The organism is Paraburkholderia sp. BR10882 (genome assembly GCF_040948855.1).
In the GTDB taxonomy this organism is placed as follows: Bacteria; Pseudomonadota; Gammaproteobacteria; order Burkholderiales; family Burkholderiaceae; genus Paraburkholderia; species Paraburkholderia nodosa_A.
Genome location: NZ_JBFPKP010000002.1, coordinates 627,278 through 739,082, shown reverse-complemented (window position 1 = coordinate 739,082; position 111,805 = coordinate 627,278). Strand labels below are relative to the sequence as shown.

Here is a 111,805-nt window from a genome sequence, read left to right as displayed (position 1 = left end):
CCGTTCACCTTGTGGCTCGCGACGATCGCGAGATAGGCCATACGCACGCGGCGCTGACCGTATTCGTCCACGAGCGAGATGCGGCGGATCAGGTCGAGGTCGTGCGCGCCGCGGTCGCTCGCTTCGCGCAGGAACGCGGCGTTGATGTCGAAGATGATTTCGAGGTGGCGCGGCAAGAGGCGCGCCAATAGTTCGACGTCCCAGGTTTCCAGCGCTTCGGGCATCAGCGTGTGGTTGGTGTACGAGAACACACGGCGCACGTGGCCCATCGCCTCGTCCCACGGCAGATGATGCACGTCCACGAGCAGACGGATCAGCTCGGGAATGGCCAGCACCGGGTGCGTGTCGTTCAGGTGCACCGCGACCTTTTCGGAGAAGCGCCCGAACGTGCTGTGCGTGCGCAGGTAGCGGCGAATCAGGTCCTGCATCGTCGCGGAGACGAAAAAGTATTCCTGGCGCAGACGCAGTTCGCGCCCGGCCATCGTCGAGTCGTCGGGATAGAGCAGCCGCGAGACGTTCTCGGAGATGTTGCGCGCTTCCACCGCGCGCTGATAGTCGCCCTGGTTGAACGCCGACAGGTCGAGTTCTTCGTCCGCGCGCGCGGACCACAGCCGCAGCGTGTTGGTCGCGCTAGTGGCGTAGCCGGGAATGACCGTGTCGTAGGCCATGGCGTTCACGTGCTGCGTGTCGACCCATTCCACATGGCCGTTGCGCTGCATGGTGCGCCCGCCGAAGCGCACGGGATACTGGACCTCGGGCCGCGGAAACTCCCACGGATTGCCATAGCGCAGCCAGTAGTCGGGCGCTTCGACCTGTTCGCCGTTCACGACCTGCTGGCGAAACATGCCGTAGTCATAGCGAATGCCATAGCCGAAACCCGGAATGCCGAGCGTCGCCATCGAATCGAGAAAGCACGCCGCGAGCCGGCCGAGACCGCCGTTGCCGAGCGCCGCGTCGGGCTCGTAGTCGAGCACCGTGTCCATGTCGACGCCCACGCTCGCCAGCGCCTCTTTCATCTGGTCGTGGATGCCGAGCGCGATCAGCGCGTTCGAGAATGTGCGGCCGATGAGAAATTCCATCGACAGGTAATAGACGCGTTTGACGTCCTGATCATACTGGCGGCGCGTGGTGATCATCCAGCGCTCGACGAGCCGGTCGCGCACGGCGAGCGCCGCGGCATGCAGCCAGTCCTGCGGACGGGCTGTCACGGCGTCCTTGCCGACACCGTACATCAGGCGATTGGAGAGGGAACGACGCAGCGCTTCGACGCTGCTTTGCAACTGATCGAACTCGAGACCGATGGCTGTCATCTACTGACTCCTGTCGACCACACCTGGCAACGAGCGCCTGGTGCGGTCCCATGCAATGCGCCGGAAATGGCGGCGCGCCCATAAAAGGTGCAGGGCGCGCGGTTGTTCTGGGCCTGCGCCGCACGTGACGGAACGGGACAATGAAGCGTCGGCGCCGCGGCGCAAAAGGCCGGCACCGCTCGCCAGCGAGCGCAGATCAATTTGCAGAGTAGTGCATTTTCAAATGGCGTGCGGCGGCGCGCCAGCCGGGCACGGAGCACGGCCGCCGGCCACGCGGAACCCGCCGTCCGCCTCGATCCCTTGCCATGCGGTGGGTTGCGCGCGCGCAGCGCGGCGTCACGTCTGCGCGTGACGGGCTTTGCGGTTAGTTGCGATTGCTGAGCCGTGGTGAACGATCGAGTGCTACCCAAGGCCTTACAGTCACCCCACGCCCTGAGGCTTCCCCTGCAGAACCGGGCGGGCTCTGTAACAATCGCAAAATTCGTCCGCGCGGCCCGCGCCGCAGCCTTCATCGTCCATCCGCCCGAGACTGTCTTGTCCGAAACCTTTTCCGCGGCGCGCGAAACCCGCAACACCAGCGATATCGAGCCGCCCGACGCGCCCATGTCCGCGAAGAACCGCCGCGCCATGGGCGCGGTGATGCTCGCCGTTGCGCTCGCCACGCTCGACACCGCCATCGCCAACACCGCGCTGCCGGCCATCGCCACCGACCTGCACGCGGCCCCCGCCGCCTCGGTGTGGATCATCAACGCATACCAGCTCGCGATGGTCGCCACGCTGCTGCCACTCGCCGCGCTCGGCGACATCATCGGCCACCGGCGTATCTATATCAGCGGCCTCGCGATCTTCACGGTCGCTTCGCTCGCCTGCGCGCTCGCACCCACGCTGACCGCGCTCGCCGGGGCGCGCGTGCTGCAGGGGCTCGGCGCGAGCGCCATCATGAGCGTGAACACGGCGCTGATCCGCTTTCTCTACCCGCCGCACCGGCTCGGGCGCGGGCTCGGCATGAACGCGCTGATCGTGGGCGTTTCGTTCGCCGTGGGTCCGACCATGGCCTCGCTGATCCTCTCCGCGGGCACCTGGCCGTGGCTCTTCGCGATCAACGTGCCGCTCGGCGTGCTCGCGCTCGTGTTCGCGCTGCCCGCGCTGCCGCAGACGGCGCGCGGCAAGCACGCCTTCGATCCCGTCGCGGCGGTGCTCAATGTGATTACGTTCGCGGCGCTGATCTTCGCGCTCGGCGAGGCCGCGCAGCGCGCGCCCGGCATCGAAGTGGGCATTGCGGCCGTCGTGGCGCTGGTGTTCGGCGCGCTGCTGATCCGGCGCGAAGCCGGCCATCCCGCGCCCATGCTGCCCGTGGATCTGTTCCGCCGGCCGGTTTTCGCGCTTTCGTCGGTCACCGCGATCTGCTCATTCGCGGCGCAGGGCCTCGCGTTCGTCTCCCTGCCGTTCTATTTCGAAACCGTGCTGATGCGCAGCCAGGTGGAGACCGGCTTCCTGATGACGCCCTGGCCCGTGGTCGTGGCCGCCGCCGCGCCCATTGCGGGGCGCCTCTCCGACCGCTATCCGCCGGGCCTGCTCGGTGCGATCGGGCTCGCCATTCTCTCGGCCGGCATGGCGTCGCTGGCGCTGCTGCCCGCGCACCCCACGGTGACTGACATCGTCGTGCGTATGGCGATCTGCGGCGCGGGCTTTGGCTTTTTCCAGTCGCCCAACCTGCGGGCGATCATGGCGAGCGCGCCGCCCGAGCGCAGCGGTGGCGCGAGCGGCACCGTCGCGGTCTCGCGTCTGCTCGGGCAGACTACGGGCGCTGCGTTGGTGGCGCTGTGCTTCCAGATCGTGGGCCGGCACGGCCCGACGCTCGCCTTAAGCCTTGGCTGCGCCTTTGCGGGCGCGGCGGCCATTGCGAGCGGGCTGCGGCTTTTCGCGCCGTCGCATCGGGCGGTGCAGCGCGGGTGATGCGATTGATGCGGTCCGTGCGGACGGCTGAAGTCTGACGCAAAGGCACGCGGGAAAAGCGCGCCTTCGCCAGCCCGTCTACCGGCTTATCGCGCGAAGTAGCCCTTCACCGCCGCCACGAACGTGTCGATATCGGCGGCCGTCACATCGAGGTGCGTGACGAAGCGCGACGCGTACAGCATCTGCGTGAGGATGCCGCGCTCCTTGAGATATGCCTCCAGCGGCGCGCAGTGCTCCTGCGGGAACTGCACGAACACCATGTTCGTCGCCTGCGACATCACCTTCACCTGCTCGATCTGCGCGAGACCGGCTGCGAGACGCGCGGCGTTCGCATGGTCGTCGGCGAGACGCGCGACGTTGTGATCGAGCGCGTAAAGGCACGCGGCCGCGAGCACGCCCGACTGGCGCATACCGCCGCCCAGCACCTTGCGCCAGCGATGCGCAGCGTCGATGAGCGCGCGGCTGCCGACCAGCACCGATCCCACCGGCGTGCCCAACCCCTTCGAAAAACAGATCGACACCGAGTCGAAGCCCGCCGTGAGCGCCTCGAGCGGCTGGCCCGAGGCGACCGTCGCGTTGTACACGCGCGCACCGTCGAGGTGCGTGGCGAGGCCGCGCTCATGCGCAAGCCGTGTGGCCTTCGCGACGTAATCCGCCGGCAGGACCTTGCCGCCGATGGTGTTTTCGAGCGCGAGCAGACGCGTGCGCGCGAAATGGTCGTCGAACGGCTTGATCGCTGCAGCGATGCGCTCGAGCGGGATCGAGCCGTCTTCGGCGTTGTCGAGCGGCTGCGGCTGGATGCTGCCCAGCACGGCCGCGCCACCGCCTTCGTACTTATAGGTGTGGGCCGCCTGGCCGACGATGTACTCGTCGCCGCGCGCGCAATGCGCCATCAGCGCGGCGAGGTTGCTCTGCGTGCCGCTCGGGAAGAAGAGTCCCGCCTCCTTGCCCGCCTCTTGCGCCACGCGCGCCTGCAGGCGCAGCACGGTCGGGTCGTCGCCCCATACGTCGTCGCCGGTTTCGGCGCGGGTCATGGCGGCGAGCATGGCTTCGCTCGGACGGGTGACGGTGTCGCTGCGCAGGTCGATCATTGCGATGAAATCCTCGTGGTTGAAGCACGCGCGGGACGCACGGGCGCGCGCCTGGTCGGGCGCGCGCCCGTGCGGCGTGGAACCATCGAGTGTATTTTCAAACGGCGGCCCAGCGCAATGCCGGGCCGGGCGCGGAGCGCGCTTTCGCCGTGGCTAGTGCGCGAGCAGCGGCAGCGGATCGACGGGCTTGCCGTCGCTACGGACTTCGAACTGAACGCCGCCGGTGCCCATTTCCGCGATCGGCTGGCCTTGCGACACGGCGTCGTCTTCCTTCACGAGCAGCTTGCCGTTGCGGCCATAGGCCGTCACGACCTGGTCGTTGTGCTTGATGATCACGAGCGGCCCGTAGGCCTCGATACCCGTGCCGGCGTAGACCACGCGGCCGGCGGCGGCCGCCTTGACCTCCTCGCCGGGCGAGCCGCCGATCACGATGCCAGTGGACTTGCCCGGCACGAAGCGCTGCAGGATCGGCCCGCGCGCAGGCCACGCGAGCGCGATGCCCGGCGCAACGGGTGCGGGCATGGCTACGCCAGCGGCGGCCGGTGCGCCGCCAGGCATCTGCGCCTGCGGCGCAGCCGTTGCGTAGTTGGGCGGGGGCGCGACGCGCAGCACCTGGCCTGGCAGGATCTGGGCGTTGGCGGAAGGCAGCTGGTTCCAGCTCGCGATGTCCTGGGGACGCTGGCCGAAGGCCCCGGCGACGCGCGAGAGCGTGTCGCCCGGATTGACGCGGTAGTAGCCCGCGGGCACGCCGCTCGTGGACATTGGGGGGGCGCTTTGGGATTCCCATGGCGCGAAGGTACTGCTACAGGCGCTGCAGACGAGCGTGAGGGCGGCCAGCGCCGCATACGCGCCCGGGTTTCGCCGTTGTCGATTCATCTTGCTGTTCCTCGCTTGGTCCTCGCGTATGACGAAAAAATACGCATGTGGAGTGCGCGGCGGGCCGCAGGCGTTCGCTTGCGCGCCACCTTCCGCGCGAATGAAGACGGAATAAGCCGGAAATGGCGAACGTCCCCCATTATATCGTTCATGCTCCAGCCGCCTTTTTTCGCCGGCATGCTCGCCCGGCCTGCGTTTGCGCGGGTCTACGCCTATACTGGTTCACGCGTCACCCGATAATCAGATGAAAGGCCTCTCGCTGCAGTCCCATGGCCCTGAGGGATCCGAGAATGAACAAAGCCACCTTTCTTTCGCTGCAGCTCAACGTCGAAGATGTCACGTCGTCGCCGGGCCTCGTCGAATTGTTGAACAACCATCTCGTCTTTGCGGCCGACGTGGCCGAAGCCGCCGACGAACTGGTCCAGCACGCCAGCATCGCACGGCTTTCCGGCGCCACCGAGGCGTCCGTGGAAATTCCCGCCGTAGTCATCGAGCGCTTGCGCGACGCGCTCGATACGCTGAGCGGCTATGACGAAACCTGGCTTTTCGCGCTCGAGCCCGGCCGTGCGCTCTTCGACGACATCGCACGCCGGCCTCGCCTGCTTCACTAGTACGCGAACCCGGAGCGGACGGCGCCCTACCCGCATCGCCCGCCCCATTTGCCTGCGCGCCGGCGCCCGTGTGCCACGCTGCCGCGCGCGGAGCGCCTTGTTTTTGGCGCGCCAAACTGGGGGAACCGCCGTGAAATCCATTCTGAACCGCCGTAACACCGCGCTCTCTGGCGCGCCATCACGAATCCTGGCCGTCGCCCATGATGCCGCCACGCAGCGCGCCGTCGCAAGCGAAGCCGCGAGCCGCGTCTCGCAATCCGCGCCCGAGCCCACCGTTACGCCGCCCGAGGCTCCCGTCGAGGTCGAGTCGCGCGGGGAGCCTTCCGCAGGCGCAGCCGTGCAGCCCGAAGGCGCCGGCGGGCCTCGGCCAGTGTCCACACTCCATCCGGTGCCGGTCATGCCCGCGCACCTCAATGGCCGCCCCGTGCAGATCGCCGACGGCGCCGCATTCGAAGCGCTCCACGCTGCCGACGAGCTCCTGACCTTCCGCGTCTATCGCTGCTTCGCCTATACGGTCAGCCTCTTCTTCCATCCGCCCACGCTCGGCTACTTCGTCGCGCTCCATCAAGAAAGCGTACTGTGGCGCGCGCTGAAAGCCAACGACCTCGACGCGGCCGGCTCGGCATTTCACCTGATGCAGGAGCAAGCCACGCGCCTCGCCGACGGCGAAACGCGCCGCGTGCAACTCGTCGCGCAAAATGCGGAGCTCACACGGCAGATCGAGGAGTCGGAAGCCCAGGCCGAACGCCTGCGCGTGGATCTGCAGCGCCATGCGGAACAAGAGCAGACGGTGACGGGCCGCCAGCACCAGATACGGAAGGACGTCGCTCAGCTGGAGGCGCAGCGCATTGCCGCGCAGGCCCAGTTGAACAAGGCGCACCGGGCGCTGCATCAGCTCAAGGTCGCGACGAGCGAGGGCGTGCCCCATCTGCATGCGCGCTGATCACGCGAGCGGGCCGAGCTGCCGCGCGAATCGCCGGGCGGCTTCGAGGCCGAAACTACTCGGCGCCAGCTTCACGTCGCGCTCATAGTCGACGTCGATGCCCATGCGCCACGCCGCAATGCGCTTGCCGTAGCAAATCAGCGTATCGAGCGACTGCATGACGAAGACGATGGCGGGCAGCACCTGCTGGTACAGGGCTTGTGCGCGCTCGAGATCGCCTGCGCAATACGCGGCGTAGACCTGCTGCTGCCAGTCGAAGCAGTCCGGTGCGACGATCATCCCCGCACAGCCGGCGCGCAGGTTGTCGAGCAATTCCAGGCCGCCGCGGCCGTTGAGCACGGGCATCAGGTCGCCGATCTGCGCGATCGTTTCGGCGATCGTCACCGCCGGGCCTTCGCCCTTGAGCACGCGGAAGTTCGGGCATTGCGCGGCAAGCGCGCGCAAACTGCCCGGCGAGAGCCCGACGCCCAGATACTCTGGCGCGTTCTGTATGCCGACCGTCACGTCGAGCCCTGCCATCACGTCAGCGAAGAAGTCGAAATAGAACGATTCGGATTGCGCAGGCTCGCCGTGAGCGCGCACGGGAGGCTGGAGGATCAGCCATGCCGCGCCGCGTTCGATCGCGTGTTGCGCGAATTCGCGCTGCGCCTGAACCGTGGGACCGCTCACCGTGACGGCGAGCGGCAGCGCGCCGCCGCTGTCCTCCTGCGCCCAGCCGATCACCTGCTCGCGTTCGGCGCGCGAAAGCTTGTCGACCTCGGTCGCGAGCCCGAGCACCGCAATGCCCGGCGCGCCGCCGCGCACGGCCGCTTCGACCTGGCGTCGCATGGCGGCGCGGTCGAGGCGGTTATCGCGATCGAAGTACGCATAGAGGATCGGGTAGATGCCGGCGATCGCACCGACGGATTTGGCTGGCGCGCTCATCGTGTGCTCCTGCGCGATCAGTGGGAGTCGCGCGGCACGGCCGCGCCGCTCGCGCCGACCAGAAAGTCCAGATCCGCGCCCTTGTCGGCCTGCAGCACGTGCTCGACGTAAAGCCGGTAATAGCCGCGCTCGGGCAGCTCGGGCGCCGTCCACTCGGTCTTGCGGCGCGCGAGTTCTGCGTCGGAGACTTCCAGATGCAGGCGCCGCGCCGCGACGTCCAGCTCGATCATGTCGCCCGTGCGCACGAGCGCGAGCGGGCCGCCCGCAGCCGCTTCGGGCGACACGTGCAGCACGACCGCACCATACGCCGTGCCGCTCATGCGGCCGTCCGAAATGCGCACCATGTCGGTAATGCCCTTTTGCAGCACCTTCTTCGGCAGCGGCATGTTGCCGACCTCGGCGAAGCCCGGATAGCCCTTGGGTCCGGCGCCTTTGAGGACCATGACGCAGTGCTCGTCGATATCGAGCGATGCGTCGTCGACCTTCGCGTGCAGTTCCTCGACGTTCTCGAACACCACCGCGCGGCCGCGATGCCGCAACAGCGCCGGCGTGGCGGCCGAAGGCTTGATGACCGCGCCGTCGGGCGCGAGGTTGCCCTTGAGCACGGCGATGCCGGCTTTGGGCTTGAACGGCTGCGCAAACGAGGTGATGACTTCGGGGTTGTAGTTCGGCGCGTCGGCCACGTTTTCCCAGAGGGTTTTACCGTTGACCGTCAACGCGTCCCGATGCAGCAGCCCTTGCTCGCCCAGTTGCCGCAGCACCGCGGGCAGACCGCCCGCGTAATAAAAGTCCTCCATCAGATGATGGCCGGAAGGCTGCAGATTCACGAGGCACGGAACATCGGAGCCGAGTTCCCAGTCATCGAGCGAAAGCGGCACGCCAATGCGCCGCGCGAGCGCGATCAGATGCACGACGGCGTTGGTCGAGCCGCCGATGGCCGCGTTGGTGCGGATCGCGTTTTCGAACGCCGCGCGGGTGAGGATCTTCGACATCGTGAGGTCCTCGCGCACCATCTCGACGATGCGCCGCCCGGCGAGTTGCGCGAGCACCTGGCGGCGCGCATCGACAGCGGGAATGGCCGCATTGTGGGGCAGCCCCATGCCCAGCGATTCGACCATCGAGGCCATCGTGGACGCCGTGCCCATGGTCATGCAGTGGCCGCGCGAGCGGTTCATGCACGACTCCGCTTCGACGAATTCGGCCTGCGACATTGTCCCCGCGCGCACTTCCTCCGACATTTGCCACACCCCCGTGCCCGAGCCGATCTCATGGCCCCGGAAACGCCCGTTGAGCATTGGGCCGCCGGAGACGGCGAGCGCGGGCAAGTTGCACGACGCTGCGCCCATCAGCAAGGCCGGCGTGGTCTTGTCGCAGCCGACGAGCAAAATCGTGCCGTCGATCGGATTCCCGCGAATCGACTCCTCGACGTCCATGGAGGCGAGGTTGCGAAACAGCATCGCGGTGGGCCGCAAGTTCGATTCGCCGAGCGACATCACGGGAAACTCGAGTGGCAGACCGCCGGCTTCGTACACGCCTTTTTTCACGTACTCCGCGAGTTCGCGAAAATGCGCGTTGCACGGCGTGAGTTCCGACCACGTATTGCAAATGCCGATGACGGGGCGGCCGTCGAACGCGTCGTGAGGGATGCCCTGATTCTTCATCCACGAGCGGTGAATGAAGCCGTCCTTGTCGGCTTTGCCGAACCAGGCCTGACTGCGCAAGGGCTTGCGGGGGGAGCGGGTCATGGCGGGGCGTCTCCTGTAGCGGGGCAACTTCAGGGAAACTGCCGCCCGATCATAGGAGTGACGTTCGGACCCGTCAATGTTCGGTATGGCGTCCTTAGATATGGACAAAGCGCGCCACAAAAAAGTACGGGCCGGTGGAGACCGGCCCGTGCTGGACTGCCTGTTGCAACAACGTACTGCCTACTGCGTTCTGCTACTGCACGGCTGCACCTCTCACTGCGCCAGCCAACTTCAACTACCTTCTGCTCTCTGCGTACTTCCTGACTGCAACAACTCACCTACTGCGTACTGCAACTGCACACTGCACCTTCTACTGCAACCACTCACTGCGTCTTGCAACTGCAACTTCTAGTGCACTCACTGCTTACTTCTGCTGCAACAACTGACTGCGTACAGCGACAACTCACTACAGGGGGTAGCTTGCCGGAACCGCCTGAAGCGGTTCCGTTCGGTCAGGGCTTAGTGGCCGAAGTAAATGCGCTGGTTCGGGGCGACTTGCGCCGGTTGCACCGCGGCACCCGACTGCGACGTGCCGACCGCCGGAGCGCCGTAGCCGCTGGTGTCGCCGGCGGCGAGCTTTTCCTGGGTCACGCGCGCTTGCGCGGCCTGCAGGTTTTCCGGGTAGTTCACATGGTCAGCCGACGGGTTGTAGCCAGCGTGCTCGAGTTGAACCAGTTCCGCACGCACCTGGGCGCGGGTCAGGCCTTGTTCGCTCGACTGGGCGAACGAGATTGCTGGGATGGCAAGCGCGGCGGCAACGACGACTGCGGGGATAAGCTTGTTCATGATCGGACCTCCATCTGTTTTATTTCCGCTTCAGAACACCGTGTTCGTCAGCGATTGATTACAGTGTAGGCGTCCGATCACGCTAGGGAAAACCCTAATTCGTCAAAACACCATTGCGATTTCAGTAATAAAAAAAGGTGAGCCCTGCGGACTCACCTTACGATTCCAACAAAGACCGCAACGACAATGCGGCCTTCTGTCTTGCGACCTTACGACCAGTCCGCGTGGAAGCTGCCCGGCTTGTCGATGCGCTCGAACGTGTGTGCGCCGAAGAAGTCGCGCTGTGCCTGCACGAGGTTGGCGGGCACGCGCTCCGAGCGGTAGCCGTCGAAGTACGCAATGGCCGACGAGAACGCCGGCACCGGCACGCCCGCGCTTACCGCCTGGATCACCACGTCGCGGAGCGCCGACTGATAGTTGGCCGCGATGTCACGGAAATAGGGATCGAGCAGAAGGTTATCGAGCTGAGGGTCCTTCGCGTAGGCGTCCGTGATCTTCTGCAGGAAGCGCGCGCGGATGATGCAGCCCGCCCGGAAGATCTTGGCGATCGTGCCGTATTGCAGGTCCCACTTGTACTCGTCGGAAGCCATGCGCAGTTGCGAGAAGCCTTGCGCGTACGAAATCACCTTCGAGAAATACAGCGCGCGGCGCACCGACTCGATGAACGCCTTGCGCTCGCCCGAGAACGGCTTCGCGTCCGGGCCCGAAAGCACCTTGCTCGCGGCCACGCGCTGCGTCTTGAGCGACGAGAGCACGCGCGCGAACACGGCTTCGGTGATGAGCGGCAGCGGCGCGCCGATATCCAGCGCATTTTGGCTCGTCCACTTGCCGGTGCCCTTTTGTGCGGCGCGGTCGAGAATCACGTCGACGAGATCCTTGCCGGTTTCCTCGTCCTTCTTGCCGAAGATCTTCGAGGTGATCTCGATCAGATAGCTGTCGAGCTCGCCTTCATTCCATTCGGTGTAGACCTTGCCCAGTTCTTCGTTCGAGAGGCCGAGCACCTGCTTGAGCACCGCGTAGCTTTCGGCGATCAGCTGCATGTCGCCGTATTCGATGCCGTTGTGCACCATCTTCACGAAATGGCCCGCGCCGTCCGGGCCCATGTAGGCCACGCACGGCTCGCCGTCCGTCGGCGCCTTCGCGGCGATTTCAGTGAGGATCGGTGCAACCAGATCGTAAGCATCGCGCTGGCCGCCCGGCATGATCGACGGACCCTTGAGCGCGCCTTCCTCGCCGCCCGACACGCCCGTGCCGATGAAGTGCAGGCCCGACTTCGCGAGTTCCTGGTTGCGGCGGATAGTGTCGGTGAAGTGCGTATTGCCGCCGTCGATCAGGATGTCGCCCTTCTCCAGCAGCGGCTTGAGCGCGGCGATGGTGTCGTCGGTGGGCGCGCCGGCCTTCACCATCATCAGAATGCGGCGCGGCTTTTCCAGCGAATCCACGAACTCTTCGAGCGTGTACGCCGGCACGAGCTTGCGATCCGGATACTCGGCGATCAGCTCGTCGGTTCGGGCGCGGCTGCGATTGAACACCGAGACCGCGTGGCCGCGGCTTTCGATGTTGAGCGCCAGATTGCTACCCATCACGGCCAGACCTACAACGCCGATTGGCTGTTTGCTCATGTTGTTTCTCCACTTCATTCATTGACGGCGCCGCAACGGGGCGCCAACCGTGCAAGCATAAGGGAAACGTAGCGGCGCTGCGCGAACGCGCGCATGCGCGCCGGACGTTTGCCGACCTCGCTTACTGTTTTCGGAACACCAGGCTGAAATTGTTCGCGGGCATCGGCACGCGCGCTTCGCATGTGAAGCCTCGCGCCTGCGCCAGCGCCTCCACTTCCTCCATGTCGCGCACGCCCCAGGACGGGTCGCGCGCGCGCAAGTCGGCGTCGAAGGCCTCGTTGCTCGGCGCCGTGTGCGCGCCTTCGCGCCGGTACGGCCCGTAGAGCACGAGCGCTCCGCCCGTAGCAACGCGCGCGCCCGCGCCTTTCATGAGCGCCTGCGCCGCTTCCCACGGCGCGATGTGAATCATGTTGATGCAGACGATGGCGTCCACACCGTCGATCGGCCAGGGCTCGCGGCACACGTCGAGATCGAGCGGCGCACGCAGGTTGGCGAGACCCGAGTGCTCGCGCCAGGCCTCGATCGAGGCGCGGGCGCGCGCGTCGGCGTCGCTCGGCTGCCACGCGAGGTCAGGAAACGCGGCCGCGAAGTGGACGGCATGCTGGCCGGTGCCGCTCGCGATTTCGAGCACGGTGCCCCGCGCAGGCAGCGCGCCGCGCAGCACCTCCAGGATCGGCGCGGCGTTGCGCTCGGCGGCGGGCGCGGACAGGCGTTGGACGGCTTGCGGTTCGTTCATCGTCTTGCGGTCTTTCGGCGTTTGGTTGAAGTTCAGTCGGCGTTCACTCAGTACAGCGTGGTCTTGATGCGCTCGGCGAGACCGGCTTCGTAAGTCTCGGCGTCGAAGGTCTCGCCATATTGCTCCTCATTCACGCGGCGTAGCATCTCGCCCGCGCTCGGCAGGTGCGAGCGTTCGACGTGGTGCGACGGGTCCCACAGCTTCGAGCGCACGATGGCCTTGGAGCAATGGAAGTACACGCTTTCCACGTCGATCACGAGCACCGAGCGCGGCGGCTTGCCATCCACGGCGAAGCTCGCGAGGAGCGCGGGGTCGGTACTCACGCGGCCACGCCCGTTCACGCGCAGCATCTCGCCCACGCCCGGCACCATGAACAGCAGCCCCACCTGCGACGAAGCGACCACGTTGCGCAGACTGTCCACGCGATTGTTGCCGGGCCGGTCGGGCAACGCGAGCGTGTGCTCGTCGAGAATGCGCACGAAGCCGGGTGCATCGCCGCGCGGCGAGCAGTCGAGGCCATCCGGGCCGCCCGTGGCGAGCACGACGAACGGCGAGCTTTCGATGAAGCGCCGGTAATCCGCGTTGACGTGATCGATTTCCTTGCGCAACGCGCGTTCGTGCGGCGTGCCGTAGTGCGCTTCGAGTTCGGCTAGCGTGGTCAGCATGTCGTCGGTTCCGTGAGGTCGTGGAGTGTCAGGGGACGAGGCGCGCGCCCAGCGCGTCGAGCACGGCGGCGCAGGGGGCTTCGAGTTTGAGGGCGAGGAGCGGGTCGGCGCGCGTCTTGCCCATGTTGATCGCGGCCACGGGTTTGCCGCGCTGCTGCGCCCAGGCGCAGAAGCGGTAGCCCGAATACACCATCAGCGAGGAGCCGACTACGAGCACGGCGTCGGCCTCGTCGAGCGCGTTCGAGGCGCTCGCCACGCGCTCGCGCGGCACGTTCTCGCCGAAGAAGACCACCGAAGGCTTGAGCGTGCCGCCGCACGCGGCGCACGCGGGCACGTGGAAGGCGTTCGCGCCGTCGAAGTCGAGATGGGCGTCGCCGTCGGCGGCGGGTTCCGCGCTCGCGCCCACGATGGCCGGGTTGCGCGCCTCGAGTTCCGGCTGGATCGAGGCGCGCGTATACTGCGCGCCGCAGTCGAGGCAATGCACGTGCGCGATGCTGCCGTGCAGCTCGATCACGTCGCGGCTGCCCGCGCGCTGATGCAGGCCGTCCACGTTCTGCGTAACGAGCGTGCGCGCGTAGCCCGCCGCACCGAGGCGCGCGAGCGCGTGGTGCGCGCCATTGGGCTGCGCGAGACCCACCGTGGGCCAGCCGATCAGGCTGCGCGCCCAGTAGCGGCGCCGCATGCTCTCGGAGCCGAGGAATTCCTGCAGCGTGATGGGCGGCGAGCGCTTCCAGGCGCCGTTCTCGTCGCGGTAGCCCGGAATGCCCGAATCTGTGCTGATGCCCGCGCCCGTCAGCACGAACAGGCGCGGATGGCGCTCGACGAACGCCTGCAGCGCGTCGAGGGCGGCGGCGTCGAGGATGGGAGCGTTGGGAACGAGGATGGATTCGGTCATGGCGGCAGGCAGCAATGCAGTTCAGCGCGAGGGCTTGCCGCCCGACGGCACGGCCGTTGGCGAAGCCGGCTTTGCGGGATGCTTGCGCGGGGCTTTCGCCTGCGCCTGCCGTTCCGCTTCGCGCGCTTCCCACGCGGCCAGCGCTGCGCGGTAGCGGCCGAACTCCTCGTCGTACAGATCGAAGATGCAGGGGTCGCAGCCGCTATGGCAGCAGTCGTCGTTATCGGGGCATACGGGCGGCTGGGGGCGCGGATCGTCGTCCGGACGCGGGGGCAAAGGCATGGGCGCTCGGGCGTCGTGGTGGTTCAGCAGCCAGTATACGGGACGCGGCGGCCGAGCGTGCGACAGCGCCCGCCCGGCCTGCGCGCTCAGCCGCGCCCTACGAACGGCATCTTCGTCGCCATGATCGTCATGAACTGGACGTTCGCTTCGAGCGGCAGTTGCGCCATGTGCAGCAGCGCGTCGGCCACGAGTTCCACGTCCATCAGCGGCTCGACGGCGATTTCGCCGTTCGCCTGCGGCACGCCGCGCGCCATGCGCTCGGCCATCTCGGTCGCCGCGTTGCCGATGTCGATCTGCCCGCACGCGATGTCGTAGCGCCGGCCATCGAGCGAAACGGTTTTCGTGAGGCCCGTGATGGCGTGCTTGGTCGCCGTGTAGGCGGCGCTGAACGGCCGCGGCGCGTGCGCCGAAATCGAGCCGTTGTTGATGATGCGCCCGCCGCGCGGCGTCTGCCGCTTCATGAGCCCGAACGCCGCGCGCGTGCACAGGAACACACCGGTGAGGTTCGTATCGACCACGGCGCGCCAGTCGTCCACGGAAAGCTCGTCGATGTCCACGGCCGGCGCGTTGCGGCCCGCGTTGTTGAAGAGCAGATCGAGCCGGCCGTAGCGCGTGCGGATCGTCTCGAAGAGCGCCTCGACGGCCGCCGCGTCGGTCACGTCGCAAGGCGCCGCCAGCGCTTCTTGCCCGCGCGCGCGGGCCTCGCCCTCGAGCGCTTCGAGCGGCGCGGGCCGCCGGCCTGCCAAAACGACGACGAAGCCGCTGGCCAGCAGCTTTTGCGCGCACGCGCGGCCAATGCCGCTGCCCGCGCCCGTCACCAGTGCGATCTTGCGTTGTTGCGTATCACTCATCGTTGCCTCTTTCTTTCGGTTGAGCCTTCAATCGAGCGGCTGGTCGTTAGGATTGGCGAAAAGCGCCTTCATCGGCTCCGAGATCGGATAGTCGAGGTTCACGCCCGCAGGCGGAATGGGCGCCTCGAACCAGCGTCGGTAAAGTGCGAGCGCCTCGCCCGAGCGCTCCATCTTCGCGATGGTGTCGTCGGCAATGCGCTTGAAGGCCGTGTCGCCGCGCCGGAACATGCAGCCGTACACCTCCGACCTGGCCGGCCTGCCGACGATCGCGAAAGCGTGCGCGTCGTTCCGGATACGCGCGCTTTGCTCGACCGGCGCGCCCGGCGTTTCGCTCGCCACGTAGCCGGTCGCGAGCGCGGCGTGCAGCAGCGGCTCGTCCATTACGAAGGCAACGGCGCGTCCCGAGCGCACGGCTTCGACGCAGTCGCCGTGAGTCTTCGCGACGACGATGCGCATGTTCATCGCGCGGTCCATGTTCCAGCGGCGCAGCAGGCGCTCTTCCGACGTGCCCGCCGTCGTGACCACCGTACGGCCCGCGAGATCGCCGAAGTCCTTGACCGGCGAGCCGCGCTTCACGAGCATGCGCACGCCGTACTCGAAGATGCTGTTGGAGAACGCGACGTCGTTCTCGCGCTCGCGCGTATGCGTCGTGGTGCTGCACTCGAGGTCGATCGTGCCGTTCTGCACGAGCGTGATGCGGTTCTGCGGCGTGACGACGAGTTCGCGCACGCGGAGTTCGGGGAGCTTGAGCGTCTCGCGCACGTTCTCCACGATGCGCTGAGTGATCTCGTACGAGTAGCCCGTTGCGTGCTCGCCGCCGGCCATATAGGAAAACGGCACGGTGGCCTCGCGCACGCCGATGACGATCGTCCCGGTGTCGCGAATCTTGCGCAGCGTGGGGCTTTCCAGTTCGTCGGCATGCACCGCGCCTGCAAACGCGCAGGCGCTCGCGAGCGCGACGTAGCGCATGTGGCCGCACAGCCTTCTGACGATACCCAACGGCTTCGACTCGCGCTTCAACCGTGTCTCCACTGGATCTCTCGTTCGTTCGCATGAAACGCACGCACAGCAACGCTCCCCTCTGCGCGCGATTGTACCGGCGCCCGTGCCGGCTCGCGTCTTGCGGCCTTGGCTCCCGTGTCCGGGCGCTCACGCGGCGCACGTAGCGGCGAGACAGCCGCGCAGCACCTCCACGAACGCATTGCCTGCCTGCGAGTCCATGCCGCCTTCGCGCCACATCGCGAACACGCCGACCGTGAGTGCCGGTTCGACGCGCCGGATCGACACCGGATCGCCCGCCCCGCGCGCGCTGAGTTCGTCGAGCAGCACGCGGCCGATGCCGCGCGCCGCGAGTGCGCGCGCGACGTGCCACGTCTGCGCCTCGACGGCCGCGAGCCGGTCGTCCACGCCTTCGGCTTCGAGCAGGTTGCCGATCGCCTCGCCAAGCGGATCGACGTTGCCGATGCTGATCCACTCGCCATCGACCAGATCGCGCAACGCGAGCGGCGTGTGTTCCGGCGTCGGGTCGTCGGGCGGCGCGACGCAGACCACGGCCGTGCGCGCCAGTTCGACCGCGGCAATGCCCGGCCGCGTGGGTGGATTGAGCGCGACGCCCAGATCGAGTTCGCGTGTGAGCAGCGCGTTGAGCAGTTCCGCGGTGTGGCGCGTCTGGATCCTGAGCGACACCTCGGGATAGCCCGCGCGAAACGTCTGCACGGCAGCAGGGATCAGGCTCATGCCGAGGCTCGGCAGACAGCCGATGCGCAACAGCCCTTGCGGACGCAACACAAGATTGCGCGCGAGATCGCGAATGCTGTCGAGGTTCGATTGCAGCTTCTGCGTTTCGGCGAACAGCAACTCGGCCTCGCGCGTGGGCTGCAGGCGGCCGTGCGCGCGGCTGAAGAGCTTGAGGCCCGCACTGCGCTCCGCATGCGCGAGCACCTTGCTGACCGCGGGCTGCGAAACGCAAAGCAGCTCGGCCGCCTTGGACAGCGAGCCGGTGCGCATGATCGCGTGAAAGACTTCGATATGACGTAGACGCATGGGGCGCGTGCCGTGCATGCGTACGAGGCTCATGCGCGGCGCGATGAAAGAAAAGCGCAAGGATAGCGCGTTCCGCAGCACGCTTGGGCCTTGGCCTGCAGGTTCGACTCAGCCTTTGCTCATACGCGGAAATCGGCGGCCATGTCGTCGTCGCTGCGCGCGACGATCGCGCCGCTGCGCGCGGCCTTGAGGAACACGTCGTAATCGCGCTCCACCTGGTCGGCATAGCTGAATGCGTAGCCCGTGAGCGCCTCCGCGAACTGGTCGCTGCGGCCGATGTACGAAGAGATTTCGATGGCGGCGCTGCCCGATTTCGCGTGCGCACGCGCGAGCGCCCAGCCGCACAGACGCGCATAGCCGCAGAGCAGGGGACTGTCGAGCAGCTGCAGATCGACCGAGAGCTTCATGTCGCGCAACTGGCGCACGTAGAAATGACGGCCGTTGGGCCCCGTGGTCCAGCCGAGGAAGATATCGCTCGCGGCCTGCAGCAGCCGCTGGCCGTGCACGACGCGCGCGCCTTCGTGCTTGATCGACGGCGACTTGAAGTACTGCGAAACGACCGAGCGGCGCGCCTCTTTCACCTGCAGGAAGAGCGGCTTCTCGTGATGATCGACGAGCAGCATCACGAGGCAGCGCGTGCCCACGCTGCCCACGCCCACCACCTTGAACACCAGGTCCTGAATCGCGAAGTGATCGAGCAGTTCGCGCCGGTCGGGTGCGAGCGTCTTCGCGTAAGCCTCGTACATGGGCTCGATCAGCGTGCGCCAGTCGCCAAGCGCGAACCAGTCGTCTTCGGGTTCGAATAGCGTGTTGACGCCGTGCACGTGAAAGAGCGCGGGCGGTGCGTCGTGAATCGTCCAGTGGTCGCCGTCGCGCTCCGCGAGCTTTTCGAGCAGATTCTCGTGCGTGCGGTTCGCGGCCTTCTCCATGCCGCGCCGGATCAGGCGACGGCCTTCGGGCGTGAGCGCGGTTTCGACCATGCGGTCGAAGGTGATTTTGTCGTACCAGAGATCGAGTGCGCCGTACTCCGCGGACTGGCGCAGCCGGTCGCGATAGCTGGTCACCGCCGTCATCACCAGCTCCTCGGCCACGCCGCGCGAGTAGCGCATGTGCCGCGCCGCCACGACGAAGCTCGCCACGAGCCGCTTCACGTCCCACTCCCAGGGGCCGGGCGCGACCTCGTCGAAGTCGTTGAGATCGAAGACGAGCTGGCGCTCGGGCGTAGCGAAGGCGCCGAAGTTCAGCAGATGCGCGTCGCCGCAAATCTCCATCGTCATGCCGGTGTTAGGCACACCCGCGAGGTCGTGCGCCTGGAGGATCGCGCTGCCGCGGAAGAACGTGAAGGGCGAGACGACCATGCGCCCGTAGCGCAGTTGCACGAGGTTCGGCACGCGGCCTTCGCTGCTCGCGCGCAGCAAGGCGAGCGGATCGCGCTTGATGGTGCCGGTTTCCTTGTGGCTCGAACGTTTCGAGCGCTCGCGCGCGGCACGCCCGGCCGCCTCGCGTTCAGCAACGGTGCTCCCATTCATGACCTTCTCCGGTTCTTGTACGGTCTCGCGCCATCGTGGCGAACGGGGAAATGCGGGGGTATTCGTCCTGCATGGGCGGCGGCTTTGCGCCTGAGAATGCCTGCCAATTTAAGCGTGGGCCCCGTTTCGTGCAAGCAACGCAGCCGGAACCGGCGCCTGGCTGCGCACCATGCGCGCAACGCGCAGGCGCCTGGTGTACCGTGCGCGAAAGATGCGCCGCCAGCCTGGCCCTCTCATCGCCCCGCCGGACACCCGCCATGAACGTCAAAGTCTACGGAACGCTCGTCGTCGCATCGCTCGTGCTGCTGGTCGGCCAGTGGCTCGTCGCCGCCGTGCCGATCCTGCGCAAATGGACGATACCGGAACCCGTGGCAGGCGGCATCGTCGCCGCGCTGATCGTGTTCGGCCTGCACAGCTTCGCGCACACGGACGTGGTCTTCGACACCTCGCTGCAGGCGCCGCTCATGCAAGCGTTCTTCGCCACGATCGGCCTCAATGCGAATCTCGCCAACCTGAAACAGGGCGGCCCGGTACTCGTGCGCTTTCTCGCTGTCGTGGTCGTCCTGCTCGTGCTGCAAAACGTGTTGGGCATCGCACTCGCCATGGCGTTCGGCGTCGATCCGCTGTTCGGGCTGCTGGGCGGCTCGGTCTCGCTCGCGGGCGGGCATGGCACGGGCGCCGCATGGGGTGCGGTGTTCACCGAGCATCACGGGCTGCAGTCCGCGACCGAAGCGGCCATTGCGTGCGCCACCTTCGGGCTGGTCATGGGCGGCATTCTTGGCGGACCCGTTGCGCAGCACCTCATGAAACGCATCGGCGCACAGGCGGGCGCCGATACGCCTGGCGCCGGCGGCGCGGCAACGCCCGATCCCTACGCATTCGAGGAGCCGAAAGCCGAGCAGCCCACCACGCCGGGCGCGTTCATCAACACGCTCACGCTCATCGCCATCAGCCTCGCCGTGGGCGAAGCGCTTTCCGGGCTGATCGCAGGCACCGCGTTCGAATTGCCGACCTTCGTGTGCGTGCTGTTCGTCGGCGTGCTCCTCGCCAACGGGCTCGCGCTCATCGGGCGGCCCGTGGCCGAGCACGCCGTCGCGCTGATCGGCAACGTGAGCCTCGCGCTCTTTCTCGCCATGGCGCTCATGACGCTGCGCCTGTGGGACCTCGCCGCGCTCGCGCTGCCGGTGTTCACGATCCTCGCCGCGCAAACACTGCTCATGGTGGTCTACGCGATCTTCGTGACGTTCCGCGCGATGGGCGCGAACTACGACGCTGTCGTGCTTACGGCGGGGCACTGCGGCTTCGGCCTCGGTGCAACGCCCACGGCGATTGCGAACATGCAGGCGGTCACGGCGCGCTTCGGCCATTCCCATCTGGCGTTTCTCGTGGTGCCGATGGTGGCCGCGTTCTTCATCGACATTGCCAACGCCATCACCATCAAGCTCTTTCTCATGCTGCCGATTTTCAATTGAGCGGCCTGGTGGCCCGCGCGAGGCGCGCTAGAATGTGCCGATTCACGGCGCGCCGCGCACGGCGCTAACGTTCTTCGAGCGTCATCATGTCCCTCACCGCCTGGCTCTTCTTCCTGCCCGCCTGCTTCGCCCTGAATATGGCGCCAGGCCCGAACAATCTCCTCTCGATCAATGTGGCCGCGCGGCACGGTTTTCTGCGCGCCTTCCTCGGCGGCACGGGCCGGCTCGTTTCGTTCGCCGCGATGATCGCGCTCGCGGCCACGGGTCTGGCCGTGGTGCTGCGCGCTTCCGAGGCGGTCTTCTTCGTCATCAAGCTTGCGGGCGCCGCTTACCTCGTGTGGCTCGCCATACAGCTCTGGCGCAGCGACGCCAACCCCATCGGCGAAAGCATGGATGGCGACGCCTCGCTCGCGCGTCTCGCATGGCGCGAATGCCTCGTGGCGGCGGGCAACCCCAAAGCGATTCTCGTTTTCACGGCTTTCCTGCCGCAATTCGTCGATGTCGCCAGGCCCATCGCACCGCAGTTCGGCGTGCTCGGCGCGAGCTTTCTCGTGCTCGAATGCGTGGCCATCGCGCTCTACTCGCTCGCCGGCATGTACCTCGGCCGCTGGCTCACCCGCACCACCGTGCGCCGCTGGTTCAATCGCACCTGCGGTGCATTTCTCGGTCTGATCGGGGTGAGTTTTCTGCTCGTGCGGCGCGCCTGAACAGCCTCCTCAGCCGCCCCTTATCCATAAGCTTCTCTTGATGATTTTCCCGACAAACTTTAACTGTCGTTAATCGACAGCGCCCCCTATGCTCAAACCATCGTCCGGGGGCGCGGCGAGCGGGCAGCTTCCCCATCGCTCGCGAAACGCCCTGCGGACAAGCGGTTTTCAACGTCATTGGGGTTTCAACATGAAGATCTGCATCTTTGGAGCGGGCGCTATCGGAGGCATGATGGGCGTGCAACTCGCCCGTGCAGGCGCCGACGTGAGCTTCGTCGCTCGCGGCCCGCATCTGGCCGCCATGCGCGAGAACGGCGCGCGTCTGCTGATGGACGGCGAAGAGTACGTGGCGAAGGTGCGCTGCACGTCCGATCCGCGCGAACTGGGCGTGCAGGACGTCGTCATCATTACGCTCAAGGCGCATTCGGTGGCGGGCGTGATCGACGCGATGCAGCCGCTCCTCGGCAAGCACACGGCCATCGTCACGGGCACCAACGGCATTCCCTACTGGTACTTCTACCAGCATGGCGGCAAGTTCGCGGGTACCCGCCTCGAAAGCATCGACCCGGACGGCGCGCAATGGAACCGTCTCACGCCCGAGCGCGCGATTGGCTGCGTGCTCTATCCGGCGGCCGAAATCGACGCGCCTGGCGTGATTCGCCACGTGTACGGCAAGAAATTTCCGATCGGCGAGCCTTCGGGCGAGCGCACGCCGCGCATCGTCCAGCTTCATGAAGCCATGGAGGCCGCCGGGTTCGATGCGCCGATCCGCGAGAACATCCGCGACGAAATCTGGCTCAAGCTGTGGGGCAATCTCTGCTTCAACCCGATCAGCGCACTCACGCACGCCACGCTCGACGTCATCACCAGCGACCCGGCCACGCGCGCCGTAGCGCGCACGATGATGCTCGAAGGCAAGCGCATTGCCGAGCGCTTCGGCGTGAACTTCCGTGTGGACGTTGAGCGTCGCATCGACGGTGCGGGCGCAGTAGGCGCGCACAAGACCTCGATGCTCGTCGACCTCGAAACCGGCCGGCCGATGGAGATCGATCCGCTGATTACCGTCGTGCAGGAAATGGGTAGCCTGGTTGGCGAGCCGACGCCGGCCATCGACACCGTGCTCGCATTGGTCAAGCAGCGTGAGCGGATGGCGATGCAGCCAGCGTAACGTAAGTCGCGGCGAAGGGCGGCGCGAGCGCCGCTTTTTTTTGCGCCCCGGTTCTGGTGGTGCTGGAAAAACAAAAACGGATCGCTTCGAGCGATCCGTTTTGCTTTGCAGAAGAAGAAACGCGCGCTATTCGATGCGGGCGTGGGTGCGGGTCACCCGAAGCGGCGGCGGCGTATCGGCGCCGCGCAACGCGACGCGCATCGGCGTGCCGTTCGAGCCACGCATCGGCGAGCCGTCGATGGACGTTTGCGGCAACGCTTCGCTATCCGGCGATGAGGTCTCCGGGTCCGAACCGTCCGCGACTGGCCCGTCCGGCATGAACTGCGACCACGCCGCCTGAGCACAAGGCCGTAGCGAACGATGGCGACGCCGCACGAGCATCGTCGTCACGTTGACGACCGGATGCAGCAAACGCGTGACGAACGGCCCCGCAGGCACGGGCCAGTGACACGTTGCGTGCGCAACGTCGCCCGCACGCTGCGCGTGCCCCCCGCGCGCGCCATCCGTGCACACCGGCAACACGCCGATGCCCATGCCGAGCTGCGCCATGCGCGCCACGCCCGCCACGTGCGCGAACTCCTGCAGCGGCCTCCCCTCAGGCCGCAGACCGTCCAGCGCACGCATCACCGCGCCGCGGCAGCCAGCGTCACGATTGAGCGTGACGAGCGGTTCGCGCGCGAGATCGTCCCATCGCAGCGCCCCCTGTAGCGCAAGCGGATGGTGGGCAGGCAAGAGCGCGCAAAGCGGCGTGGCCGAGAGCGGTTGCACATCGAGGTTGCCGCTCGCGAACGGCACGCTTTCCGCGATCACGCCGAAATCGGCCTCGCCCTGCTCGACCGCCTGCAGCACGGCCGCCTGCGGCAAGTCCTGCAACTGCAGCGTGAGCGAAGGAAAAGCCGCTGCACAGCGCGCGAGCGCAGCGGGCACCCAGGTCGACGAGAGCACCGGGTTGCTCGCCACGAGCACGACGCCGCTATGCGCCTGGTGCGCGTCGCGGCCCTCGTTGAGCGCCATCTCGATCTCGTCGAGCAGGCGGCCGATGCGTCGCTCGAAGCCGCTGCCCGCGAGCGTGAGCTCGACCTGGCGCGTGGTGCGGTCGAAGAGCTTGAGTTCGATCGCTTCCTCGAGTTCGCGCACGCAGCGGCTCACCGCCGACTGCGTGAGCCCGAACTCGCGCGCGGCGCGCGTGAAGCTGCGCGCCCGCGCCACCGCGACGAACACCTTGAGCTGCTGGAGCGATACGTTCATCGACATGGCGGGCCAGCGCGCCTCATTCGCCGCTTTGGTTGGACCAGTGCGGCAACCCCGCGCCCGTATTCGTGGCCAGCGTGACGTTGGGCTCGTTGCTCGCGTCAGCGCTGGCTTCGCTGCTCTGTTCGATCAGACGCTTGCGCATCGGCGCGAGGAAGAACTTGGCGCTCACGCCCGCCGCGATCGTGATGACCGCAGCCGCGATGAACACCGCGCTCCAGCCGCCCGTAGCAGACAGCACCGAGGCCACCGGCACGAGCAGCGCTGCCGTGCCCTTGGCGGTGTACAGCGTGCCGGCATTCGATGCGGCGAACTTGCTGCCGAACGTGTCCGCGCAGATGGCCGGGAAGATCGAGAAGATCTCGCCCCAGAACAGGAAGATGAGCGCGGCGAAGGTCATGAACGCATACGGGTTCGTGCCGAACTGCATCATGCCGAGCAGCGCGAGCCCTTCACCCACGAAGATCAGGAACATCGCGTTCTCACGGCCGATCTTGTCGGAGATGAAGCCGCACAGCGGACGCGTAAAGCCGTTGCAGATGTTGTCGATCGACAGCGTGAGCGTGAGGAGCGGCAGCGTCATGCCGAACACCGTCATCGGAATGCGGGCAAGGCCCCAGTCCTTGGCGATCGGCCCGATCTGCGCCGTTGCCATCAGGCCGCCGGCGGCCACCGCGACGAAGCAGATGTAGATCACCCAGAATACCGGCTGCTTGACCATCTGGCCCGGCGTGTAGTCGACGCGCGAGACGAGACGGCGGCCCGCCGCGGCGACGGGGCGCGTCACGGGCTTCACGAGCACGAGCGAGAGCACGAGAATCGACACGCCCTGCAGCACGCCGAAGAAGAAGAACGTGTGCTCGTAGCCGGAGCGCGTGATCATGTTCGCAATCGGAATCACCGTCACGGCGGCGCCGGCGCCGAAGCCCGCGGCCGTGAGGCCCGCGGCGAGACCGCGGCGGTCCGGGAACCACTTGAGCGCGTTGCCCACGCAGGTGCCATACACGCCGCCCGCGCCGATACCCGCGATCACGGCCGACACGTAGAGCATCGGCAGCGTCGTGACGTAGGAGTTGATCACCCAGGCGAGGCCTGCGCAAACCGCGCCGCCCGCCACGACCGGACGCGGGCCGAACTTGTCGACGAGCCAGCCTTCCACCGGCACGAGCCAGGTCTCGGTCAGAATGAAAATCGAGAACGCCAGTTGAATCTCCGCCTGGCCCCAGTGGTGGCGCGAATTCATCGGCGCGACGAACAGCGTCCATGCGTATTGCAGATTGGCAACGAGCGCCATGCATAGCATGCCCACCACCAGTTGAAACCAGCGGTTCGTCCAGAACGGACCGCTCTCGCTCCTCTGACCGATTGCATTCATATCGCTTGTCTCCGCTATCTATTCATTGCAGCCTGCATGATTACGGGTCTGCATAAATCCAGGCTTATGGTTTTAGCTTTTCACTTCGCTACGCTGTGTTTTTTATTCGGCGGCTGAATCAAGAATCCGATTGGATATTCGTCAATCCTCATTCACCCTGGCATTACGTCAGACCCTGAAAACATCGTGAAACAAGGGCTTTTCTCAGTGTTGTCCCTTATGAAATCGTATTTCCGAGCGTTAACCCGAACCTGGCTTCGAGCGCTTTGCACGGCATTCGGACTCCTTTCAACTTATGCTAGGGTGATTGCTGAATTACTCACAATTAAAGTTTGTTATTATGTGGATTCAGTATCCTTTATGGTTCGGCCATGACGATGCGAAACGCCACGCTGCGCCAGCTCAAGGTCTTCGAGACCGTGGCGCGCCACCTCAGTTTTTCGCGTGCTGCGGAAGAGCTGCATCTCACCCAGCCGGCCGTTTCCACGCAGGTTCGGCAGCTCGAAGATCACGCGGGCCTGCCGCTCTTCGAGCAGCTCGGCAAGAAGATCTATCTCACGCCCGCGGGCACGGAGATGCTCCACTACAGCCGCGCGATCATGCAGCAGTTCCACGAAGTGGACGAGGCGATGAGCCAGCTAAAGGGCGTCTCGGGCGGCAAGCTCAACGTCGCCGTCATTAGCGCCGGCGATTACTTCTTTCCGCGCCTGCTGGCCGAGTTCACGCGCCGCTACAAGGGCGTCGCGCTCAATCTCTCCGTGCACAACCGCGAGCAGCTGCTCCAGCAGCTCGCCACCAATCAGACCGATCTCGCCGTGATGGTGCGTCCGCCCCACGCGACTGACGCCATCAACGAGCCGTTTGCGCCTCACCCGTACGTGATCGTTGCGGCGCCCACGCATCCGCTCGCCAACAAGCGCGCCATCAAGCTCAGCACGCTCGCCAACGAGGCGTTCATCGTGCGCGAGCGCGGCTCGGATACGTGGAACTCGATGGAAGAAGGCTTCGCGGGGAAGATCACGAACCTCAAGATCGCCATGGAGATCCAGAGCACCGAGACGATCAAGCAGGCCGTGATCGCGGGCATGGGCATCGCCTTTCTTTCGGCGCACACCATCAGCCTCGAACTGCAGGTCGGTCACCTCACCGTGCTCGACGTCGAAGGCTTCCCGGTCATGCTCAACTGGTACGTCGTGCACCGGAAAAACAAGCGCCTGCCGCCCGTCGCGCTCGCGTTCAAGCGCTTCCTCATGGAGGAAGGCGCGGCGCTCATCGAGAACATTACGAAAGTGTCAGAAGCGAGCTTGCATAGGTAAGGTTTAATGGATAGCCAAGAAACCATCATGCATGACTAATCATTCGCGTCATATTGCGCGTTCTGTTGTTTTCCCCTGTTCCCGCAGATAGACGTCAGTGCGGTCCTTGCCGCTGACGCAGCGCACCGCCCCGGCTGCGTCGCCGCCGTGGCAAATCCTGTGACGCGTGATGACCCGCGCGCCCTCCGCTTCCGTGCGGCGTGTCGCTCGCGGCCAGCCAGGCGGGTTCGAACGCGCCGCTGCCGCAGGCCGCGACCAGCAGTTCATCCGGCACACCGGCAAAACTTGCATGGAATGTTGCGCTGAAGGGCTCGCGTGGCGGTGACGCCTCGACGGCGCCCGTGCGGGCGAGCCGCGGCCGCCGGGCGCCGCTCATGAGCCGCACGCCCAGCGCCGCGCACAGCACGCTCGCCGCGACCAGCACGGAGATCTCGAAATCGGGCGAAGCTCGCGCGCTCAGGAATTCGTAGCCGAGCGCAGCGCCCAGCAGCAGCGCGATGACATGCATGACACGGTCGCCGCGGCCGAACGGCACGTGCCTGCGGACCGAGCCGCTCGCTTGCGCGCCACGGCTGAGCAAACGCAGCGCGCCGCCGGTCAGCAATGCGCCGGTCGCCGCCGCGACGAATAGCGCTACACGTTCGCCAGCACTCCGCTCAGGCTGCAACACGTAACCAACGAACGCGCCGATCAAAACACTCGCGCCCGATACACCCCCCAGCAGCGCCGCCGTCCGCGCGCGGGGCGTGAGGTCGCGCCGGCCCGCGAGGCACAAACCGCCCAGCACGCCGGCTTCGACCGCGACGGTCGCGTCGGGCCCATGCATCCAGCCCGCAGCGATCACGCCGGGCGGCACGGTCAGTAGCAATGCGAACGAAATGGCGAAGGCGAGCCGATGCCTGCGCGGCGCGCCAGCGCGCCTGGCGCAGGACGGCGTGGCGCGGGAACGCGACAACGGCCACGCACGCACCGGCGCGAGCGCCGCCAATTGTGCAAATGCACAGCCAAGCCATGCGAACAGCGCGCCAGCGCCCAGCCACGCCAGGTCGCCAGCCAGTTGCTCCGGCATTTCTCCTCCTCGCGCGGCATCGCTGCCGCGCGCGTCTTTGGTTTCAGGCCGTCAAGCCGCGCCCTCTACGGCGGCGAGCGACTCGATTTGCGCCGACGCGGCGCCCAGCGCATTGCTCAACGTACCGATCCCTTCGATGGTGACCTCGACCGTTGCGCCATCAACGATCGAGCCTACGCCGAGTGAGGTGCCGCACGCAATCACGTCGCCGGGTTCGAGCGTCAGATCCTGAGAAATAAGACTCACCTGCTGCGCCGGCGAAAACACCATGTCGTCGAGCGGATAATTCTGCCGCTCCACGCCATCGAGTTTCGTGACGACGCGTGCGCGCTGCCAGTCGAACCCGGAAACGATCGCCGGACCCAGACAACAGAACGTACCGAAACCTTTGGCGCGGCACCATTGCGGGAAGTGCGGATTCTCGGTGATGAGGCCCGCTGCCGTGACGTCGTTGACGATCGTGTAGCCGAAGATCGCCGACTCGGCTTCCTTCACGCTCGCATCGCGGCAGCGCTTGCCGATCACGATGCCGAGTTCGCCTTCGAAGACGATTTTTCCCGCATAGTGAGCAGGACGCCGAATCAATTCAGAAGAGCCGATCACCGAAGCCGGCGGCTTGATGAGAAAGAGCGGGTGCGATGGCACCGGCTTTTCGAGTTTCGCGGCGAGCGCGTGAAAATTGTTCCACAGCGCAACGATCTTGCCGGGTGCACAGGGCGCGAGCGGCGTAAGCGCGCGCAGCGACAGCACTGCGCCAGTGGGCACCGGCTGATCGAGCCCTTCGTATTCGTGCAGGTAACCGTTCTCGACGCGGCCGAACACGATGCTGCCGTCGCTCGCCATCAAACGCATCCACGTTTCCATGTTTCGCTCCTCGGTTTCAAACGGCGCCAGACGCGCGCAGCGAGTGGATCTCGTCCTTCGTGTAGCCGAATTCGGCGAGCACTTCGTCGGTGTGTTCGCCCAGCATCGGCGAACGCGTGACTTCGGTTGGGCTATCCGAGAGCTTGATCGGGTTGCCCACCGTGAGGTACTTGCCGCGCACCGGGTGATCCACCTCGACGATCGTGCCGCTCGCGCGCAGCGATTCGTCGCTGGCGATCTCCTTCATCGAGAGAATCGGGCCGCACGGAATGTCGTAGCGGTTGAGCACGGCCATTGCGTCGAACTTCGTGCGATGCATGGTCCAGTGCTCGATCTCGTCGAAGATCGCCTTCAGGCGCGGCAGGCGCGCATTCGGCGTGGCGTAGTCCGGATCGTCGATCCACTCCTCGCGCCCGATCAGCTTGCAGATGCGGTCCCACACGGGTGCCTGCGCGATGAAATAGATATAGGCGTTCGGATCGGTCTCCCACCCCTTGCACTTGAGAATCCAGCCCGGCTGCCCGCCGCCCGACGCATTGCCGGCGCGCGGCACGGCCTCGCCGAAGCCGTCGTTGGGATACTGCGGGTACTCTTTCATGACGCCGGTGCGCTCGAGCCGCTGCTGGTCGCGCAGCTTCACGCGGCACAGGTTGAGCACGCCGTCCTGCATGGCCGCAAGCACCTTCTGGCCGCGCCCCGTGTGCGTGCGCTGATAGAGCGCGGTCACGATGCCGAGCGCGAGATGCAGGCCCGTGCCGCTGTCGCCGATCTGCGCGCCGGAGACGACCGGCGGGCCGTCGTCGAAGCCTGTCGTCGACGCCGCACCGCCCACGCACTGCGCGACATTCTCGTAGACCTTGCAGTCCTCGTACGGACCGGGGCCGAAGCCCTTCACCGAGGCCACGATCATGCGCGGGTTCAGCGTCTGTATACGTTCCCAGCTGAAACCCATGCGCTCGAGCGCGCCCGGCGCGAAGTTTTCGACCAGCACGTCGCAATCGCGAATGAGCCGCTCCAGCACGCGCTTGCCTTGCGGGTTCTTCGTGTCGAGCGTGAGCGAACGCTTGTTGCCGTTGAGCATCGTGAAGTAAAGGCTGTCCGCGTCCGGCAGGTCGCGCAGCTGCTCCCGCGTGATGTCGCCTGCGCCTACGCGCTCTACCTTGATCACGTCCGCGCCGAACCAGGCGAGCAGTTGTGTGCAGGTGGGTCCCGACTGCACGTGCGTGAAATCGAGGATGCGCACGCCGTTCAATGCCTTGCCCATGTCATGTCTCCTTATCTAATCGTGGCCGGGCGAGTTTTCGAAAATCGGTGGGGTTGCGTGGGCAGAGGCGTTTCGCGCGATGGCGCGTCACCTGCGTCCTTGAGCAATACGGTATGTGATATATCACAACGAAGCAAGAGGAGAATTGCCCATCGGGAATGCCATTAGAATCGCGTCGAAGCCTTATCCACCATGGCTTTGGTGCAAGTTCGGTGGCATTGACGCGGTGCACACAAGGGAAAACCCCGAACATTTGCCGCATCTGATATGCCAGATTCCGTGTGAAGGATGGCTGGCCCGCACCGGGATTTGGTCAGGGCTGCCAGGGGTTGATGCGCATAAAGTCGGCTGTCGGAGGCCGTTCTGCCGACGCGTGATGAATGAGCGTGATGGGACGCGAAGGAACGTAAACGCAAAACGGGAGACCCGAAGGTCTCCCGTTTTGCCTAGAGGCGACGTCAGCCGCCTGCGTCAATCCAGAAAATCGCAGTTCTTCTCGACATAAGCCGCGAGATCGAGCGAATGCTGGCGCACGAGCTTTTCCGCCAGCTCGGTGTCACGCTTCTCTAGCGCCTCGATGATGCGCAGATGATCGACGATCGAGCGCGAAGCCCGGTCGCTCTGCGAAATCGTCATGCGGCGAATGGCGCGCACGTGCACGAAGATGTTCTTGATGGTGTCGAGAATGATCTGCGAGCGGGAAAGCTCGACGATCGCCTGGTGGAACGCGATGTTGGCGTCCGAGTACTCGGCGATGTGTTCGGCGGGGGTGCTGTCGCGGAAGTCGTCGAACATGTGGCGCAGCCGCGCGATTTCCTCGTCGGTGGCGTGGATCGTGGCGAGACGCGCGGCCATGCTTTCGAGCGCGGCCCACATCTGGATCATCTCGACGATCTCGCGCTTGCTCTTGCGCACGATATAGATGCCGCGGCGCGGCACCATGCGCAGGAAGCCCTCCTGCTCGAGCAGCGTCATGGCCTCGCGAACCGGCGTGCGGCTCACGCCGAGCGATTCGCTCAGCACGCGCTCGTCGAGCCGGATTTCCTCGCGCGACTGGTAGATATCGGCGTCGGCAATGGCCTGGCGCAGCATGGCATAAGCCTGATCGCGCAGGCTCAGTGTGGCGTTGATGGGCTGCAGCGCCAGCTTGAGCGGCGCCGCTTCCCGGCTTGCTACAACTTCAGTTTGTTCTGACGACATTGATTACCTCTTTTCCGACCTGCGGACGGATTCGCGGACCGAATTGTGCACGACGAACGGCCCTGGCGCGCGGTGCTTCGCCCAAACCAGCGTACCGGCCATGCTGCGCAGCCTGCTCAATGGCGGACTGCGGCAGCCACCTGGCGATCATGACCGTAGCAGCTGCACCCAGACCCACGACCGCTGCACCGAACAGTGCGAGAGAAACGAAATCCATTTGAAGCTCCGCATGATTGAGTAATCGAATAACTCAATCATATGTTGCGTCGCCACAAAAAGCAATATTCTGTATGTGGTATATCAGATGCAGTCGTTTCCACACAACAGGTCGATGCCGCGAGGCGTATCAGGGAGTACGCCCCCCACATTGTGGGACGGTTCGACGGATATCCATAAAAAACAACCAATCCTAGTGAGAAAACGGTGCTGCCCGCAAGAGGATATGCCACCGAAGGGCACGATCGCGTCATGCAAAGGTGCGAACGAGACTCGCACGCAACACAAACTGCGGCCGCCAAAGCCCATTTAAGCATTTCCGGTTGACAGCGCTGCAAGGCACCCCGCACACTCAAGCCATGCACACGTCCTCCACCCGCCTCGTCATCGCAAACACGATGAATCATCCGTGGAAAACCCATACGGGTAACCCACGGGGATGGTGTGCGTACTAGCAGTCTGTCGTCACGCAAATCACAAGCCCCGCCGGCATCGACGGGGCTTTTTGTTTTTCTGGGTGATAGCGCTCCGTCCGTCGGCTCCAAAAACTGGAGAAAACGATGGATGACGCTTTTCAGGCAGCTTCACTGACCGCTTCGCAACCCGCTTTACAGCCCGCCCCACAATCCGCGCCGCACGCCGTTGCGGACGCAACCGACCGGCTCGACGATCCGTTGCCCGTCCAGTCGGTCCACTTCGCCGTGCCGCCCATGCGCACTGTCACCTGGCGCGTGAGCGCATCAGCCACGCTGCGTGTTCAGGTAGCCCAGGTATGGGTCACGCGCGCCCGCTCGCCCTACGACCACTGGGTGCAACCGGGCGAGACGCTTCGGCTCGAGCGTGGCGAACGTATCTGGCTCAGCACTGAGGCCGCCTTGCCGGCACGCGTGAGCATCACGAGCGCATGGCAGCCGCCGTTCGCGGGCGTGCGGCGCGGTATGGAGCGCCTCGCCGCCTGGCTTGCGCTGCTCACGCTCCGGCGTTCGCGCGAGGCGTGACGCGCGATGCCCTGACGCTTGACGCGCCTTGAGCCGAACCCAGGGCCGCACACGCCAAAACGCCGGATGCGCCGCCCAGTTGGCGCATCCGGCGTTGTCGATCGAGGCCGTCGCTCAGAACTTGTGCCGCAGCCCGAAGTTCACGATGGTCTGGTTCGAGGTGCCCGAGTAACCGTACGAGCCGACCGAAGCCTCGGCCGGCATCGAGCCGCCCGTGCCGTTGCCGGTATCGCCGCTCGCATGCTGCCAGGCCGCCGTCATGTAAAGGTCCGTGCGCTTCGAGAGGCTGTAATCCGCGCCGAGCGACACCTGGTTGTAATTCGCCGACGTATCGCCGTTGGCATGCGTGTAGCTGTAGCCAATGCCGAGCAGCAGCGCCGGGTTCAGCTGATAGTTCATGAAGCCCTGGCCGGTGTTGTACTTTTGCGTCTCGCGGAACACCGAACTCGCATCGGGCGAGTAGCGCGCGTTGCTGTAGCCGAGGCCGAAGGTGAACTGGCCGAGCTGGTACTGCGCCGCCGCGCGCGCAATGGTGAGCGAGTGTGCCGTAGCGTAGCCGGAGTTGATCGGGCCGTCGAAGGTGCCGTCCGAGGTGCTAGTCCAGCCGCCGGTGCGAATGCCGTTGACGGCCTGGCTGTTCGCCGCGTAGAAGTAGCCGCCTGCCAGCGCGAGCGGACCGTTGGTGTAGTTGACCGCCGCCGAGTACGACTGCTCGGCGCCTGTCGAACCCGCGATGCCACCAAACGAGTACATCGCCGCAGCCTGGAGGCCGCTCCATACGGGCGTGGTGTACTTGACGGCGTTGTTCACGCGGAAGCTGTTGTCGTAGTTATCGACGTCGCCGGGCGTTGCGAACACGGAGCCGAAATAGTTGTCGGCCGTGATGCCCTGCACGAGGTCGATGAGCGGGTCGTACTGCCGCCCGAGCGTGAGCGACCCGTACTGCTCGGCCGTCAAGCCCACGTATGCCTGTCGGCCGAACAGCCTGCCGCCCTGCGCAAGCGCGCCTGTGGACGGGTTGAAGCCGCTTTCCAACTGGAAGATCGCCTTGAGGCCGCCACCGAGATCTTCAGCGCCCTTCAAACCCCATCGCGAGCCGGAGAGATTGCCGAAGCTGCTGTTGCCGAGCGTCCAGAGGTTCTTGCTGCCGTCGGCGTGATTGACGTAGGTAATCGAGGTGTCGATGGTGCCGTACAGCGTCACGCTAGTCTGTGCCTGAGCCGTGCCAGCAACCCCGAGCGCGGCCAGTGAAAGGGAAGTCAAGGCTAGTCTTTTCACGTCATTCTCCCGGCACGGTAAAACAACTCTTGACCAAAGCAGACTAACTCGCCCTTCGAGCATTGTAAAAGGATTAAACGAGCTGTCTCGAATTAGTGACAGCGATTTCAGAAAGTGCCTGGTTAACACCCAAAACATCATCTCCGGCTGCCAACCAGGAGTGCCTGCAACGCCCGCCACGCAAGGCTTTCGGCGAACCCGCCCACTCGGCGCGCGTTTCAGCACGCGATCTGCGCCCGCCCATTACTCACAAGTTAACGATTACCTTGCCGTTCTGGCCGCCTGTTAATCAGGCCCCACAAACATCAATCGCAAAAAGATTATTCCCTAATTAAATCCATTAGTTATGACGCGTCATCGCGTCGAATTGATCTGCACCCAATAGCGGTTTCTTGCACCGGGGCGTCAACCGGCGGGTAGTCCCATGCGTTTGCTGAGCTTAACTAGTCCTTTCCGAACGATTACGATTCGGCTCGAATTTCCGGTTCGCGCGCGTGATGCGCGAGACCCGGCCTCGAAAGAACGTAAGCGCAAAACGCGAATAAACACGATGTCACCGCCGGGGAAGCTGTAACAGTCGATACGGCGACATCGCAGAGAGCCACCAGACCGATCCATGTCCCAATCGCATTCTTCGCGCGCGGCGCGCGCCCTCGGGGCGCTGCGCCGCCGTGCCGGTGCCCTGCACCTGCAGCGCTTTGTCGCGCCGGTGTTCGCGCTCGGTATCTGCGCGCTGCTGCTGGTCGTGTTCCAGCACCTCTCTCGCACGGTCGACTACCACTCGGTGATCCGCCAGCTCTGGACGCTCACGCCCGCGCAATGGGTCGGCGCCCTCGCCGCCACGGCCGTGAGCTTCGTCGCGCTGGTCGGTCGCGACGCCGTGGGCCTGCGCTACCTGGGCGCGCGCGTCTCGCGCGGCGCGTTGTGGGCCGGCGCGATCGCCGGCTCGGCGCTCGGCAACGTGACCGGCTTCGGCGCGCTCACGGGCGGCGCCGTGCGTTGCCGCGTGTATGGCGGCGCGGGCGTCACCGCCGCGCAGATCGGCCGCATGACGGTGTTCACGAGCGTCACGCTCGCCCTCGCACTCGTGTTCATGACCGCGCTCGGCATGGTGGGCGCCGCAAGCACGCTCTCCGGTCTGCTGCACCTCTCGCCCGACGAACTGCGCCTGATCGGCGGCGTGGTGCTCGGCTGCGGCGCGGTGATGGTCATCGTTTGCCCCGCAAGCGCGCGCGAGATCGAGCCGTTCGGCCGCGCATGGCTGCGCTTTTCGGTGCCGGCGCGGCGCGACCTCGTCGCGCAGCTGCTGCTGGCCGCGCTCGACGTGGTCGGCGCCGGGCTCGCGCTCTGGTCGGTCATGCCGCATGCGCTTCTCGGCTTCACCGACTTCCTCACCGTGTATTGCGCCGCCATGCTGCTCGGCCTGATCGGCCACACGCCCGGCGGCATCGGCGTGTTCGAAGCCGCGATGGTCTACGCGCTCGGGCCGAGCGTGCCGACCTCGAAGGTGCTTGCCGCGCTGCTCGCCTATCGCGCGATCTACTTCGGCGCGCCGCTCGCGCTCGCCGCCGCGGTGCTCGCCGTATTCGAGGGCCGCGCGCTCAAGACACCGCTCAGCGCCCGCTTTGCGAAGCGCGGCGCCGATGGCGTCTCGCAACTCGCGCCGCTCTTCCTCGCCATCGTGACGTTCGTGACCGGCAGCATGCTCGTGATCTCGGGCGCCACACCCGCGTTCTCCAAGCGCATCGCGCTGCTCCAAACCATCGTGCCGCTCTGGGTGCTCGAAAGCTCGCAGCTGATGGGCAGCCTCTTCGGCGTGTTGCTCCTGTTCGTCGCGCGCGGTCTGCTGCGGCGTCTGGACGCCGCCTGGTGGCTCGCGCTCGTGATCGCCGTGGCCAACCTCGCGCTCTCGCTCGCCAAGGGCCTCGCCTTCGTCGAAGCGGGCGTGCTGTGCGTGCTGATCGTGCTGCTGCTTGGTACGCGCAAGCGCTTCAATCGCCACTCGTCGATGTTCAGCGAGCGATTCACGCCGGCCTGGCTCGCCTCGGTCGGCTGCGTGATCGCGCTCGCCGTGTGGGTGCTGCTGTTCGCGTTCCGCGATGTGCAGTACTCGCAAAGCCTCTGGTGGCAATTCGCCTTCCACAGCCGCGCGCCGCGCGCGCTGCGCGCCACGCTCGGCGCCGGCGTGTTCGCCGCCGCGCTCGCACTGTGGCAATTGCTGCGCCCCGCCGCCGGCCGCTTCGTGATGCCCCCGAGCGAAGACCTCGAAGAAGCCGCGCGTATCGTGCGCGCGCAGGAACGCAGCGACGCGGGCCTCGCGCTGATGGGCGACAAGAGCTTCCTCTTCTCCACCTCGCGCAAGGCTTTTCTGATGTACGCGAAGCGCGGTCGCACGTGGGCGGCGCTGCACGATCCGGTTGGCCCGCGCGAAGAGTGGCCCGCGCTGATCCGCGAGTTCGTCACGCTCGCCCACGCGCACAACGGCCGCGCGGCGTTCTACCAGGTGCGCGCCGACGCGCTGCCGCTCTATCTCGACGCCGGCCTCACGCTGATGAAGCTCGGCGAGGAAGCGCGCGTGATGCTGCAGGAATTCGACCTCAAGGGTCCGCAGCGCGCGCATCTGCGCTACGCGCTCAAGCGCGGCGAACGCGACGGCTTTTCGATCGAACATATCGAGCCCACGCAGATGGGCGCGAGCCTGCCGGTGCTGCGCGCGATCTCCGACGCGTGGCTGCAGGACCGCGAAGCGCGCGAGAAAAGCTTCTCGGTGGCCGCGTTCGACGACGACTATCTCGCCGCGCAGTCCGTCTTGCTCATCCGTCAGAACGGCGAGCCGCTCGCCTTCGTCACCTTCATGACGACCGATCTGAACACCGACGCGACGGTGGGCGTCATGCGCCATATGCCGGGCGCCTCTCCCTACGCGATGGAATATCTGTTCACGCAGCTCGCGCTGCATCTGAAGGCCGCAGGCTACCAGTCGCTCTCGCTCGGCATGGCGCCGCTCTCGGGCATGGGCCCTTCGCCGCTCGCGTCGTCCTGGCACCGGCTCGCGGGTTTCATCTGGCGCTTCGGCGGCCGCTTCTATAACTTCCGGGGGCTGCGCGGCTTCAAGAACAAGTTCGCGCCGCGCTGGGAACCACGCTATCTGGCCGCTTCGGGCTCGATCAGCGTGTTCATCACTCTCGCTGATCTATCGCTGCTGGCAGGAGGCTGGCGCTCATGACATTCCGTATTCCCAGGCTGCCGCGCATTGCAGGCACGGCAGCGGGCGCCGCTGCGCTGGCGTTTTGCGCGGTTCACGCCAACGCGGCTTCGACGCCCGTCTCGACGCCCGCTTCCGCCGCGACCATGCACGTTTCGGGCGGCCGTTACGGCGAAGTCGCGGTGACGAAACCGAGTGGCGCCATGCGCGGCTTCACCGTGCTGTTCTCGGCGGACAAGCACTGGAGCGCCGCCGACCAGACGCGCGCCGACGCGCTCGCGCAGCATGGCGCGCTCGTCGTGGGCGTGGATACGGAGCGCTATGCGCAGAACCTCGCCGCCGTGAAGAACGAGACCTGCCACAAGCTCTACAGCGACGCCGAAGCGCTGAGCCACCAACTCGAACGCCAGCTAGGCTCCAGCGAGTACTACGCGCCGATCGCGATCGGCAGCGGCGAAGGTGCGCTCATCGCACAGCGCATGCTCTCGCAGGCGCCCGCGAACACGATGGCGGGCGCCGTGTCGCTCGATCCGGCCGCAAAGCTCGACGCGCGCTTCGCGCCCTGCCCGGCCGACCCCACGCTCTCGCGCGGCAACGGCCTGCCCGGCTTCTTCGAGCAGGGTGTGACGACGAAAGATGTGCACGCAGCCACTTCCGGCGCTCCGCGCGCCTTCGCCCCCAGCGTTGCCGACGCCGACAAGATCGTTGCGCTCACATCGAATCACCTGCGCGTCGTGACGGAAAGTGAAGAGGACGTGTCGGACCTGCCGCTCGTCGAACTGCCCGCGGCGCACCCCACCGACATGCTCGCGGTGGTGATCTCGGGCGACGGCGGCTGGCGCGATCTCGACAAGACGATTGCAGAAGAGCTGCAAAAGCAGGGCATTTCGGTGATCGGCTGGGACGCGCTGCGCTACTTCTGGAGCGAAAGGACGCCCGAGCAAACGAGCCACGATCTCGCCCGCGTGCTGAAGACTTACGGCTCGCGCTGGCATGCGCAGCACATCGCGCTCGTGGGCTACTCGTTCGGCGCGGACGTGATGCCGTTCGCCTACAACCGTCTGCCCGACACGTTGCGCGCGAAGGTGTCGTACATGTCGCTGCTCGGCTTCGCGCCCGACGCCGACTTCCAGATTCGCGTGACGGGCTGGCTCGGCATGCCCGCCAGCGACAAGGCACTGCAGGTGCGCCCGGAACTCGCGAAGGTGCCGCCTTCTATCGTGCAATGTGTGTATGGCGCGGGCGAGAAAGACACGCTGTGTCCGGCGCTCGCGAATACCGGCATCGACGTCGTGAAGACGAACGGCGATCACCACTTCGACGGCGACTACAATGCGCTCGCCGGGAAGATCATCGCGGGGTGGAAGAAGGAAATCGCGGCGCGGGGGTGAGGGAGCGAGTCGCCTTCGCGCCAGCGCTCCCACATTAGTCTTCGCTGGCTATCGGAGCAATGGATCCTCGGTCGCTGTTTCATTTGCAACACCTCGGCTGCTCACGCAGGGTGTAGTGTGCTGCATCGACCCGTTGAATCCGTACGGAGCTTCGGCCCCTCGCGGCATAGGCGCCCCCCTCACTTCCTCCCCACCAGGTACTGCACGCCCTGCGGCCCATAGCGCTCGGCGTGCGGCAAGTTGGCGGCGAGATGAAACACGTCGCCGACCTTGTAGTGTCGCTCTTCGTCGCCTACGCGGATGTGCAGTTCGCCCTCGATGACCAGCGCCTTCGCTTCGAACGGATGCGAATGAACCTCCATGACGCCGGCTTCGCGCGTCACGACAACGGGCTCGGGAAAGCCTTCTTCGGCCAGGCTGCGGATGAATGTTTCGCGCTGCATGTTTCGTCTCCTCGATCGACGGTGTCGACCAGCAGCCAGTTTGGCACGCGCACCGAGACGCTGTTCATTTAATTTCACATATTCTGTAAAAGGCAGCCCGCTCGTCCAGGACTGAGCCGTCTTCTTGCGCGAAACCATAAAAAAACGCCGGCGTGAGCCGGCGTAAAGAGAGACTGCTACAACCCTTTGCTTAGGCGACCACGGGCGCCGCCTTAGCATCCTCTTCCTGCTCCACGGAGGAGCGGATCAGGTAGTCGAATGCGCCCAGCGATGCCTTCGCGCCTTCGCCCACGGCGATCACGATCTGCTTGAACGGCACGGTCGTCACGTCGCCCGCGGCGAACACGCCCGGCACCGACGTCTGGCCCTTGGCGTCCACTTCGATCTCGCCGTGCTTCGACAGCGCCACCGTGCCCTTGAGGAACTCGGTGTTCGGCACGAGGCCGATCTGCACGAACACGCCTTCGAGTTCGAGATGACGCTTCTCGCCCGACGTGCGTTCGAGAAAAGCGAGACCCGTGACCTTCTGGCCGTCGCCGGAAATCTCCGTGGTTTGCGCGTTCAGGTGCACCGTGACGTTCGGCAGGCTGCGCAGCTTGCGTTGCAGCACTTCGTCCGCACGCAGTTGCGCGCCGAATTCGAGCAACGTGACATGGCTCACGATACCGGCCAGGTCGATTGCCGCTTCCACGCCCGAGTTACCGCCGCCGATCACCGCCACGCGCTTGCCCTTGAAGAGCGGGCCGTCGCAGTGCGGGCAGTAAGCCACGCCCTTGTTCTTGTACTGCTGCTCGCCCGGCACGTCGACATTGCGCCAGCGCGCACCGGTGGCGAGCACCACGCTCTTCGCACGCAGCGTCGCGCCGCTTTGCGTGCGCACTTCGAAGCCGTTGCCCGAGGGCACGAGCGCTTCGGCGCGCTGCAGATTCATGATGTCGACGTCATAGGCGCGCACGTGCTGCTCCAGCGCCGTGGCGAACTTCGGCCCTTCCGTTTCCGTGACCGAGACGAAGTTCTCGATGGCCATCGTGTCGAGCACCTGGCCGCCGAAGCGCTCGGCGAGCACGCCGGTCTTGATGCCCTTGCGCGCCGCGTAGATCGCAGCCGCAGCGCCAGCGGGGCCGCCGCCGACGATGAGCATGTCGAAAACATCCTTCTGGTTCAGCTTCTCGGCAGCACGCGACGATGCGCCGGTATCGAGCTTCGCGAGAATCTCTTCCACGCCCATGCGGCCCTGGCCGAACACTTCGCCGTTCAGGTAGATGGTCGGCACGGCCATGATCTGGCGCTTCTCGACTTCGTCCTGATACAGCGCGCCGTCGATCGTGACGATCTGCACGTTCGGGTTGAGCGAAGCCATCGCGTTGATGGACTGCACGACTTCCGGGCAGTTCTGGCACGACAGCGACATATAGACTTCGAACGAGAATGCGCCATCGAGCGCCTTCACCTGTTCGATGGTGTCGTTCTCGAGCTTGACCGGGTGGCCGCCCACCTGCAGCAGCGCCAGCACGAGCGACGTGAATTCGTGGCCCATCGGAATGCCCGCGAACGTGACTTTCACGTCGGAGTTCGCGCGCTTGATATCGAACGAAGGGGTACGCGCGTCGCCGGCTGCGGCGCCACGGCGTGCTTCGTAGGAGATGCGATTCGAGAGCGATGCGATGTCCTGCAGCAATTGCTGCAGTTCTTGCGACTTCTCGCCATCGTCCAGGTACGCAACGATCTCGATCGACTGCGTGACTTTTTCGAGGTAGCTTTTGAGTTGATCTTTGAGGTTGGCGTCGAGCATGGCTTTTTTTCCGGCTAGAGAAGAAGCGGGGGAATTCTAAGTATTGCCTGGCAATTTCGCCGTTCCGCTTATGGCGTCAAGAGGCGAACAGGCACCCGGACCGCGGCCGAGTGGGCGCGGCCCGGGGATACAGCTAGTGAGACTTCGGCGTCATGCGATCAGGGCGATCGCATTTGAACCGCGACGCTTAGATCTTGCCGACGAGGTCGAGCGACGGCTTGAGCGTTTCAGCGCCCGGCGTCCACTTGGCGGGGCAGACTTCACCCGGGTGTGCTGCCACGTACTGAGCGGCTTGCACCTTGCGCAGCAGTTCCTTGGCGTCACGGCCGATGCCGTTGTCGTGGATTTCGCACAGCTTGATCTCGCCTTCCGGGTTGATCACGAACGTGCCGCGCAGTGCCAGACCTTCTTCTTCGATCATGACGTCGAAGTTGCGCGTGATTGCGCCCGTCGGGTCGCCGACCAGCGGGTACTGGATCTTGGCGATCGTGTCCGACGTGTCGTGCCATGCCTTGTGCGTGAAGTGCGTGTCGGTCGACACACCGTAGACTTCGACGCCCAGCTTCTGGAATTCCGCGTACTGGTCAGCCAGGTCGCCGAGTTCGGTCGGGCACACGAAAGTGAAGTCGGCCGGGTAGAACACGACGACCGACCACTTGCCCTTGAGGTTTTCCTCAGAGACCGGAACGAACTTACCGTTGTGGTATGCGGTTGCCTTGAACGGCTTGACTTGCGTGTTGATGAGAGACATGCGTTGTTTCCTCGCTCTGGTTGGGAAAAGGTATGGACGAAGATTACGGGAACCGCGTCCGTTTGAAAAATTGGTTGCTTTGATCGCCGGTATTAACCCTGCCTATCGGACCCCATAGCGTCCGTCAAAGCCCGCCAGTATGGGGTTCCGCGCCCGCATCGCGCGGCCCGAGCAACCCTCGGGGCGGTGAGCATACAACGAAACTGCGACAAGGCGCCTCACGCGGCCGCGCTGTCATGTTGCGTTCAAGAAGCTTTATGCGTTAGATGCAGGCGCAACGGCCCTTCCGCAAGGGCCGCACGCTTGCTGCGTCAAAGCGCGCCGCCGCGCGCGGTTGCCGCACGCGCCGCGAGCCGCTCGCGCAGGTATTGCGTAAATGCGCGGATCGTCACGGAAGCTTCACGATGCTGCGGGTACAGCGCATGGAGCGCGTTGGGCGGCGGCATGAACGGCTCCAGCACCTCCACCAGCAGGCCCGCATCAACCGATCCCGCCACGATGAAGTCCGGGAGGTAGCAGATGCCGAGCCCGGCAATGGCCGCGTCGCGGATCACTTCGCCGTTGTTCGCGCGCAGCGGCCCGTGCACGTCGAAAGGCGTGCGCACGCCATCAACGATGAATTCCCACGGCGCGCGGCCCTGCTGCCCGTACGGCAGGCAGGCGTGCTGCGCGAGATCGGCAGGCGTTTGGGGCGCGCGCCGGCGGCGCCGGTAGCCGGGACTGCAGCAGGCGATCATGCGCACGTCGATGAGCTTTTGCGCGACCAGCGTGGAATCCGCCAGCCGGCCGATCCGCAGCGCCATGTCGAAACCCTCGCCGATCACGTCGACGGTGCGGTCGCTCAGATCCATGTCGAAGCGCACGTCCGGATGCTCACGCAGAAATTCGGCGACGAGCGGCGAAAGGTGCGCCATGCCGAACGACATCGGCGCGCTCACTTTCAGCAAGCCGCGCGGCTCGCTGCGCCGGTCCGACATGGCCTGCTCGGCGTCCGAGACGTCCGAAAGGATGCGCTTCGCGCGCTCGTAGAAGTCCTGGCCGAGGTCCGTGACCGCCAGTTTGCGCGTGTTGCGCACCAGCAGGCGCGCGCCCAGATCGCCCTCCAGCGCCGCCACGCGCCGGCTCACGAACTGCTTGGAAAGCCGCAGCCGATGGGCCGCCGCCGTGAAATTGCCCGCATCCACGGTGGTCACGAAGATCCGCATGTCGTCGAGTTGCATTCCGATTGTCCACTTCATCGTGACAGTGAGTCGTATTTTACGGTGATTCCAGTCGATTTGATTGACCTAAAATTCTTCCATCGCAACCAATCAAGCGAATCCCATCAACCCAATGGGGCCAGGGTAAGGCGCTAAAGCGCCAACTCGGCCCGACAGGAGAGACGAAAATGATCGAACTTCGCAAGGCAGACCAACGCGGCCGCGGTGAACATGGCTGGCTCAGCTCGCGTCACACGTTTTCGTTTGCCAACTACTACGATCCGAAGCAAGTGGGCTTCTCGGACCTGCTCGTGATCAACGACGACCGCGTGGCCCCGGCGCGCGGCTTCGGCAAGCACCCGCACCGCGACATGGAAATCTTCTCGTATGTGCTGGAAGGCGCGCTGGAGCACAAGGACTCGATGGGCACGGGCTCGGTGATCGTTCCCGGCGACGTGCAGCTGATGAGCGCCGGCACCGGTGTCGCGCACAGCGAGTTCAACCACTCGGCCGACGAAGGGGTGCACTTCCTGCAGATCTGGATTGCACCGAACGTGAAGGGTGCGCAACCGCGCTACCAGCAGAAGAACATCGCCGATGAGGAAAAGCGCGGCAAGTTCCGCCTGATCCTCTCGCCGGACGGCGCCGACGACTCGCTGCTGCTGCGCCAGGACACACGCGTCTATGCAGGCCGCCTCGACGGCGCGGAAACGGCAAAGATCGAAGTGGGCGCCGACCGCTACGCTTACGTTCACGTGGCGCGCGGCAGCGTGAAGCTGAACGGCGTGGAACTGGGCGAGGGCGACGGCGCGCGCATCCGCGCCGAGCGCGAGTTGAGCTTCAGCGACGGACACGATGCAGAGGTCCTCGTGTTCGATCTGCGTAATATCGAAGTGTCGGAGCTCTGGTCCTGACTTCGGCGTTGCGCCTGAGGTTATGCTTGCGCAGACCGGCGCGCGGCGGTCCATTCACTCAAAGTGGGCCGCCGCCCGGCAAAGCGCGAACTGATACGTAGTGAACTGCTTAAAACTTATTCGGAGAAAACCATGCGATACAACCTGTTCGGGCCGGGCAACGACGTCGTGCTGCTGGTCTCACGCATTCTGCTGACTTCCCTGTTCATCCTGTTCGGCTGGTCCAAGATCACCGGCTTTTCGGGCACGGTCGACTACATGGCGCACGTGGGCGCGCCCGTGCCGATGCTGTCGGCCGTCATCGCCGTGATCATGGAGTTCGCGGTCGGCATCCTGCTGCTCGTGGGTTTCTACACGCGGCCGCTCGCCGTGCTGCTCGCGATCTATACCGTTGCGACGGCCTTCATCGGCCATCACTTCTGGACCATGACGGGCGCCGATCAAATGGCGAACATGATCAACTTCTACAAGAACATCAGCATCGCCGGCGGACTGCTCGCGCTCGCGGTAACGGGTCCGGGCGCGATCTCGATCGACAGGAAGTAACGCACGGTTTTTCGGCTGTAGAAAGGCGCGATGCCGGTTGGCATCGCGCCTTTTTTTGTCTCGCTCCTGCGCCACGCGGCGACGCCGTTGCGCATGCATCGCCTGCCCGACGATCCGCATATTGCAAACACGGCTTGATATGCTTGGCAACGCGCCCGCCCAGCCTCACGTTTTCCTTACGACCGATCACGCGCAATGCACGACCCACAAGACAACCTCTATGCCTACTTGACTTCGCTCCAGCAATCGGCGCTGGGCACGCTCAAGCGCCTGCCGCTCAAGAGTCGCGCCGCGCAAGGCACGCTCATGGCGATGCGCGCCGTGTGCGCGGCAGGCCTTGCATACAGCATCGGCCGCGCGCTCCACACCGAACAAGCGTTCTGGGCCGCGATCACGGCGATTGCCGTCACCCAGCACGATTACGCCGATACGCTTGCGCAGTCGCGCGACCAGTTCATCGGCGCGATTGCGGGCGGCGCGGTGGGGCTCGCGACGGCGGCGTTCGGCCCGGAAAATCTCGCGGCCTACCTCGTCGCCGTGAGCGTGGTGATCATCGGCTGCTGGTGCCTGAGCGTGAGCACCGCCGCGCGACTGGGCGCGATCACCACCACGATCGTGCTGCTCGTGCCCATTAACGGACCAGTGTGGGACGTCGCGCTCTTTCGCGTGGCGCAGGTCGCCATCGGCATGGCGTGCGCGGTGCCGGTCAGCTGGCTGTTCTCGTATGTCGAACGGCGCTGGCTGCAGTTGTGAGCCGCTTCTCTCAACGCCTGCGAAATAAACCATCTCCGCGCGCTCAGGAATCCGGCCCAGATTAGCGGCGATAATCGATGCCGCTGTGCGGCGCAGGTTGCCGGGGACGAAATCTGCGGCGCGTGCGCACAGTCGCCCCGCAAATGCCCCCGCCGATGCGAAATCGTGCGAAACTCCCCCGCCGCGCTCTGCCGCCGTCATGCCGATGATGGCGACTTTTCGGGGCGCAATCGAAATCGCAACCCACGCCGCCGCAAATTCACCCTATGAACACCACCACCCGTCCCGCGGCTTCGAACGCCAAGTCCAGCAAGTCCATCACGCTCCTGCAAATGCTCGCGCTGATCGGCGCTGGCGGCATCGCGGCCTCGCTGCTGTTCCGCTACTTCCTGTAAGCGCAGCGCGTCCGGGGCATCAAGCCAACCGTTTTCGCTTATGTACAAGAAAGGCGTCGCCCTCGAAATCCAGTTCTCTCCTGAACGCCTGAATGACGGCGCAGGCGACCCGTACTGGATCGACCTCACCGCCGACGAAGCCGCCGCGCTGCTCGCCACGCTGCAAAGCAAGCTCGCTGAACGCGAGAGCACCGCAGCGCCGCTCGTCGTCGCGCTCGACACCCCGCCCGAAGGCGCTACGCCCGAGGCCTTCTCAAGCGCCTCGACGGCTGCGGCCAGCGCCGACGACGGGCTCAAGCAATGGGTCTGTGTGATCTGCGGCTGGGTGTATGACGAAGCGGCAGGCGCCCCCGACGACGGCCTCGCTCCCGGCACCCGTTGGGCCGATGTGCCCGACGACTGGCGCTGCCCGCTCTGCGACGTGGGCAAGGAAGACTTCGCGCTCGTCGAGTTCTGACGCACCCCGTCGAAGGCGCGCGGCGCTCATACGCCCGCGCGCCCGAGCGGCTCGTAGAAAAGCGCAAACAACTCCGACTGCGAACTCACGCCGAGCTTCGCGTAAATATGCTTCTTGTGCGCGCGCACGGTCTCGAACGAAATGGCGAGCCGCTCCGCAATCGCGCGCGTGGAAAAACCGCTCAGGCTCAAACGCACCACTTCGATCTCGCGCGCGGTGAGCGGCACGCGTCCGCTTTGCTGCGTGACCGCCTCGATGCGGCTCGCAAAGCCCGCCTCGCTCAACTGCCCCTGCTGCGCCGCGCTGTCGGCTTCAGATACGTCAGACGCGACTGCCTCGGCAACACCCTCGGCAAACGTCTCATACGCAAGCCGCTGCTTCATGAGCGCGATCACCCACGGCGCGAACATCGCGAACAACGCAATATCGCGCTCCGTGTAATGGTGCTTTGCGCCTAGCGAGAAAATCAGCGTGCGCGCTTCGTCGAGAGGCACGTTGAACTGCACTTCGTCGCCGATGATGTTGCTCTTGAAGTAGCGCTGATAGTAATCCGTCATGCGGAAATTATCGGGCGCGACTTCGGCCAGCGTGACGAGTCCTGCGCGCGGCTTTTCGCTGGCGTTCAGATAGAACGGATCGAGCAGGTACATCCCCTCCAGATACGCGCGGAACAAGAGATCCACGGTGCCGTCGGGCATGGGCGACTCGGCGCATACGAGCGGCGCGCGATCGCGCCGGAAGACGAGCGCAACCCAGTTGTCGAACGCGACGAAGCGCTCGATCACACGCGTCATGCGGGTCCAGAAGTCGGGGCCGTCGAGGGCGTCGATCAGCGTCGCGATATGGTGATGGAACGCACGGTCCTGCCAGTCCAGTTCCATGAGGGGCTCCATGGGTCCTCCGATCAGGGTACCCCTGCAGGGTAATTTCTCGACAAAAATATCGTGGAGATAATAGCGGCTCCAGACGCCCACGCGGTGCTTTACGTAATACATAAGGAAGGAGACAGGCATGCAACTCGAACTCGCGCAGATCCCGATCGTGGACGGCGCAGTCGCTCCCAACCTCGCCCGCGTACTCGACGCTATGGCCAAAAGCCATGAAGGCAGCGATCTCATCGTCTTCCCCGAAGCCACGCTCACGGGCTTTCCCACCCGCGAAAACGTGCGCGACGTAGCCGAATCGCTCGAAGGTCCGTCTTTGAGCAAAGTGCGTGACGCCGCTCGCGCCGCGAAGATCGGCGTGGCGGTCGGCCTTGCCGAGCGCGACGGCGACCGCTTCTACAACACGACGGTGCTGATCGACGAACGCGGCGACATCGCGCTGCGCTACCGCAAGACGCATCTGTGGGCCACGGACGTGGGCGTATTCACGCCCGGCGACCACTTCGAGGTGTGCGAATTCAAGGGCATGACCGTGGGTCTCCTGATTTGCTACGACATCGAGTTTCCCGAAACGGCGCGCGCCGTGGCCTCGCTCGGCGCGGAAATGCTCGTCGTCACGAACGGCAATATGGATCCGTTCGGCCCCGTGCATCGCCGCGCGATCGTTGCGCGCGCAATGGAGAACCAGATGTTCGCCGCGCTCGTGAACCGCGTCGGTCACGGCGACGACAACCTCACGTTCCCCGGCGAAACAGCGCTCGTGAGCCCGTTCGGCGACGTGCTCTGCGAGTTGAAGAACGAAGACGCGGTGCTGCACGCGAAAGTGGATCGCGCGCTGCTCGCGCAAAGCCGCGAACACTACAGCTATCTGCACGACGCACGCATTGCGCTCAATCTCGCGGACGAGAACGACGCGCAAGGCCGTCGCTCGCTCAACATCCGCCCGCGCACGCGTTAAAGGCGCGTAGCACTAATACCCGGTAACAAGCCCGGCAACCAGCGATCCGGCAAGCCGCCCTGCGCGGCTCGCCAGGCTCGCCCATGCCTGCCAGAACCGCAGCACCCAGGAGACAACTGCATCATGAAGCCTGCCTCGCCGTCGCATGAACGCGGCACTCAAGAACCTCACCTGAAGCGCACGCTCGGCCTGCCGTCCGTGCTCCTGTTCGGCCTCGCCTATATGGCGCCGCTGATCGTCTACGGCACCTACGGCGTGCTCGCAGGCGCGAGCCAGGACACCGCCGCCCTCGCGTATCTCATCGCGCTAGTCGCCATCGTCTTCACGGCGCTCAGCTACGGCAAGCTCGCGCGTCTTTTCCCGGTGGCGGGTTCGGCCTACACGTACACGCGCAAGAGCTTCAATTCGCACCTGGGCTTCATGATCGGCTGGGCCACCCTGCTCGATTACTTCTTCCTGCCGATGGTGATCTGGCTGATCGGCGCGGCGTATCTTGGCGCGGCGTTTCCGAGCGTGCCCACGTGGATCTGGATCGTCGCGTTCATCGTGCTCACGAGTGTGCTGAACGTCATCGGCATCGAACTCGCCGCGCGTTTCAACATCGTGCTGATGATCGTGCAGCTCGGCATCGCAGCAATGTTCGTTGTCCTGTGTTTGCACTACGCCTCCGCGGCCGCAGGCCCGGGCGGGCTCATCACGGCGCAGCCGTTCTTCCAGCCGCACGTGCCGCTCTCGGCCACGATGGCGGGCGCTGCGATCGCCGCGTATTCGTACCTCGGCTTCGACGCCGTTTCCACGCTCACCGAGGAAACCATCGAGCCCGAAAAGACCATCCCGCGCGCCATCGTGCTGATCGCGCTGGTGGGCGGCGCGATCTTCGTGATCGCCGCGTACACGCTGCAGCTCGCGCACCCGGGCGCCGTGTTCAAGGACCCCGATTCGGCCGCGTTCGAAATCGCTCGCAAAGTGGGCGGCGATATCTTCGTGACGATTTTCCTCGCGGGCCTGATCCTCGCGCAGTTCGCCTCGGGCATCTCGGCGCAGGCCAGCGTGGGGCGTCTGCTCTACGCGATGGGCCGCGATGAAGTGCTGCCGAAGTCGATCTTCGGCTACATCCACCCGCGCTTTCGCACGCCTGCGATCAACATCGCGATTGCCGGTATCGTCGGTTTGATCGCGCTGAAGCTCGACGTGGCCACGTCCACCTCGTTCATCAACTTCGGCGCGTTCCTCGCGTTCACTTCGGTGAATCTGTGCGTGATCCGCCAGTACTTCAGCGGCGCGGCGGGCACGCGTGGCTTTGGGTTGCTCGGCGGTCTGGTGTTCCCGCTGATCGGCGCCGTGACCGACATCTGGCTGCTGTGCAGCCTCGAAAAGACCGCCATCGTGCTCGGCGTGATCTGGTTCGTGCTCGGCCTCGTGTACCTCGGCTGGATCACGCGGTGCTTCCGCCAGGCGCCGCCCGAAATGGCGGTGTAAGCGCAACGCTTCACACGCAAGTCTGCTTCAAGGAAAACGGCGAGCGTCCTTACGGGCGCTCGCCGTTTTTCCATTCTGCGCAGCGAGAAGAAACGCTTAGCTATCCAGACCAGCCAGCCGCGCCGCGGCCATCACCTCGCGCCTGGTGTCGAGAATATGCCGCTCGATGAGCGCCACCACTTCATCCACGTCGCGCCGTTTGCAGGCATCGACGATCGCGTAGTGATCGCTTTGCACCTCGTTCTTCTCCGTATCGAGCGACATGCGCAGGTGCGGATATCGATTCGTCGTGCTCAGGCAGTACTCCTCGATCATCTTGCGCAGCCGCGCGTTATTCGCGGGCGCGCACAGCGCGAGATGGAACTGGCGGTTGCATTCGGCCCACTCCGCGGGCGACGAAGCGGCGTCGTACACCGCGAGAATGCGTTTCATCACGTCGATGTCTGCTCAAAACGACGGAGATGAAGGGCGTGACCACGAACGAGCTGGCCTACGACCAGTACGGCGACCTCAAATACGGCGGCGTGACGGTCTACAAGGTCGTGAACGGCAAGTGGCAGCCGCTCACGACGGTCGGCACGAAGTAAGGCGACGAAGTGAACCGATGAAGTGAGCCCCCACTCACGCCGCGTTGCGGGCGCGGCGCCAGGTGTGGCTCGGACGATTTGGCGCATCGCGCACAGAACAGCCGGCGGTACCCGGCTGCGGCGCACGCCAGCGGGTTCTCTTCTCCGCTCGCTGTCCCGGGCGCTGGCTCGATACGGGCTTTCGCGTTGGGCGGAAGCCCGTTTTTTTTGTCATGTGGGATGTAAGCTTCGAGACGCCTTCGTCCGGCTTTCGAAATGCCTCGAAAAAACGAGCGTTCGGTCGTGCGCAGCGGAACCGAACTACAATGCATGCCGTCCGATGCAATGCCGCATTGCTGCCCTGTTTGCCCCGAATATGTCCCGTTTTTTAAAAGTTTTCCCTCGTTTGCCCGTCCCGCTTCGCAGCGCCGCTCTCGCCGTCATCACGGTGACGCTGGCTGCTGCGCTCGGCGCGTGCTCCTCGCCCAAGCCCAAGTTCCAGGAAGATCAACTGCTGAGCACCGCGCCCAGCCAGTTCTCGCGCAGCTTCAACTACGCGAGCACTGACGCCTGCGAATCGTCGCGCCGCGCACTGCTGAGCCAGGGCTACATGACGACGATGACGCGCGACGACACCGTCGACGCCACGAAGAACTTCCAGCCGACGTTGGATCAGCACATCGTCGTGGAGGTGCACGTGGTCTGCACGCCGGGCGACGCGAGCAATACGAGCATGGTGTACGTGAACGCCGTGCAGAACGGCTACGCGCTCAAGAAGAGCGATACGTCGGCGAGCGTGGGGCTCTCGATTCTGGGGTCGGTTTCGCTGCCGATTCGCTCGAACAGCGACGAGATGGTCAAGATTTCGAGCGAGACGATCCAGTCGGGCCCGTTTTACTCGCGCTTCTTCGATCTGGTGGGGCGCTATTTGAGCGCTTCGGCGCGCAGCGAGCCTGTGCCGGGCGGCGGCGCGATCAAGATTTCGCCGTTGCCGCCGCCCATTGAGCCGGTCACGGCAAGCGCCGCGCCCGCCGCGACCACGGTCGGGTCGGCTGCGCCGGCCGCCGCTGCGGCGGCTGCGGCGACGGGTGCGGCGGTGTTGCACAGCAACGCGCTGCCGGCCGCGCCGGTTGTGACAGCGCCACCGGCTGCGCCCGCGCCAACGCCGGCGCCTGCCACGGCGGCGCCTGCGCCTGCCGCTTCCGCGCCGGGTGCATCCGCACCGGTCGACCACGGCGCCGCAACCGCGGCGGCGATCATGGGTGTGCCGGCGCCGGTTGCGGCAAACCCGCAATCTGCGGCGCTCGCGACGAGTGTGACCACTCACAATGCCGCGACGCCCGTGGCGACGTCGGCTAGCGTAGCGACGGCACAAACGCTCGCCTCGGCCTCGACGACCTCCGGCCCCCAGAGCGTGCCAGCGGAACCGGCAACACGCTCAGCGGCCATGCCGACCGCAGCGCCGGCCGCATCGACCACGTCGCCTTAAGCATCGCCGCGCGCCAAACCCGCGTCACGCCAGCCGGTTCGCGCGCCCGCGCGAGCCATCCGCCGCCTGCGCGCTCAGCGCAACCCGGCCATCATCGCGCCCATACCCACGAGCAGGCTGCCCATCAGGCGATTCACGGCGCGCATGCGCCTCGGCCGCTGCAGCACGTGGCGCAGCCGGTGCGAAAAGAGCGCCATCGAAGCCACGCCGCCCGCAAACAGCAGCGCGAACGTCGCCGCCAGCAGCAAATATTGACGATTGGCGCTCCAGGGCGCATCGGCGCTCATGAACTGCGGGAAAAACGACGGGAAGAACAGCAAGGTCTTCGGGTTGAGCCCGGAAGTCGCGAAACCGCGCCAGAACAAATCGCGACGGCTCGCGCCATCGGCTTCGGCAGGGGCATCCGTGCCCGTCAAGGAGCGGCTGCGCCACTGCTTGCCGCCCAGCCAGACAAGGTAGGCCGCGCCCAGCCATCGCAATACCGTAAGTGAATGCTCACTAATGAGCAGCAGCGAATTGAGGCACAGCGCCGTCACAGCGAGCTGGAGCAGCACCGCGAGCGTGCCGCCCCAGACGCAGGGCAGCGCGTGACGCCAGCCGGCATGGAGCGCCTGGCTCATGGTGAGCACGTTGACGGGACCGGGCGTGTAGACAAGGACGAGCGCGGCGGCGAGAAAAGAGAGATACAGCTGGATCGACATTGCGGGGCGTGCTGGCGAAGACGGATGACGAACGGCGCTCGGGGTCGCCGGGGTTATTAAAAACGGGTATCGAAAACGGGCAACAAAAAACCGCGCGAAAGCGCGGTTTTCAAATGCCATCTGCCTGACCGGACATTGCTGGCAGCGCGGTGAACGCACGCAACGCCCGGTAGCCGCCGCAGAATGCAACGGAAACGGCCCTGACGGACCGCCGCGGCTCGTGGCTGCGACGGCGCTTCCCACTGCGGGGAGGTGGCCGCGTGGGTCGTGCCAGGCAAGAAGGCATGCGGAAAATATACCGGGGAATAGCGTGTATAGGCTTCCGGTTTTCAGGCAGAATTGGCCAATTGACGGAATCTTCTTCCGTTAAAATTGCCACAACCTGAACAAGATTCTTTTTCGCCATGAGCCCTCGTGAACGCCCGCCCAAAGCGCTCGACAACCAGGACCGCAAGATCCTCAGCGCCCTGCAAAAGAACGCCCGACTTTCGAACGCCGAACTGGCAGAGCAAGTGGGCATGTCCACCACCGCGTGCTGGAACCGCACGCGCCAGCTCGAAGCCGATGGCTATATCGACGGCTATGTCGCGCTCGTGAACCAGCAAAAGCTGGGCTACGCCGACATCGTGATTCTGGAAGTGACGCTCGACCGTCACGAAGACGACGCACTCGCGCGCTTCGGCGCAGAACTCGCGGCGCTGCCCGAAGTGCTGGAGGCCTATCTCGTCTCCGGCGAGTACGACTACTGGATCAAGGTGGCGGTCGATGGCACCGCCGGTTACGAACGCTTCCTGCGCGAGAAGCTCTATCGCATCTCGAGCATTCGCCACAGCCGGTCGATGTTCGCCTTGCGCTGCATGAAGGACGTGCCGTCCATGCAAGTGTGACGCGCGTTTGCTTTGGCGATCACGCGTAGGGCATGAGCTTCAGCGCTGCACGATCAGCGTCACGCGCCGGTTCAGCGCGCGGCTCGCGGGGTCGTTGCCTGCCACGAGCGGGAAGTTGTCGGCGCGGCCAATCGCGGCGAGCCGGTGAGGTTCGATGCCGCGCTCGACCAGATAGCGCACCACCGCGCCCGCACGCGCCGATGAGAGTTCCCAGTTCGACGCGAATTTCGCGTTCGAGATCGGCGTGCTGTCGGTGTGCCCTTCCACGAGGATGTTGCCCGCCGGCGCCGCGCGCAACACCTCGGCGATACGGCCCAGCACGCCAAGCGATTCGGGCAGCAGCGTGGCATCGCCCGCGTTGAACAGGATCTTCGCGTTGATGCCGATCTCCACGCCGCGCGCCGCCGGCACGATCGTGATTTCGCCGCGCTGGCGCAGCGTTTCGAGCGCGGCGAGCAATGCCTGATCGACGGCAGGCATTTTCACGGCCGCTGCCGCCGTGCTCGTCGATTGCGCTGCCGATCGTATTTCGGATTCCTTATGCTTCGCCAGCTGCATCGCGTAGAGCGCGAGGAACAGCACCATCAGCGTCGTGATCAGGTCCGCGTAGGAAATGAGCCAGCGGCCGGAACTCGATTCGCCGCCCTCGTCCTCGTCGTGATCGAACTGTGCCGTGAGCGGCAGGTCTTTATCGGAAAGCATGGGCGGTCAGCTCGCGTGCGTGGTGTCCAGCGCCCATACGTTCGCTTCGCCCTGCAAACCGCCGCTCTTGCCGCCCACCTCGCCAGCGAGACGCGTGGCGATCGTGTGCGGCGACTCCTTGCGCGAAATGGCGAGCAGCCCGTCGAGATAGAGCTTGCGCAAGCGCAGTTCGCTTTCGATATGCGCGCGCATCTTGCCATACAGCGGCAGAAAAACGAGGTTCGCGAAAGCAAGTCCGTACAGCGTGGCGATGAAGGCCACGGCAATGCCGGGCCCGAGTTCGGCAGGCTCGATCAGATGCCCCGTGACCTGAATGAGGCCGAGCACCGAGCCGAGAATGCCGAACGTGGGCGCATAGCCGCCCGCCTGCTGCCACACGCGCGCCGCCGCCATGTGCTTGCGCCCGGAGGCTTCGAGTTCGCGCTGGAGCGCATCTTCGAGCACGGCGGTCGAAACACCGCTCGCAAGCAGTTCGAGCCCGCGCCGCGCGAACGGATGAATGCCCTGCAGGTCCATCGACTCGAATGCGAGCAGTCCGTTGAGCTTGGCCTGATCGCCCCACTCCAGCACGGCGGCGAGGCTCGCTTCATCGACGCGCGGCGCTTTCACGAACGCCATGCGCAAATGCTTGATGGCGTCGAAGAAGCGCGCCCACGTGTTCTGGATCATCACGGCGCCGAGCGTGCCGCCCAGCACGATGGCCAGCGCCTCGGGCTGGAGCAGCGTGACGAAATGGCCGCCTTCGAGCGAGAAGCCCGCGACCACAGCGAGCGCGCCAATGGCGATACCGATCAGGGTAAGCAGATCCATGCGTGTCTCCCAACTCAGCGATCTGCCTGGCGTCCGCCAGGCGACTTGAGTGCACGCACCGCTTCAAGCAGGCGCTGCTCGATATCTTCGACTTCCACGGGATCGATCTTGATGTCGCGGCGCATGACCCACGACACTTCATTCTTGCGTGCGTCCGCCATTACCGAGAGCAGGCGCTCGGATACGGCCTGATCTTCGATCGAGGCGAGCAGTTTCGCGAGATCGTAGGTATCGAGTGCGCTCACGGCTTCGAACAGCGTGCGTTGATCGACGAACAACAGATCGTCGAGCGACTTGAGTTCGCCCGAGCCTCGCCCCGTGCGCTTCGAGAAATACGCCACGCCCTTTTGCTCGACGAAGTTCAGCACCTTCGACTTGCGGAACGCGAAGACCTCATCGGCGATTTCGGCGTGCGAGAGCTTGTTGAGAATGACCTTGCGCTCCACGCCGATCAGCGCTTCGAGATCGCCCAGCTCGATCAGTTCGAGTTCGCTGTTGATCGACACATCGAGATCGCTGTCTGCGACCTGCGTCGCGCGCTCCACGATGCGTACGGGGTCGAACGTCACCACCTGGCGGCCCAACGCGCCTTCTGCCGCTGCCGCATTGTTGGCGAGATGCGTGGCCTGCCCGCTTTGCATCGCGACGAGATTGAGCTTCTCCATGCGCCGGAGCATGGCCATCACATGCGGACGAGAATGGCCGGCCACGGCACGGCATTTCTGCACGACGTCGGCGAGCGGCACGCTCACTTCGGCACCACTCGCGCCCTGTCGCGACCAGGTATCGCCGCCTTCGGCGCGATCGCTCGCCCCTGCGATCAACGCGAGCACATGCGCGTACGACAGTACGCCCGGCATGAAGTCCGCATGGGTGTAGGTGGCGAGCAGATCGTCCTTCGCCTTGACGCGCCGCGTGAGCGTGCGCACCACATGGCGCAGCATCGGGGTGACGCGTTCGAGTTCCTCTTCGATGAGGTTCGCCGGCACGACGGTCAGCTGGCAAAAGCTAAGCGCCTTCGCCGTGTTCGGCCGCGGTTCCGCGCTGAGCAGCGCAGTCTCGCCGAAAAATTCGCCGCGTCCGAGCGTGGCCATGACGACTTTCTTGTCGTCGCAGCGGGTGGAGATTTCGACCTTGCCGTCGGCGATCACGAAGATCAACCGTTCGCCTGCAAAGCCTTCCGAATAAATGACCTCGCCCGGCGCCGCCGTACGCGACCATGTTTGACTGCTGCGATTCAAGTTGTATCCCCGGAAAACGATTCCATCGCCCGCATTTGTCTGACTATCTTATGCGTTTGCGAAGTGAGTGCTATGTGTCGCGTTTACGGCGTTTCCCAAGGCGTTCTTGAATCAGCTTGCATAGATGGCACGCGTGGAAAGCATGCCGAAAGTCGGTGACGCGAGCCAGTGCGCCGAGGTGTCATGCGCGCTTTGCAAACGCAAACGATTGCTTGCGCGAGAAGTGCCGCAAATGGGCGATGAATTAGGTGGGGCAAATGAATGCGGCCAGTTCGCACTGGCCGCATGTGTCAACGCTATCGGTCTCTTTCAGGCTTTCACGCCGCAAGTTTTCCCGTGTCGCCGTTGCTCGCCGGCGCGCTCACGCCTGCGCGCGCGAAGCGAAGCGCTTGCATCAGCGTTTCGTGCTCGCCGATGTGGTTCGCGAGCAGCAGGATCAGCTGCGCATTGACAGATTGACTCTGCGCCTCGTCGAGATCGCGATGCATGTCGATCAGCGCTTCATAAAAGTCGTCCGGTCTTGCCAGATTCGGTTGGGTGTTCAGCATGGTTGCCTCCTCGTTCCTCTATGCCGTGCCTTGCACGCACAGCGCCCGCTTGAGCGCGCTCTGCACGCGCGCCGCATCGGCGCGCCGCCAGCGCGCGCTCACGTGCTGGTCCGGACGAATCAGATAGAACGCGCCGTCCTGCGCGCCGTAGCGCTGCGCCGCCAGCCCGTGCACGTCGCGCAGCACCGCGGTCGATGCAGGCAGACCCGCGGGCACAGCCGCGTTGCCTTCGAGCATCACCACGAACTTGAGCGGCACCGCGGAACGCGAGAGCGCCTGCAGCGTGTCGAGCGTTGCGGTATCGAACGCCGAGCCCGCGCGGCTGAACACGAGGCCCGCGAACTGGTCGCCCAGATGCGCGAGCAGCCAGCTTTCGCCGCCCGCTACGTTTTGCACCGGCGCGTCTGCGCACGAAGCGCCTGGCTCCATCTGTCCGTCGAACGTCTCTTCGTCGGGCGTGTTCAAGGTCGATTCGCGCAACACCGCCGGCACGGAAAGCCGGCCGCTGTTCACGAGTTGCCGCGCAAACGCATGCTCGCGGGCGAGCGTGAGCACGGCGTCGCGGAACACGCGGCTCACCGCGCTCTTGGGCGTGATGAAGTCGGTCGAGCGCGTGGAGTTGCGGATGTTTTCGTCGGCTGCATATTCGCGCTCGCTCGCGTAGGTGTCGAGCAGCGCGTCGGGCGCGTGGTTCTCCAGCACCATCGCGAGCTTCCATGCGAGGTTCTCGCCGTCCTGAAAGCCGCTATTCGCACCGCGCGCGCCGAACGGCGAAACCAGATGCGCCGAGTCGCCCGCGAACAGCACGTTGCCCTGGCGGAAGCTGTCCATGCGCAGACACGAGAACGTGTAGATGCTCACCCACTCCAGCTCGAACTTCACGTCGGGCCCGAGCAGCGCGCGCACGCGCGGAATCACGCGCTCGGGCGTTTTTTCGAGCACCGGGTCGGCGTCCCAGCCGAGCTGGAAGTCGATGCGCCAGACGTTGTCGGGCTGGCGATGCAGCAGCACCGACTGGTTCGGATGGAACGGCGGATCGAACCAGAACCAGCGTTCGGTGGGGAAGTCCGCTTCCATCTTCACGTCGGCGATCAGGAAGCGGTCCTTGAAGGTGCGGCCGTGGCTGTCGAGGCCGAGCAGTTTGCGCAACGGGCTGCGCGAGCCGTCGGCGGCCACGACGTAGCGCGCGAGCAGCGTGTATGGGCCGTCGGGCGTTTCGATTTCGAGCGCGACGTGCGCATCCGCGGCACCCGGCGTGCCATGCTGCGCGACGCCCGTCACCTTGTTTTTCCAGCGGATTTCGAGGTTCGGCAACGCCTGCGCACGTTCGAGCAGGTAGCCTTCCACATAGTACTGCTGAAGATTCACGAAAGCCGGCCGATGATGGCCGCTTTCGGGCAGCAGGTTGAACGTGTAGACGAGTTCGTCCTTGCGGAACACCTTGCCGACGTTCCAGCTCACGCCCTTTTCGACCATGCGGTCGCCGCAGCCGAGGCGGTCGAAGATATCGAGCGAGCGCTTGGAAAAGCAGATGGCGCGCGAGCCCGTGGAAAGCGTGCAGTCGTCGTCGACGAGCACCACCGGTACACCTTGCCGCGCGAGGTCGATGGCCGTCGCGAGACCCACTGGCCCCGCGCCGACCACCACGACCGGACGCACGCACACGGCGGCGTCCGGAGTTTGTTCGCTGCATCGCGCGTAGTCGAAGGTCAGCGTCTGATAGTCGATCATTCTTGTCTCCTGCCACGTATTCCAGACGTTTGTCGCTTCAGTCCTGCAGCGCGTCCCACATCTCCTTGTCGCGCTGTGCCGTCCAGATGCGCGGATGCGTAATGCCGCTCGCCTCGTCATATGCGCGCGTCACATCGAACGGCAGGCAATGCTCGTAGATGAACACGTGGCCGAACTTCGGGTCCATTGCCTCGCGCGTGAGCGACATCGCACCTTTCAGGTCGAGCTTCTGCGCCACGGCGGCGCGGCCTTGCGCGAGCAGCGTAGTCACGAAGTCCTTCGTGTAATCGAGACCCTTGTTGACTTCCGCAGGATTGAGCAGCGCGGGGCCGCGGCCCGGCACGAGCTTTTCAGCGCCAAGCGAGCGCAGCGCTTCCAGCGTGGCGGGCCACTCGGCGAGTTGAGCGTCGCCGCAATAGCACGCAGCGTCGTATTCGACGAGGTCGCCCGAGAACAGCACCTTCTGCTGCGGCAGCCATACGACCGTGTCGCCCTTCGTGTGACCCGAGCCGAGGTGCGCGATCTTCACTTCGAGCTTGCCGAGGAACAGCGTGATTTCCTTCTCGAACACGAGCGTGGGCCATGTGAGGCCCGGCACCGTTTCGACGCCCGAGAACAGGCGCGGGAAGCGCTCGATTTCCGACTTCATGTCGGCTTCGCCGCGCTCGACGATCATTTCATACGTGCCGCGGCTCGCGATGATCTGCTGCGCGCCTTCCTTGAAGTACGCCGAAGCGCCCAGGACGCGCACCGCGTGATAGTGCGAGAGCACGACGTATTTGATGGGCTTGTCGGTGACGGTGCGAATCTTCGCGATAAGGTCCTGCGCCATGGCGGGCGTGGCCGTGGTGTCGACGATCAGCACGCCGTCGTCGCCGATGATGACGCCCGAGTTGGGGTCGCCTTCCGTGGTGTACGCGTATGCGTTTTCCGAGAGCTGCGTGAAGGTGACCTTCTTTTCTTCGAGGTCGGCCTGGGATGCGAACGCCTTTGCCATGTTGAGTCTCCGTATCGAGGGGCTCTTGAAGCCGGGGCGGGGCGAAGCGCGCCCGGGCCGGGCGCGTTGGGGGCCAGCCCGGGTTGTCTCGCCCCGTTTGAAATTGAATTGGACCGCTGTTGTGCCGGGGTGAGGCCATCATGGTCTTCCCGTTTTTATTTGTCAATAGCGAATTACATCGCTATATGCTAATTTCCGACCAAAGCACGCTGCAGTCCGTACGCCTGCCGCCGTTCAGTTAACATGGACCCTTTTTCAGCCAGAGAAAAGCGCAATGAGACGTCGCAATGAAAGCGCTGCGTCCGCGCCGGAAAGCAGCGCGACGGCCGCCCGCACGCAGCGCGGCATCCAGAGCGTGGAAGTAGGCGGACGCCTGCTGCGCGCCCTCGCCGACGCGCGCGCGCCGCTTGGCGCCACCGAACTCGCGGCGAGCGGCGACATTCCGTCGAGCCAGGCGCATGCCTATCTCGTGAGCCTGACGCGCCTCGGGCTCATCAAGCGCGACGCGCTTTCGGGGCGCTATGAACCCGGCCCGCTCGCGCTGCGCCTCGGCCTGCTGCATCTGGCGCAGCAACCGGCGCTGCGCGAGGCCGTGCCGCGCGCCGCCGCGCTCGCGCAGGCGCTCAACTGCAGCGTTGCACTATGCATTGCCGGGCCGCAGGGGCCGACTATCGTGCGCTACGAGCACGCGAGCCTGCCGCTGCACGTGAACCTGCACGTAGGCACGGTGATGTCGCTGCGGGCCACGGCTACGGGCCGCATGTTCTGCGCGTTCCTCGCGCCCGAGGCGCTCGAAGCCGCATGGGCCACGCAAACCGCGCAGCCGGTGTGGCGCGGCACCAGCCACGTGGCCAGTGCCGCCGGCGCGCCCTCGGAAAGCACGCCGGATGCCGCCTTCCTCGCCTCGCTCGACGCCATCCGTGCACGCGGCTACGAACCCGCCATCGACGCGCCCAGCCCCGGCGTCAGCAGCGTGTGCGTGCCCGTGCTCGGCCCTGGACAAGAACTGGGCCTCACCCTCACCGCTATCGGCGCGACCGGCGTGATCGACGTGCGCGCGAACGGCGCGGTCGTGCGCGCGCTGCGCGACGCCGCTGCCGAAATCACCGCCGCCGCTTTTTCATCGACACCGACATGCCCCGAGTAAGCTCCAGGCCTGCGCGCGACGACGCAACGCAAGCCGCCGGCGAAGACGCCGCAACCGGCATGGCAGCCGAGGCCGCCGACAAACCGCAACGCGGCATCCAGTCACTCGATGTCACGGGCGAGCTGCTCGCCGCGCTCGTCGCGGCGGGCACGCCCTTGCCGCTGCGCGACCTCGCCGCCGCCGCGGGGATGGCGCCCGCCAAGGCTTTCCCGCACCTCGTGAGCCTGCAGAAGATCGGCCTGCTCGCGCGCGACGCGGCGGGCCGCTACGAAGCGGGACCGCTCAGTCTCGAACTTGGCCTGATCGGCCTTGCGCGTCTTTCGCCGGTTCGCGAAGCCGATGCCGAGCTGGTGGGCCTCGCCGCCGCCACCGCGATGAGCGTCGCGCTCGCGGTGCCGGGGCCGCTCGGCCCGACCGTCGTGCGCCTCGAAGAATCGGCGCTGCCGCTGCACGTGAGCCTGCGCCCCGGCACGGTGATGTCGCTCGTGAACACGTCGATCGGTCGCGTGTTCGCCGCATGGGTCGACGACGATGTGCGCGCAGCCTTCCTCGCCCAGGACGAACTGCGGCTCGCTGGCGCGAAGCCGCGCGAAGGCGCCACGCCCGCCTACCTCGCGCGGCTCGCCGCGATTCGCGCCGAGGGCGTGGACACGGCGCTCGACAAACCCATTCCCGGCATCAGCACCGTGACCGCGCCCGTGTTCGACCACACCGGCGGCGTGTGCCTCGTGCTCGCGGTGATGGGCCCTTCCGGCAGCCTCGACATCGCACGCGAAGGCACGGCAACGCAACTGCTGATCGCCGCCGCGGAACGCCTCTCGCGGCGCTTCGGTTACATGGAAGGCGCGGCGGCCGCGCCGCTATGAGCGCCTTTCGCACGCGATATAAAAACGACCACATGATGAGAACCACCCCATGAGCACGGCATCCACCGGACAAGCATTGCGCCAGATCGCCGACCTGCCCTGCCCGCGCGGCCTGCCGCTGCTAGGCAATCTGCTGCAGCTTTCGCCACCGCGTCTGCATTTGATCCTCGAGCAATGGGCCGCCGAACTCGGCGCGCCCTACCGCTTCCAGGTGGGCGGCATCCCCATCACGATCTGGACCGATACCGAGCTGATCCAGCAAATCATGCGCGAGCGCCCGCATCGCTTCCGCCGCTATCAGCCGATCGAAGCGGTGTTCGAGGAGATGGGTTTCAACGGCCTTTTCTCGGCAGAAGGCGTTGCGTGGGAACCGCAACGCAAGCTCGTGATGCAGGCGCTCTCGATACCCAACATCAAGGCGTTCTACCCCACGCTGGCCGATATCACGCAGCGTCTTCACACCCGCTGGCAACGCGCGGCCGAGCGCGGCGAAACCGTCGAGATGACCGACGACCTCAAGCGCTACACCGTGGACGTTACGAGCGCGCTCGCGTTCGGCGAAGATCCGCGCACGCTCGAGCGCGATCACGGCGTGATTCAGGAGCACCTGGAGCGCATCCTGCCGGGCGTGATGAGGCGCACCAACGCGCTCTTTCCGTACTGGCGATATGTCAAACTGCCGGCGGACCGCAAGCTCGAGCGCTCGCTCGAGGAAGTGCACCGCTACGTCAACGCGATGATGGCGCGCGCCCGCGACCGCATGCGCGACGAGCCGTCGGAAACGCCGCGCAATCTGCTCGAAGCGATGCTCTCGCAGCAGCAGGCGCCGGGCGGCGAAACGACCATCAGCGACGCGCAGATCCACGCAAACGTGCTCACGCTCCTGATCGCGGGCGAAGACACGACCGCTGACTCTATCGCGTGGACGCTGCCCTACCTCGCCACGGATCCGGCCTTGCAGCGGCATCTCGGCGACGAAGCCTCACGCGTGCTCGGCAATTCGACGGTCTGTCCCGACTACGGCACGTTGAAAGACCTCGATATTTTCGAGGCGATCTGTATCGAAGCCACGCGTCTGCGTCCTGTGGCGTCGGTGCATTCGTTCGAGCCGCTCGAAGATGTCGTGGTGGACAACGTGGCGTTGCCCAAGGGCACGCGCATGTTCTTCGTCGCGCGTCCCGCCATGCTCGACGCGAAGCATTTCGCCGATCCACAGCGTTACGATCCGTGGCGCTGGATGAAGCGCGGCGAACGCGAAGCCGACGATGGAAAAGCCCATGACGTGCGCGCGTATCTGCAGTTCGGCGCCGGGCCGCGCGTGTGCCCTGGCCGCCATCTCGCGACGGTGGAAATGCGCCTCGCGCTCTCGATGCTGATGAAGTCGTTCACGATCGAACTGGCGATCGATCCCGCAAAGATTCAGGAAGTGCAGGCGTTTACGATGGTGCCGGATACGATGCCGGTGAAGCTCAAGCCGCGCGAAGGCGCTGCGGCTGCGTAAGCTTCAACGCGTCAACGCCCGTCTTCGGGTGTGCCAACCGTGGAGGCATCGTCGGGCGCGCCATCGCTGCGCGCCTGGGCGTCGCGCATCTTGGCAAGCGCCTTGGGCCCGAGCCCGAGCGACACGCCTAGCGCGAGCGCATCGAGCACCGCGAGATGCGCGATGCGCACCACGGCGGGCGCGTGTGCATCGCTCGCGGCGGGCACGCGCAGCAAGAGTGGAATATCGACCACCCACGCGAGACGCGAACCCGCACTCGTGAGCGCGATGGTCGTCGCGCCGCGCTCCTTGGCGATCTGAATGCTCTCGTTCACTTCCACGCTGCGCCCCGACTGGGAGATCGCGAACGCCACGTCGCCAGGTTCGAGCAGCGCCGCGTAAAGGCGCTGCAGATGCGCATCCGTGAACGCGCTCGCGGCGATGTCGAGCCGTAGCAGGCGCAGCGCCGCGTCTTGCGCAACGAGCCCAGAACCCGCGCCCACGCCGAAAAAGTACACGCGACGCGCGCTGGAGAGCGCCGCGACGGCAGCCTCGAACACCGCCGTATCGAGTGAAGCGCGCGCGTGGGTCACGCCCTGCACGACCGACTCCGTCACCTTGTCGAGCAGGGTGCCGACTTCGCCGGCCCACCCGGCGCCGCTCGCCTCGCCGCCCGTCATCTCGGTGGCGAGCGCGAAGGGCACGTTGCCCGCCGCGCTCTGCGCGAGCCGCATCTTGAAGTCGCGCAGGCCGTGCGCGCCCACCGCGCGGCAAAAGCGCGTGACGGAGGGCTCGGACACGTCCGCGCGCAACGCGAGTTCGGTGATGCTCCCGCGCATGGCGAAGTCGATGTCGGCGAGCACCATCTCCGCGACCTTGCGCTCGGCGGGACGCAGCGACTCCGCGACATTGCGGATGTGATGGATCAGGTTGGAGACCGGCAAGCTGTTTTTCCCGTGGAAGATACCAGGTTCTGCTCACATGAGGGCCCGCTATCCAGTTTCGATGCGTGCTTCCGCTTCAATCGAGCCGCTTGCCGCTTTCAGTATCGAACAGATGCAGGTGCGCCAAAGGCAAACCTAGCGTCATGCGCTGGCCCGGAGAAACGTCCGGGCGCGCGCGCGTGGTGACACACCATGTGGTCGCGCCTATTTTCCCGTACAAGTGGGTCTCGGCGCCAGTCGGCTCGATCACATCGACGGTGAATGGCACGTCGCCGCCCGCCTCGATGTGCTCGGGCCGCACGCCGAGCGTCACGCGCGCCCCCGCCTGGGCCTTGCCTTCCGGCAGCGCAATACGCACGCCGTCTTCGAGCACGAGCGCCGTGCCGCGCGCATCGCTCATCACCGTGCCCTCGGCAAAATTCATCGAAGGCGAGCCGAGGAAGCTCGCCACGAACAGGTTGCCCGGTTTGTCGTAGAGGTCGAGCGGGCGGCCGATCTGTTCGATGCGCCCCGCGTTCATCACGACGATGCGGTCGGCCATCGTCATCGCCTCGATCTGGTCGTGCGTGACGTACACCACCGTGTTGCGCAGACGCTGGTGCAGCGCCTTGATCTCGGTGCGCATCTGCACGCGCAGCTTGGCGTCGAGGTTCGAAAGCGGTTCGTCGAACAGGAACAGCGCGGGCTCGCGCACCACGGCGCGCCCCATGGCGACACGCTGGCGCTGGCCGCCCGAGAGCGCGCGCGGCAGGCGCTCCAGGTAGCTCGACAGGTTGAGCATTTTCGCGGCGGCTTCGATGCGCGGCTTGAAACCATTCTCGCGCTCCTTGCGAATGCGCGGACCGAACGCGATGTTGTCGTACACCGACAGATGCGGGTACAGCGCGTAGCTCTGGAACACCATCGAGATATTGCGCTGCTGCGGCGGCAATGCGTTCGCGCGCGTGCCGCCGATGGTGAGGTCGCCGCCGGAGATGTCTTCGAGGCCGGCGATCATGCGCATCACCGTGGTCTTGCCGCAACCCGAGGGACCGACGAGCACGACGAATTCGCCGTCTTCGATGTCGAGGTCGACGCCGTGCACGACCTGGGTGTCGCCATAACGCTTGTAGATGCCGTTCAGTTGTACCGCTGCCATGCTGTCCTCGTTTGCGTGAAGTCTTGTCAGGTCGCTCAGATCAATTCGCCGCGTGCGCGCCTCAGAACGGATCGAGCGTCAGTTCGTTCGCCATCATCCGGTTGCCCGCCATGAGGCCCGCATCCACGGGCAGCGCCACGCCCGTGATCACGCGTGCTTGCGGCGAGGCGAGAAACTGCACGGCGTCGGCGATATCCTCGGGCGTGGCCACGTCGCCTAGCGGATACCACTTGCTCAGTTCTTCGAATATCTTTGGATGCTGCTCGATGCGCGCGCGCCACGCGGGCGTCTTCACCGTGCCGGGGCAAACGATGTTCGCGCGTATGCCGTGCGGGCCCAGCTCCATGGCGAGCGCCTTCGTGTAGCTCACGAGGCCCGCCTTCGCCGCGCTATACGCGGGGTGGCCGAGCGCCGACAGGCCGTTCACCGAGCCGATCAGCACGAGCGCGCCGCGCCGGCGCTCGATCATCGAGGCGCGCACGGCTTCGACCGTGTAGTAGGTCCCGTTCAGATTCAGGTCGATGTCGCGCCGCCAGCTCGCGGCGTCGGTATGCGCGAGCGTCGTGCCGAGCGCGCCGCCCGCGGTCGCCACGGCCACGTCGACCGGGCCGCGCGCCGCCACGCCGCGCGCAACGGCTGCGGTTACGGCGGCTTGATCGCTCACGTCGGCGGCGAGCGGTTCGAGGCGCGCCGCGCCCGCTTCGCCGAATTCGGCCGCGAGCTGTTGCACGCCCGCCGCGTCGCGGTCGAGCGCGAGCACCGTGTCGCCCGCTTCCAGAAACCGTTTGCATAGCGCGCGGCCTATGCCGCCGCTCGCGCCCGTCACCAGCACCACCCGGCTCATGTCGACTCTCCGTGCGGCTCGCCAGCCTTGCCGGAGAGCCTGAAAATTTCCTACATACGAATATGGACAATGGTCCGTATGCGGGTTTATACCGAGCGCACGCCGCTGCTGCAGCGCATGAATTTCCCCTGTTTTACAGCATGTTATGCAAATTCCGGCGCTCGAAACAATATCGAGTTTACCAGGTGACAACGCTTTTTTCATCCTGTAGGATTTTTTCAAACAACGCAACCCAGCAGCCGGGTCACGGCGGCGACATAAGCAGGAACAACCACTTAGGAGAAAGAGAATGTCGTTTCAGGCACGTGCAACCACCATGCTCGGCAAGCTCGCCGTCGCGCTAGCGTTCGCCGGCATCACCGCCGCGGCGCACGCCGATACGGTCCGCGTGACCGTCGCCCACTACAGCGACGCCACCGCGCCGTACTTCGAGAAAATGGCCAAGCAGTTCGAGGCCGCCAATCCAGGCATCACGATCAAGATCGAAGACGTGAACTGGGACTCGCTGCAACAGAAGCTGCAAACGGACATCTCCGGCGGCGCGAACGCCGACCTCGCGATCATCGGCACGCGGTGGCTCCTCGACTTCGTGAAGGACGACATTGCCGAGCCGCTCGACCCGTACATGGACGCGAACTTCAAGGGCCGCTTCATCGGTCCGTTCCTGGCCCCGGGTCAGATCAACGGCAAGACCTACGGCCTGCCGATCGCCGCTTCGGCGCGCGCGCTGTACTACAACAAGGACATGCTCGCTTCGGTTGGCTATCCGCAAGGCCCGAAGACGTGGAACGACGTGATCGACGCGTCGAAGAAGCTCAAGGCGAAGGGCATTGCGGGCTTCGGTCTGCAGGGCAAGGAAATCGAAACCGACGTGTATTTCTACTACGCGTTGTGGACCCACGGCGGCGAAGTGGTGGGCAAGGACGGCAAGGCGGCATTCAACTCGCCGGCTGGCGTGAAGGCCGCAACGCTCTACAAGTCCATGATCGACGAAGGTCTCACGCAGCCGGGCGTGACGGGCTACAGCCGTGAAGACGTGCAGAACCTCTTCAAGCAGGGCCGCGTGGCGATGATGATCTCGGCGCCGTTCCTCGCCAAGCAGTTGCAGAAGGAAGCACCGAACATCAAGTACGGCATCGACCCGATCCCGGTAGCCACGACGCCCGCCACCTACGCGGTGACCGACTCGATCATGATGTTCAAGAACTCCAAGGTGAAGCAGAGCGCCTGGAAGTTCCTGGACTTCCTGTTCACGAAGGAACCGCGCGTGCAGTTCACGAGCACGGAAGGCTTCCTGCCGACCACGAAGGCTGAAGCGAGCGACCCGGCTTTCCAGAATCCGGACACGCAAGCCTTCATCGCGCTGCTGCCGCATGCGAAGTTCGCGCCCACCGTGACGGGCTGGGAAGACACCGCCAAGGCCGTGACCAACGCGATGCAGTCGGTCTACCTTGGCAAGGCCAAGCCCGCCGATGCGCTGAACCAGGCGGCCACCGAAGCGAACAAGTCGCTCGGCAAGTAAGTCTGGCAAACAAGCCCTGATGGCAACACCGGCGCGCGCCTGAAGTTTCCGGCGCGCGCCGGAGCGCCTGAGAACCGACGTTTCGAAGCACTGACGATTCGACATGACTACGGGTCCCCTGAAGCCCTCGCCCGCCACAGCACCGGCCGGCGATGCCCCCGACCGATCACGCGCACGAACCCGCATGAGCCGACTACCCCGCGCCGTTTCCGCGCCCCGCGCGCCCTGGCTCCTGATCGTGCCGAGTCTCGTGCTCGCGCTCTTCATCATCAGCTATCCGATATTCAACATCGTGTACCAGTCGCTGCACGAGGTGTCGCGCTTCGGGCAGATTCGCGACTTCAGCGGCCTGCAGAACTTCTATAACGTGTTCGGCGACCCGGTGTTCATGAGCGCCCTGAGGAACACGCTGATCTGGACATTCTTCGTCGTGGTGGGGACGGTGGGGATTTCCGTGCCGGTCGCGCTCGTGCTCAATCAGGACTTTTACGGCCGCGGCATTGCGCGCACGATCGTCATGCTGCCGTGGTCCGTCTCGCTCACGATGACGGCCGTGGTCTGGCGCTGGGCGTTCAACGACGACTACGGCATGGTCAATGTCACGCTGCAGCGCCTCGGCCTCACTACGGGGCCGATCCACTGGCTCGCGACGCCCGAGTATGCGTTCCCGGTGGAAATCTGCGTGGGCATACTCGTGTCGATCCCCTTCACGACCACGATCCTGCTGGGCGGCCTTTCCTCGGTGCCGGGCGATATTTACGAAGCCGCGCGCATCGACGGTGCGAGCGCCTGGCAACAGTTCCGCCAGCTCACGCTGCCGCTGCTCAAGCCGTTCATCAACATGGCGGTCCTGCTGAACGTGATCTACGTGTTCAACTCGTTCCCGATCATCTGGGTGATGACGCAAGGCGGACCCGACGACAGCACGCATATTCTCGTCACTTACCTTTACGAACTCGGCTTCCGGTTAGGACGACCTGGCGAAGCGGCCGCCGTCTCGCTCATCATGCTCGTCATCCTGTTCGCCTTTTCGGTGGTCTACCTGCGCCTGCAGGCAAAACGCGGCAGCGCCGAAGGAGACCTGGCATGAACCGCAAGCTCAAACGCTCGATCTGGTGCTGGCTCGTGCTCTCGCCGCTCGTCGTGGCCGTGCTGTTCCCGTTCGCGGTGATGTTCTTCACCTCGTTCAAGCCGGCTTCGGAAGTGTTCGTCTATCCGGCGCGCTGGCTGCCGATGCAGTGGCGCTGGCAGAACTACGTCGACATGTGGCAGGCCGCGAACTTCGGCGTCGCGCTGCGCAACAGCATCGTGGTGAGCTGTCTTTCCACCGCGCTCGCGCTCGCCGTGAGCCTCCCGGCCGCCTATGCGCTCGCGCGCTTTCCGTTCCGCGGGCGCGGCCTGTACCGCCAGTTCCTGCTCGTCACGCAGATGCTCTCGCCGATCCTGCTCGTGGTCGGCCTGTTCCGGCTCGCCGCGATGATTCCGTACGGCGACGGCAATCTCGTCGATTCGAAGATCGGCGTGATCGTCTCTTATGCGGCGTTCAATATCGCGTTTGCCGTGTGGATGCTCTCGTCGTATTTCCAGACCGTGCCGCGCGATCTCGAAGAATCGGCGTGGCTCGAAGGCTGCAGCCGCACGGGTGCCGTGTTCCGCGTGTTCCTGCCGCTCGCGGTGCCGGCCGTGGTGGTCACGGCAATCTTCACGTTCATCAGCGCGTGGAATGAGTTCGCCGTGGTCTACACGCTGATCCGCTCGCCCGAGAACAAGACGCTCACGGTGCAGGTCACCGACATGGTGGCCGGCAAGTACACCGTGGAATGGCAGCTCGTCATGGCGGCCACGCTCGCCGCCACGCTGCCGGTGTCCGTGGTGTTCGCCTGGCTGCAGCGCTATATGGTGAAGGGACTCGCACTAGGCGCCGTGAAGTAACAGGAAGTCTCGCGCCTACTTGCTCAGTTCATGGCCGATCACGCCGCCGGCCACGGCGCCGCCCACGGTGCCTACTGCGCTGCCGTTGGTGGCCCGGTTGCCGACGTAGCCGCCCGCGGCGGCGCCGCCCAGCGTGCAGGCTCCCGTGCCCGCTGCGGTGAGCACGACGGTGATGACGAGTGAGGCGCGCGCGGCGCTCGAGCGTCGTAGCCAGTTCATCGCCAATTCTCCTGATCGATGGTCCTGGCTTTTATGCCAGCAAGCATCGTGCCGCGCCGGCTTTCAGCCGTGGTGCAGATGCAGCAGGATCAGCGTGAGCGTGACGAGTGAACCGAGTGTGGAATGCAAAATGGTACGCGACGTCACGTGCGCCTCGCGCCGGTAGTACTCGGCGAGCATGAACGGGCCGGTGCCCGTGGGCAGCGCCGCTAGCAACACCGCGATTTCCACGAGCGGGTCAGGCAGCCCGAAAACGCGATCGGCCAGGCACCACGTGAGCAGCGGCTGCCCGACGAGCTTGCAGAGCGTGAGCCACCACGACGACTCGCGCGGCGCCTCGCCGCTCGCGCGACGCTCGGCGAGAGACAGCCCGAGGCTCACAAGCGCGCACGGGCTCGCCGCGCCGCCCAGGAGCTTGAGAAACGTTTCCGCGCTAGCGGGCAACGTGACATGCGCGGCCGAAACGACCGCCCCCAGCGCCGGCGCCACCAGCAGCGGATTGCGCAGCAGCGAGCGCACCACCTTGATGGCGAGCCGGTGCGGACGCCGCTCGCTTTGCAGTCCCGTTTCGATCAACACGATGGCGATGGCGAACAGCACGCAGACCACGAGGATCGTCGCGATGGTCGTGGGCGTGAGGCTCGACGGCCCGAAGGCGATCATGCACAGCGGGAAACCCACGTAACCGGTATTCGGATACGCGGCGGCAAGCCCGTCGATGCTCGCATCGGCGAGCGGGCGGCCGAGGAACACGCGCGCCCCCACCACGGCGACGAACACGGCGAGACCGGCAAGGCCGAAGGCGGCGACGAACGCCGGCTGATAGAGCTCGTGCCACGTTGCGTGCGCAAGGATATCGAAGAGCAGCGCCGGAAGTGCGAGCCACACGACAAAGCGGTTCAGCTCGGAAGCCGCGGCGGGCCCGAGGACATTCGTGCGACGGCAGGCGAAGCCCGCGAAAATGAGACCGAAAACCGGCAGGAGAATGGAAACGGCAGAAAGCATCGGAATTCGTGAATGCAAAGCGCGCGGACGTGCCGCGCGCCAGGGTGAAACGGAAGACGAACAGGTTCGCTAATCCATCGCCGCGTGACTCGTATCGACGGTGGCGGCACTCGGGCCGGTGCGGATCAGAAAGAGCAGCGGAATCACGAGCAGCGTCGCCACGAACATCATCTTGAAGTCGTTCAGATACGCGATCATCTGGGCCTGCTGCGTGATCGACTGGTTGAGCACGGCGAGATCGTACCGCGAACCGCTTTCGAGCATCTGCTGAACCGCCGGATTGAACGGCGTGATGTTCGCGGCGAGGTCCGAATGCGCGATCTGCGTGCCGCGCGTGACGAAGGTCTGCACGATCGAAATGCCGATACTGCTACCGATGTTGCGCATCAAGCTATAGGTGGCCGTGCCGTCCGCGCGCAGTTGCGGTGTCAGCGTCGAGAACGTCAGCGCGGAAAGCGGCACGAACACGAAGCCGAGGCCAAAGCCCTGCACCACGCCCGGCCACACGATATCCGAGGGCGAAAGCACGAGCGTGTACTGCATCATCTGCCAGAGCGCGTAGGCGGAGACCACAAAGCCGAACAGCAGCATAATGCGCGCGTCCACGCGTTTCAGTATGCGTCCGGCTATCAGCATGGCGACCATGGTGCCCGCGCCGCTCGGCGCGGTCACGAGCCCCGTAGTGGCGACCGGATAGCCCATGAGGTTCTGCAGCATGGGCGGCAGCAGCGCGCGGGTGGCGTACAGCACTGCGCCGATCACGAAGATGAAGAGCGTGCCCGTGGCGAAGTTGCGGTCCTTGAGCAGCTGGTAGCGAAAGAACGTGCCTGGCCCCGAGGTGGCCGTATGCACGACGAAGAATGCGAAGGCAATGACCGCCACCAGCGCTTCGATGCGGATCTCCAGCGAGCCGAACCAGTCGAGCTGCTCGCCGCGGTCGAGCAAGGCCTGCAACGCGCCGATGGCAAGCGCGAGCGTGGCGAAACCGAACACGTCGAAGCGCTGCGTGCGGCCAGGCACGCGCGCGGGCATGAAAGTCGAGACGCCGAAAAACGCGAACAGGCCCACCGGCACGTTGATGAAGAACACCCAGCGCCAGTTGTAGCTATCCGTGAGCCAGCCGCCCAGCGTGGGCCCCAGCACGGGACCGACCATCACGCCCATGCCCCAGACCGCCATGGCCTGCCCCTGGCGCTCGCGCGGATTGATGTCGAGAAGAATGGACTGCGAGAGCGGCACGAGCGATGCGCCGAACACGCCCTGCAACAGCCGCGACGCGACGATCTCGCCGAGCGTTTCGGAAAGCCCGCACAGCGCCGAGGCCACGGTGAAGCCGGCAATCGCCATGCCAAGGAGCCGCTTGACGCCGTAACGGTCGGCGAGCCAGCCCGTGAGCGGCGTGGCGATGGCGGCGGCGACGATATACGAGGTGAGCACCCAGGTGATCTCGTCCTGGGAGGCAGACAGCGTGCCCTGCATGTGCGGCAGCGCGACATTGGCGATCGTGCTGTCCAGCGTTTGCATCAGCGTGGCGAGCATGATCGAGAGCGTGATCATGCCGCGATTGAGCGGGGCTTCCTTGACCGGCTCCGCCCGATGCTGCGCGGCGGTGCCGTCCTGCATGACTGCGGTCATCGTGCGGGTGTCTGGCGGCTATCTTGATTGGGGGGCGGAGCATGCCGAATTAATAAGCCTGCTTATTATACGACTCGCACCTGCTGACGCAATCGGTATCGCCAGGGACGCTCGTGCGAAGGCGCGAGCCGCCCGCCCGTATAATCGCGCGATGACTACCGACCTCGAAAAGCGCTTTGGCTTCCTGGTCGTCGACGTGGGCCGGCTCTATGGCAAACGTTACGACGAGCTTGCGAAGTCGTCGCTCGAACTCACGCGCGCGCAGTGCCGCATGATCGCGTACCTCGCGCACTACGGCGACATGAACCAGGCGCGCCTCGCCGAACTGCTGGAAGTGGCGCCCATTTCCGCGGGGCGGCTGCTCGAGCGCATGGAAGAAGGCGGCTGGGTCGTGCGCACGCCCAACCCGGACGACCGCCGCGAATTGCTGGTTAGCCTGACGCCCAGGGCACAAGGCGTGCTCACGGGCGCGCGCCGCGTAGGTGACGAAGTCCAGGCGGAAGCCCTGGCGGGCTTCACGCCTGAAGAAGCTGAGCAGTTCGGCGCGATGCTTCAGCGGGTGCGCGCCAATCTCGGCGCGCTGGTGGAACGGTAACCCCGAGCGATAACTCGCGTTATCGCAGCCGCACGAGCGTGGACTTGAGTTCCGTGTACTTCTCGAGCGCGTGCAACGACTTGTCGCGACCGTTGCCGGATTCCTTGAAGCCGCCGAACGGGAAGTTCATGTCCCCGCCTTCGTCGTAGCAGTTCACCCACACCGTGCCCGCACGGAGCCTGCGCGAAATTTCATGCGCGTGCGTGAGGTTCGCGGTCCAGACCGCAGCCGCGAGCCCGTAGTCACTGTCGTTGGCAATGCGCACCGCTTCGTCGATCGTGCTGAAGGTAATGACCGACAGCACCGGCCCGAAGATTTCCTCGCGCGCGATCTTCGTGTCGTGATGCGTATCGAACACCGTGGGCTGCACGTAGAAGCCCCCACCCTCGGCATTCACGCGTTCACCGCCTGTCAGCAGCTTCGAGTCCTTGCGACCGGCTTCGATATAGCTCAGCACCCGCTCCAGCTGAATCTTGTCGATGATCGCGCCCATCGACACATCCGGATCGAGAGGATTGCCTGGCTTATAGGCCTTCGCCGCCTCGACGAGCTTCGCGAGGAATACGTCCTTGATCTCGTGATGGACGAGCAGGCGCGATCCCGCCGTACACATTTCACCCATGTTGTAGAAGATCGCGCCCGCCGCCGCGTTCGCCGCACGGTCGAGGTCCGGGCAGTCGTGCAGCACGATATTGGGCGACTTGCCGCCAAGCTCCAGCCACACGCGCTTGAGATTCGACTGCCCCGCGTACTGCATGATCTGCTTGCCCACGTTCGTCGAGCCCGTGAACGCAATGCAGTCCACGTCGCGATGCAGGCCGAGCAGCTTCCCGGGCTCCCCGCCACCGGGCAGCACGTTGAATACGCCGGCCGGAATGCCGGCCTCGTGCGCAAGCTGCGCCACGCGAATGGCCGTGAGCGGCGACTTCTCCGAAGGCTTGAGCACGACACTGTTGCCCGCCGCGAGCGCGGGCCCGAACTTCCACGAGGCCATCAGGATCGGGAAATTCCACGGCACGACGGCGGCGACCACGCCAATGGGCTCGCGCGTGACGAGGCCCACCAGATGATGATCGGCGGGCACGACTTCGCCACCCACCTTGTCGATGGCCTCCGCGAACCATTCCACACAATAAGCCGCGCCTGGCACGTCTACGGTCGTCGTGTCGCCAATCGGCTTGCCTGCGTCGAGCGTTTCGAGCAGCGCGAGTTCGTCGAGATGCTCGCGCATGAGCGCGGCCCAGCGCAGCAGAACGGCCTTGCGCGCACGCGGATTCAGGCCAGCCCAGACGCCTTCGTCGAACGCGCGGCGGGCAGCGCCGACCGCGGCGTCGACATCGGCTGCGCCGCAATCGGCCACGCTCGCGAGCACGCGGCCGTCGATCGGGCTCACGCAATCGAACGTGCGGCCCGAATATGCATCGCGATACGCGCCGTCGATGAATGCGCGGCCTTCGATCGGAAGCGTCGCGGCCCTGTCCTGCCAGTAAGCGAATGTTTTCTTTTCCATCAGGATGCCTCAATGATTTGCGATCCACCTTGCACGCTGCAACGCGGCGTCAGGTGAAACGGGTTCGCGCGATCAGGGAGTCAGAAGGTGGGCGGCGAGTTCGCCGACACCACTTCGCAGACTTCGTTCGCGCTGGGATTGCGAAACCGGTGCGGGAAGCGGCTTTCGAAATAGTAGCTGTCTCCGGGGTCGAGCAGCCAGGTCGTGCCCTCCACGGTCAGCTCGAGTTGTCCGGCGACCACCACGCCCCCTTCGTGCCCCGCATGCACCAGCATTTCAGGGCCGGTATCGGCCAGCGGCTGATAGACCTCGCGCATGATGCCCATGTTGCGGTCCTTCACGTTCGCGCCGGCCAGATAGAACTCGATCGATTCGTTGCCGAGGTTCGGCATTTCGCCGCGCCGCGACACGACTTCTGTCCCTTCGGTCAGGTCAAATGTGAAGAATTCAGCGAGGCTCATCGGTATGCATTCGAGCAGCTTCTTGAGCGACCCCACCGAGGGACTGACGCGACTTTGCTCGATCAGCGAGATCGCGCCATTGGTCACGCCTGCGCGCTTGGCGAGCTCGCGCTGCGACAAACCATAGCGTTTGCGGACATAACGTAGACGCGTGGCGACTTCGGATGACACAGAGGCGGACTCGGACACGATGAAGGACCGTTGGCAGTGAACGCGCGAGGAGAGGGCGCGGTGGACGTGTTGAATATTCTAATCAGTTTGCTTTATTTTGCGTCAGTACAAACCCCTGTAAGTTATTCGAAATATAAGTGCAGGAGCCGATATTTCGCACAGCGTGCTATTTCAAAGGGCTCTCGGGGAAAGTGCTGACATCAAAAACTTGAAAAAATAATTGACGCCCTTTTTGGCTCGTATATGCTGAACTACAGGTCGAACACTGCATCGTTTCTATCGCGTTGCAACGCAAAAACCGCGTTTTATGCGAGGAACATAGCAAGTCGGCTGAGTTTGGAAAGCAATACATCGATGTCGTTCAATGTTTGATGCATCGCTGAAATTGCCGGCCTCGAATGCTTGAACCAAACGCCTTTTTCAACGCAACCAGTCGAGTGTTATTGTGAGAGTCCGTGGCCCTCTGGTGAGGTGGGATCGTAGTCATGCGAGGTGTCTTCGCAGTGACTGCACCGCCATCGCCGACGGCAGTAGCGGCAGGCTTGCCTCTCGCCTGTTCCTGTCCGTCTTCACGATCCTTTCCCGCCGCTCTGTTCGGCGTCACAACTCGGTCTCTGCACGCGCCTTCATTGCCGTCCACACGGACGAAGTCGCGTCGCTTCTGCCCTAGCGCCTCTCCTTCCCGCGCTGTTCGCTTTCTTCGCCGTCGTTGGTTCGCGAAGTGTCCTGTCGCGCCTTCGCGATGTGGCTGCGCACGCCTGAACACCGTTGCGCCTCACAACGGCAAGAAACGAACCGCCTACATGATCTCCACGCGCAGCGCCATCCGTTAGCGCCGCTGCGCGGAGCACACAGGGTTTGTAGTTTTGCGTCCCGCAAGGCTGCAAGGTCATGTCACGCCCGTAGCGCCGACACACTACGCACGGGCAAGCAAGCGAATCATTAGTCATGCGAACCAGACCATTAGTTGGCGTCACGGCCGACCGCACGATGATGGGAGCGCACGCGTCACATGTTGCCGGCGAGAAGTACATCGCCGCGGCTGTGGATGGAGCAGGCGCGCTCGCACTCGTGCTGCCCGCCCTGGGCGAGCGGCAGACTGCGGCAGACATTCTCGAAGCCGTGGACGGACTGCTTTTCACCGGCAGCTATTCGAACGTCGAGCCGCATCGTTATGGCGGCCCGGCAAGCGAGAGCGGCACGCTGCACGACCCCGCTCGCGACGCCACCACGCTGCCGCTCCTGCGCGCCGCGATCGAGGCCGGCGTGCCGGTGCTCGCGATCTGCCGCGGCTTCCAGGAGATGAACGTGGTGTTCGGCGGCACGCTGCATCAGCAGGTGCACAACGTTGCGCGCTACGACGACCATCGCGAGAACAAGGACGATCCGCTCGACACGCAATACGGTCCGGCGCACGCGTTGAAGCTCGTGGAAGGCGGTGTGCTGCAACAGCTTGCGGGCGGCGCGCGCGAAGCACGCGTGAATTCGCTGCACGGTCAGGGCATCGAACGGCTGGGCGCGGGCCTCGTGGCCGAGGCATTCGCACCCGACGGCCTTATCGAAGCCGTGAGCGTTGCGAACCCACCCGGTTTTGCGCTTGGCGTGCAGTGGCACCCCGAATGGAAGTACGCCGACGACGCGCTGTCCACCGCCATCTTCCGCACGTTCGGCGAAGCCTGCCGCAACCACATGCTGGCCCGAATACCGGGCGGGGCCGGACACGACGTGGCGCATGCGCCGCGCGCCGCCCACGCCTGATGCCGGCCCATACAGAACAGAGAGAAAGATCATGCATGAAATCGACGAATTCCTGAAGAAGCACCACATCACCGAAATCGAAGCCATCATCCCCGACATGGCGGGGATTGCGCGCGGCAAGATCATCCCGCGCAGCAAGTTCGAATCGGGCGAGGCGATGCGCCTGCCGCAAGCCGTGATGATCCAGACCGTAACGGGCGACTACCCCGAGGACGGAAGCCTCACCGGCGTCACCGACCCCGACATGGTGTGTGTGCCCGACCCTTCGACGATCCGCATCATTCCATGGGCTGTCGATCCCACCGCGCAAGTGATTCACGACTGCGTGCATTTCGACGGCACGCCTGTCGAGATCTCGCCGCGCCGCGTGCTGCGCCGCGTGCTCGACCTGTATGCCGCGAAGGGCTGGAAGCCGGTGATCGCGCCGGAACTCGAGTTCTATCTCGTCGATATGAACAAGGATCCGGATATTCCGCTCGCGCCGCCCATCGGCCGTACGGGCCGTCCGGAAACGGGCCGCCAGGCGTATTCGATCGAAGCGGTGAACGAGTTCGATCCGCTGTTCGAAGACATCTACGAGTACTGCGATATTCAGGACCTCGAAGTCGATACGCTGATTCACGAAGTGGGCGCGGCGCAGATGGAGATCAACTTCCTGCACGGCGATCCGCTCAACCTCGCCGACCGCGTGTTCCTTTTCAAGCGCACGGTGCGTGAAGCCGCGCTGCGCCATCACATGTACGCCACGTTCATGGCCAAGCCCATGGAGAACGAACCGGGCTCGGCTATGCACGTGCATCAGAGCCTCGTTTCGGAGGAAAGCGGTCAGAACCTCTTCACGGGTTCGGACGGCAAGCCCACGGACATGTTCTACGCGTATATCGCTGGCATGCAGAAGTACACGCCAGCGCTCATGCCGATCTTCGCGCCGTACATCAACTCGTATCGCCGCCTTTCGCGTTTCATGGCCGCGCCGATCAACGTGGCATGGGGCTACGACAACCGTACCGTGGGCTTCCGCGTGCCGTACTCGTCGCCGGCTGCTCGCCGGGTGGAAAATCGCATTCCCGGCGTGGACACCAACCCGTACCTCGCGATCGCCGGCACGCTGGCCGCCGGCTATCTGGGGATGACGCAGCATCTCAAGCCCACCGAACCGCTCGTGAGCGACGGCTACTCGCTGCCCTACCAGCTGCCGCGCAATCTCGAGGAAGGCCTCACGCTGATGGGCTCGTGCGAGCCGCTCAAGGACATCCTCGGCGAGAAGTTCGTGCGCGCCTACCTCGCGCTCAAGGAAACCGAATACGAAGCCTATTTCCGCGTGATCAGTTCGTGGGAACGCAAGCACCTGCTGCTGCACGTGTAAAAACGAAAGGAGATACAGCAATGAGCTATCGAATCGACGCCCCGGCCAGCGCGCTGCAGGAAGTGCCGACGACGCTACGCGCGCAATCCAGCCGAACGGCGCGCTCGACGAGCGAGTACCGCGCGCTGGACGCCGCGCATCACATTCACCCGTTTTCGGATATGGGCTCGCTCAACCAGACGGGCAGCCGCGTGATCGTGCAGGCGAAAGGCGTATACCTGTGGGACTCGGAAGGCAACCAGATCATCGACGGCATGGCCGGGCTCTGGTGCGTGAACGTGGGCTATGGCCGCAAGGAACTGGCCGACGCCGCCTACGAGCAAATGCTGGAACTGCCCTTCTACAACACCTTCTTCAAGACCACGCACCCGCCGGTCATCGAATTGTCGGCGCTGCTCGCGCAGCTTTCGCCTGAGCCGTTCAACCACTTCTTCTATTGCAACAGCGGCTCCGAAGGCAACGACACGGTGCTGCGCATCGTGCATCAGTACTGGCTCACGCAAGGCAAGTCCTCGAAGAAGGTCGTCATCTCGCGCCGGAATGCGTACCACGGCTCGACCATCGCGGGCGGCACGCTGGGCGGCATGGGTTACATGCACGAGCAGATGCCCTCGAAGGTCGAGAACATCGTGCACATCGACCAGCCGTACTTCTATGGCGAAGCGCAAGGCAACATGTCGCCCGAGGAATTCGGCCTCGCGCGTGCGCAGCAGCTCGAAGCGAAGATTCTCGAAGTGGGCGCGGAGAACGTGGCCGCCTTCATCGGCGAGCCGTTTCAGGGCGCGGGCGGCGTAATCTTCCCGCCCTCGACCTACTGGCCGGAAATACAGCGCATTTGCCGCAAGTACGACATCCTGCTGTGCGCCGACGAAGTCATCGGTGGCTTCGGCCGCACCGGCGAGTGGTTCGCGCATCAGCACTTCGGCTTCGAGCCCGACCTCATCACGATGGCCAAGGGCCTCACGAGCGGCTACGTGCCGATGGGCGCCGTGGGCATTCACGACCGCATTGCGAAGGCGCTCATCGAGAACGGCGAGTTCAATCATGGCCTCACGTACTCGGGGCATCCGGTCGCCGCCGCCGTGGCCGTGGCGAACCTCAAGCTGCTGCGCGACGAAGGCATCGTCACGCGCGTGAAGAACGACACCGGCCCGTACTTCCAGCAACGCCTGCGCGAGACGTTCGCCAATCATCCGATCATCGGTGACATCTCGGGCGCAGGTCTCGTGGCGGGCCTGCAGCTCGCCGAAGATCCGAAGGCGCGCAAGCGCTTCGCGAATGGCGGCGACGTGGGCACGCTGTGCCGCGACTTCTGCTTCAACGGCAACCTCATCATGCGTGCCACGGGCGACCGCATGCTGCTCTCGCCGCCGCTCGTCGTCACGCGCGGCGAAATCGATGAAATCGTGTCGAAGGCGAAGAAGGCCATCGACCAAACCGCGCAACAACTGGGTCTTTCTTAACGCGACTTGTCCACGGCGGGCGGCGCAACGGGGTGCTGGGCCTCCCGCCGATCTTCATCTTCAGGGGAAAGCAACATGAGTGTTAGTCATCTTCGTCATGCGGTCGCGATCGCGGCCCTCGCAGCGTGTGCAGGCCTCACGGCCATTCCCAGCGCGCCAGCGCACGCGGCAGACGGCGATCTGAACGTCTACAACTGGTCCGACTACATTGCGAAAGACACGATCCCGAACTTCGAAAAAGAAGCGGGCATCAAGGTCAAATACGACAACTACGACAGCGACGACACGCTCCAGGCCAAGCTGCTGGCCGGTAGCTCGGGCTATGACATCGTCGTGCCCACCTCGAACTACATGGCCAAGCAGATTCAGGCCGGCGTCTACCAGAAGCTCGACAAATCGAAGATCCCCAACCTCGCGAACCTCGATCCCGTGCTCATGCACATGATCTCAGACGCGGACCCGGGCAACCAGTACGGCGTGCCCTGGGCGTTCGGCACCGATGGCATCGGCTACAACAAGCAGGCCGTGGAAAAGGCGCTCGGGCCGAACGCGCCGGTCGATAGCTGGGCGCTCGTGTTCGATCCGCAAAATCTCTCGAAGCTCAAGGGCTGTGGCGTGTCGTTCCTCGACCAGGCCGTGGACGTGTTCGCCGCGACGCTGCAATACATGCACAAGGACCCCAACAGCACGAACCCCGCGGACTATCAAGCCGCATTCGAAGTGCTGAAGAAAGTCCGCCCGTATATCACCCAGTTCAATTCGTCGGGCTATATCAACGACCTCGTGAACAACGATATCTGCGTTGCCGTGGCATGGTCGGGCGACGTCGGCATCGCGCACCGCCGCGCCGAAGAAGCCAAGCGCTCGTACGACGTCAAATTCTCGAACGTGAAGGAAGGCGGTCTGCTGTGGTTCGACGTGATGGTCATACCCAAGGACGCACCGCACCCCGAAAACGCGATGAAGTGGATCAACTACATCTCGGATCCGAAGGTCAACGCGCAGATCACCAACGAAGTGTTCTACCCGACGGCGAACAAGGCCGCACGCCAGTTCGTCACGCCGGCAGTCGCGCAGGACGCGACGGTGTACCCGTCGGAAGATGTGCTCAAGAAGATGACGCTGATGAAGCCGATGCCGGCCGACATCCTGCGCCTTGAAAACCGTCTGTGGGCCCAGTTGAAGACCGGCCACTGACGCGTTGATTCCCCCCTGAAGGAAACAAGAAGGAGACGACGCGGAAGAGGGATCGCTCGACCCCTCTCCGCCTGAAGTACGCAATTCCGAAGTCAGGCCGCGCAGCGCCGCCCCCCTGCTTTGACGACGCGCGCGAGCCTTTTCCGAGCTCCGTTCGCAGTACTAATCGCGAGTCGCGTCAGCGCCCCGTGCAGGCCGGCTCGCGCCTGAAAAACGTGTACTGCGATCAGAAAGGAACCAAGGTCAGATCATGAATTCGACGTCCAAAGTCAACGCCCCAGAAGCTTCGCGCGCCAACGCGACCCCGCCAACGAACGATGCGTTCGTGCGTATCGAAAACGTCGTCAAGAAGTTCGGCGATAGCACCGCCGTGGACAACGTGAACCTGAACATCGCCAAGAACGAGCTTTTTGCGCTGCTCGGCAGCTCGGGCTGCGGCAAGTCCACCCTGCTGCGCATGCTCGCGGGCCTCGAAACGGCCACGTCGGGCCGCATCTTCGTCGATGGCGAAGATCTCGCGTCGCTGCCGCCGTACCGCCGCCCCGTCAACATGATGTTCCAGTCGTATGCGCTCTTCCCGCACATGAGCGTGGAGTCGAACGTCGCGTTCGGCCTCAAGCAGGAAGGCGTGCCGAAGAACGAAATTCGCGAGCGCGTGGCCGACGCGCTCAACCTCGTGCAGATGGGCCGTTACGCCAAGCGCAAACCGCATCAGCTTTCGGGCGGCCAGCAGCAGCGCGTGGCGCTTGCGCGCTCGCTCGTGAAGCGCCCCAAGCTCCTGCTGCTCGACGAACCGATGTCGGCGCTCGACAAGAAGATCCGCCAGAAGACCCAACTCGAACTCGTGAACATCATCGAGAAAGTCGATGTCACCTGTGTGATGGTCACGCACGATCAGGAAGAGGCGATGACCATGGCCAACCGCCTCGCCGTGATGAGCGAAGGCCGCATCGTCCAGATCGGCTCGCCCGGCGAAGTCTACGAATTCCCCAACAGCCGCTTCTCGGCCGAGTTCATCGGCTCGACCAACCTGTTCGAAGGCAAGGTCGTCGAGGACGAGCCCGATCACATCTTCGTGGAAAGCGAAGACCTCGAAACGCGCATGTACGTAAGCCACGGCGTGACCGGCCCGCTCGGCATGCCCGTGGGTATTTCGGTGCGGCCGGAGCGCGTGCGCGTAACGCGCGAGAAGCCCGGCACGCCGCACAACTGGGCGCGCGGCGTGGTCACGGATGTCGCCTACATGGGCAGCTATTCGCTTTATCACGTGCGTCTGCCGGGCGGCAAGGTGGTCGTCTCGAACCTCTCCAGTTCGCACCTCATGAACGATGGCGCGCCCGCCTGGAACGACGATGTCTACGTGTCCTGGTCGCCGGCCAGCGGCGTCGTGCTCACGCAGTAAGGAGACCTCCATCATGAGTACCACCATTCCCGCCACGCCCGGCTCAGGCCGCGCCGCCGCAGACGCTCGCCGGGGCGCGCTCGCGCGCTTCTTCTCGCGCTTCGTGCCCTCGGGCCGCACCGCCGTGATCGGCGTGCCGTTCATCTGGCTCACGCTGTTCTTCGCGCTGCCGTTCGTGCTCGTGCTGAAGATCAGCTTCGCCGACCAGGTGATGGCCGTACCGCCCTACTCGAATCTCGTCGAGATGAAGGACGGCGTGGTGCACTTCGCGCTGCAACTGGGCCACTACGCGTTCCTGCTGCAGGACAGCCTGTACATCGCCACGTACATCAGCTCGCTGAAGATGGCGGCAGTCTCGACGATCTTCTGCCTCTTGATCGGCTACCCCATCGCCTACTACATCGCGCGCTCGAACCCGGCCACACGCAACCTGCTCATGATGGCCGTGATGCTGCCGTTCTGGACTTCGTTCCTGATCCGCGTGTACGCGTGGATCGGCATTCTCAAGGACGACGGCCTGCTCAACCACGCGCTCATGGCCATCGGCCTGATCCACTCTCCGCTGCGTCTCTATCACAGCGACGCGGGCGTCTACATCGGCATGGTCTATTCGTACCTGCCCTTCATGGTGATGCCACTCTACGCGCACCTCGTGAAGATGGACCTCACGCTGCTCGAAGCCGCCTACGACCTGGGCGCGAAGCCCTGGGTGGCCTTCACGCGGATCACGCTGCCGCTCTCGAAGAACGGAATCATCGCGGGCAGCCTGCTCGTGTTCATTCCCGCCGTGGGCGAGTACGTGATTCCCGAACTGCTCGGCGGCGCCGACACACTCATGATCGGCCGCGTGATGTGGGACGAGTTCTTCAACAACATGGACTGGCCTATGGCGTCCGCCGTCACCGTCGCGATGGTGCTGCTGCTGCTCGTGCCGATGGCTCTCTTCCAGCACAACCAGGTCAAGGAACTGGAGGACCGCAAATGATCAAGCCCAATCGCGCACTCTCCGCAGGGGTGCTCACGCTCGGCATGCTGTTCCTGTATATCCCGATCGTCAGCCTCGTCGTGTATTCGTTCAATGAGTCCAAGCTTGTCACCGTCTGGTCGGGCTTCTCGCTGAAGTGGTACTCCGCCCTGCTGCAGGACGACGAACTGCTCAGCGCCGCGTGGCTGTCGCTGAAAATCGGTCTGATGACGGCGTTCGCCTCTGTCGCGATCGGCACATGGGCCGGCTACGTGCTCGCCCGCATGGGCCGCTTCAGGGGCTTCGCGTTCTTCGCGGGCATGATCAACGCGCCGCTCGTAATTCCCGAGGTCATTCAAGGCATCTCGCTGCTGCTCCTCTTCGTTGCAATGGAGCAGTTGCTCGGCTGGCCAAAGGGACGTGGCGTACTGACCATGTGGATCGGCCACGTGATGCTGTGCGTGTCGTATGTCGCGATCATCGTGCAGTCGCGCGTGAAGGAGATGAACAAGTCGCTCGAGGAAGCCGCGCTCGATCTCGGCGCCACGCCGCTCAAGGTGTTCTTCGTCATCACGCTGCCGCTCATCTCGCAGGCGCTGCTCTCGGGCTGGCTGCTCTCGTTCACGCTTTCGATCGACGACCTCGTGCTGTCCGCGTTCCTTTCCGGACCGGGCTCGACCACGCTGCCGCTCGTCGTGTTCTCGCGCGTACGTCTCGGCCTGAACCCGGAGATGAACGCGCTCGCCACGCTCTTCATCAGCGCGGTGACGATCGGCGTGATCGCCGTGAACCAGCTGATGAGCGCACGCGAGAAGAAGCGCATGCGCGACATGCAGCTCGCCTTCGTCCAGCCCGATGCCGCCGAAGCCAGCACGCCAGCCGCCGCCCCTGCCGGCGCGATGGGTGCGCCGATCGGACGGCGCGCGGCGTGACGAGCAATCCATAAGAAGCCTATGCGACCCGTGCGGGTGGCGGTGCGCGCCGCCCGCCGCGCCCCAGCCACACGCCGAAGTATCTGTATTAACGACCAACAAGGAGAATTCCAATGAAGAAGAAGTTAATCTGTCTGCTGGTGGCCGGGGCCTTGCCAGGGCTCGCTTTTGCCGACTCGACCAGCGAACAGATCAAGGCCCTGCAGGAGCAGCTCAACGCCCTGCAAAAAGAGGTCAAGTCCCTGAAGACCGAGCTGGCACAGTCGAAGAGCAGCGGCAAGGTGGTAGCCGCAGCACCCGTGACACCCGTAGCCGCAGCAGCGCCGGTCGACATCAGCTCGCCCGACTACGGCAAGGCGCAGGCGAACCTGACCAACGACCAGGTCGATGCGATGAAGCAGCAGATCGCGAACCAGCAGCTCAAGGTCGATTCGCTCACCGACGCCGCCAACACCGGTCCGCTCGCGGGCCTGTCGATCACCGGCTACATCGACCCGACGTACATTTACAACCGTGCACCGGGCACCTCGTCGTTCCTGTTCGCGAACCACACGGGTTCGTATAACTACTTCAACAGCACGTTCGGCGATGTCTATCTCGACATCAAGAAGACCTTCGGCGTGGGCCCGATGGCGCCTTCGGCCGAAATCACGCTCATGCCCAACCGCGGCAACGGCATCACGCTGCTGCAGAACGAGCACGGCGAAATTGGCAACAACATCCTGAACACGGCAGTCGTTACTGTGCCGGTGACTGCCACGGGCACGTTCGTCGCCGGTCTCATGCCGAGTTTTGGCGGCTACGAGGTGCAGCAGTCCAACCAGATGCTCACGCTCACGCATAACCTGCTCTACGACTTCTCCGATCCGGGCAGCTATGTGGGTATCGGCTGGAACTACACGCCGAGCGGCAGCCAGTGGGCGTTCAAGTTCATGGTCGGCAACGAGCAGTACCGCACCAATGGCGCGGTCGTGCAGACGGGCCAGAACGCGCTGGGCGACCCGATCACCACGAGCAACAGGATCCCGACGTTCACGGCGCGAGCCGACTACACGTGGTCTAGCGCACTCGACATCGGCGGCTCGTTCAACATCGGCCGCCAGACGCTGCCGAGCGCGTTCGATTCGACGACGGGTCAGGCCGTGTACGGCGTGGGTGGCCAGGCATCGAGCTCGGGCGGCTACTTCTTCTTCGGCGAAGTGGACGCAAGCTACACGCTCGCGGACATCCAGTACAACGCCGAAGTCGATTACGGCCAGCAGCAGCGCGCGGCATTCAACGGCGGCAACGCGCAGTGGTACGGCTTCTCACTGCTCGCGCACCGCAAGTTCTTCGCACCGGTGGTGGGCCGCATGGGCGTGACGGCGCGCTACGACCTGCTCGCGAACGGCAAGAACGGCGGTGGTGGCGGCGGCATCGTGCTCAACTCGAACGGCATGGATACGGCCAACGGCTTCGGCATTGGTGCGGACTGCCTGGCAAACTCGAAGGCCGGCGGCGGCTTCGGCTTCGAGTGCAAGGGTGCAACACGTCAGGACGTCGCGCTCGACCTGCTGTTCTTCCCGACGCAGCAGATCCAGGTGAAGGTGGAATATCGCCACGACTGGGCCACGCAGCGCGTGTTCCTGAACAGCGACGGCTCGTACAGCAAGAGCAACGACTTGCTGGGCGCGCAGTTCATCTACTCGTTCTGATGAAGTCGCGGCGGGCGGCGGCCTCGTGCTGTCGCCCGCTGTTTCCTGATTCGCTTTCCGCTATGCTCAAATTCGCCAATCAGCCTCATGCCCCGTCCTGGTACGCGGCCACCGCCCACGACTCGACCACGCACCCCGCGCTCGAAGGCGTGCTCGATGCCGATGTCTGCGTGGTCGGCGCGGGCCTCACGGGTGTTTCCGCCGCGCTGAATCTCGCCGAACGCGGCCACCGCGTCGCGCTCGTGGAAGCCTCGCGAGTGGGGTGGGCGGCAAGCGGGCGAAACGGCGGGCAGTTGATTGGCGGTTTTGCCTGCGATATCGACACGTTCGCGCAGTTCATGCCCGAAGCGGAGGTCCGGCAGATCTGGGACATGGGCCTGGAGACGCTCGACATCGTGAAGCGGCGCGTCAAGCAGCACAACATCGACTGCGCGCTCACCGAAGGCTATTTCACCGCCGCAAACAAGGCGCGCGACGTGGATGCGCTCAAGCGCTGGCGTGACGAGGCGGCGCAGCGCTTCGGCTACGACCGGTTCCAGTATGTAGACGGCGACGGTGTCGGACGCTACGTCGCGTCGTCGCGCTATCCGGGCGGCCTCTACGATCCCGATAGCGGGCATCTGCATCCGCTCAACTACACACTCGGGCTCGCGCGCGCGGCGATCGAAGCGGGCGTGCGCGTGTACGAAAACAGCCCTGTCACGCGACTGCGCGAAGAAAACGGTGCGCATGTGGTCGAAACCGCGCGTGGCAGCGTGCGCGCGAAGTTCGTCGTGCTCGCATGCAATACGTATCTGGGCGATCTCGCTCCCGCGCTCGCGCGCAAGATCATGCCCGTGGGCACTTATGTGATCGCCACCGAAAAACTCGGCGCCGAACGCATGAATGCGCTGATGCCCGCCCAGGCTGCCGTATGCGACAGCCGCTTCGTACTCGACTACTTCCGTCCCGCCGCGGACACGCGCCTGCTCTGGGGCGGCAAGGTGAGCTATTCCACCTTCGCACCGCCCAATCTGGGCGAAGCCATGCGTCGCGACATGCTGAAGACGTTTCCGCAACTCGCCGACGTAAAGGTGGATTACGCGTGGGGCGGCTACGTGGACATCACGATGAACCGCGCGCCGCACTTCGGCCGCCTCTCGCCCACCGTGTACTTCGCGCAGGGCTTCTCGGGTCACGGCGTGAACGTCACGGGACTCGCAGGCACGCTGATCGCCGAGGCGATCCACGGCCAGGCCGCGCGCTTCGACCTGTTCGGCAAGGTCCGTCACCGCGATTTCCCGGGCGGCGCTACACTGCGAACCCCTGCCCTCGTGCTCGCGATGGCGTGGTATCGGATGAAGGACCTGCTTTGATGACACTCGACCTCGACGCCCAGGCGGACGCCCTCGCCCGCCACTCGTACTACGAAGCCACCGCCACGCGCCCCGCCGACGACGACCCCGTGCTCGAAGGCACGCTCGACGCCGACGTCTGTGTGATCGGCGCGGGCTTCGCCGGACTCTCGGTCGCGCTGGAGTGCCGCGCACGCGGCCTTTCGGTCGTGGTGTTCGACGCCCATCGTCCCGGCTGGGGCGCCTCGGGCCGCAACGGCGGGCAGACGCTCGTGGGCTTTGCGAAAGACGAAGTGCTCGAAAAGCAACTCGGCGCGCAAGGCATACGTGCGGCGTGGGCGCTCTCCATCGAGGGCGTGAACCTCGTGCGCGAGCGCATCGCCCGCTATGGCATCGATTGCGACTTCACGCCGGGCTATCTGACCGTTGCGACGAAAACGAAGCGCGTGCCCGATCTACGCGCATGGATGGACGCCGCACGCACGCGCTGGGGCTACGATCGACTCGAATGGCTCGACACCGACGCCACGCGCGCACGGGTGGCGTCGCAGCGTTATATCGCGGGCGTCTACGATCCGGTTTCGGGGCATCTGCATCCGCTCAAGTACTGTCTTGGCCTCGCCGACGCAGCGCGCCGCGAAGGCGCGCAACTGTTCGCGCATACGCGTGCGCTCGAAGTCGTACGCGGCGCGCGGCCCGTGGTCAGAACGACGCACGGCGAAGTACGCTGCCGCTTCGTGGTGTCGTGCTGCAACGCCGCGCCGGGCGGCGTGCTGCCCGGCAGCGTGGCCGCGCGTATCGCGCCCATCGCCTCGTACATCATCGCGACCGAGCCGCTGGGGCGCGAGCTGGCCGACTCGTTGATCGCGCAACGTTCAGCCGTATGTGATAACAACTTCTTTCTCGACTACTTCCGGGTCTCGGCGGACAACCGCATGCTGTTCGGCGGCCGCGCCGATTCGACCGGTGCCGCGCCCGAGCGACTTACAGCGGCCATGCAAACGCGCATGAGCGATACCTTCCCGCAGCTCGCCGGTGCGCGCGTGGAATACGCATGGGGCGGCTTCGTCGATGTCACGCGCAACCGCGCGCCCGACTTCGGCGTGATCGACCCGAATTATTACTATGTGCAAGGCTTTTCGGGGCACGGCGTGGCGCTCACGGGCATGGCGGGGCGTCTCGTTGCGCAGGCCATCGTTGGCGAGCGCGCCTCGTTCGATCTGTTCGCGCAGCTGCGGCACGCGCGCTTCCCCGGCGGCCCCGCGTGGCGGCGGCCCGCGCTCGAAATCGGCATGCTCTACCACCGTGTGATGGAAATGTTCTGACGCGGCACGCCCTGCACGTTCCGCCGGCCTGTTATACCCTTGCGAAAGTCCGCCGCGCTCGCGCGGCGCACGCACTTCCTCTGCTTGAAACGCCAATTCGCAAGGAGCACCAGCAATGGATTACGTCAGGTTCGGCTCGACAGGGCTGCAGGTTTCGCGTCTTTGTCTCGGTTGCATGACCTACGGCGTGGCCGAACGCGGCGCGCACCCGTGGACGCTCGGCGAGGACGCCAGCCGCCCGCTCATCCGTCAGGCGCTCGACGCCGGCATCAACTTCTTCGACACCGCGAACACCTATTCGGACGGCACCTCGGAGGAGATCGTCGGGCGCGCGCTGCGCGACTTCGTCAAGCGCGACGACATCGTGCTCGCCACGAAGGTGTACAACCGCATGCGGCCCGGCCCGAACGGCCAGGGCCTGTCGCGCAAGGCCATCCTCACGGAAATCGACCATAGCCTCAAGCGCCTCGGCACCGATTACGTCGATCTCTACCAGATCCATCGCTGGGACTACAACACGCCCATCGAAGAAACGCTCGAAGCGCTGCACGATGTCGTGAAGGCCGGCAAGGCGCGCTATATCGGCGCTTCGTCCATGCACGCGTGGCAGTTCAGCAAGGCGCTCTACACTTCGCGCCTGAACGGCTGGACCGAGTTCATCAGCATGCAGGACCACGTGAACCTGCTGTACCGCGAGGAAGAGCGCGAAATGCTGCCGCTGTGCGCCGACCAGGGCATTGCCGTGATGCCGTGGAGCCCGCTCGCGCGCGGCCGCCTCACGCGCGACTGGAACGAGACGAGCGAGCGCGAGGCCACCGACAAGTTCGGCAAGACGCTCTATGGCGCCGATGCGGACAAGGCTATCATCGATGCGGTCGCCACCATCGCGCGGGCTCACGACGTCCCGCGTGCGCAGGTCGCGCTCGCGTGGCTGCTGCACAAGCCCGCCCTCACGTCGCCGATCATCGGCGCGTCGAAGCCACAGCACATCGAAGACGCTGTGGCGGCGCTTTCGCTCAAGCTCTCGGACGAAGAGATCAAGACACTCGAAGCGCCGTATCTGCCGCATGTGATTGCGGGCCACCAATAAGCGATGGAGCCGCTGGCAGACGTTCGCGCACGATGCGCGCGAGCGTCTGCATGAGCGCGTCGGCGACCTCCGGCGGCGTTTCCGCATAGCCGAGCAGGAAGCCGTTGTAGCGCGCGGCGTCCGGGGCATCGACGCAATACGCGCTCAGCGGCGAAAGATGCAGGCCGTGTGCGCGCGCGGCTTCGCTCACATCGGCGTCGGCGAGCGGCGCGTCGAGGCGTACGCTCAAATGCATGCCGCCCGCGTCCGCCGACACCGTCATCACGCCGGCCAGATGTTTGTCGATGGCGGCGACCAGACCGTCGCGGCGCTCCTCGTAGAGCTTGCGCATGCGCCGCAAATGGCGCGCGTAACGCCCGCTTTCGATGAATTCCGCGAGCGCCAGTTGTTCCGCCACGCGCCCCTGGCGCACGAGTGTGTGGTGCGCCTGCGCGAACTGCGCGGCCACACGCCGCGGCACGATCATGAAGCCGATGCGCAGCGCCGGAAACAGCGTCTTGCTGAAGGTGCCGAGATAGATTACGGGCGCGTCGTCGGCGAGGCCCTGGATCGACGGCAGCGGCGGCCCGTCGTGGCGCAGCTCGCTGTCATAGTCGTCCTCGACGATCCACGCGCCGCACGCGCGCGCCTGCTCGATCAGCGCGAGCCGCCGCTCGAGGCTCAGCACGCAGCCCAGCGGATACTGGTGCGACGGCGTGAGATAGACGAGTCGCGGCGGCCTCTCGCGCCAGTCCTCGGGGCGCGTCGACATGCCCGCCGCATCCACACTCATCGGCAGGAGTTGCAGCCCCGCGGCCGTGAACGCCACGCGCGCGCCGAGGTAGCCCGGATTTTCGATCCACGCGCGTTCGCCCTCGTCCGCGAAGAGACGCGCGCACAGGTCGAGGCTCGACTGCGTGCCGTCCGTGACGAACACCTGGTCGGGCTGGCAGCGCACGCCGCGCGACACGCGTACGTATTGCGCGATTGCCTGACGCAGTGCGGGCATGCCCGCGCTGTCGCCATAGCCGAGATCGTGCGCGCGCAACTCGCGCAGCGCGCGTTCGACCGCCGTGCGCCATTGCGCGTAAGGAAACGCGTCGAGCGCGGGCACGCCTGGGCGCAGCGCCTTCGAACCGTCGCGGCCCGCGCGGCGCGGCGGCAGTTCGCGCACGCGGCGCGCAAGCGCAGGCACGGGTTCTTCGCGCTGCGTGGTCTGGGCCGGGGTTGCGACTGCACCGGCGCTGACCGCGTTGACGACCGAACCGTGGCGCGTCGCGCTGACGAAGCCCTCTTCCACGAGCCGCTCATACGCATAGAGCACCGAGTTGCGCGCGATGCCTAGCTGCTCCGCGAGCGCGCGGCTCGACGCGAGGCGCGTGCCGCGGCCAATATCGCCGTCGAGGATCGCGCGGCGCAGGCTCTCGTAAAGCAGGTCCTGCTGCGTGAGCTTGCGCACGGCGCGCTTCGCATAGGCCGTCATCATCAACGCGTAGTCCAAACCCGTGGCTCCATTGTTTTTAGTTTCGGTGGGACTAACAATGGTGCCACAAGTCGCTTACGCTTGGGAGTCCGGGAAAGCCTGTGAACAAGGAGAAGGAGACAACACATGACCGACACGACGCTTGTGGTCCGCGCCGTCGCACCCGACGATTTCGCTGCATGGCTGCCGCTCTGGGACGGCTACAACCGCTTTTACGGCCGCTTCGACGCCACCGCGCTGCCGGAGCACATCACGCGCACGACCTGGTCGCGCTTCTTCGACGGCTACGAGCCCATGCACGCGTTCATCGCCGTGCGCGGCGAACGCGTGCTCGGCCTCGTGCACTTCATCTATCACCGCAACACGATTCTGGAAGGGCCGATCTGCTATTTGCAGGATCTCTTCACCGTGGAAGACGCGCGCGGCCAGGGCGTGGGCCGCGCGCTGATCGAGGCCGTGTATGCGCACGCGAAGGCGTCGAATTCGGCGCGCGTGTACTGGCACACGCACGAGACGAATCACACGGCCATGCGGCTTTACGACGGCGTGGCCGTGAAGCCTGGCTTCGTCATGTACCGCAAGGACGTTTGATGGGGCGTCTGAAGCGCCTCAGGCGAGATCCTTGAGCAACGAGGCACGCACCTCGCCGTCGATGATCTGGGTCGGCACGCGGTAATTCGGATGATCGCAGCCTATCGTGAGCGCGGCGCCTTCGCGCAAGCGCGTTTTCATCTGCGGCGTGAGTTCGAAGCGAACGAAATGCACCGCCGAAGTCTTTTCGGCGTTCTCGCGTTCGAGGTCCTCGTCGGCAATCGCGTAGACGGGCGGCTCGCCATCCACCTGGACGAACACCTTGTCTTCGATGCCGATCAGCCGCGCCAGCGCCGCGCGCCGCTCGACTTCACTCTCGTATTCGAGCTGCATGGTCGCCTTCAGGTTGCCGCCGTCGGGCACGAGCGGCAGATAGGCTGCGAGTTCGCCCTGAATGCCGTCTTCGTCGAAGATCTTTTCGATGTGCAGCATCTCCTGAATCTGGTAGCGGATCGTCGTCTCGTCCTCGAACAGGAACGTGAGGTGATTGCCGAGCGATACCACGCGCTGCTTTTTGTGCTCGATGATGCGTTTGCGCATGTCGCCCCGCACCCTGGCGTAGGCTTCCAGCGTCAACAGCGAATTTCTCGCGATCGTCATGAGTCGTGCCTCGTGAATGTTGCGGGTTGGCGTCGGGGCCTAGATGCCGTAGGCGCGGCGCAGCAAGGTAATGGGGTGAGCGAGCGGCGGCTCGCCTAGCTGGTTCTCTTCGATGCCCTGCGCAATGTGATGCCCCGCAAGCTGGCAATCGGACGAGATGAAATTCGGTTCGGCCTGCCCCATCTGCTTGAATACGGGCGTGCCGATCTTCATCGACATGGCGTGGAATTCCTTCTTCACGCCGAACGTGCCCGCGTGGCCCGAACAGCGCTCGACTACGGTCACTTTTGTTTCGGGCACGAGCGAAAGCAGATCGAACGTCTTGCGGCCGATGTTCTGCACGCGCGCATGACACGGCACGTGATACGACACGTTGCCAAGCGGCGCACGGAAATCGGTCTTGAGCAGGCCGTCGCGATGACGCGCCACGAGATACTCGAACGGGTCCCAGAACGCGTCGCTCACGGCTTTCGTGTTGGCATCGTCGGGAAACATCAGCGGCAGCTCATGCTTGTACATGAGGACGCAACTCGGCACCGCGCCGATCAGCGCATAACCTTCGCGCGCGTAACGCGCGAGCATCGGCATGTTCTGCGCCTGCTTGTGCGCCACGCCCTCCAGATTGCCCTGCTCCAGCAGCGGCATGCCGCAGCACCATTCGCTCTTCACTAGCTCGTAGGGAATCTCGTTGTGGTCGAGCACCGCGAGCAGATCGTGGCCGATGCCGGGCTCGTTGAAGTTCACGTAACACGTCGCGTAAATGGCGACCTTGCCCGGCGTGCGCTCGCCGTCGCGCACGTCGCTCGAGCCCGCGCGTTTAGCAACGTTACGAAACTTGTGTGTAGCGAAATCGGGCAGCCACGCCTTGCGATCGACGCCCAGCATCTCTTCCATCGCGCCGCGCATCGCTTTCGTGTGATTGATCGCGTTGACCGTTTGCGTCACGACGGGAATGCCGGCGATCTGGCCGAGCGCGTCGGTATTCGAGAGCACGCGGTCGCGCAGCTTCACTTCGCCCTTGCGGTAATGAACGGCCTTGGCACGCAGCATCAGATGCGGAAAGTCCACATTCCACGGATGCGGCGGCACGTAGGGACACTTCGTCATGTAGCAGAGATCGCACAGGTAACACTGGTCGACGACCTTGTCGAACGACGCCTTGTCGACGTCGTGCGCTTCGCCGCTATCGGTTTCATCGACGAGATCGAACAGCGTGGGAAACGCGCCGCATAGCGACACACAGCGCCGGCAGCCCGCACAGATATCGAACACGCGCGCGAGTTCCGTATCGAGCTGGCCCTGGTCGTAAAAAGCGTCGGAGCGCCAGTCGAGCGGATGGCGGGTTGGCGCTTCGAGACTGCCTTCCTTGTGGGGCATGACGTCTCCTTCTTTTATTTATCAGCCCAATACACGGCTAGGTGGGCGCGCGCGAACGCGCGCCGGTGCTTGCCCGGCACGCGAAACAAAAGCGCGCGCGTCATGGGCGCGTGCGGTCAGGCACGCGGCGATGCCCAATGCGCCTCAGTCCGCCAGCACGTCCAGCGCCTTCGTATAGCGGTTGGCGTGGCTGCGCTCCGCCTTGGCCAGTGTCTCGAACCAGTTCGCGATTTCGTCGAAGCCTTCGTCGCGCGCGACCTTGGCCATGCCGGGGTACATGTCGGTGTATTCGTGCGTTTCGCCCGCAATGGCCGCCTGCAGATTCAGACGCGAGGTGCCGAACGGCAGCCCGGTGGCCGGGTCGCCTACCGCTTCCAGATATTCGAGGTGGCCGTGCGCGTGGCCGGTTTCGCCTTCAGCGGTCGAGCGAAACAGCGCCGCGACATCGTTTTGTCCTTCTACGTCGGCCTTGGCTGCGAAATACAGATAACGGCGGTTGGCCTGTGATTCGCCGGCAAATGCATCCTTGAGGTTCTGTTCCGTCTTCGAGCCCTTTAGCTGTGCCATCTGTGCCTCCATCGTTCGACCTGAAATGTGGGGACGCGACGCCATTCGCCTCGTGCAATGCAGCATGCGTGGGCGACTTCGCCGCACTATTAATCTAGGTTGTGGCGTTTGCGTTCCCAATTGTGAATTTCAATCCCGGCGATAGCGTAGCGGGGTTTACGCGAGCCGAAATGCGCGGAAAGGGGGCGGGTTCAGGCACGCGCCGTGCGCGCGACGAACTGTCCTGCACTCTTCACTTTGCGCGCGCGCGGAGTCGTCCTAGACTTGGAAATTGCCGACGCGCCCGATCAATTTTGCGGAGATGCCATGCGACTTACAATCTTGATCAACGGTTCCGATCCGACCGTCAATCACGACTATGCAGTGCTCTGGCTCGATACCGATCAGCAACGCTGGTCCCGCGAGTCTCACGAAGGGATCGACCTCCCAGAATGGGGTGAATTGCGCGACGTGAATGGTGTCACGTCGCTGTGCGCACCGCTCGAAAACGAGCCGCTGTGCACGTTACGCGGCCTGCATGTAAACCGCCGCCAGGAAATCAGTTCAGCACACGGCGACGCGACATGGTCGTGCGAAACCTCGCACTCGCCGATGGAGGGCCAATGGCGACTCCAGGCTGTGGACCGCCAGATGGTCCGCGCCGAGCATTCGCTTTTTGCAGGCTGAGTCGTTGTTGATGATCTGACCGATTGAATGCAGGCGGCATCATTTGCCGCCTCGCTCCTCGCGCAGCAACGCAACGCTGCCGCGCTCATTGCAGCTGTTTGTGCGTCACCTCTCGCTTGCGCCCGCCCTTGAGCGGGCGCGCGTTTTTTTGCGCCTGCATTTTTTCTCCCGCCTCCACGCGCGTCATGCGCCCGCTATACTTTCAGCCCGCTTGATCCTACCCCAGTCCAGCCTGTCCTTTCGATGAAGAAGCTGTTTGCCTCGCTTGTTGCCTCCCTGCTGCTCGCCGCCGCGAGTCATGCAATAGCCGCACCGGCCTGTTCGCAATTCGTGCCCGACGGCTAGTTCCCAACGCTCACGAATCAGCGCATGGCGCCGAAAACGCGCATGCTCTGCTATTCGGATTTTGCTGTGCTGCATTCGGGCGTCACGCACGGGCCGTTGTGGTCCGCCGAGCATCTCACGCGCGACCACCTCGAAGCCGCGAAGGACATGACGCGCACGAACCGCTTCTTCGAGGACGACCGCCTGCCCGAAGGCGAAGGCGCGACGCTCGCCGACTACAAGCGCAGCGGCTTCGACCGCGGCCACATGAGCCCCGCAGGCAACCGCTGGAATGCACAGGCGATGGCGGAATCGTTTTCACTCGCCAATATCGTTCCGCAGAATCGCGACAACAACCAGCGCCTTTGGGCCCATATCGAAAGCGCCGTGCGCAAGCTCGCGTCGAAGTATGGCGAAGCCTATGTCGTGACCGGTCCGCTGTTCACTGGCGCACAGCTCCAGACGATCGGCGCGACGCGCGTGCTCGTGCCGACGCAGATCTTCAAGGTCGTGTACGTGCCTTCGCAGCAGCTCGCGTTCGCGATCGTCGCGGACAATACGGCTGTCGATCGTTACGACGTGCGCTCGGTGCGCGATCTCGAAGCGCAGAGCGGCATTTCATTCCCCGGAATTCCGGCGAATGTCGCGGCGAAGGAAAAAGTTTCGTTCAATGGCCGCGGCTTTGCCGTGAGCAAATGGGGCTGGTAGGCGCGCCCCCCATTACGCATAAGGAGGATCACAAGGTGTTCGACGCATATGCAAACGACAACGACGTGCTCAACGTGCAAGGCGACGCGCTCACGCTCACGAACGGCACGACGCGCGTGACACTCGCCGGCACGCTGGAGCTCACGCGCGACAAGCGCGGGCTCGCCGCTGCGCTGGCGCTGAAGGCGGCGCTCGACGACGTCGTGAAGACACTGCAGGCCGATCCGCACCTGCCCGCGAAGGTCGCCGACGAGCCGGACCGGAAGCCCGGGGTCGTCGACAATCCGTTCAACTGATCAGGCCCAGCGAAGCGCACGCTTTAGAACGGCTTGCCTTCGCTCTCGCTCCAGGCGCGCGCCGTGAGCGTGTTCGAAGGCAGCGTTTCGTCGAGCAGCTTCTTCGCGCTCTGTGCGCCCGCGATCGGCAGGCCGGTGGGATCGATCGCGCCGATCTGCGCGAGCACCGACGCCTGATCCCAGTAGATGTGCTCGTTATAGAGCTTGTTGCCGCGAAAGCAGATCACGGCGAGCATCGGCACCTCGAAGTACTTGCCCGTGGGCGCGAGGCCCGGCAGCAGCCAGTCGATCTCGCGGTCGTGGGTGCAGCAGAAGATGAACTCGTCCACCACGCGGTCCGAGCCGATCGTGCGCGAGATCGGGATCAGGCGCGTGTCCTCGGGGTTCGAATGCACGAAATGGTGCGTGTAGAAGCGCTTGAGTTCGTCGCGGCCCACGCCGCCCGTCATCGTCGGAATGTGGTTGACGTAGGGCTGCGCGACCATGGTCGGCATCACGTCGCTCGGGTTGCGCGCGACGAACTCGTGGTAGCAGTGCTCTTCCCACAGCGCGTTGAAGTCGTAGATCGGGCCGAGCACCCGGCGCAGCATGGCGAGCGTGCGCGAGTAGGCCATCATCGTGGCGGGCTTGTCGTACGTCGAGCGCGAAGACGAAGCGAACGCGTGATCGCAGCCAGGGTACGTATACAGCTCGACGCCAGGCTTGCCCGCCAGCGCCTGCGCTATGCGCTCGCGCGTGGCGGCGTCGCAGTGCGCGTCGTCGGCGCCGAAGTGCAGCATCAGCGGACACGTGATGCGCGAGGCTTCGTCCAGATCGTTTTCGAGGCCCACGGCGTAATAGCCGATCGCGCAATCGACATCGGTGCGCGTCGCGCTCAGGTACGCGAGCTTGCCGCCCAGGCAGAAACCCACCACGCCGACTTTGCCGCGATGTTGCGGGTGCGCGCGCAGCGCGGCGAGCGTTTGCGCCACGTCCTGCATCGCGAGGTCGACGTCGAAGCGCTCGTAGAGCGAGAACGCCTTCTGCGCGTCGGCGCCTTCGTAGCCAAGATCGACGTTCGGCTCCAGACGCCAGAACAGGTCCGGCACCATCACGACGTAGCCTTCCTCCGCATAGCGGTCGGCGAGCGCGCGCATGTAGCCGTTCACGCCGAAGATCTCCTGCAGCAGCACGAGGCCGGGGCCGCTGCCCTCGGGCGGCAGCGCCGTGTAGGCGCGGAATTCGCCGCCGTCGTGCGACTTCACCTGGGTCCATTGTCCGTTCATCGGGGCTGTCTCCTCTCTTCGGTCTGGTTTAGCTGCCGTAGATTAGCGTCGATCGCGCGCCGCTGCAGCGCGTCGCACCATTCACGCCGCGCCGAAGCCGCCCGTCGCCGCGAGCGGCGGCAGCGCCGACTCGCCGCGTATCCACGCGTACTGCGCCAGCTCGGCCATTTCCTTGTCGCCGCGGCTGTCGCCATAAGCGTAGAGCGTGGCGGGCGCGTTCGTCCCCCACCACGCGCGCAGCCGCGCGACCTTCTCCGGCCCCCAGCAGTTGTTGCCCGCCAGATGGCCCGTGTATATGCCATCGCGCCATTCGAGTTCGCTCGAAAGCACGGTGCCGATGCCGACCGTCCTGGCCCACATGCGCAGATAGATCGACGGCGACGCGCTCACGAGCACGACCTCATGGCCGAGCGCCTGGTGCTCGGCCACGCGCGCGAGCATCTCGCGGCGCAGCAGCGCGGGGAGACGGCGCTCGACGAAGCGCTGCGCGGCGGCTTCGAGCACCTCGCGCCGCACGGCTCCCATCGCGGCGTACAGGAAGCGCGCCTTGGTCGGCCCGCGCGGCGACCAGCCTAGCGGGACGCCGATGAGCGAGGGCAGGCAGCGCAGCGCGGCGGCGGCGAAGCGGGCGGGGCCGGCGGCGTCGAGCATGAACGCGCGAAAGCTGTCGGACGTGGTGATGGTGCCATCAAAGTCGAATGCGGCGACGACGCGGTCGTTCATGAAACGGTATGGGCCTGGCGTGGAAGGGAAAGGCGACGCGGCTGGGCGCGCCGAACGGGCGTCATTGTCGGCGCAAACGCGATGCAGCTGCAACGCAGCCCAAGCGCGCCCGAGATGTTGACGCAATTCGTCAACATGTATCGATATGGACGCGCATCGATGCCGATGCATTAGCGTCATTGCGCGTTAGACGCCAGACCCGCGGCATCGACGATCTCGATTTCGCCGTAGCGCAATGCGAGCAACCCTTCGCGCTCGAACTGGCGCAGGATCTGGTTCACCGTTTGCCGCGAGAGTGCGAGCATCAGCGCGAGATCCTCCTGCGGCACGTTGATCACACGGCGCGCGCGCTGCCCGCCTTGCGTGCCTGCCGCCTCGCCGTACTCGTTCGAGAGCAGCAGCAACCGGCGCGCCACGCGCGCGGAAGCACCCAGCAGCGCGGTCTCCTCGATCGCGTCGAACGCGAGTCGCAGCTTTTGCGCGAGCAGCAGACCAAACGCATGCCAGTACGCAGGCGTTGCGTCGAGCAGCGCCACCAGCGCCGCGCGCGGCACGTGAAAGAGCGTGGAGTCGCGCTCGGCGTAGGCGTCGTGCGTACGTGCGCCGCCGTCGAAAAGCGCGATCTCGCCGAACCAGTGCGCCGGCCCGACCACGGCGAGCAGCACCTCGCGGCCCGCGACGCTCGCCGCCCCCACGCGCACCACGCCTTCCAGCACGCAGTAGAGACCGTCGTCGGCGTCGCCGCGCATGAAAAGACGCTCGCCCGCCTGCAGCGTGCGCACGCGCCCCGCCACGCGCAGCGCGTCGCGCAACGGTGCGGGCGCGCCGCGAAACCATGCGCTGCGCTCGAGCGCGGCGGCGGACGGCGAACTGGCGATGACGGGCGGGACGGAACGTGAGGGCATCGGGACAGGGCAAGCGGGGCGAGGCGAGTCACAAAGCAGCGCAATTGTCGGCTAGCCGAAGGTTTGCGCTCGTCAGCCCGACGATCATAATGATTTTGGAGACAGAGAGACACCCATGAGAAACCTGACCGGGCAGCTCACCCAGTACGCGGCCTATCACCGCGACGTGCGCAACATCGGCACCCATTTCGTCGGCATTCCGCTCATCGTGCTCGCGCTTGCGGTGCTGCTGTCGCGCCCGGTGATCGCATTCGGGATGCCGGTTCCGGTCTCGCCGGCGTGGCTCCTGTTCGGCGCCGCGACGATCTACTACCTCGTACTGGACGTGCCGCTCGGCCTCATGATGGCGGTCGTTTCCGTCGCGTGCGTGGCCTTCGGCGCCTGGCTCGCGCAGCAAGGCACCGCCGCGTGGCTGGGCGGCGGCGTGGGGCTGTTCGTGGTCGGCTGGATCTTCCAGTTCGTCGGTCACATCGCGTGGGAGCATCGCAAGCCGGCCTTCGTCGACGATCTCATCGGCCTCATGATCGGCCCGCTCTTCGTGCTCGCCGAAGCGCTGTTCAGCATCGGCTGGCGCCCTGAGCTGCGCGCGGCGATCGAGGCGAAGGTAGGACCCACGCGGATCAATCCGCCGCGCGCTCAGGAAGCGCGGCAGTAAGCGGCCGTTGCAAGGTCCTCAGCGCTCGAACCGGATGAGCCGCGCCGCGTGCACGGCCGTGAGCGCGACGGCGAGCCAGATCGGCACGTAAGTTCCGAGTTCGCGCATGCCCAGGTGCTCCCCCAGCAGCGTGACCGAAACGATCACAAGCAGCACCGGCTCGACATAGCCCAGGATGCCGAAGAGCGCCATCGGCAGCAGCCGGCTCGCCTTCAGGTACGACGCGAGCGCAACGGTGCTGAGCACGCCGAGCCCCGGCAGCAGCACGAAAGCGAGGAACTTGTGCGCGTCGAGCAGCGCGAGCGAGCCGCCCGCACGCACTTCGATCACCGCCACCGGCACGAGCAGCAGCATCTCTACGGCGAAGGTGACGAGTGAATCCGCGTGGATCTTGCGGCGCAGCACGAAATACGGCGGATAGCCGAACGCGACGAGCAGCGTGGGCCACGAGAACGCGTGCGTCGCCCACAGCTCGTGCGCCACGCCCACGGCGGCACACGCCACGGCGAGCCATTGCAGCGGCTCGAGGCGCTCGTGATAGTAAAAACGTCCCACCAGCACCATGATGAGCGGCAGCAGGAAATAGCCGAGCGACACTTCCAGCATGCGCCCGTGCAGCGGCGCCCACAGAAACACCCATAGCTGCGAGCCCAGCAGCGCGGCGCTCGCCACCAGGGCGAGCGCGGTGCGCGGCTCCTTCACCATGCGCGCGACGAGCGCGCGCAATTGCGGCGCGCGCTTGCGCAGCACCAGCAGGGCCAGCGCACCGGGCGCGGTCCAGATCACGCGCCACGCGAAAATGTCGAGGCCGCCGAGCGGCGCGAGCAGGAGCGTATAGGCCGACATCAGCGCGAACAGCGCCGAAGCGCCCACGGAAAGCGCAATGCCGCGCCCGGGTTCGTACTGGTTCATCGGGACACGCGGTGACAGAAAGCGCTAACAGCGGGATCGCGAACGGCGCGGTGCGTAGTTTTCGCACGCGCGGGTAAGAACGTTGTCATTTGAATTGGCTATTGAATAAGGCTTGGGCGCGCGTTGGCGTCGGCGAGACCGCATTCTAGTCGCGTTTGGGCGGCGGCAGGCGGCGCAAACCCGCGCCGGACAAGGCGGGCACACGCCGTGCGCGCTTTGCGCCCTGGTGCAGGGCGAGCAATTTTGTCCGGCAGATCACGCCACGATGGACTAGAACGTAAGTCTCGCCACGCCAGCCCGCCGTCGCCTTAACCGGCTGCAAACCGCGGCTGGAACTCGCGGCTGGAATTCGCTTCGACGAGCGAGATTTCACCGGGGCCGCTGGAGCCGCAGCCCGGCTTATCCCGGAGCGCCACGCCAGCCCCCGCCGCCGTGATTCACGACGCCGTCCCCAACGTCCAACGCCCCCTGGAGCCCGCATGCCATCTTCTGCGCCCCGCCCCGCCGTTGCCGACCCCGCCGGTGCATTCGCCCTTTCGCCCGCCGCCAGCGCATTCGCCGCCGAAGTGCGCGCCGGTTTGATGCGCTCGCCCCAAAAGGAACTGCCGTCGAAATATTTGTATGACGAGGTCGGCTCGGCCCTCTTCGAGGTCATCACCGTCCTGCCCGAATACGGCGTCACGCGCAGCGAGGAGCGCCTGCTCACGCGCTACGCGTCCGAGATCGTCGAAGCGCTGCCCTCCGACGTGAAAGTCGCCGAACTCGGCAGCGGCAGCGGTCGCAAGACGCGCCGCATTCTCGAAGCGCTGTGCCGCAAGCGCCCCACGTCGTACTGCCCGATCGAGATTTCGCGTACCGCGCTGCAACTATGCCGGCGCGAACTCGCCGACATCGAGCGCATTTCGATCGTCGGCTACGAGCGCGATTATCTCGCCGGACTGTCCGAAGTGAGCCGCCAGCGCAAAGAGGGCGAGCAACTGCTCGTGCTCTTTCTCGGCAGCACGATCGGCAACTTCGCGCGCCTCGCGGCCACGCGTTTCCTGCGTGACATCCGCGCGATGCTGCGCCCCGGCGACACGCTGCTGCTCGGCACCGACCTCGTGAAGCCCGTGGATACGCTGATCGCCGCCTACGACGACGCCATCGGCGCCACGGCCGCATTCAACCTGAATCTGCTGTCGCGCATCAACCGCGAACTGGACGCCGACTTCGACCTGCACGACTTCGAGCATGTCGCGCGCTTCAATCCGGACGTGCGCAGCATCGAGATGCATCTGCGCGCGAAGCGCGACGTGCATGCCGAAGTGCGCTCGGCGCATCTCACCGTCGACATCGGCGCAGGCGAGACGATCTGGACCGAGAGCAGCCACAAGTATCACGCCGACGAAATCCCGGCGATCGCCGCCGACGCGGGCTTCGAATGCACGCGTCAGTGGGTCGAAAAGGATTGGGGATTCGCAGAGAGCCTGCTAGCCGTGAAGTAAGCGGCGTCCGAAACGAAAAAGCGGTGCGCCAATGTGCCTGGCGCACCGCTTTTTTATCGGGCGACGCTCAATGCTGCTCGAAGCGCTCGTAACGTTTTTCGGTCAGGCGTTCCTCGCTTTCCACCGAACTGACGCGCGCGGCCGGCGGCCCGTGGCGCAGCCACGAGAGCATGCGGTCCACCTGGTTCGCCGTGCCCTGGATCACGGCTTCGACCGAGCCGTCCTCCATGTTCGCGACGTAGCCGCGAATGCGCAGCGCGTGCGCCTGGCGCACCGTCGCGTGACGAAAACCCACGCCCTGCACCGTCCCGTGCACGCGCACGTAGTACGTTTCGAGGCGCGTATCCAGATCCGGTTCGCTCATTGTTCCTTTCTCCATGCAGGCTTTACGGTCGGCATTGTAGACGCCAACGCGCGCACGCGCCGGGCCCGCGCCACGTACAATCCGTGCCACGCCGCCGCGCCAATACCGAACATGGAAACGACCCTGCAATGACCGACACCTCCCGAGCCAACCGCGATCTCGTGCTGATCACCGGCGCGTCCGGCTTCGTCGGCTCGGCCGTCGCCCGCATCGCGCAGGAAAAGGGCTACGCGGTACGCCTGCTGGTGCGCGCGACGAGCCCGCGCAAGAACCTCGAAGCACTCGACGCCGAAGTCGTCACCGGCGACATGCGCGACGCCGCCTCGATGCGCCGTGCGCTCGACGGCGTGCGCTATCTCTTCCACGTGGCCGCCGACTACCGCCTGTGGGCGCCCGATCCGCACGAGATCGAGCGCGCCAACCTCGAAGGCGCCGAAGCCACCATGCGCGCGGCACTCGACGCGGGCGTGGAGCGCATCGTCTACACGAGCAGCGTCGCCACGCTCAAGGTCACGAGTTCGGGCAACTCAGCCGACGAAACCTCGCCGCTCACGCCCGAGCAGGCCATTGGCGTATACAAGCGCAGCAAGGTGCTGTCCGAGCGCGCCGTGGAACGCATGATCGAGCGCGACGGGCTGCCCGCGGTGATCGTCAATCCATCGACGCCGATCGGTCCGCGCGACGTGAAGCCCACGCCCACGGGCCGCATCATCGTCGAAGCGGCCACCGGCAAGATCCCCGCGTTCGTCGACACCGGCCTGAACCTTGCGCACGTGGACGACGTGGCGAACGGCCACTTCCTCGCGCTGGAGCGCGGACGCATCGGCGAGCGCTACATCCTCGGCGGCGAGAATTTGCCGCTGCAGCAGATGCTCACCGACATCGCCGGCATGGTCGGCCGCAAGCCGCCCACGATCGCGCTGCCGCGCTGGCCGCTCTATCCGCTTGCGATGGGCGCGGAAGCCGTGGCGCGCTTCACGAAGCGCGAGCCATTCGTAACTGTCGATGCGCTCAAGATGTCGAAGAACAAGATGTATTTCACGTCGGCGAAAGCGGAGCGCGAACTGGGTTATCGCGCGCGGCCGTATCGCGAGGGCTTGAAAGATGCGCTCGCATGGTTCCGCGAGGCCGGCTATCTGAACGCCAGATGAGGCAAGCTGAGGAAACTGTTACAACTTTTCTTGCGACATGCGTACAACGCCTGAAGGGCAATGCGCGCAAGCTGCGGGTAGAATCGCGGGTCTTACCTGAGAAGCTCGCATGAATCTTCAAGACCAGATTGGCGTGCTCGAAGCGGGCGTCGATCAGCTCCTTCAGGCCGCCGCCGCCGCGCACGCACCGCGCGCCGATGAACGCGCCGCCGCAGTTCCCCAGCAGGACACTCCCGTTGCAAGCAGCGAAGCGGAGCAAGCCGTCGCTGAGCAGCCGCACGCCGTTGCCGTCGACACGGCCGCGGAGGCTGCCGGTGCGGCCGCCACCGCAGAACCCGTTGAAGCCGCCAATGCAACCGTGACCGACACTGCCGAAGCCATCGAACCCGCTGCCGAAACGGCCCGCGCCGCGCCTGCGCAGCCCGAACTGCACGTGGCGCGCCCGTCGCAAAACGAGATCACACTGACGATCGGCGGCCAGACGGTGACGCTCAACGCGCTGCAAGTCGGCCAGATGATCGAGGAGCTGTCGAACGCACGCGCCTCGATGCAGCCCGAACCGCCGCCCGGCATTCCGCAAGGCTGGCGTTTCGCGTCGACGAAGAATCCGATGATGGCCGTGCAGAAACAGTCCAACGGCGACCGCCTGCTGGTGCTGCGCCACACGGGCCACGGCTGGGTGCCGTTCACGTTCTCGCCCGACATCGTCGTGCAGATGTACATGATGCTCACGCAGCGCTAACGCGCGCGGGGATCGAAAAAAAGCCGTCGAAACCGACGACTTTTTTCATTGGCAGCTTCTCGCACGAAGCGCTTTATCGCCCCTGCGCCGGCGCCTGCACGCGCGCCTTCCACTGACCGCCCTTGCCGCGCCAGAAGCGCCACGCCGAAGCGAACGTCGCGCCCACGTAGAACAGCGCGACGAGCGGCAGGAACGGCGCCCACAGCGGCGAACGCCGGTAGTAGGCAAGCATGGGCGAGTAGGCGCAGCACATCAGCGCCCAGGCGATCCACGCGGGCCAGCCGTGCGGCCCGAGCACGAGCGCGACCACGGGCGGCGCGAGATAGATGATCGTCATGCCGAGCAGCGTGCCCGCGAGCTGCCACGCCGAATAGTGCAACTGTGTGAACGCCGTGCGCGCGATCATGTTCCAGATGTCCTTCCACGAATCGTACGGGCGCAGCGATACGCTCTTCGCGGCAACGTCGAGCCGGATCGGGTGATGCCCTTCGCCCCGATGCTTGATGCGCGCGGCGAGGCTGCAGTCGTCGATCAGCTCGGCGCGGATCGATTCGATGCCGCCCGCCTCTTCGAGCGCCTGGCGGCGCACCAGCATGCAGCCGCCGGCCGCGGCCGCCGTGCGGTTCTTCGGGTTGTTGACCCACGAGAACGGATAGAGCTTCGCGAAGAAGAACACGAACGCCGGGATCAGCGCCTTTTCCCAGAAGGAGTCGCAGCGCAGCCGCACCATCAGCGAGACGAGGTCGCGGCCTTCGGCCTGCGCGCGCACGACGAGCTGCGCGAGCGCTTCGGGCGGATGGCCGATGTCGGCGTCGGTTAGGAGCAGGTAGTCGGCGGGCAGCTTGAGCGTGCGCACCGCCTCGATGCCCTGCGACTGCGCCCACACCTTGCCCGACCAGCCCGCCGGCAGCGGCTTGGCCGTTATCACGCTGAGCTTTTCCGGGCACTGCAGCGCGAGCGCGGCGGCGCGCGCGGCTTCCGCGGTGCCGTCGGTGCTGTGGTCGTCGATCACGATCACGTGAAACTCGCCGCCGTAGTCCTGCTGGAGCAGCGAGGTCACGGCCTCGCCGATCGCGTCGGCCTCGTTGCGCGCCGGCACGACGGCACACGCGGCAGGCCAGCCGGCCGCGGGCTCGACGATCGGCAGCGGCGCGGCCGGGCGCGCGCGCCAGAATCCGCCGCGCCCGAACAGCAGCACGAGCCAGATGAGCAGCGAGAGACAGGAGACGGCAAAGAGAATGGTCGTAGTCATACGTTGTTACTCTCGATCGAAGGGGCGCGCACGCCCACGCGGCGCGACAGCCACATAGCCGCCGTGCGCAGGAGCACCACGGCCCAGTCGGGTGCGCGCAGCGCAGGCCGCGCGCGGAACACATCGTAGCCGCCGCGCTCGATGATTTCGAGCACGCGCAGTCCGCCATGCACGACGCTGCACAGCTCGAGGCCGAAGCGCCCCGGCACGCGCAGCGCGAGCGGCGCGCCGCTCACCATCAGCGCCCGCGCGCGCGCCACCTCGTGCGCCATCAGCGCGCGCCAGGCGTCGTCCACCTTGCCCGCGGCGATCTGCGCTTCGGTCACGCCAAAGCGTTCGCGGTCAGCGAGCGGCAGGTAAATGCGGCCGCGCGCCCAGTCGGCGCTCACGTCCTGCAAGAAGGTGACGAGCTGCAAGGCGGTGCAGATCGCGTCGGAATCGGCCAGATTCTCGGGCGTCGCCGCGTGAATCAGATGCAGCATCAGATGGCCGACCGGGTTCGCCGAGCGCCGGCAATAATCCAGCAGCTCGAAGCGATCGGCATAGCGCGTCGTGTCGATATCCTGATCGAACGCCGCGACGAGGTCGTAAAACGGCGCGAGCGGCAGGCGGCACTCGCGCACCACGTCCGCGAGCTTCGCGAACAGCATGGGGTGCACGCGCGCCGGGCGGCCTTCGGCCACCGCGTTCAGGCCTTCGCGAAAATCGGCGAGACGCGTGTGGCGTTGCTCGGGGCTCCAGTCGCCTTCGTCCGCGATGTCGTCGAGCGTGCGCGCGACGTGGTAGATCACGCCGACAGGCGCCCGCAGCGCCTTCGGCAGCAATACGCGCGCTACCGGAAAATCGTCGTAGTGGTCGGGTTCCATCAAGGCGTCCAGAATGGGGTCGTATCCCGACGCGCCATCCAGGCGCCCCGCGGGACCGCGATATTTTAAGCGTTCCCGGGGTATGTTGCACCGCGCAACGAGGCAGCGGCCGTTTCTACAGCCCCTCCTGCATCGCGTGCACGAAGCGCCTTGCACAGGCCGTGGGAGCGCCACGCGGCGGGCTTTTTGAGAAAAATGGGTGGCTGACCGGGGTCCGGCGTCGCGTGCACGCCGCACTGCGCGCGCTGCACACAGCAAACGAAAGGCGAAGGGGTTAAAATGCGCGTCTAGTTTTGACTCCGTCACTCCTTTGGCGGATTTTTGCATCTTTAATAATAGACAGCCGCCGGCGATCAGGTCATTTTTACCGACTTGCTCGTCTTATGCGGCAGTCGGAGTTCGCCACCCTATGCGAGTGATCCTTGCCCAACCCCGCGGCTTTTGCGCGGGGGTTGTCCGCGCTATCGAAATCGTCGATCGCGCACTGCAGAAACACGGCGCGCCGGTCTACGTGCGCCATGAAATCGTCCACAACCGTCACGTGGTCGAAAACCTGCGAAACAAGGGCGCGCGTTTCGTGGAAGAGCTCGACGAAGTGCCGGAAGGCGCCGTGGCGATTTTCAGCGCCCACGGTGTGGCCAAGACCGTGGAACGCGCCGCCGAGGAACGCGACCTCGACGTGCTCGACGCCACCTGCCCGCTCGTCACCAAGGTTCATGTACAGGGCCGCCAGTACGTCGCGGCGGGCCGCACGCTGATCCTGATCGGCCATGCCGGTCACCCGGAAGTGGAAGGTACGATCGGCCAGATTCCCGGCACCGTGCTGCTCGTGCAGAGCGAAGCCGATGTTTCGAAGCTCGATCTGCCGCTCGATGCACCGCTCGCGTACGTGACGCAAACCACCCTTTCGGTGGACGACACGCGCGGCATCATCGACGCGCTGCTCGCGCGGTTCTCCGACATCGTCGGTCCGGACACGCGCGACATCTGCTACGCAACGCAGAACCGCCAGGCAGCGGTGCGCGAACTGTCGGATCAGGTGGACGTTCTGCTCGTCGTTGGTGCGACGAACAGCTCGAACTCGAATCGTCTGCGCGAGATCGGCAGCGAAACGGGGGTGCCGAGCTACCTCGTCGCCGACGGTTCGGAAGTGAAGGCCGAGTGGTTCGCCAATGTGCAAACGGTCGGCATCACGGCCGGCGCATCGGCGCCTGAAGAAATGGTTGAGAACGTCATTGACGCGCTGCGCGCGTTGGGGCCTGTCGAGGTGTCGACGATGGCGGGCCGTGAAGAAAAAGTCGAATTCAAGTTGCCGTCGAAGCTCTTGCAACCGCTCGTCGCGCGCGAAGTTTAAGGAGGACACGCTTTGTCTATTCCGCTGCTACAAAAAGTCCGCGTTGGCTCGTACATCTTCCGCCAGCATTTCAGCGGCAACAAGCGCTACCCGCTCGCGCTCATGCTCGAGCCGCTGTTCCGCTGCAATCTCGCCTGCAATGGCTGCGGCAAGATCGACTATCCGGATCCCATCCTGAACCAGCGCCTGTCGCTGGAGGAATGCCTCGAAGCCGTCGACGAGTGCGGCGCGCCGGTCGTTTCCATCGCAGGCGGCGAACCGCTGCTGCACAAGGAAATGCCGCAGATCGTGAAGGGCATCATGGCGCGCAAGAAGTTCGTGTATCTCTGCACGAACGCGCTGCTCATGGAAAAGAAGATGGACGACTACCAGCCGAACCCGTACTTCGTCTGGTCGGTGCACCTCGACGGCGACCGCGAAGCGCACGATCACTCGGTCTCGCAGGAAGGCGTGTACGACAAGGCCGTCGCGGCCATCAAGGAAGCCAAGCGCCGCGGCTTCCGCGTGAACATCAACTGCACGCTGTTCAACGACGCCGTGCCCGAGCGCGTGGCGAAGTTCTTCGACACGGTCGGCGAGATCGGCGTGGACGGCATCACGGTGTCGCCGGGCTATGCGTATGAGCGCGCGCCGGACCAGCAGCACTTCCTGAACCGCGACAAGACCAAGAACCTGTTCCGCGAAATCTTCAAGCGCGGCAACAACGGCAAGAAGTGGTCGTTCAGCCAGTCGAGCCTGTTCCTCGACTTCCTGGCCGGCAACCAGAGCTACCAGTGCACGCCGTGGGGCAACCCGGCGCGTACGGTGTTCGGCTGGCAAAAGCCGTGCTATCTGGTCGGCGAAGGTTACGTGAAGACCTTCAAGGAGTTGATGGAAACGACCGACTGGGACAAGTACGGCACGGGCAAGTACGAGAAGTGCGCGGACTGCATGGTCCACTGCGGCTTCGAGGCCACCGCCGTGATGGACACGGTCGCACATCCGCTGAAGGCCGCGCGCATCGCCCTCTCGGGCCCGCGCACGACGGGCGCGTTTGCGAAGGACATCCCGCTCGAAGGCGCACGTCCTGCTGAATACGTGTTCTCGCGTCACGTCGAGATCAAGCTCGAAGAGATCAAGAACTCGGCCAAGACCAAGAAGCCGGTTACGGTCGCAGCTAGCTAAAGCGGTTTCCGCCACGGGCGGATGAAACGCAAAAAGGGCGCAACGGTTTTAGCCGTTGCGCCCTTTGTCTTTTTTATCACTTCGCGCTGAACGGCGACGCCGTTGCATTCGCAGTAGTCGTGCTCGCCGCCGCCGGCGTCCACCGGTACACCACCGCGCTCGAAGCGTTGTAATTATCCTTCGTCACGACATACTCGCCCGTCGAGCGCAGATACGCGCGCAGGCCGTACATCGAATCCACGTCGTTGCCCACGTACACCGCGTTCGGGTTGCTGTTGATGAGCGTCGTGTCGATCGCGCCCGTGGCGAGGTTGAACGCATCGATGTTCGGCACGGTGTGCACGTAGCCCACGAACAGATAGTTTCCGGCGGCCGCAATCGATTTGGGATTCGCGCTCGTGAGCGTGATCACCGGATTCGGCGCGCTCGTATTGCCGGCGAGCCAGCCGTGATACACCTCGACGCGCGTGCCGACCGCCGTCCAGTCGGTCACGCTCGCGTCTTCTCCCGTGAGGATCATCGTGTCGCTTTCGGGCAGGTAGACGATGCGGGTGAGCCGCGAGATCGTGGCAGGAATCGGCGTGGTGATCGCGGCGCCCCAGGTCGGCTTGCCGGTCGAGTCGAAGCCGGTCAGCGGGTAGTGGGAAATGACGTTGGTCTTGTCGAGGCCGACCCACAGGTCGCCCTTGCTGTCGAGACAAAAGCCGTTGCGCACCGGGGCCGTCGTACTGAACGCCGCCCCCGGCAGCGTGTAATCCGGAATGGCGATATAGCCGCTCGCCGCATTGAAGTGGAAGAAGTAGAACGTATCGGGGTTCTGGCCGGCCGCCACGAGAATGCGCTTGCCGCTCACGCTCGCCACCTGCGCGAAATGGTCGCCGCGACCGGCGTCGGCGAGATTGATGCGCGGATCGGACGGATACGTGATCGGGTCGATCGTGTTGGCCACAAAGGTGCCGCCGGCCGTGCCCGAATAGATATTCATGCCGCCGTAGAACAGCACGCCATCGGTGGCCGGATCCGGCGCCGCATTGCCTTCGAAGTTGAGCGACTGGAGCTTCCAGCGCAGCGTGCCGGTGCCGTCGTAAGCCTGCAGATCGGTGCCGCCGTTGCGACCGAGGTCCCACGAGCCGCCCCACGGATTGTTCAGCACGTACAGCATGCCCGCGGAATCCTTGCCGATGCCGACCACGCGCGTGAAGCGCTTGTCGCCCACCTGGCCCTTGACGCCCGTGGTCGTGTCGAGATAGCCGCCCAGCACGCCGAAGGTGCCGGTTTGAGACGGCGTGCCCGCTACGCTGAAGGTCTTGATGTTCATGTCGGGACCCGAGTCGGCGATCATCAACTGTGAGCTCTGCGAATCGAAATACAGCGACGACGGCCGCGCCGTGGACGCCAGCTGGATGGTATTCAGCAGCTGACCGCCGGCACTGAATTCGAGCACCGCACCCGCGCTCTTCTGGGCGACCCAGAGGTTGCCGCCCGCGTCGAGCGTCAGCGCGCCCGGGCACGCCACGCTGATATCGCGTTGCCAGACGCCGTCCGTGGTGTACACGCGCACGCGGTTGCCGGGGAAATCGCTCACGTAGAGCAGCGAGCCCGAGGTCGCGAGTCCGGTGATGACATCGGCGAGCTTTTCGGTCGTATCGGCGCTCACGGGGATCAGCAGGTCGCGTGCGCCGCTCGTGCGGTTGTAGCGCCCGACGTTGCCGCTGCCATACGTGGCGTTGTACTGCATCGCGACGAACAGCGAAGTCGTGTTGCCCGTGATCGCGCCGCCCTGGAAGTCGCCATGCCCGCCGATCGAGCCGAGACTCTGGCCGTTCTGGTAGATCGCCACGCCGCCTTCGTTTTCATCCCACATCGACGAGGTATAGATGACGCCTTCGGGCGCGACCCACATCGAGCGGGCCACATTGCCCACGTGCGTCGCGTTGGCGCCGTAGGTGTTCGCAATCCAGTCGGTGGAGGATTGCGCTTCGCAAACGGGCGTAACCGTTGCGGTGAGAGCGGCCGCCAGCCAGGCTGCGCCGATTCGATGCAAGATCATGAAAGATTCTTTGATTCGCACACCTTACGGTGCGATTGTTGAAAATGCCGTGTTGCCCACGGGGCAAGCCCGCAGGCCGATTCCCGACGATTCGAATCCGTGCGCGCCGCCGCGCGCGGCGTCATGCGTCGAATTGGTGTGGAACTTCGTCAGAGTTAACGGCAGCCACACTGCGGGAATTGAGTGTTTTTTTGAGCGCGCGCCGAGCCGCGAAGATTACAGGCGTAAAAAAAGCGCGACGGCCTTCGCCGTCGCGCTTCTTGCCGAACGTATCCGCTCAGTCGGGAGTCAGCAGCACTTCCCCGCGCCCGACCCATAGCGGGCATTTTGCCGCTCGCGGAAAAACTCCTCGTAGGTCATGACCGGGCGCTCGGGATGCGTCTCGCGCGCATGCGCGACGTAGCCCTCGTAGTCCGGCAAACCGACCATCAAACGCATGGCCTGGCCGAGATAGCGCCCGGCGGTCTGTACGTTGTCGCGAAGTCCCGAGAACATGATGTGCTCCGTTCAGTAACGTCGATTCAATGCACGCGATTCGTCACGGCCGCCGCGCCGCCAGCCGGCATCGCCTGATACGGCGTTTCCTGCACGGTCGGACGGTCGATGCGGCGCGCACGCGCAATCGCGATCAGGCCATACACGACGATGCTCACCACGACGAAGATGAACAGGCCCGAAAGCGCGGCATCGACGTAGTCGTTGAAGACCATGCGCTGCATCTGCTCGAGCGACTTGGCGGGCGCGACGATCTTGCCATCCGCGATTGCCGCCGACAGCTTCTGTGCGTGCGCGACGAAGCTCACCTTCGGGTTGCTGTCGAAAATCTTTTGCCAGCCCGCCGTGAGCGTGCAGATGAGGAGCCACACCGTGGGCAGTGCCGTGACCCATGCGAACTTCTCGCGCTTCATCTTGAAGAGCACGACGGTGGCGAGCATGAGCGCGATACCGGCGAGCATCTGGTTCGAGATGCCGAAGAGCGGCCACAGCGTATTGATGCCGCCGAGCGGATCGACCACGCCCTGGTAGAGGAAGTAGCCCCACGCAGCCACGCACAGCGCGGTCGCGATCAGGTTGGCCGGCAGCGACTCCGTGCGCTTGAGCGACGGGTGGAACGTGCCGAGCAGGTCTTGCAGCATGAAGCGGCCCGCGCGCGTGCCCGCGTCGACGGCGGTCAGGATGAAGAGCGCCTCGAAGAGGATGGCGAAGTGATACCAGAACGCCATCATCGCCTCGCCGCCAATCACCTGGTGCAGGATCTGCGCCATGCCCACAGCCAGCGTCGGCGCGCCGCCTGCCCGCGCCACGATCGTGGTCTCGCCCACGGCGTGTGCGGTTTGCGTGAGCATGTCCGGCGTGAGCATGAAGCCCCAGTGGCCCACGGTTTGCGCGACCGCGTCCGGCGTCGTGCCGAGCACGGCGAGCGGCGCGTTCATCGCGAAGTACACACCCGGCTCGATCACCGAAGCGGCCACGAGCGCCATGATGGCGACGAACGATTCCATCAGCATCGCACCGTAACCGATGAAGCGCGCGTTGGTTTCGTTATCGAGCAGCTTGGGCGTCGTGCCCGACGAGATCAGCGCATGGAAGCCCGACACCGAGCCGCACGCGATCGTGATGAAGAGGAACGGGAACAGGTTGCCCGACCAGACCGGGCCCGTGCCGTCGATGAACTTCGTGAAGGCCGGCATCTTCAGTTCCGGCGCGACGTTCAGAATGCCGATCGCAAGCGCGAGAATCGTGCCGATCTTGAGGAACGTCGAAAGGTAGTCGCGCGGCGCGAGCAGGAGCCACACCGGCAGCACCGAAGCGACGAAGCCATAGCCGATCAGGATCCAGGTGAGCTGCGTGCCCGTGAACGTGAACCAGGCGGCGAGCGTGGGCGAATCGTGCACGTGCTGGCCGAAGGCGATGGAAGCCATCAGCAGGACGAAACCGATGATCGAGATCTCGCCGATCTTGCCCGGACGGATGTAACGCACGTACAGGCCCATGAAGATCGCGATGGGAATCGTCGCGGCCACCGTGAACGTGCCCCACGGCGAGTTCGTGAGCGCCTTCACCACGATCAGCGCGAGCACCGCGAGAATGATGATCATGATGAGGAAGGTGCCGAACAGCGCGATCACACCGGGCACCGGACCGAGTTCCATCTTCACGAGGTCGCCGAGCGAGCGGCCGTCGCGGCGCGTGGAGAGGAACAGCACCACGAAGTCCTGCACGGCGCCCGCGAACACCACGCCCGCGAGAATCCACAGCATGCCGGGCATGTAGCCCATCTGCGCGGCCAGCACCGGGCCCACGAGCGGACCCGCGCCCGCGATCGCCGCGAAGTGATGGCCGAACAGTACGAACTTGTTGGTGGGCACGTAGTCGAGCCCGTCGTTGTGGCGCACGGCCGGCGTCATGCGCAGGCCGTCGAGCTGCAGGACCTGCGTGGCGATGAAGCGG

Annotated in this window: 105 protein-coding genes and 3 pseudogenes (2 of these 108 cut by a window edge); 50 read left to right on the top strand and 58 right to left on the bottom strand. The window is 65.1% G+C overall.

What is annotated here, in order from left to right:
• On the bottom strand, positions 1-1,310 hold the 5' portion of the coding sequence (locus AB3X99_RS08335) for a glycogen/starch/alpha-glucan phosphorylase (RefSeq protein WP_368616620.1). Its footprint begins 1,144 nt before the window's first position; 1,310 of the gene's 2,454 nt are visible here — the first part of the coding sequence; the start codon lies at positions 1,308-1,310; its stop codon lies off the left edge, out of view.
• A gap of 603 nt (positions 1,311-1,913) precedes the next feature.
• Here AB3X99_RS08335 and AB3X99_RS08330 point away from each other — a divergent pair.
• A complete protein-coding gene (locus AB3X99_RS08330) occupies positions 1,914-3,266 on the top strand; it encodes an MFS transporter (protein ID WP_083245022.1) in 1,353 nt (450 codons plus the stop codon).
• Positions 3,267-3,352: 86 nt separating this feature from the next.
• Here the strand turns inward: AB3X99_RS08330 and ltaE are convergent, their stop codons facing one another.
• Together ltaE and AB3X99_RS08320 are read right to left on the bottom strand one after the other, a co-directional pair.
• Positions 3,353-4,357 carry a low-specificity L-threonine aldolase gene (gene ltaE, locus AB3X99_RS08325; RefSeq protein ID WP_368605445.1) on the bottom strand — a complete coding sequence of 335 codons (1,005 nt, stop codon included), beginning with the start codon at positions 4,355-4,357 and terminating at the stop codon, positions 3,353-3,355.
• Between the two features lie 153 nt (positions 4,358-4,510).
• Entirely contained in the window at positions 4,511-5,233 is a 723-nt protein-coding gene (locus tag AB3X99_RS08320; protein ID WP_342946779.1) for a peptidoglycan DD-metalloendopeptidase family protein, read from the bottom strand.
• A 290-nt stretch (positions 5,234-5,523) separates the two neighbouring features.
• Between AB3X99_RS08320 and AB3X99_RS08315 the strand changes: the two genes are divergently transcribed.
• The gene (locus AB3X99_RS08315; RefSeq protein ID WP_069261648.1) at positions 5,524-5,844 is read left to right on the top strand and encodes a hypothetical protein; all 321 of its coding nucleotides are present in this window, start codon (positions 5,524-5,526) and stop codon (positions 5,842-5,844) included.
• A gap of 130 nt (positions 5,845-5,974) precedes the next feature.
• Positions 5,975-6,787 carry a DUF2968 domain-containing protein gene (locus tag AB3X99_RS08310; RefSeq protein ID WP_069261647.1) on the top strand — a complete coding sequence of 271 codons (813 nt, stop codon included), beginning with the start codon at positions 5,975-5,977 and terminating at the stop codon, positions 6,785-6,787.
• Here the strand turns inward: AB3X99_RS08310 and AB3X99_RS08305 are convergent, their stop codons facing one another.
• The 12 genes from AB3X99_RS08305 to AB3X99_RS08250 form a co-directional block, all read right to left on the bottom strand.
• Positions 6,788-7,711 (bottom strand): dihydrodipicolinate synthase family protein, encoded by a 924-nt coding sequence (locus tag AB3X99_RS08305; protein ID WP_368616619.1) that lies wholly within the window; start codon positions 7,709-7,711, stop codon positions 6,788-6,790.
• Positions 7,712-7,728: 17 nt separating this feature from the next.
• Complete coding sequence (locus AB3X99_RS08300) at positions 7,729-9,456, bottom strand: IlvD/Edd family dehydratase (RefSeq protein WP_069261646.1); 1,728 nt, start codon at positions 9,454-9,456, stop codon at positions 7,729-7,731.
• A 459-nt stretch (positions 9,457-9,915) separates the two neighbouring features.
• A complete protein-coding gene (locus AB3X99_RS08295) occupies positions 9,916-10,242 on the bottom strand; it encodes a DUF4148 domain-containing protein (RefSeq protein ID WP_201697350.1) in 327 nt (108 codons plus the stop codon).
• A gap of 209 nt (positions 10,243-10,451) precedes the next feature.
• Complete coding sequence (gndA, locus tag AB3X99_RS08290) at positions 10,452-11,864, bottom strand: NADP-dependent phosphogluconate dehydrogenase (RefSeq protein ID WP_368605441.1); 1,413 nt, start codon at positions 11,862-11,864, stop codon at positions 10,452-10,454.
• Between the two features lie 121 nt (positions 11,865-11,985).
• Entirely contained in the window at positions 11,986-12,600 is a 615-nt protein-coding gene (locus tag AB3X99_RS08285; RefSeq protein ID WP_368616618.1) for a DUF938 domain-containing protein, read from the bottom strand.
• Between the two features lie 47 nt (positions 12,601-12,647).
• Complete coding sequence (locus AB3X99_RS08280) at positions 12,648-13,265, bottom strand: pyridoxamine 5'-phosphate oxidase family protein (RefSeq protein ID WP_342946783.1); 618 nt, start codon at positions 13,263-13,265, stop codon at positions 12,648-12,650.
• A 28-nt stretch (positions 13,266-13,293) separates the two neighbouring features.
• Entirely contained in the window at positions 13,294-14,160 is an 867-nt protein-coding gene (locus tag AB3X99_RS08275; protein WP_368616617.1) for an NAD-dependent protein deacetylase, read from the bottom strand.
• Positions 14,161-14,181: 21 nt separating this feature from the next.
• On the bottom strand, positions 14,182-14,442 hold the full coding sequence (locus AB3X99_RS08270) for an oxidoreductase-like domain-containing protein (protein WP_368616616.1): 261 nt from the start codon (positions 14,440-14,442) through the stop codon (positions 14,182-14,184).
• A gap of 86 nt (positions 14,443-14,528) precedes the next feature.
• Positions 14,529-15,293, bottom strand: a complete 765-nt coding sequence (locus tag AB3X99_RS08265; RefSeq protein ID WP_368616615.1) for an SDR family oxidoreductase — start codon at positions 15,291-15,293, stop codon at positions 14,529-14,531.
• Positions 15,294-15,320: 27 nt separating this feature from the next.
• Positions 15,321-16,262, bottom strand: coding sequence for a transporter substrate-binding domain-containing protein (locus AB3X99_RS08260; protein WP_368616729.1), 942 nt, complete (start codon positions 16,260-16,262; stop codon positions 15,321-15,323).
• A gap of 180 nt (positions 16,263-16,442) precedes the next feature.
• Positions 16,443-17,336, bottom strand: a complete 894-nt coding sequence (locus AB3X99_RS08255; protein WP_368616728.1) for a LysR family transcriptional regulator — start codon at positions 17,334-17,336, stop codon at positions 16,443-16,445.
• 119 nt (positions 17,337-17,455) lie between these two features.
• Positions 17,456-18,865 carry a DUF2252 domain-containing protein gene (locus tag AB3X99_RS08250; RefSeq protein WP_368616614.1) on the bottom strand — a complete coding sequence of 470 codons (1,410 nt, stop codon included), beginning with the start codon at positions 18,863-18,865 and terminating at the stop codon, positions 17,456-17,458.
• A gap of 257 nt (positions 18,866-19,122) precedes the next feature.
• Here AB3X99_RS08250 and gltS point away from each other — a divergent pair, with 257 nt between their 5' ends.
• The 3 genes from gltS (at position 19,123) to AB3X99_RS08235 (ending at position 22,212) form a co-directional block, all read left to right on the top strand.
• On the top strand, positions 19,123-20,337 hold the full coding sequence (gene gltS / locus AB3X99_RS08245; protein ID WP_368616613.1) for a sodium/glutamate symporter: 1,215 nt from the start codon (positions 19,123-19,125) through the stop codon (positions 20,335-20,337).
• A gap of 86 nt (positions 20,338-20,423) precedes the next feature.
• Positions 20,424-21,044, top strand: coding sequence for a LysE family translocator (locus AB3X99_RS08240; RefSeq protein WP_342946789.1), 621 nt, complete (start codon positions 20,424-20,426; stop codon positions 21,042-21,044).
• Positions 21,045-21,234: 190 nt separating this feature from the next.
• A complete protein-coding gene (locus tag AB3X99_RS08235; RefSeq protein ID WP_069261634.1) occupies positions 21,235-22,212 on the top strand; it encodes a 2-dehydropantoate 2-reductase in 978 nt (325 codons plus the stop codon).
• A 126-nt stretch (positions 22,213-22,338) separates the two neighbouring features.
• Here the strand turns inward: AB3X99_RS08235 and AB3X99_RS08230 are convergent, their stop codons facing one another.
• Positions 22,339-23,460: a LysR family transcriptional regulator gene (locus AB3X99_RS08230; RefSeq protein ID WP_368605489.1), complete on the bottom strand. Its 1,122-nt coding sequence runs from the start codon at positions 23,458-23,460 to the stop codon at positions 22,339-22,341.
• Positions 23,461-23,482: 22 nt separating this feature from the next.
• Entirely contained in the window at positions 23,483-24,838 is a 1,356-nt protein-coding gene (gene oxlT, locus AB3X99_RS08225; protein WP_069261632.1) for an oxalate/formate MFS antiporter, read from the bottom strand.
• A gap of 371 nt (positions 24,839-25,209) precedes the next feature.
• Here oxlT and AB3X99_RS08220 point away from each other — a divergent pair, with 371 nt between their 5' ends.
• The gene (locus tag AB3X99_RS08220) at positions 25,210-26,154 is read left to right on the top strand and encodes a LysR family transcriptional regulator (RefSeq protein WP_368616612.1); all 945 of its coding nucleotides are present in this window, start codon (positions 25,210-25,212) and stop codon (positions 26,152-26,154) included.
• A gap of 94 nt (positions 26,155-26,248) precedes the next feature.
• On the opposite strand, the gene AB3X99_RS08215 is transcribed toward AB3X99_RS08220, so the two are convergent.
• The 5 genes from AB3X99_RS08215 to AB3X99_RS08195 form a co-directional block, all read right to left on the bottom strand.
• Complete coding sequence (locus AB3X99_RS08215; protein ID WP_368616611.1) at positions 26,249-27,223, bottom strand: hypothetical protein; 975 nt, start codon at positions 27,221-27,223, stop codon at positions 26,249-26,251.
• Positions 27,224-27,274: 51 nt separating this feature from the next.
• Positions 27,275-28,087 carry a fumarylacetoacetate hydrolase family protein gene (locus tag AB3X99_RS08210; RefSeq protein ID WP_368616610.1) on the bottom strand — a complete coding sequence of 271 codons (813 nt, stop codon included), beginning with the start codon at positions 28,085-28,087 and terminating at the stop codon, positions 27,275-27,277.
• Between the two features lie 16 nt (positions 28,088-28,103).
• Complete coding sequence (gene frc, locus AB3X99_RS08205) at positions 28,104-29,351, bottom strand: formyl-CoA transferase (protein ID WP_069261628.1); 1,248 nt, start codon at positions 29,349-29,351, stop codon at positions 28,104-28,106.
• Positions 29,352-29,822: 471 nt separating this feature from the next.
• Complete coding sequence (locus AB3X99_RS08200) at positions 29,823-30,551, bottom strand: GntR family transcriptional regulator (protein ID WP_069261627.1); 729 nt, start codon at positions 30,549-30,551, stop codon at positions 29,823-29,825.
• Positions 30,532-30,768, bottom strand: a complete 237-nt coding sequence (locus AB3X99_RS08195) for a hypothetical protein (protein WP_081771534.1) — start codon at positions 30,766-30,768, stop codon at positions 30,532-30,534. Before AB3X99_RS08195 ends, AB3X99_RS08200 begins: the two co-directional genes overlap by 20 nt.
• Before the next feature lie 559 nt (positions 30,769-31,327).
• On the opposite strand from AB3X99_RS08195, the gene AB3X99_RS08190 reads away from it, so the two are divergent.
• Positions 31,328-31,765, top strand: coding sequence for a DUF2917 domain-containing protein (locus AB3X99_RS08190; RefSeq protein WP_342946794.1), 438 nt, complete (start codon positions 31,328-31,330; stop codon positions 31,763-31,765).
• Between the two features lie 114 nt (positions 31,766-31,879).
• Here AB3X99_RS08190 and AB3X99_RS08185 read toward each other — a convergent pair whose 3' ends face one another.
• Positions 31,880-33,043, bottom strand: a complete 1,164-nt coding sequence (locus AB3X99_RS08185) for a porin (protein WP_342946795.1) — start codon at positions 33,041-33,043, stop codon at positions 31,880-31,882.
• A gap of 616 nt (positions 33,044-33,659) precedes the next feature.
• Between AB3X99_RS08185 and mprF the strand changes: the two genes are divergently transcribed.
• Together mprF and AB3X99_RS08175 are read left to right on the top strand one after the other, a co-directional pair.
• Positions 33,660-36,269 carry a bifunctional lysylphosphatidylglycerol flippase/synthetase MprF gene (gene mprF / locus AB3X99_RS08180; RefSeq protein WP_069261624.1) on the top strand — a complete coding sequence of 870 codons (2,610 nt, stop codon included), beginning with the start codon at positions 33,660-33,662 and terminating at the stop codon, positions 36,267-36,269.
• Positions 36,266-37,639, top strand: coding sequence for a virulence factor family protein (locus tag AB3X99_RS08175; RefSeq protein WP_368616609.1), 1,374 nt, complete (start codon positions 36,266-36,268; stop codon positions 37,637-37,639). The genes mprF and AB3X99_RS08175 overlap by 4 nt, the downstream gene beginning before the upstream one ends.
• 179 nt (positions 37,640-37,818) lie before the next feature.
• On the opposite strand, the gene AB3X99_RS08170 is transcribed toward AB3X99_RS08175, so the two are convergent.
• The 4 genes from AB3X99_RS08170 to AB3X99_RS08155 form a co-directional block, all read right to left on the bottom strand.
• Entirely contained in the window at positions 37,819-38,082 is a 264-nt protein-coding gene (locus tag AB3X99_RS08170) for a cupin domain-containing protein (protein WP_069261623.1), read from the bottom strand.
• Positions 38,083-38,272: 190 nt separating this feature from the next.
• Positions 38,273-39,874 carry an alkyl hydroperoxide reductase subunit F gene (ahpF, locus tag AB3X99_RS08165; protein WP_069261622.1) on the bottom strand — a complete coding sequence of 534 codons (1,602 nt, stop codon included), beginning with the start codon at positions 39,872-39,874 and terminating at the stop codon, positions 38,273-38,275.
• A 187-nt stretch (positions 39,875-40,061) separates the two neighbouring features.
• The gene (gene ahpC / locus AB3X99_RS08160) at positions 40,062-40,625 is read right to left on the bottom strand and encodes an alkyl hydroperoxide reductase subunit C (RefSeq protein WP_069261621.1); all 564 of its coding nucleotides are present in this window, start codon (positions 40,623-40,625) and stop codon (positions 40,062-40,064) included.
• A 311-nt stretch (positions 40,626-40,936) separates the two neighbouring features.
• Positions 40,937-41,845, bottom strand: coding sequence for a LysR family transcriptional regulator (locus AB3X99_RS08155; protein ID WP_368616608.1), 909 nt, complete (start codon positions 41,843-41,845; stop codon positions 40,937-40,939).
• A 167-nt stretch (positions 41,846-42,012) separates the two neighbouring features.
• Here AB3X99_RS08155 and AB3X99_RS08150 point away from each other — a divergent pair, with 167 nt between their 5' ends.
• The 5 genes from AB3X99_RS08150 (at position 42,013) to AB3X99_RS08130 (ending at position 44,889) form a co-directional block, all read left to right on the top strand.
• A complete protein-coding gene (locus AB3X99_RS08150; protein ID WP_342946799.1) occupies positions 42,013-42,738 on the top strand; it encodes a pirin family protein in 726 nt (241 codons plus the stop codon).
• 132 nt (positions 42,739-42,870) lie between these two features.
• A complete protein-coding gene (locus tag AB3X99_RS08145) occupies positions 42,871-43,284 on the top strand; it encodes a DoxX family protein (RefSeq protein WP_042268447.1) in 414 nt (137 codons plus the stop codon).
• A 195-nt stretch (positions 43,285-43,479) separates the two neighbouring features.
• Positions 43,480-44,037, top strand: a complete 558-nt coding sequence (locus tag AB3X99_RS08140; RefSeq protein ID WP_069261619.1) for an aromatic acid exporter family protein — start codon at positions 43,480-43,482, stop codon at positions 44,035-44,037.
• 266 nt (positions 44,038-44,303) lie between these two features.
• Positions 44,304-44,432 carry a hypothetical protein gene (locus tag AB3X99_RS08135; RefSeq protein WP_342946800.1) on the top strand — a complete coding sequence of 43 codons (129 nt, stop codon included), beginning with the start codon at positions 44,304-44,306 and terminating at the stop codon, positions 44,430-44,432.
• A 40-nt stretch (positions 44,433-44,472) separates the two neighbouring features.
• Complete coding sequence (locus AB3X99_RS08130) at positions 44,473-44,889, top strand: rubredoxin (protein WP_368616607.1); 417 nt, start codon at positions 44,473-44,475, stop codon at positions 44,887-44,889.
• Positions 44,890-44,915: 26 nt separating this feature from the next.
• On the opposite strand, the gene AB3X99_RS08125 is transcribed toward AB3X99_RS08130, so the two are convergent.
• On the bottom strand, positions 44,916-45,770 hold the full coding sequence (locus tag AB3X99_RS08125; RefSeq protein ID WP_069261618.1) for a helix-turn-helix transcriptional regulator: 855 nt from the start codon (positions 45,768-45,770) through the stop codon (positions 44,916-44,918).
• Positions 45,771-45,900: 130 nt separating this feature from the next.
• On the opposite strand from AB3X99_RS08125, the gene AB3X99_RS08120 reads away from it, so the two are divergent.
• Positions 45,901-46,731 (top strand): carbon-nitrogen hydrolase family protein, encoded by an 831-nt coding sequence (locus AB3X99_RS08120; RefSeq protein ID WP_368616606.1) that lies wholly within the window; start codon positions 45,901-45,903, stop codon positions 46,729-46,731.
• 123 nt (positions 46,732-46,854) lie between these two features.
• The gene (locus AB3X99_RS08115; protein ID WP_342946802.1) at positions 46,855-48,210 is read left to right on the top strand and encodes an APC family permease; all 1,356 of its coding nucleotides are present in this window, start codon (positions 46,855-46,857) and stop codon (positions 48,208-48,210) included.
• 96 nt (positions 48,211-48,306) lie between these two features.
• Here the strand turns inward: AB3X99_RS08115 and AB3X99_RS08110 are convergent, their stop codons facing one another.
• Positions 48,307-48,642 carry an FCD domain-containing protein gene (locus AB3X99_RS08110; protein WP_368606067.1) on the bottom strand — a complete coding sequence of 112 codons (336 nt, stop codon included), beginning with the start codon at positions 48,640-48,642 and terminating at the stop codon, positions 48,307-48,309.
• Between the two features lie 11 nt (positions 48,643-48,653).
• Between AB3X99_RS08110 and AB3X99_RS08105 the strand changes: the two are divergent.
• Positions 48,654-48,797: pseudogene (locus AB3X99_RS08105) on the top strand (branched-chain amino acid ABC transporter substrate-binding protein); the annotation flags it as partial.
• A gap of 385 nt (positions 48,798-49,182) precedes the next feature.
• The gene (locus tag AB3X99_RS08100; RefSeq protein WP_342946804.1) at positions 49,183-50,265 is read left to right on the top strand and encodes a DUF2242 domain-containing protein; all 1,083 of its coding nucleotides are present in this window, start codon (positions 49,183-49,185) and stop codon (positions 50,263-50,265) included.
• Positions 50,266-50,339: 74 nt separating this feature from the next.
• Here AB3X99_RS08100 and AB3X99_RS08095 read toward each other — a convergent pair whose 3' ends face one another.
• Positions 50,340-50,966, bottom strand: coding sequence for a LysE family translocator (locus tag AB3X99_RS08095; protein WP_368616605.1), 627 nt, complete (start codon positions 50,964-50,966; stop codon positions 50,340-50,342).
• 404 nt (positions 50,967-51,370) lie between these two features.
• Here AB3X99_RS08095 and AB3X99_RS08090 point away from each other — a divergent pair, with 404 nt between their 5' ends.
• Positions 51,371-51,853, top strand: coding sequence for an Lrp/AsnC family transcriptional regulator (locus AB3X99_RS08090; RefSeq protein ID WP_028202732.1), 483 nt, complete (start codon positions 51,371-51,373; stop codon positions 51,851-51,853).
• 39 nt (positions 51,854-51,892) lie between these two features.
• Here the strand turns inward: AB3X99_RS08090 and AB3X99_RS08085 are convergent, their stop codons facing one another.
• The 6 genes from AB3X99_RS08085 to AB3X99_RS08060 all read right to left on the bottom strand — a co-directional run bounded on the left by AB3X99_RS08085 (position 51,893) and on the right by AB3X99_RS08060 (position 57,882).
• Positions 51,893-52,555, bottom strand: a complete 663-nt coding sequence (locus tag AB3X99_RS08085) for an OmpA family protein (RefSeq protein ID WP_069261613.1) — start codon at positions 52,553-52,555, stop codon at positions 51,893-51,895.
• 6 nt (positions 52,556-52,561) lie between these two features.
• Positions 52,562-53,365, bottom strand: a complete 804-nt coding sequence (locus AB3X99_RS08080; protein ID WP_368606055.1) for a flagellar motor protein — start codon at positions 53,363-53,365, stop codon at positions 52,562-52,564.
• Positions 53,366-53,379: 14 nt separating this feature from the next.
• Positions 53,380-54,606, bottom strand: coding sequence for a Crp/Fnr family transcriptional regulator (locus AB3X99_RS08075; protein ID WP_368616604.1), 1,227 nt, complete (start codon positions 54,604-54,606; stop codon positions 53,380-53,382).
• A gap of 317 nt (positions 54,607-54,923) precedes the next feature.
• Positions 54,924-55,154, bottom strand: coding sequence for a DUF2783 domain-containing protein (locus tag AB3X99_RS08070; RefSeq protein ID WP_069261610.1), 231 nt, complete (start codon positions 55,152-55,154; stop codon positions 54,924-54,926).
• Positions 55,155-55,172: 18 nt separating this feature from the next.
• A complete protein-coding gene (locus tag AB3X99_RS08065) occupies positions 55,173-56,885 on the bottom strand; it encodes an FAD-dependent oxidoreductase (protein ID WP_368616603.1) in 1,713 nt (570 codons plus the stop codon).
• A gap of 37 nt (positions 56,886-56,922) precedes the next feature.
• Complete coding sequence (locus tag AB3X99_RS08060; RefSeq protein ID WP_368616602.1) at positions 56,923-57,882, bottom strand: MBL fold metallo-hydrolase; 960 nt, start codon at positions 57,880-57,882, stop codon at positions 56,923-56,925.
• Positions 57,883-58,156: 274 nt separating this feature from the next.
• Here AB3X99_RS08060 and AB3X99_RS08055 point away from each other — a divergent pair, with 274 nt between their 5' ends.
• Genes AB3X99_RS08055 through AB3X99_RS08045 form a run of 3 tightly spaced genes read left to right on the top strand, consistent with a single transcriptional unit; the run spans position 58,157 to position 61,396 of the window.
• Positions 58,157-59,029 carry an IclR family transcriptional regulator gene (locus tag AB3X99_RS08055; protein WP_368616601.1) on the top strand — a complete coding sequence of 291 codons (873 nt, stop codon included), beginning with the start codon at positions 58,157-58,159 and terminating at the stop codon, positions 59,027-59,029.
• Between the two features lie 59 nt (positions 59,030-59,088).
• Entirely contained in the window at positions 59,089-59,895 is an 807-nt protein-coding gene (locus AB3X99_RS08050) for an IclR family transcriptional regulator (protein ID WP_368606066.1), read from the top strand.
• 49 nt (positions 59,896-59,944) lie between these two features.
• Complete coding sequence (locus AB3X99_RS08045; RefSeq protein ID WP_368616600.1) at positions 59,945-61,396, top strand: cytochrome P450; 1,452 nt, start codon at positions 59,945-59,947, stop codon at positions 61,394-61,396.
• Between the two features lie 11 nt (positions 61,397-61,407).
• On the opposite strand, the gene AB3X99_RS08040 is transcribed toward AB3X99_RS08045, so the two are convergent.
• From AB3X99_RS08040 to AB3X99_RS08030, 3 genes are all read right to left on the bottom strand, one after another.
• Positions 61,408-62,319 (bottom strand): MurR/RpiR family transcriptional regulator, encoded by a 912-nt coding sequence (locus tag AB3X99_RS08040; RefSeq protein ID WP_069261604.1) that lies wholly within the window; start codon positions 62,317-62,319, stop codon positions 61,408-61,410.
• Between the two features lie 76 nt (positions 62,320-62,395).
• Positions 62,396-63,457: an ABC transporter ATP-binding protein gene (locus AB3X99_RS08035; RefSeq protein WP_069261603.1), complete on the bottom strand. Its 1,062-nt coding sequence runs from the start codon at positions 63,455-63,457 to the stop codon at positions 62,396-62,398.
• A gap of 61 nt (positions 63,458-63,518) precedes the next feature.
• Complete coding sequence (locus AB3X99_RS08030) at positions 63,519-64,301, bottom strand: SDR family oxidoreductase (RefSeq protein ID WP_368616599.1); 783 nt, start codon at positions 64,299-64,301, stop codon at positions 63,519-63,521.
• A gap of 289 nt (positions 64,302-64,590) precedes the next feature.
• Here AB3X99_RS08030 and AB3X99_RS08025 point away from each other — a divergent pair, with 289 nt between their 5' ends.
• The 3 genes from AB3X99_RS08025 (at position 64,591) to AB3X99_RS08015 (ending at position 67,755) form a co-directional block, all read left to right on the top strand.
• Positions 64,591-65,823, top strand: a complete 1,233-nt coding sequence (locus tag AB3X99_RS08025) for an ABC transporter substrate-binding protein (RefSeq protein WP_069261601.1) — start codon at positions 64,591-64,593, stop codon at positions 65,821-65,823.
• Between the two features lie 184 nt (positions 65,824-66,007).
• Positions 66,008-66,913 (top strand): sugar ABC transporter permease, encoded by a 906-nt coding sequence (locus AB3X99_RS08020; protein WP_342946812.1) that lies wholly within the window; start codon positions 66,008-66,010, stop codon positions 66,911-66,913.
• Positions 66,910-67,755, top strand: coding sequence for a carbohydrate ABC transporter permease (locus AB3X99_RS08015; RefSeq protein WP_069261599.1), 846 nt, complete (start codon positions 66,910-66,912; stop codon positions 67,753-67,755). Before AB3X99_RS08020 ends, AB3X99_RS08015 begins: the two co-directional genes overlap by 4 nt.
• A 15-nt stretch (positions 67,756-67,770) precedes the next feature.
• Here AB3X99_RS08015 and AB3X99_RS08010 read toward each other — a convergent pair whose 3' ends face one another.
• The 3 genes from AB3X99_RS08010 to AB3X99_RS08000 form a co-directional block, all read right to left on the bottom strand.
• A complete protein-coding gene (locus tag AB3X99_RS08010; RefSeq protein ID WP_069261598.1) occupies positions 67,771-67,974 on the bottom strand; it encodes a glycine zipper 2TM domain-containing protein in 204 nt (67 codons plus the stop codon).
• A gap of 63 nt (positions 67,975-68,037) precedes the next feature.
• On the bottom strand, positions 68,038-68,979 hold the full coding sequence (locus AB3X99_RS08005; RefSeq protein ID WP_368616598.1) for an AEC family transporter: 942 nt from the start codon (positions 68,977-68,979) through the stop codon (positions 68,038-68,040).
• 69 nt (positions 68,980-69,048) lie between these two features.
• Entirely contained in the window at positions 69,049-70,536 is a 1,488-nt protein-coding gene (locus tag AB3X99_RS08000) for a DHA2 family efflux MFS transporter permease subunit (protein WP_342947165.1), read from the bottom strand.
• A gap of 229 nt (positions 70,537-70,765) precedes the next feature.
• Between AB3X99_RS08000 and AB3X99_RS07995 the strand changes: the two genes are divergently transcribed.
• Positions 70,766-71,209 (top strand): MarR family winged helix-turn-helix transcriptional regulator, encoded by a 444-nt coding sequence (locus AB3X99_RS07995; RefSeq protein ID WP_069261595.1) that lies wholly within the window; start codon positions 70,766-70,768, stop codon positions 71,207-71,209.
• A gap of 19 nt (positions 71,210-71,228) precedes the next feature.
• Here the strand turns inward: AB3X99_RS07995 and AB3X99_RS07990 are convergent, their stop codons facing one another.
• Together AB3X99_RS07990 and AB3X99_RS07985 are read right to left on the bottom strand one after the other, a co-directional pair.
• Positions 71,229-72,719 (bottom strand): aldehyde dehydrogenase, encoded by a 1,491-nt coding sequence (locus AB3X99_RS07990; protein ID WP_069261594.1) that lies wholly within the window; start codon positions 72,717-72,719, stop codon positions 71,229-71,231.
• Between the two features lie 80 nt (positions 72,720-72,799).
• Positions 72,800-73,351, bottom strand: coding sequence for a cupin domain-containing protein (locus AB3X99_RS07985; RefSeq protein ID WP_069261593.1), 552 nt, complete (start codon positions 73,349-73,351; stop codon positions 72,800-72,802).
• Positions 73,352-73,796: 445 nt separating this feature from the next.
• Here AB3X99_RS07985 and AB3X99_RS07980 point away from each other — a divergent pair, with 445 nt between their 5' ends.
• The 12 genes and pseudogenes from AB3X99_RS07980 (at position 73,797) to AB3X99_RS07925 (ending at position 87,876) form a co-directional block, all read left to right on the top strand.
• The gene (locus AB3X99_RS07980) at positions 73,797-74,021 is read left to right on the top strand and encodes a hypothetical protein (RefSeq protein WP_236596917.1); all 225 of its coding nucleotides are present in this window, start codon (positions 73,797-73,799) and stop codon (positions 74,019-74,021) included.
• Between the two features lie 278 nt (positions 74,022-74,299).
• Positions 74,300-75,109 carry a gamma-glutamyl-gamma-aminobutyrate hydrolase family protein gene (locus AB3X99_RS07975; protein ID WP_368616597.1) on the top strand — a complete coding sequence of 270 codons (810 nt, stop codon included), beginning with the start codon at positions 74,300-74,302 and terminating at the stop codon, positions 75,107-75,109.
• A 31-nt stretch (positions 75,110-75,140) separates the two neighbouring features.
• Positions 75,141-76,475, top strand: a complete 1,335-nt coding sequence (locus tag AB3X99_RS07970) for a glutamine synthetase family protein (RefSeq protein ID WP_069261872.1) — start codon at positions 75,141-75,143, stop codon at positions 76,473-76,475.
• Between the two features lie 20 nt (positions 76,476-76,495).
• Positions 76,496-77,938 carry an aspartate aminotransferase family protein gene (locus tag AB3X99_RS07965; protein WP_368616596.1) on the top strand — a complete coding sequence of 481 codons (1,443 nt, stop codon included), beginning with the start codon at positions 76,496-76,498 and terminating at the stop codon, positions 77,936-77,938.
• Positions 77,939-78,013: 75 nt separating this feature from the next.
• Positions 78,014-79,135, top strand: coding sequence for a polyamine ABC transporter substrate-binding protein (locus AB3X99_RS07960; protein ID WP_069261590.1), 1,122 nt, complete (start codon positions 78,014-78,016; stop codon positions 79,133-79,135).
• A gap of 313 nt (positions 79,136-79,448) precedes the next feature.
• A pseudogene (locus tag AB3X99_RS07955) lies at positions 79,449-80,537 on the top strand (ABC transporter ATP-binding protein); the annotation flags it as partial.
• A 13-nt stretch (positions 80,538-80,550) separates the two neighbouring features.
• Complete coding sequence (locus tag AB3X99_RS07950) at positions 80,551-81,522, top strand: ABC transporter permease subunit (RefSeq protein WP_368606045.1); 972 nt, start codon at positions 80,551-80,553, stop codon at positions 81,520-81,522.
• Entirely contained in the window at positions 81,519-82,433 is a 915-nt protein-coding gene (locus tag AB3X99_RS07945) for an ABC transporter permease subunit (RefSeq protein ID WP_368616595.1), read from the top strand. The genes AB3X99_RS07950 and AB3X99_RS07945 overlap by 4 nt, the downstream gene beginning before the upstream one ends.
• 113 nt (positions 82,434-82,546) lie before the next feature.
• Positions 82,547-84,127, top strand: a complete 1,581-nt coding sequence (locus AB3X99_RS07940) for a DUF3138 family protein (RefSeq protein ID WP_368616594.1) — start codon at positions 82,547-82,549, stop codon at positions 84,125-84,127.
• Between the two features lie 62 nt (positions 84,128-84,189).
• A complete protein-coding gene (locus tag AB3X99_RS07935) occupies positions 84,190-85,482 on the top strand; it encodes an FAD-binding oxidoreductase (RefSeq protein WP_069261871.1) in 1,293 nt (430 codons plus the stop codon).
• Positions 85,482-86,786 (top strand): NAD(P)/FAD-dependent oxidoreductase, encoded by a 1,305-nt coding sequence (locus AB3X99_RS07930; protein ID WP_368616593.1) that lies wholly within the window; start codon positions 85,482-85,484, stop codon positions 86,784-86,786. Before AB3X99_RS07935 ends, AB3X99_RS07930 begins: the two co-directional genes overlap by 1 nt.
• 115 nt (positions 86,787-86,901) lie before the next feature.
• Positions 86,902-87,876, top strand: coding sequence for an aldo/keto reductase (locus AB3X99_RS07925; protein ID WP_368616592.1), 975 nt, complete (start codon positions 86,902-86,904; stop codon positions 87,874-87,876).
• Here AB3X99_RS07925 and AB3X99_RS07920 read toward each other — a convergent pair.
• Positions 87,824-89,356, bottom strand: a complete 1,533-nt coding sequence (locus AB3X99_RS07920) for a PLP-dependent aminotransferase family protein (protein ID WP_368616591.1) — start codon at positions 89,354-89,356, stop codon at positions 87,824-87,826. The two genes, AB3X99_RS07925 and AB3X99_RS07920, sit on opposite strands and share 53 nt — an antisense overlap.
• A 108-nt stretch (positions 89,357-89,464) precedes the next feature.
• Between AB3X99_RS07920 and AB3X99_RS07915 the strand changes: the two genes are divergently transcribed.
• Positions 89,465-89,929: an N-acetyltransferase family protein gene (locus AB3X99_RS07915; protein WP_368606040.1), complete on the top strand. Its 465-nt coding sequence runs from the start codon at positions 89,465-89,467 to the stop codon at positions 89,927-89,929.
• 18 nt (positions 89,930-89,947) lie between these two features.
• On the opposite strand, the gene AB3X99_RS07910 is transcribed toward AB3X99_RS07915, so the two are convergent.
• The 3 genes from AB3X99_RS07910 to AB3X99_RS07900 all read right to left on the bottom strand — a co-directional run bounded on the left by AB3X99_RS07910 (position 89,948) and on the right by AB3X99_RS07900 (position 92,473).
• Positions 89,948-90,529: a DUF3501 family protein gene (locus tag AB3X99_RS07910; protein WP_368616590.1), complete on the bottom strand. Its 582-nt coding sequence runs from the start codon at positions 90,527-90,529 to the stop codon at positions 89,948-89,950.
• A gap of 39 nt (positions 90,530-90,568) precedes the next feature.
• Positions 90,569-91,906: a heterodisulfide reductase-related iron-sulfur binding cluster gene (locus AB3X99_RS07905; RefSeq protein ID WP_368616589.1), complete on the bottom strand. Its 1,338-nt coding sequence runs from the start codon at positions 91,904-91,906 to the stop codon at positions 90,569-90,571.
• Between the two features lie 144 nt (positions 91,907-92,050).
• Positions 92,051-92,473, bottom strand: a complete 423-nt coding sequence (locus tag AB3X99_RS07900; protein WP_069261580.1) for a rubrerythrin family protein — start codon at positions 92,471-92,473, stop codon at positions 92,051-92,053.
• Between the two features lie 306 nt (positions 92,474-92,779).
• On the opposite strand from AB3X99_RS07900, the gene AB3X99_RS07895 reads away from it, so the two are divergent.
• From AB3X99_RS07895 to AB3X99_RS07885, 3 genes and pseudogenes are all read left to right on the top strand, one after another.
• Positions 92,780-93,139 carry a DUF3564 domain-containing protein gene (locus AB3X99_RS07895; protein ID WP_042268533.1) on the top strand — a complete coding sequence of 120 codons (360 nt, stop codon included), beginning with the start codon at positions 92,780-92,782 and terminating at the stop codon, positions 93,137-93,139.
• Positions 93,140-93,382: 243 nt separating this feature from the next.
• A pseudogene (locus tag AB3X99_RS07890) lies at positions 93,383-94,171 on the top strand (DNA/RNA non-specific endonuclease).
• A gap of 35 nt (positions 94,172-94,206) precedes the next feature.
• Positions 94,207-94,467, top strand: coding sequence for a hypothetical protein (locus AB3X99_RS07885; RefSeq protein ID WP_069261578.1), 261 nt, complete (start codon positions 94,207-94,209; stop codon positions 94,465-94,467).
• 23 nt (positions 94,468-94,490) lie between these two features.
• Here the strand turns inward: AB3X99_RS07885 and AB3X99_RS07880 are convergent, their stop codons facing one another.
• From AB3X99_RS07880 to AB3X99_RS07870, 3 genes are all read right to left on the bottom strand, one after another.
• On the bottom strand, positions 94,491-95,732 hold the full coding sequence (locus tag AB3X99_RS07880; protein ID WP_368616588.1) for a dienelactone hydrolase family protein: 1,242 nt from the start codon (positions 95,730-95,732) through the stop codon (positions 94,491-94,493).
• Between the two features lie 81 nt (positions 95,733-95,813).
• On the bottom strand, positions 95,814-96,455 hold the full coding sequence (locus AB3X99_RS07875) for an HAD-IB family hydrolase (protein WP_368616587.1): 642 nt from the start codon (positions 96,453-96,455) through the stop codon (positions 95,814-95,816).
• A gap of 176 nt (positions 96,456-96,631) precedes the next feature.
• Entirely contained in the window at positions 96,632-97,360 is a 729-nt protein-coding gene (locus AB3X99_RS07870; RefSeq protein WP_368616586.1) for a Crp/Fnr family transcriptional regulator, read from the bottom strand.
• A 115-nt stretch (positions 97,361-97,475) separates the two neighbouring features.
• Here AB3X99_RS07870 and AB3X99_RS07865 point away from each other — a divergent pair, with 115 nt between their 5' ends.
• The gene (locus AB3X99_RS07865; RefSeq protein ID WP_368616585.1) at positions 97,476-98,015 is read left to right on the top strand and encodes a DUF962 domain-containing protein; all 540 of its coding nucleotides are present in this window, start codon (positions 97,476-97,478) and stop codon (positions 98,013-98,015) included.
• A gap of 18 nt (positions 98,016-98,033) precedes the next feature.
• Here AB3X99_RS07865 and rarD read toward each other — a convergent pair whose 3' ends face one another.
• Positions 98,034-98,927, bottom strand: a complete 894-nt coding sequence (gene rarD / locus AB3X99_RS07860; RefSeq protein WP_368616584.1) for an EamA family transporter RarD — start codon at positions 98,925-98,927, stop codon at positions 98,034-98,036.
• Between the two features lie 479 nt (positions 98,928-99,406).
• Between rarD and egtD the strand changes: the two genes are divergently transcribed.
• Complete coding sequence (egtD, locus tag AB3X99_RS07855) at positions 99,407-100,411, top strand: L-histidine N(alpha)-methyltransferase (protein WP_368616583.1); 1,005 nt, start codon at positions 99,407-99,409, stop codon at positions 100,409-100,411.
• A gap of 67 nt (positions 100,412-100,478) precedes the next feature.
• Here the strand turns inward: egtD and AB3X99_RS07850 are convergent, their stop codons facing one another.
• Positions 100,479-100,775 (bottom strand): acylphosphatase, encoded by a 297-nt coding sequence (locus AB3X99_RS07850; RefSeq protein WP_069261571.1) that lies wholly within the window; start codon positions 100,773-100,775, stop codon positions 100,479-100,481.
• Positions 100,776-100,903: 128 nt separating this feature from the next.
• Between AB3X99_RS07850 and hpnA the strand changes: the two genes are divergently transcribed.
• Both hpnA and AB3X99_RS07840 read left to right on the top strand, forming a co-directional pair.
• Positions 100,904-101,926 (top strand): hopanoid-associated sugar epimerase, encoded by a 1,023-nt coding sequence (gene hpnA, locus AB3X99_RS07845; protein WP_368606033.1) that lies wholly within the window; start codon positions 100,904-100,906, stop codon positions 101,924-101,926.
• A gap of 109 nt (positions 101,927-102,035) precedes the next feature.
• Positions 102,036-102,668, top strand: coding sequence for a hypothetical protein (locus tag AB3X99_RS07840; protein WP_342946829.1), 633 nt, complete (start codon positions 102,036-102,038; stop codon positions 102,666-102,668).
• 73 nt (positions 102,669-102,741) lie between these two features.
• Here AB3X99_RS07840 and AB3X99_RS07835 read toward each other — a convergent pair whose 3' ends face one another.
• The gene (locus AB3X99_RS07835; RefSeq protein WP_069261568.1) at positions 102,742-103,920 is read right to left on the bottom strand and encodes a glycosyltransferase; all 1,179 of its coding nucleotides are present in this window, start codon (positions 103,918-103,920) and stop codon (positions 102,742-102,744) included.
• A complete protein-coding gene (gene hpnC / locus AB3X99_RS07830) occupies positions 103,917-104,786 on the bottom strand; it encodes a squalene synthase HpnC (protein ID WP_368616582.1) in 870 nt (289 codons plus the stop codon). Before hpnC ends, AB3X99_RS07835 begins: the two co-directional genes overlap by 4 nt.
• A 409-nt stretch (positions 104,787-105,195) precedes the next feature.
• Between hpnC and ispH the strand changes: the two genes are divergently transcribed.
• Both ispH and hpnH read left to right on the top strand, forming a co-directional pair.
• Entirely contained in the window at positions 105,196-106,140 is a 945-nt protein-coding gene (gene ispH / locus AB3X99_RS07825) for a 4-hydroxy-3-methylbut-2-enyl diphosphate reductase (RefSeq protein ID WP_028202780.1), read from the top strand.
• A gap of 12 nt (positions 106,141-106,152) precedes the next feature.
• Complete coding sequence (gene hpnH, locus AB3X99_RS07820; RefSeq protein WP_028202781.1) at positions 106,153-107,304, top strand: adenosyl-hopene transferase HpnH; 1,152 nt, start codon at positions 106,153-106,155, stop codon at positions 107,302-107,304.
• A gap of 76 nt (positions 107,305-107,380) precedes the next feature.
• Here the strand turns inward: hpnH and AB3X99_RS07815 are convergent, their stop codons facing one another.
• Positions 107,381-109,354, bottom strand: a complete 1,974-nt coding sequence (locus AB3X99_RS07815; RefSeq protein ID WP_368616581.1) for an SMP-30/gluconolactonase/LRE family protein — start codon at positions 109,352-109,354, stop codon at positions 107,381-107,383.
• Between AB3X99_RS07815 and AB3X99_RS07810 the strand changes: the two genes are divergently transcribed.
• A complete protein-coding gene (locus AB3X99_RS07810; protein ID WP_368616580.1) occupies positions 109,353-109,673 on the top strand; it encodes a hypothetical protein in 321 nt (106 codons plus the stop codon). The two genes, AB3X99_RS07815 and AB3X99_RS07810, sit on opposite strands and share 2 nt — an antisense overlap.
• Here the strand turns inward: AB3X99_RS07810 and AB3X99_RS07805 are convergent.
• Both AB3X99_RS07805 and AB3X99_RS07800 read right to left on the bottom strand, forming a co-directional pair.
• Positions 109,643-109,849, bottom strand: a complete 207-nt coding sequence (locus AB3X99_RS07805) for a YbdD/YjiX family protein (RefSeq protein WP_069261565.1) — start codon at positions 109,847-109,849, stop codon at positions 109,643-109,645. The genes AB3X99_RS07810 and AB3X99_RS07805 overlap by 31 nt on opposite strands.
• Before the next feature lie 26 nt (positions 109,850-109,875).
• Positions 109,876-111,805: the 3' portion of a carbon starvation CstA family protein gene (locus tag AB3X99_RS07800; protein ID WP_368616579.1), read on the bottom strand. 158 nt of this gene lie beyond the right edge of the window; 1,930 of the gene's 2,088 nt are visible here — the last part of the coding sequence; the start codon falls outside the window, past its right edge; the stop codon is at positions 109,876-109,878.

Coding starts and splice junctions, on each gene's coding strand:
- AB3X99_RS07840 (WP_342946829.1), top strand. CDS start 102,036: ATGAATCTTCAAGACCAGATTGGCGTGCTCGAAGCGGGCGTCGATCAG.
- AB3X99_RS08005 (WP_368616598.1), bottom strand. CDS start 68,979: ATGCTTTCTGCCGTTTCCATTCTCCTGCCGGTTTTCGGTCTCATTTTC.
- AB3X99_RS08030 (WP_368616599.1), bottom strand. CDS start 64,301: ATGAGCCGGGTGGTGCTGGTGACGGGCGCGAGCGGCGGCATAGGCCGC.
- AB3X99_RS08085 (WP_069261613.1), bottom strand. CDS start 52,555: ATGCTTTCCGATAAAGACCTGCCGCTCACGGCACAGTTCGATCACGAC.
- AB3X99_RS08140 (WP_069261619.1), top strand. CDS start 43,480: ATGCACGACCCACAAGACAACCTCTATGCCTACTTGACTTCGCTCCAG.
- AB3X99_RS08270 (WP_368616616.1), bottom strand. CDS start 14,442: ATGCCTTTGCCCCCGCGTCCGGACGACGATCCGCGCCCCCAGCCGCCC.
- AB3X99_RS08020 (WP_342946812.1), top strand. CDS start 66,008: ATGAGCCGACTACCCCGCGCCGTTTCCGCGCCCCGCGCGCCCTGGCTC.
- AB3X99_RS08305 (WP_368616619.1), bottom strand. CDS start 7,711: ATGAGCGCGCCAGCCAAATCCGTCGGTGCGATCGCCGGCATCTACCCG.
- AB3X99_RS08045 (WP_368616600.1), top strand. CDS start 59,945: ATGAGCACGGCATCCACCGGACAAGCATTGCGCCAGATCGCCGACCTG.
- AB3X99_RS08125 (WP_069261618.1), bottom strand. CDS start 45,770: ATGGAACTGGACTGGCAGGACCGTGCGTTCCATCACCATATCGCGACG.
- AB3X99_RS08000 (WP_342947165.1), bottom strand. CDS start 70,536: ATGATCACGCTCTCGATCATGCTCGCCACGCTGATGCAAACGCTGGAC.
- AB3X99_RS07940 (WP_368616594.1), top strand. CDS start 82,547: ATGAAGAAGAAGTTAATCTGTCTGCTGGTGGCCGGGGCCTTGCCAGGG.
- AB3X99_RS08260 (WP_368616729.1), bottom strand. CDS start 16,262: ATGCGCTACGTCGCGCTCGCGAGCGCCTGCGCGTTTGCAGGCGCGGTG.
- AB3X99_RS07990 (WP_069261594.1), bottom strand. CDS start 72,719: ATGGAAAAGAAAACATTCGCTTACTGGCAGGACAGGGCCGCGACGCTT.
- AB3X99_RS08230 (WP_368605489.1), bottom strand. CDS start 23,460: ATGAACGTATCGCTCCAGCAGCTCAAGGTGTTCGTCGCGGTGGCGCGG.
- AB3X99_RS08285 (WP_368616618.1), bottom strand. CDS start 12,600: ATGAACGAACCGCAAGCCGTCCAACGCCTGTCCGCGCCCGCCGCCGAG.
- AB3X99_RS08035 (WP_069261603.1), bottom strand. CDS start 63,457: ATGGCAGCGGTACAACTGAACGGCATCTACAAGCGTTATGGCGACACC.
- AB3X99_RS07960 (WP_069261590.1), top strand. CDS start 78,014: ATGAGTGTTAGTCATCTTCGTCATGCGGTCGCGATCGCGGCCCTCGCA.
- AB3X99_RS08070 (WP_069261610.1), bottom strand. CDS start 55,154: ATGCTGAACACCCAACCGAATCTGGCAAGACCGGACGACTTTTATGAA.
- AB3X99_RS07915 (WP_368606040.1), top strand. CDS start 89,465: ATGACCGACACGACGCTTGTGGTCCGCGCCGTCGCACCCGACGATTTC.
- AB3X99_RS07850 (WP_069261571.1), bottom strand. CDS start 100,775: ATGAGCGAACCGGATCTGGATACGCGCCTCGAAACGTACTACGTGCGC.
- oxlT (WP_069261632.1), bottom strand. CDS start 24,838: ATGAATGCAATCGGTCAGAGGAGCGAGAGCGGTCCGTTCTGGACGAAC.
- hpnC (WP_368616582.1), bottom strand. CDS start 104,786: ATGGAACCCGACCACTACGACGATTTTCCGGTAGCGCGCGTATTGCTG.
- AB3X99_RS08050 (WP_368606066.1), top strand. CDS start 59,089: ATGGCAGCCGAGGCCGCCGACAAACCGCAACGCGGCATCCAGTCACTC.
- ahpF (WP_069261622.1), bottom strand. CDS start 39,874: ATGCTCGACGCCAACCTCAAAGATCAACTCAAAAGCTACCTCGAAAAA.
- AB3X99_RS08055 (WP_368616601.1), top strand. CDS start 58,157: ATGAGACGTCGCAATGAAAGCGCTGCGTCCGCGCCGGAAAGCAGCGCG.
- AB3X99_RS07905 (WP_368616589.1), bottom strand. CDS start 91,906: ATGCCCCACAAGGAAGGCAGTCTCGAAGCGCCAACCCGCCATCCGCTC.
- AB3X99_RS08220 (WP_368616612.1), top strand. CDS start 25,210: ATGACGATGCGAAACGCCACGCTGCGCCAGCTCAAGGTCTTCGAGACC.
- AB3X99_RS07875 (WP_368616587.1), bottom strand. CDS start 96,455: ATGAACGACCGCGTCGTCGCCGCATTCGACTTTGATGGCACCATCACC.
- AB3X99_RS08170 (WP_069261623.1), bottom strand. CDS start 38,082: ATGCAGCGCGAAACATTCATCCGCAGCCTGGCCGAAGAAGGCTTTCCC.
- AB3X99_RS08175 (WP_368616609.1), top strand. CDS start 36,266: ATGACATTCCGTATTCCCAGGCTGCCGCGCATTGCAGGCACGGCAGCG.
- AB3X99_RS07930 (WP_368616593.1), top strand. CDS start 85,482: ATGACACTCGACCTCGACGCCCAGGCGGACGCCCTCGCCCGCCACTCG.
- AB3X99_RS08320 (WP_342946779.1), bottom strand. CDS start 5,233: ATGAATCGACAACGGCGAAACCCGGGCGCGTATGCGGCGCTGGCCGCC.
- AB3X99_RS08155 (WP_368616608.1), bottom strand. CDS start 41,845: ATGCAACTCGACGACATGCGGATCTTCGTGACCACCGTGGATGCGGGC.
- AB3X99_RS07810 (WP_368616580.1), top strand. CDS start 109,353: ATGAAAGATTCTTTGATTCGCACACCTTACGGTGCGATTGTTGAAAAT.
- AB3X99_RS08150 (WP_342946799.1), top strand. CDS start 42,013: ATGATCGAACTTCGCAAGGCAGACCAACGCGGCCGCGGTGAACATGGC.
- AB3X99_RS07870 (WP_368616586.1), bottom strand. CDS start 97,360: ATGCCCTCACGTTCCGTCCCGCCCGTCATCGCCAGTTCGCCGTCCGCC.
- AB3X99_RS08065 (WP_368616603.1), bottom strand. CDS start 56,885: ATGATCGACTATCAGACGCTGACCTTCGACTACGCGCGATGCAGCGAA.
- AB3X99_RS07895 (WP_042268533.1), top strand. CDS start 92,780: ATGCGACTTACAATCTTGATCAACGGTTCCGATCCGACCGTCAATCAC.
- AB3X99_RS08280 (WP_342946783.1), bottom strand. CDS start 13,265: ATGCTGACCACGCTAGCCGAACTCGAAGCGCACTACGGCACGCCGCAC.
- AB3X99_RS08145 (WP_042268447.1), top strand. CDS start 42,871: ATGCGATACAACCTGTTCGGGCCGGGCAACGACGTCGTGCTGCTGGTC.
- AB3X99_RS08095 (WP_368616605.1), bottom strand. CDS start 50,966: ATGTCGATCCAGCTGTATCTCTCTTTTCTCGCCGCCGCGCTCGTCCTT.
- frc (WP_069261628.1), bottom strand. CDS start 29,351: ATGGGCAAGGCATTGAACGGCGTGCGCATCCTCGATTTCACGCACGTG.
- AB3X99_RS08090 (WP_028202732.1), top strand. CDS start 51,371: ATGAGCCCTCGTGAACGCCCGCCCAAAGCGCTCGACAACCAGGACCGC.
- mprF (WP_069261624.1), top strand. CDS start 33,660: ATGTCCCAATCGCATTCTTCGCGCGCGGCGCGCGCCCTCGGGGCGCTG.
- AB3X99_RS07910 (WP_368616590.1), bottom strand. CDS start 90,529: ATGACGATCGCGAGAAATTCGCTGTTGACGCTGGAAGCCTACGCCAGG.
- AB3X99_RS07835 (WP_069261568.1), bottom strand. CDS start 103,920: ATGACTACGACCATTCTCTTTGCCGTCTCCTGTCTCTCGCTGCTCATC.
- AB3X99_RS08240 (WP_342946789.1), top strand. CDS start 20,424: ATGTCCCTCACCGCCTGGCTCTTCTTCCTGCCCGCCTGCTTCGCCCTG.
- AB3X99_RS08250 (WP_368616614.1), bottom strand. CDS start 18,865: ATGAATGGGAGCACCGTTGCTGAACGCGAGGCGGCCGGGCGTGCCGCG.
- AB3X99_RS08015 (WP_069261599.1), top strand. CDS start 66,910: ATGAACCGCAAGCTCAAACGCTCGATCTGGTGCTGGCTCGTGCTCTCG.
- AB3X99_RS07975 (WP_368616597.1), top strand. CDS start 74,300: ATGCGAACCAGACCATTAGTTGGCGTCACGGCCGACCGCACGATGATG.
- AB3X99_RS07815 (WP_368616581.1), bottom strand. CDS start 109,354: ATGATCTTGCATCGAATCGGCGCAGCCTGGCTGGCGGCCGCTCTCACC.
- AB3X99_RS08135 (WP_342946800.1), top strand. CDS start 44,304: ATGAACACCACCACCCGTCCCGCGGCTTCGAACGCCAAGTCCAGCAAG.
- gndA (WP_368605441.1), bottom strand. CDS start 11,864: ATGAGCAAACAGCCAATCGGCGTTGTAGGTCTGGCCGTGATGGGTAGC.
- AB3X99_RS08265 (WP_368616615.1), bottom strand. CDS start 15,293: ATGAGTGATACGCAACAACGCAAGATCGCACTGGTGACGGGCGCGGGC.
- AB3X99_RS08190 (WP_342946794.1), top strand. CDS start 31,328: ATGGATGACGCTTTTCAGGCAGCTTCACTGACCGCTTCGCAACCCGCT.
- AB3X99_RS08215 (WP_368616611.1), bottom strand. CDS start 27,223: ATGCCGGAGCAACTGGCTGGCGACCTGGCGTGGCTGGGCGCTGGCGCG.
- AB3X99_RS07945 (WP_368616595.1), top strand. CDS start 81,519: ATGATCAAGCCCAATCGCGCACTCTCCGCAGGGGTGCTCACGCTCGGC.
- AB3X99_RS07805 (WP_069261565.1), bottom strand. CDS start 109,849: ATGTTCTCGGGACTTCGCGACAACGTACAGACCGCCGGGCGCTATCTC.
- AB3X99_RS08200 (WP_069261627.1), bottom strand. CDS start 30,551: ATGTCGTCAGAACAAACTGAAGTTGTAGCAAGCCGGGAAGCGGCGCCG.
- AB3X99_RS08210 (WP_368616610.1), bottom strand. CDS start 28,087: ATGGAAACGTGGATGCGTTTGATGGCGAGCGACGGCAGCATCGTGTTC.
- ltaE (WP_368605445.1), bottom strand. CDS start 4,357: ATGATCGACCTGCGCAGCGACACCGTCACCCGTCCGAGCGAAGCCATG.
- AB3X99_RS08295 (WP_201697350.1), bottom strand. CDS start 10,242: ATGAACAAGCTTATCCCCGCAGTCGTCGTTGCCGCCGCGCTTGCCATC.
- AB3X99_RS07965 (WP_368616596.1), top strand. CDS start 76,496: ATGAGCTATCGAATCGACGCCCCGGCCAGCGCGCTGCAGGAAGTGCCG.
- AB3X99_RS08010 (WP_069261598.1), bottom strand. CDS start 67,974: ATGAACTGGCTACGACGCTCGAGCGCCGCGCGCGCCTCACTCGTCATC.
- AB3X99_RS08300 (WP_069261646.1), bottom strand. CDS start 9,456: ATGACCCGCTCCCCCCGCAAGCCCTTGCGCAGTCAGGCCTGGTTCGGC.
- AB3X99_RS08275 (WP_368616617.1), bottom strand. CDS start 14,160: ATGACCGAATCCATCCTCGTTCCCAACGCTCCCATCCTCGACGCCGCC.
- AB3X99_RS08130 (WP_368616607.1), top strand. CDS start 44,473: ATGTACAAGAAAGGCGTCGCCCTCGAAATCCAGTTCTCTCCTGAACGC.
- gltS (WP_368616613.1), top strand. CDS start 19,123: ATGAACGTCAAAGTCTACGGAACGCTCGTCGTCGCATCGCTCGTGCTG.
- rarD (WP_368616584.1), bottom strand. CDS start 98,927: ATGAACCAGTACGAACCCGGGCGCGGCATTGCGCTTTCCGTGGGCGCT.
- AB3X99_RS07880 (WP_368616588.1), bottom strand. CDS start 95,732: ATGAACGGACAATGGACCCAGGTGAAGTCGCACGACGGCGGCGAATTC.
- AB3X99_RS08110 (WP_368606067.1), bottom strand. CDS start 48,642: ATGAAACGCATTCTCGCGGTGTACGACGCCGCTTCGTCGCCCGCGGAG.
- hpnA (WP_368606033.1), top strand. CDS start 100,904: ATGACCGACACCTCCCGAGCCAACCGCGATCTCGTGCTGATCACCGGC.
- AB3X99_RS08330 (WP_083245022.1), top strand. CDS start 1,914: ATGTCCGCGAAGAACCGCCGCGCCATGGGCGCGGTGATGCTCGCCGTT.
- AB3X99_RS07950 (WP_368606045.1), top strand. CDS start 80,551: ATGAGTACCACCATTCCCGCCACGCCCGGCTCAGGCCGCGCCGCCGCA.
- AB3X99_RS08195 (WP_081771534.1), bottom strand. CDS start 30,768: ATGGATTTCGTTTCTCTCGCACTGTTCGGTGCAGCGGTCGTGGGTCTG.
- AB3X99_RS08120 (WP_368616606.1), top strand. CDS start 45,901: ATGCAACTCGAACTCGCGCAGATCCCGATCGTGGACGGCGCAGTCGCT.
- ispH (WP_028202780.1), top strand. CDS start 105,196: ATGCGAGTGATCCTTGCCCAACCCCGCGGCTTTTGCGCGGGGGTTGTC.
- AB3X99_RS08080 (WP_368606055.1), bottom strand. CDS start 53,365: ATGGATCTGCTTACCCTGATCGGTATCGCCATTGGCGCGCTCGCTGTG.
- AB3X99_RS07900 (WP_069261580.1), bottom strand. CDS start 92,473: ATGGCACAGCTAAAGGGCTCGAAGACGGAACAGAACCTCAAGGATGCA.
- AB3X99_RS07970 (WP_069261872.1), top strand. CDS start 75,141: ATGCATGAAATCGACGAATTCCTGAAGAAGCACCACATCACCGAAATC.
- AB3X99_RS08255 (WP_368616728.1), bottom strand. CDS start 17,336: ATGCGTCTACGTCATATCGAAGTCTTTCACGCGATCATGCGCACCGGC.
- AB3X99_RS08025 (WP_069261601.1), top strand. CDS start 64,591: ATGTCGTTTCAGGCACGTGCAACCACCATGCTCGGCAAGCTCGCCGTC.
- ahpC (WP_069261621.1), bottom strand. CDS start 40,625: ATGTCTCTCATCAACACGCAAGTCAAGCCGTTCAAGGCAACCGCATAC.
- AB3X99_RS08115 (WP_342946802.1), top strand. CDS start 46,855: ATGAAGCCTGCCTCGCCGTCGCATGAACGCGGCACTCAAGAACCTCAC.
- AB3X99_RS07865 (WP_368616585.1), top strand. CDS start 97,476: ATGAGAAACCTGACCGGGCAGCTCACCCAGTACGCGGCCTATCACCGC.
- AB3X99_RS08235 (WP_069261634.1), top strand. CDS start 21,235: ATGAAGATCTGCATCTTTGGAGCGGGCGCTATCGGAGGCATGATGGGC.
- egtD (WP_368616583.1), top strand. CDS start 99,407: ATGCCATCTTCTGCGCCCCGCCCCGCCGTTGCCGACCCCGCCGGTGCA.
- AB3X99_RS08060 (WP_368616602.1), bottom strand. CDS start 57,882: ATGGCAAAGGCGTTCGCATCCCAGGCCGACCTCGAAGAAAAGAAGGTC.
- AB3X99_RS08315 (WP_069261648.1), top strand. CDS start 5,524: ATGAACAAAGCCACCTTTCTTTCGCTGCAGCTCAACGTCGAAGATGTC.
- AB3X99_RS07995 (WP_069261595.1), top strand. CDS start 70,766: ATGACTACCGACCTCGAAAAGCGCTTTGGCTTCCTGGTCGTCGACGTG.
- AB3X99_RS07925 (WP_368616592.1), top strand. CDS start 86,902: ATGGATTACGTCAGGTTCGGCTCGACAGGGCTGCAGGTTTCGCGTCTT.
- AB3X99_RS07935 (WP_069261871.1), top strand. CDS start 84,190: ATGCTCAAATTCGCCAATCAGCCTCATGCCCCGTCCTGGTACGCGGCC.